The sequence below is a fragment of the Caldicellulosiruptor kronotskyensis 2002 genome, from assembly GCF_000166775.1.
Lineage (GTDB): Bacteria > Bacillota > Thermoanaerobacteria > Caldicellulosiruptorales > Caldicellulosiruptoraceae > Caldicellulosiruptor > Caldicellulosiruptor kronotskyensis.
The window spans coordinates 916,543-1,031,885 of record NC_014720.1 but is presented as its reverse complement, the minus strand read 5'-3'; the positions used below and the strand labels follow the sequence as shown (position 1 = coordinate 1,031,885).

79 protein-coding genes, 1 tRNA gene, 9 pseudogenes and 3 riboswitches (1 of these 92 running past the window's edge) are annotated in these 115,343 nt (G+C 37.0%); of the genes and pseudogenes, 19 read left to right on the top strand and 70 right to left on the bottom strand.

Annotation, left to right across the window (positions count from 1 at the left end; all coding sequences use genetic code 11):
• Nucleotides 1–368: 368 nt before the first annotated feature.
• From CALKRO_RS04315 to CALKRO_RS04170, 31 genes and pseudogenes are all read right to left on the bottom strand, one after another.
• On the bottom strand, nt 369–5,879 hold the full coding sequence (locus tag CALKRO_RS04315; protein ID WP_013429878.1) for a glycoside hydrolase family 48 protein: 5,511 nt from the start codon (nt 5,877–5,879) through the stop codon (nt 369–371).
• A 270-nt stretch (nt 5,880–6,149) separates the two neighbouring features.
• Nucleotides 6,150–7,172: a peptidylprolyl isomerase gene (locus CALKRO_RS04310; protein ID WP_013429877.1), complete on the bottom strand. Its 1,023-nt coding sequence runs from the start codon at nt 7,170–7,172 to the stop codon at nt 6,150–6,152.
• Nucleotides 7,173–7,243: 71 nt separating this feature from the next.
• Nucleotides 7,244–8,698, bottom strand: a complete 1,455-nt coding sequence (locus CALKRO_RS04305; RefSeq protein WP_013429876.1) for a WG repeat-containing protein — start codon at nt 8,696–8,698, stop codon at nt 7,244–7,246.
• A gap of 133 nt (nt 8,699–8,831) precedes the next feature.
• Nucleotides 8,832–10,280 (bottom strand): hypothetical protein, encoded by a 1,449-nt coding sequence (locus tag CALKRO_RS04300; protein ID WP_237699131.1) that lies wholly within the window; start codon nt 10,278–10,280, stop codon nt 8,832–8,834.
• Nucleotides 10,281–10,320: 40 nt separating this feature from the next.
• Nucleotides 10,321–12,021, bottom strand: coding sequence for a phospholipid carrier-dependent glycosyltransferase (locus tag CALKRO_RS04295; RefSeq protein ID WP_013429874.1), 1,701 nt, complete (start codon nt 12,019–12,021; stop codon nt 10,321–10,323).
• Between the two features lie 413 nt (nt 12,022–12,434).
• Nucleotides 12,435–16,557: pseudogene (locus CALKRO_RS13285) on the bottom strand (glycoside hydrolase family 9 protein).
• Nucleotides 16,558–16,828: 271 nt separating this feature from the next.
• Nucleotides 16,829–20,494: a cellulase family glycosylhydrolase gene (locus CALKRO_RS04285; RefSeq protein ID WP_013429871.1), complete on the bottom strand. Its 3,666-nt coding sequence runs from the start codon at nt 20,492–20,494 to the stop codon at nt 16,829–16,831.
• A gap of 155 nt (nt 20,495–20,649) precedes the next feature.
• Nucleotides 20,650–25,080: a glycoside hydrolase family 48 protein gene (locus CALKRO_RS04280; RefSeq protein ID WP_013429870.1), complete on the bottom strand. Its 4,431-nt coding sequence runs from the start codon at nt 25,078–25,080 to the stop codon at nt 20,650–20,652.
• Nucleotides 25,081–25,690: 610 nt separating this feature from the next.
• Nucleotides 25,691–29,542: a glycoside hydrolase family 44 protein gene (locus CALKRO_RS04275; protein WP_013429869.1), complete on the bottom strand. Its 3,852-nt coding sequence runs from the start codon at nt 29,540–29,542 to the stop codon at nt 25,691–25,693.
• 155 nt (nt 29,543–29,697) lie between these two features.
• Nucleotides 29,698–34,887, bottom strand: a complete 5,190-nt coding sequence (locus tag CALKRO_RS04270) for a glycoside hydrolase family 48 protein (protein WP_013429868.1) — start codon at nt 34,885–34,887, stop codon at nt 29,698–29,700.
• A gap of 561 nt (nt 34,888–35,448) precedes the next feature.
• Nucleotides 35,449–35,538, bottom strand: a riboswitch (cyclic di-GMP riboswitch).
• A 134-nt stretch (nt 35,539–35,672) separates the two neighbouring features.
• Nucleotides 35,673–36,021 (bottom strand): annotated as a pseudogene (locus tag CALKRO_RS13525) (UPF0236 family transposase-like protein); the annotation flags it as partial.
• Between the two features lie 131 nt (nt 36,022–36,152).
• Nucleotides 36,153–36,450, bottom strand: a pseudogene (locus CALKRO_RS13520) (transposase); the annotation flags it as partial.
• A 123-nt stretch (nt 36,451–36,573) separates the two neighbouring features.
• A pseudogene (locus CALKRO_RS13515) lies at nt 36,574–36,938 on the bottom strand (transposase); the annotation flags it as partial.
• Between the two features lie 874 nt (nt 36,939–37,812).
• Nucleotides 37,813–38,736: an NHL repeat-containing protein gene (locus tag CALKRO_RS04255; RefSeq protein ID WP_013429867.1), complete on the bottom strand. Its 924-nt coding sequence runs from the start codon at nt 38,734–38,736 to the stop codon at nt 37,813–37,815.
• A gap of 1,249 nt (nt 38,737–39,985) precedes the next feature.
• Nucleotides 39,986–41,935, bottom strand: a complete 1,950-nt coding sequence (locus tag CALKRO_RS04250) for a tapirin (RefSeq protein ID WP_013429866.1) — start codon at nt 41,933–41,935, stop codon at nt 39,986–39,988.
• 149 nt (nt 41,936–42,084) lie between these two features.
• Nucleotides 42,085–42,174: riboswitch (cyclic di-GMP riboswitch) on the bottom strand.
• Between the two features lie 190 nt (nt 42,175–42,364).
• Nucleotides 42,365–44,293 (bottom strand): tapirin, encoded by a 1,929-nt coding sequence (locus tag CALKRO_RS04245; protein ID WP_013429865.1) that lies wholly within the window; start codon nt 44,291–44,293, stop codon nt 42,365–42,367.
• A gap of 6 nt (nt 44,294–44,299) precedes the next feature.
• Entirely contained in the window at nt 44,300–45,148 is an 849-nt protein-coding gene (locus tag CALKRO_RS04240) for a type II secretion system protein (protein WP_013429864.1), read from the bottom strand.
• Between the two features lie 11 nt (nt 45,149–45,159).
• On the bottom strand, nt 45,160–45,804 hold the full coding sequence (locus tag CALKRO_RS04235; RefSeq protein WP_013429863.1) for a hypothetical protein: 645 nt from the start codon (nt 45,802–45,804) through the stop codon (nt 45,160–45,162).
• Between the two features lie 51 nt (nt 45,805–45,855).
• Nucleotides 45,856–46,389: a PilN domain-containing protein gene (locus CALKRO_RS04230; protein WP_013429862.1), complete on the bottom strand. Its 534-nt coding sequence runs from the start codon at nt 46,387–46,389 to the stop codon at nt 45,856–45,858.
• Nucleotides 46,390–46,434: 45 nt separating this feature from the next.
• Nucleotides 46,435–47,397, bottom strand: coding sequence for a type IV pilus biogenesis protein PilM (gene pilM, locus CALKRO_RS04225; RefSeq protein WP_013429861.1), 963 nt, complete (start codon nt 47,395–47,397; stop codon nt 46,435–46,437).
• A gap of 50 nt (nt 47,398–47,447) precedes the next feature.
• Complete coding sequence (locus tag CALKRO_RS04220) at nt 47,448–48,020, bottom strand: prepilin-type N-terminal cleavage/methylation domain-containing protein (RefSeq protein ID WP_013429860.1); 573 nt, start codon at nt 48,018–48,020, stop codon at nt 47,448–47,450.
• Nucleotides 48,017–48,571 (bottom strand): prepilin-type N-terminal cleavage/methylation domain-containing protein, encoded by a 555-nt coding sequence (locus CALKRO_RS04215; protein WP_013429859.1) that lies wholly within the window; start codon nt 48,569–48,571, stop codon nt 48,017–48,019. Before CALKRO_RS04215 ends, CALKRO_RS04220 begins: the two co-directional genes overlap by 4 nt.
• Nucleotides 48,561–48,851, bottom strand: a complete 291-nt coding sequence (locus CALKRO_RS04210) for a late competence development ComFB family protein (RefSeq protein WP_013429858.1) — start codon at nt 48,849–48,851, stop codon at nt 48,561–48,563. Before CALKRO_RS04210 ends, CALKRO_RS04215 begins: the two co-directional genes overlap by 11 nt.
• Nucleotides 48,852–48,858: 7 nt before the next feature.
• Nucleotides 48,859–49,635, bottom strand: coding sequence for a prepilin peptidase (locus tag CALKRO_RS04205; protein WP_013429857.1), 777 nt, complete (start codon nt 49,633–49,635; stop codon nt 48,859–48,861).
• Nucleotides 49,636–49,681: 46 nt separating this feature from the next.
• Nucleotides 49,682–50,119 (bottom strand): prepilin-type N-terminal cleavage/methylation domain-containing protein, encoded by a 438-nt coding sequence (locus CALKRO_RS04200; protein WP_013429856.1) that lies wholly within the window; start codon nt 50,117–50,119, stop codon nt 49,682–49,684.
• A gap of 35 nt (nt 50,120–50,154) precedes the next feature.
• Entirely contained in the window at nt 50,155–50,571 is a 417-nt protein-coding gene (locus tag CALKRO_RS04195; protein WP_041741565.1) for a type II secretion system protein, read from the bottom strand.
• A gap of 38 nt (nt 50,572–50,609) precedes the next feature.
• Entirely contained in the window at nt 50,610–51,821 is a 1,212-nt protein-coding gene (locus tag CALKRO_RS04190; RefSeq protein ID WP_013429854.1) for a type II secretion system F family protein, read from the bottom strand.
• 70 nt (nt 51,822–51,891) lie between these two features.
• Nucleotides 51,892–52,947 (bottom strand): type IV pilus twitching motility protein PilT, encoded by a 1,056-nt coding sequence (locus CALKRO_RS04185; RefSeq protein ID WP_013429853.1) that lies wholly within the window; start codon nt 52,945–52,947, stop codon nt 51,892–51,894.
• 53 nt (nt 52,948–53,000) lie between these two features.
• On the bottom strand, nt 53,001–54,713 hold the full coding sequence (locus CALKRO_RS04180; protein WP_013429852.1) for a GspE/PulE family protein: 1,713 nt from the start codon (nt 54,711–54,713) through the stop codon (nt 53,001–53,003).
• Between the two features lie 20 nt (nt 54,714–54,733).
• Nucleotides 54,734–57,934 (bottom strand): response regulator, encoded by a 3,201-nt coding sequence (locus CALKRO_RS04175; protein ID WP_013429851.1) that lies wholly within the window; start codon nt 57,932–57,934, stop codon nt 54,734–54,736.
• 39 nt (nt 57,935–57,973) lie between these two features.
• Complete coding sequence (locus CALKRO_RS04170) at nt 57,974–58,177, bottom strand: DUF2273 domain-containing protein (protein ID WP_013429850.1); 204 nt, start codon at nt 58,175–58,177, stop codon at nt 57,974–57,976.
• Nucleotides 58,178–58,492: 315 nt separating this feature from the next.
• Here CALKRO_RS04170 and CALKRO_RS04165 point away from each other — a divergent pair.
• A pseudogene (locus tag CALKRO_RS04165) lies at nt 58,493–59,393 on the top strand (helix-turn-helix domain-containing protein).
• Between the two features lie 542 nt (nt 59,394–59,935).
• Here the strand turns inward: CALKRO_RS04165 and aroE are convergent.
• On the bottom strand, nt 59,936–60,802 hold the full coding sequence (gene aroE / locus CALKRO_RS04160; RefSeq protein WP_013429849.1) for a shikimate dehydrogenase: 867 nt from the start codon (nt 60,800–60,802) through the stop codon (nt 59,936–59,938).
• Nucleotides 60,799–61,308: a YqeG family HAD IIIA-type phosphatase gene (locus CALKRO_RS04155; protein ID WP_013429848.1), complete on the bottom strand. Its 510-nt coding sequence runs from the start codon at nt 61,306–61,308 to the stop codon at nt 60,799–60,801. Before CALKRO_RS04155 ends, aroE begins: the two co-directional genes overlap by 4 nt.
• Nucleotides 61,309–61,482: 174 nt before the next feature.
• On the opposite strand from CALKRO_RS04155, the gene CALKRO_RS04150 reads away from it, so the two are divergent.
• Nucleotides 61,483–62,382, top strand: a complete 900-nt coding sequence (locus CALKRO_RS04150; protein ID WP_013429847.1) for a hypothetical protein — start codon at nt 61,483–61,485, stop codon at nt 62,380–62,382.
• 67 nt (nt 62,383–62,449) lie between these two features.
• Here CALKRO_RS04150 and CALKRO_RS04145 read toward each other — a convergent pair whose 3' ends face one another.
• The 15 genes from CALKRO_RS04145 to acpS form a co-directional block, all read right to left on the bottom strand.
• Nucleotides 62,450–63,409: a C40 family peptidase gene (locus CALKRO_RS04145; RefSeq protein ID WP_013429846.1), complete on the bottom strand. Its 960-nt coding sequence runs from the start codon at nt 63,407–63,409 to the stop codon at nt 62,450–62,452.
• 4 nt (nt 63,410–63,413) lie between these two features.
• Nucleotides 63,414–63,575: riboswitch (cyclic di-AMP (ydaO/yuaA leader) on the bottom strand.
• Between the two features lie 101 nt (nt 63,576–63,676).
• On the bottom strand, nt 63,677–64,318 hold the full coding sequence (locus CALKRO_RS04140) for a lactate utilization protein (RefSeq protein ID WP_013429845.1): 642 nt from the start codon (nt 64,316–64,318) through the stop codon (nt 63,677–63,679).
• The gene (locus tag CALKRO_RS04135; RefSeq protein ID WP_013429844.1) at nt 64,315–65,565 is read right to left on the bottom strand and encodes an ABC transporter ATP-binding protein; all 1,251 of its coding nucleotides are present in this window, start codon (nt 65,563–65,565) and stop codon (nt 64,315–64,317) included. Before CALKRO_RS04135 ends, CALKRO_RS04140 begins: the two co-directional genes overlap by 4 nt.
• Before the next feature lie 4 nt (nt 65,566–65,569).
• Entirely contained in the window at nt 65,570–66,589 is a 1,020-nt protein-coding gene (locus CALKRO_RS04130; RefSeq protein WP_237699144.1) for a FecCD family ABC transporter permease, read from the bottom strand.
• Nucleotides 66,590–66,603: 14 nt separating this feature from the next.
• Nucleotides 66,604–67,554, bottom strand: coding sequence for an ABC transporter substrate-binding protein (locus CALKRO_RS04125; protein WP_013429842.1), 951 nt, complete (start codon nt 67,552–67,554; stop codon nt 66,604–66,606).
• Nucleotides 67,555–67,596: 42 nt separating this feature from the next.
• Nucleotides 67,597–67,917: a glycine cleavage system protein H gene (locus CALKRO_RS04120; RefSeq protein ID WP_013402811.1), complete on the bottom strand. Its 321-nt coding sequence runs from the start codon at nt 67,915–67,917 to the stop codon at nt 67,597–67,599.
• Nucleotides 67,918–67,947: 30 nt separating this feature from the next.
• Nucleotides 67,948–68,448, bottom strand: coding sequence for a TlpA family protein disulfide reductase (locus CALKRO_RS04115; RefSeq protein WP_013429841.1), 501 nt, complete (start codon nt 68,446–68,448; stop codon nt 67,948–67,950).
• Between the two features lie 34 nt (nt 68,449–68,482).
• Nucleotides 68,483–69,130, bottom strand: a complete 648-nt coding sequence (locus CALKRO_RS04110; RefSeq protein WP_013429840.1) for a cytochrome c biogenesis CcdA family protein — start codon at nt 69,128–69,130, stop codon at nt 68,483–68,485.
• A 17-nt stretch (nt 69,131–69,147) separates the two neighbouring features.
• A complete protein-coding gene (locus CALKRO_RS04105) occupies nt 69,148–69,795 on the bottom strand; it encodes a hypothetical protein (RefSeq protein WP_013429839.1) in 648 nt (215 codons plus the stop codon).
• A complete protein-coding gene (locus CALKRO_RS04100) occupies nt 69,756–70,199 on the bottom strand; it encodes a type II toxin-antitoxin system PemK/MazF family toxin (RefSeq protein ID WP_013290985.1) in 444 nt (147 codons plus the stop codon). The genes CALKRO_RS04105 and CALKRO_RS04100 overlap by 40 nt, the downstream gene beginning before the upstream one ends.
• On the bottom strand, nt 70,156–70,470 hold the full coding sequence (locus CALKRO_RS04095; RefSeq protein WP_013429838.1) for a hypothetical protein: 315 nt from the start codon (nt 70,468–70,470) through the stop codon (nt 70,156–70,158). Before CALKRO_RS04095 ends, CALKRO_RS04100 begins: the two co-directional genes overlap by 44 nt.
• A gap of 105 nt (nt 70,471–70,575) precedes the next feature.
• The gene (gene alr / locus CALKRO_RS04090) at nt 70,576–71,748 is read right to left on the bottom strand and encodes an alanine racemase (RefSeq protein WP_013429837.1); all 1,173 of its coding nucleotides are present in this window, start codon (nt 71,746–71,748) and stop codon (nt 70,576–70,578) included.
• A complete protein-coding gene (locus CALKRO_RS04085; protein ID WP_013429836.1) occupies nt 71,745–72,266 on the bottom strand; it encodes a hypothetical protein in 522 nt (173 codons plus the stop codon). Before CALKRO_RS04085 ends, alr begins: the two co-directional genes overlap by 4 nt.
• Nucleotides 72,267–72,275: 9 nt before the next feature.
• Nucleotides 72,276–73,811 (bottom strand): bifunctional ADP-dependent NAD(P)H-hydrate dehydratase/NAD(P)H-hydrate epimerase, encoded by a 1,536-nt coding sequence (locus CALKRO_RS04080; protein WP_013429835.1) that lies wholly within the window; start codon nt 73,809–73,811, stop codon nt 72,276–72,278.
• Nucleotides 73,812–73,831: 20 nt separating this feature from the next.
• Entirely contained in the window at nt 73,832–74,197 is a 366-nt protein-coding gene (acpS, locus tag CALKRO_RS04075) for a holo-ACP synthase (RefSeq protein WP_013429834.1), read from the bottom strand.
• An 85-nt stretch (nt 74,198–74,282) separates the two neighbouring features.
• On the opposite strand from acpS, the gene CALKRO_RS13665 reads away from it, so the two are divergent.
• Nucleotides 74,283–74,447, top strand: a complete 165-nt coding sequence (locus CALKRO_RS13665) for a hypothetical protein (RefSeq protein WP_013429833.1) — start codon at nt 74,283–74,285, stop codon at nt 74,445–74,447.
• A 3-nt stretch (nt 74,448–74,450) separates the two neighbouring features.
• Here the strand turns inward: CALKRO_RS13665 and pdxT are convergent, their stop codons facing one another.
• Nucleotides 74,451–75,017: a pyridoxal 5'-phosphate synthase glutaminase subunit PdxT gene (gene pdxT, locus CALKRO_RS04070; protein ID WP_013429832.1), complete on the bottom strand. Its 567-nt coding sequence runs from the start codon at nt 75,015–75,017 to the stop codon at nt 74,451–74,453.
• A 3-nt stretch (nt 75,018–75,020) separates the two neighbouring features.
• On the bottom strand, nt 75,021–75,911 hold the full coding sequence (pdxS, locus tag CALKRO_RS04065) for a pyridoxal 5'-phosphate synthase lyase subunit PdxS (protein ID WP_013429831.1): 891 nt from the start codon (nt 75,909–75,911) through the stop codon (nt 75,021–75,023).
• A gap of 92 nt (nt 75,912–76,003) precedes the next feature.
• On the opposite strand from pdxS, the gene CALKRO_RS04060 reads away from it, so the two are divergent.
• Together CALKRO_RS04060 and CALKRO_RS04055 are read left to right on the top strand one after the other, a co-directional pair.
• Nucleotides 76,004–77,392, top strand: a complete 1,389-nt coding sequence (locus tag CALKRO_RS04060; protein ID WP_013429830.1) for an aminotransferase-like domain-containing protein — start codon at nt 76,004–76,006, stop codon at nt 77,390–77,392.
• 3 nt (nt 77,393–77,395) lie between these two features.
• On the top strand, nt 77,396–78,523 hold the full coding sequence (locus CALKRO_RS04055; RefSeq protein ID WP_013429829.1) for a M20 family metallopeptidase: 1,128 nt from the start codon (nt 77,396–77,398) through the stop codon (nt 78,521–78,523).
• Here the strand turns inward: CALKRO_RS04055 and CALKRO_RS04050 are convergent.
• From CALKRO_RS04050 to CALKRO_RS04025, 6 genes are all read right to left on the bottom strand, one after another.
• On the bottom strand, nt 78,509–79,102 hold the full coding sequence (locus CALKRO_RS04050) for a hypothetical protein (RefSeq protein ID WP_013429828.1): 594 nt from the start codon (nt 79,100–79,102) through the stop codon (nt 78,509–78,511). The two genes, CALKRO_RS04055 and CALKRO_RS04050, sit on opposite strands and share 15 nt — an antisense overlap.
• A 103-nt stretch (nt 79,103–79,205) precedes the next feature.
• The gene (locus CALKRO_RS04045) at nt 79,206–80,816 is read right to left on the bottom strand and encodes a peptide ABC transporter substrate-binding protein (protein WP_013429827.1); all 1,611 of its coding nucleotides are present in this window, start codon (nt 80,814–80,816) and stop codon (nt 79,206–79,208) included.
• Nucleotides 80,817–80,868: 52 nt separating this feature from the next.
• A complete protein-coding gene (locus tag CALKRO_RS04040) occupies nt 80,869–81,834 on the bottom strand; it encodes an ABC transporter ATP-binding protein (protein ID WP_013429826.1) in 966 nt (321 codons plus the stop codon).
• A gap of 32 nt (nt 81,835–81,866) precedes the next feature.
• On the bottom strand, nt 81,867–82,883 hold the full coding sequence (locus CALKRO_RS04035) for an ABC transporter ATP-binding protein (protein WP_013429825.1): 1,017 nt from the start codon (nt 82,881–82,883) through the stop codon (nt 81,867–81,869).
• 43 nt (nt 82,884–82,926) lie between these two features.
• Complete coding sequence (locus CALKRO_RS04030) at nt 82,927–83,904, bottom strand: ABC transporter permease (RefSeq protein ID WP_013429824.1); 978 nt, start codon at nt 83,902–83,904, stop codon at nt 82,927–82,929.
• A gap of 22 nt (nt 83,905–83,926) precedes the next feature.
• Nucleotides 83,927–84,847: an ABC transporter permease gene (locus CALKRO_RS04025; protein ID WP_013429823.1), complete on the bottom strand. Its 921-nt coding sequence runs from the start codon at nt 84,845–84,847 to the stop codon at nt 83,927–83,929.
• A 409-nt stretch (nt 84,848–85,256) separates the two neighbouring features.
• On the opposite strand from CALKRO_RS04025, the gene CALKRO_RS04020 reads away from it, so the two are divergent.
• Nucleotides 85,257–86,201, top strand: coding sequence for an L-lactate dehydrogenase (locus tag CALKRO_RS04020; protein WP_013429822.1), 945 nt, complete (start codon nt 85,257–85,259; stop codon nt 86,199–86,201).
• A 122-nt stretch (nt 86,202–86,323) separates the two neighbouring features.
• Nucleotides 86,324–86,623, top strand: a complete 300-nt coding sequence (gene rpsT / locus CALKRO_RS04015) for a 30S ribosomal protein S20 (RefSeq protein ID WP_013291003.1) — start codon at nt 86,324–86,326, stop codon at nt 86,621–86,623.
• A 48-nt stretch (nt 86,624–86,671) separates the two neighbouring features.
• On the opposite strand, the gene holA is transcribed toward rpsT, so the two are convergent.
• From holA to CALKRO_RS03995, 4 genes are all read right to left on the bottom strand, one after another.
• Nucleotides 86,672–87,679 carry a DNA polymerase III subunit delta gene (gene holA / locus CALKRO_RS04010; RefSeq protein ID WP_013429821.1) on the bottom strand — a complete coding sequence of 336 codons (1,008 nt, stop codon included), beginning with the start codon at nt 87,677–87,679 and terminating at the stop codon, nt 86,672–86,674.
• Nucleotides 87,680–87,689: 10 nt separating this feature from the next.
• Nucleotides 87,690–89,948, bottom strand: coding sequence for a DNA internalization-related competence protein ComEC/Rec2 (locus CALKRO_RS04005; RefSeq protein WP_013429820.1), 2,259 nt, complete (start codon nt 89,946–89,948; stop codon nt 87,690–87,692).
• A complete protein-coding gene (locus tag CALKRO_RS04000; protein WP_013429819.1) occupies nt 89,945–90,784 on the bottom strand; it encodes a PHP domain-containing protein in 840 nt (279 codons plus the stop codon). Before CALKRO_RS04000 ends, CALKRO_RS04005 begins: the two co-directional genes overlap by 4 nt.
• Before the next feature lie 107 nt (nt 90,785–90,891).
• The gene (locus tag CALKRO_RS03995; RefSeq protein ID WP_013429818.1) at nt 90,892–92,280 is read right to left on the bottom strand and encodes an NAD(P)/FAD-dependent oxidoreductase; all 1,389 of its coding nucleotides are present in this window, start codon (nt 92,278–92,280) and stop codon (nt 90,892–90,894) included.
• A 177-nt stretch (nt 92,281–92,457) separates the two neighbouring features.
• On the opposite strand from CALKRO_RS03995, the gene CALKRO_RS03990 reads away from it, so the two are divergent.
• Complete coding sequence (locus CALKRO_RS03990) at nt 92,458–93,504, top strand: hypothetical protein (protein ID WP_013429817.1); 1,047 nt, start codon at nt 92,458–92,460, stop codon at nt 93,502–93,504.
• 57 nt (nt 93,505–93,561) lie between these two features.
• Here CALKRO_RS03990 and CALKRO_RS03985 read toward each other — a convergent pair whose 3' ends face one another.
• The 5 genes from CALKRO_RS03985 to CALKRO_RS03965 form a co-directional block, all read right to left on the bottom strand.
• Nucleotides 93,562–94,305 (bottom strand): TIGR03915 family putative DNA repair protein, encoded by a 744-nt coding sequence (locus CALKRO_RS03985; RefSeq protein ID WP_013429816.1) that lies wholly within the window; start codon nt 94,303–94,305, stop codon nt 93,562–93,564.
• Nucleotides 94,306–94,308: 3 nt separating this feature from the next.
• Nucleotides 94,309–95,556, bottom strand: coding sequence for a putative DNA modification/repair radical SAM protein (locus CALKRO_RS03980; RefSeq protein WP_013429815.1), 1,248 nt, complete (start codon nt 95,554–95,556; stop codon nt 94,309–94,311).
• Nucleotides 95,557–95,780: 224 nt separating this feature from the next.
• Nucleotides 95,781–97,820 (bottom strand): beta-galactosidase, encoded by a 2,040-nt coding sequence (locus CALKRO_RS03975; RefSeq protein ID WP_013429814.1) that lies wholly within the window; start codon nt 97,818–97,820, stop codon nt 95,781–95,783.
• A gap of 53 nt (nt 97,821–97,873) precedes the next feature.
• Nucleotides 97,874–98,245, bottom strand: a complete 372-nt coding sequence (locus CALKRO_RS03970) for a sensory rhodopsin transducer (RefSeq protein WP_013429813.1) — start codon at nt 98,243–98,245, stop codon at nt 97,874–97,876.
• Between the two features lie 28 nt (nt 98,246–98,273).
• Nucleotides 98,274–99,398 (bottom strand): alpha/beta hydrolase family protein, encoded by a 1,125-nt coding sequence (locus CALKRO_RS03965; protein ID WP_013429812.1) that lies wholly within the window; start codon nt 99,396–99,398, stop codon nt 98,274–98,276.
• A 201-nt stretch (nt 99,399–99,599) separates the two neighbouring features.
• On the opposite strand from CALKRO_RS03965, the gene CALKRO_RS03960 reads away from it, so the two are divergent.
• Nucleotides 99,600–99,675: transfer RNA gene (locus CALKRO_RS03960), tRNA-Arg, on the top strand.
• A gap of 169 nt (nt 99,676–99,844) precedes the next feature.
• Nucleotides 99,845–100,777: a tyrosine-type recombinase/integrase gene (locus tag CALKRO_RS03955; RefSeq protein ID WP_013429811.1), complete on the top strand. Its 933-nt coding sequence runs from the start codon at nt 99,845–99,847 to the stop codon at nt 100,775–100,777.
• Nucleotides 100,778–100,851: 74 nt separating this feature from the next.
• Here the strand turns inward: CALKRO_RS03955 and CALKRO_RS03950 are convergent, their stop codons facing one another.
• Nucleotides 100,852–101,772, bottom strand: coding sequence for a hypothetical protein (locus CALKRO_RS03950; protein WP_013429810.1), 921 nt, complete (start codon nt 101,770–101,772; stop codon nt 100,852–100,854).
• 102 nt (nt 101,773–101,874) lie between these two features.
• On the opposite strand from CALKRO_RS03950, the gene CALKRO_RS03945 reads away from it, so the two are divergent.
• The 7 genes from CALKRO_RS03945 (at nt 101,875) to CALKRO_RS03915 (ending at nt 108,248) form a co-directional block, all read left to right on the top strand.
• The gene (locus CALKRO_RS03945; protein ID WP_013429809.1) at nt 101,875–102,096 is read left to right on the top strand and encodes a helix-turn-helix domain-containing protein; all 222 of its coding nucleotides are present in this window, start codon (nt 101,875–101,877) and stop codon (nt 102,094–102,096) included.
• 130 nt (nt 102,097–102,226) lie between these two features.
• Complete coding sequence (locus CALKRO_RS03940; RefSeq protein WP_013429808.1) at nt 102,227–102,553, top strand: hypothetical protein; 327 nt, start codon at nt 102,227–102,229, stop codon at nt 102,551–102,553.
• Between the two features lie 88 nt (nt 102,554–102,641).
• A complete protein-coding gene (locus CALKRO_RS03935) occupies nt 102,642–104,459 on the top strand; it encodes a CHC2 zinc finger domain-containing protein (RefSeq protein WP_013429807.1) in 1,818 nt (605 codons plus the stop codon).
• 75 nt (nt 104,460–104,534) lie between these two features.
• Entirely contained in the window at nt 104,535–105,338 is an 804-nt protein-coding gene (locus CALKRO_RS03930; protein ID WP_237699128.1) for a hypothetical protein, read from the top strand.
• 357 nt (nt 105,339–105,695) lie between these two features.
• A complete protein-coding gene (locus tag CALKRO_RS03925) occupies nt 105,696–106,439 on the top strand; it encodes a hypothetical protein (RefSeq protein ID WP_041741928.1) in 744 nt (247 codons plus the stop codon).
• A gap of 375 nt (nt 106,440–106,814) precedes the next feature.
• Nucleotides 106,815–107,288: a hypothetical protein gene (locus tag CALKRO_RS03920; protein WP_237699127.1), complete on the top strand. Its 474-nt coding sequence runs from the start codon at nt 106,815–106,817 to the stop codon at nt 107,286–107,288.
• A gap of 51 nt (nt 107,289–107,339) precedes the next feature.
• Nucleotides 107,340–108,248 carry a sigma-70 family RNA polymerase sigma factor gene (locus CALKRO_RS03915; RefSeq protein WP_013429803.1) on the top strand — a complete coding sequence of 303 codons (909 nt, stop codon included), beginning with the start codon at nt 107,340–107,342 and terminating at the stop codon, nt 108,246–108,248.
• Between the two features lie 1,696 nt (nt 108,249–109,944).
• Here CALKRO_RS03915 and CALKRO_RS03900 read toward each other — a convergent pair.
• The 3 genes and pseudogenes from CALKRO_RS03900 to CALKRO_RS03890 form a co-directional block, all read right to left on the bottom strand.
• Nucleotides 109,945–110,478: a hypothetical protein gene (locus CALKRO_RS03900; protein WP_013429802.1), complete on the bottom strand. Its 534-nt coding sequence runs from the start codon at nt 110,476–110,478 to the stop codon at nt 109,945–109,947.
• The gene (locus tag CALKRO_RS03895) at nt 110,468–111,322 is read right to left on the bottom strand and encodes a DUF4747 family protein (RefSeq protein WP_013429801.1); all 855 of its coding nucleotides are present in this window, start codon (nt 111,320–111,322) and stop codon (nt 110,468–110,470) included. Before CALKRO_RS03895 ends, CALKRO_RS03900 begins: the two co-directional genes overlap by 11 nt.
• Nucleotides 111,323–111,417: 95 nt before the next feature.
• Nucleotides 111,418–111,808, bottom strand: a pseudogene (locus CALKRO_RS03890) (UPF0236 family transposase-like protein); the annotation flags it as partial.
• A gap of 74 nt (nt 111,809–111,882) precedes the next feature.
• Between CALKRO_RS03890 and CALKRO_RS03885 the strand changes: the two are divergent.
• Nucleotides 111,883–113,115, top strand: a pseudogene (locus CALKRO_RS03885) (IS256 family transposase).
• A 248-nt stretch (nt 113,116–113,363) separates the two neighbouring features.
• On the opposite strand, the pseudogene CALKRO_RS03880 reads toward CALKRO_RS03885, so the two are convergent.
• Nucleotides 113,364–114,589, bottom strand: a pseudogene (locus tag CALKRO_RS03880) (IS256 family transposase).
• A gap of 507 nt (nt 114,590–115,096) precedes the next feature.
• On the opposite strand from CALKRO_RS03880, the pseudogene CALKRO_RS03875 reads away from it, so the two are divergent.
• Nucleotides 115,097–115,343 (top strand): annotated as a pseudogene (locus CALKRO_RS03875) (IS110 family RNA-guided transposase) (it continues 999 nt past the right edge of the window).

Below are 115,343 nucleotides of genomic sequence, written 5' to 3'. Positions count from 1 at the left end.
ACCCCCTAACCCCTAATACTAAAAATTGTTGGATTTTATATGAATTTTAATTTTATCTGCTAAAGCTATTTCACAATAAAGTTTATAACACAACTTGTCACAGTTAAAGCAAGAAAATTTTATTTTGGACAGGAAAATTTTAAGCATCTTTAAAAATAGTTTTTACCATATTACAGCAATTTTATATGTTGGTTATTACTTTTTAATATGTATGTTATAGTCAATTCGTAGCTTAAAACATATTTCAAATTATACAACTTTATCTAAGCAATTTTACCATATATTTTTATTTACTAAAATTTATGTATTCAAACAAAAAAGGGTAGCACACCAATCTTATAGTTGTGCTACCCAACCATTTTTACTTACTATTGATTGCCAAACAGTATTTCATATGTTGCATTAGCTATTGCTATGTCGCACTGTGCCCAGAACCTGTGATATCTGAACTCAGGTGCCTGCCCTGACTTGTATGCCGCCTCTAACTTCGGCCAATCAGGATCTTGTTTATACTTGCTCCTTATGTCTATAAACTTAACTCCACTCTTTATTACATCTCCATTCGGCATCTTCCCTGTCCATCCTGCAGGTATATATACCTCTTGCTCAAAGAACCTCTTGTAGTCCGCTCTCTTCTCTGGCGCTGACAATCCCTTCTCATCCCTGTACAACTTCCACATCCTGTCCAGCAATTCCTTCGCTAAATTCTTCGCTCCCTCATCAAATACCCCATACTTCTTCGTCCCTGCACTATAGTACAACAACGCATTCGCCAATGACGCTGTTATTCCTAAGTCAGTACCATAGTCCACTACCTTAACATGTAAGTTGCTATTCCCTGTATACGCCCCGTTCCATGTATCAGGTTGTCCGCTCCAATCAAGCGTCGACGGTATCGCAAACGTACCATCACTATTCAACTTCACTACACTCTTAACCCAGCTTACCCACTTCTCAAGCAGTGCTCCTGCGTCCTTATCTCCTGTCACATAGTAATACTCCGCTACCCTCTGCATAGACCATGCCTGGAATCCAAACCATGTGTTGCTCCCAGGATCATGATATACCGGATTCGGTTCATATGCCATTCCATAAAATGTTGCTGTCCCTGCTGGATACTTCTCATATCTGCCATTCCATGAATTTGTCGCGCCTCCTGCTATCGCTCCCTCCGCTGACTGTAACCACCTGTAAAATTCTATCTGCCTCTTCAAACTCTTTGCCCAATCGCTCGCTCCATTCGGCGACTTCGGCTTCATATCACTATCATTCGCTAATGCCCATGCCGCCATCGGATTCTGATATCCAAAGTGCACATGGCTGCTCCCTATCTTCCATGACCATGCTCCATCCAATGCTCCACCCCATGCATAATACCATGATAGCAGATAATGTGCACTGTCATACCCCGTTCCTCCAGCCGCATTCTTATCCTGACATCCTAATGGCTTGAAATACTTGTCAAACATCGCATACCTTAAATAGTCTCCCATCTTCGCTGCCTTCGCTACATAGCTGCTTATATCATTAAACTTACCTTGCTCCTTCGCCCATACTTTCGCCCAATAAGTAGCCTGAATAGCTCTCGCATCAGCATCTGGTGCATCCGTATATCTCCACTGCTTCGAATAGTTCTGATCCTTAATAAACAAATCTAAAAATCCATTCGGTCCGCCCCACTTGAATTCCTCCCAGCTCGGATGCGGCACCGTCTCCCATACAGACTCCTCAGGCCCTCTCTGGAACGTGTTGATAAATGATGCCCGACTTACTCCGTCCCCTCTCTTGCCATATCCATACCAGTTGTCTACGTCCATCAACCAGTGCATACCATACATTAATGTGCTACCATATGTGCTCACAAGTTCATTATGCAACGAGTCTTTGCCAACAGGTACATTAAACTCCAACGGCGATGGATACTTGTCCGGTGTCTCCCACTCCCCTGCGTATGTCGCTGGCTTGTTAGGATCATATGACCTCATCGGCTGATCTTCCGCTGATGGTATCATATACTTCTCTAATGTGTCCCATGCTGTCTTAAATTTGCTCCAGTCACCTGTTAACTTACCATACACTGCCTCTAACCATACATAGTACGAAAATGCCTCACTCGTGGTCAAATGACCATAATCAGGTGCTTCGCATATCAATGTCTCTACCGAATGATATGGTATCCCATCCTGGTTAAAATACCCGTTCGCAGGATCATGTATCTTGTTCCATAACCACATAAACCTCTGCCCATATTCGCCAAGCACACCCGGTGTGCTGCTTGGCGTCGGTGTTGGTGTTGCTGTTACTGTTGGTGTCGGGGTTGGGGTTGGGGTTGGTGTCACTGTCGGTGTTGGAGTTGGAGTTGGTGATGGTGTAGGTGTAGGTGTCGCTGTCGGGGTCGGTGTCGCTGTCGCTCCACTCGGCTCCTGTCCCCATACCAATACTCCATCTATATACGCAGTTACCTTCGTATTCTCTCCATAATTCGTCATGCTCTGCATCCATGACCAGTCATTCCCCTGATTGTAATTGCTCCAATCACTCTTGTTAAACCTTATCTGTATCTCCCCTGTGTCTTTACCAGCCTGCAACTGCCCAGCTCCACTCTTAAATCCTATCTCTAAATAATAGTCCGCTCCACTTACGCTACTGCTCAGCTTCACAAACTTGAATGTCACATTGCTTGCTCCTATCTGGGCCCAGTCTGATATCGCACTCTGTGCCTTGTCCCCATCTACCGTGTACCAGTACCTTATCGTTACTCTGCTCAAATCTATGCTGCTGCTTCCAGTGTTCACTACCTTCAACCATGGCCTTATCGTATTAGTTGTGCTATTTGTCTCCTTGTTTGCATACAATACCTTTATCTGCCCACCTGCTACAGGTGTGCTGCTCGGCGTCGGTGTTGGTGTTGCTGTTACTGTTGGTGTCGGGGTTGGGGTTGGGGTTGGTGTCACTGTCGGTGTTGGAGTTGGAGTTGGTGATGGTGTAGGTGTAGGTGTCGCTGTCGGGGTCGGTGTCGCTGTCGCTCCACTCGGCTCCTGTCCCCATACCAATACTCCATCTATATACGCAGTTACCTTCGTATTCTCTCCATAATTCGTCATGCTCTGCATCCATGACCAGTCATTCCCCTGATTGTAATTGCTCCAATCACTCTTGTTAAACCTTATCTGTATCTCCCCTGTGTCTTTACCAGCCTGCAACTGCCCAGCTCCACTCTTAAATCCTATCTCTAAATAATAGTCCGCTCCACTTACGCTACTGCTCAGCTTCACAAACTTGAATGTCACATTGCTTGCTCCTATCTGGGCCCAGTCTGATATCGCACTCTGTGCCTTGTCCCCATCTACCGTGTACCAGTACCTTATCGTTACTCTGCTCAAATCTATGCTGCTGCTTCCAGTGTTCACTACCTTCAACCATGGCCTTATCGTATTAGTTGTGCTATTTGTCTCCTTGTTTGCATACAATACCTTTATCTGCCCACCTGCTACAGGTGTGCTGCTCGGCGTCGGTGTTGGTGTTGCTGTTGATGTTGGTGTTGGAGTCAGTGTAGCAGTTACTGTTGGTGCCGGCGTTGATGTTGGAATTGTAGCACTATCAGCAATTTCACCCCACTTTATTCCTAAACCATTAGTAGCAACGAATACTCTTCCATATACTCTTAGGTCTCCAGTAATGTCTGCATTAGCACAACCAAATTGATTATTATCATCATTTATTCTTACCCAACTTGCACCTGCATCATCAGATCTAAATATTCCTCTGATTCCATTTATCTTTGCATAAGTGTAGATTGCCGGATATGTTTTTCCCTCTGCAGGTTTACCAAACCCAATACTTGCTGCTTCTTCTACATTTCCAATTTTTGTAAACGTATAACCACCATCAACCGAATGCCACATTCCATTATTGCCGACTAACCATATATCACCTTCACGACCAGGAACAGCCTTAAAGTTCCCGCTTGTTGGCAAGCCAGAAGCTGGTGATTGAACAAAGGTTTTTCCTTTGTCACTACTAGTGTAGAATTTTCCATCTTTAAAAGCATAAAACTTGTTTGGATTAACTCTATCAGAGTATACAATCGCTCCGGAAGGTACATTGGCACATTGATACCATGTATTACCATTGTCTGTGGAATAGGATACAGGAGCTCCTTTTGGTGCCCACACAACTACACTAGCATCAGCAGCTGCAGCGACTGTCCCACCTTCTGTCATTCCTTGAGGTTCTTGATTACCTTGGAACCATGATTTCCCACCATCATACGAAAAACCAATTCTGTTTGTGTTTGGATTCCATGTTTTGTCAACATTCCCTACACGCACCATAAAGTTTGGATTCAATTCAGCGTAATCTATATCAGTAGTCGAACCCATATTGGGTTGAGTATATGTCCAGTTGGGTGCTTTCTCCAAATCATCATGTCTAAACCCAGCAATATCGTATATTGCACTAAATAAATGTGGTCCGATTGGTGGGCTCACTAATGCTGCAACTGATGTTTCTTCTATTCCAATTCCTTTTACTTTAATTGTTATCTTTTCACCTTTATCCCATTTAGTTAAATCATCACACCCATATAACGTAGCACCTGTCCCATATAACATTCTATCAGAGTTAAATGGATCAATCTCAAGGGTTGCAACCATCCAACCAAGCTTTGGACTTGTCTCAGGAGGAATTGGATTCGTAATACCAAAATTCAACCATGGAGCTGCAGAAATATCCATAGTATAGTGAAGCGTTCTGTTAGGATATCCAGCCCATTCCCATATACACTTCCATGTTTCACCGCCATCTGTACTACGCCAAATATAAGTATCAGGCCACCATGAACTCAAAGCTGCTACCATTACCACCTTTGGATTTTGAGCATCAACAGCTAATCCTCCATATCCAAAATAAGTATCTTTTGCTGGCATTGGACTTATGTTTTTCCATTCGCCAGTTTTAGTATTATATCTCCATACTTCTCCATAGTCACCGTTGTAAGGGCCCTGAGTATTGCTATATGTTATATACAGCATCCCATCTGAGCTTAACTTTGCATGTTGTGGAAGTAAACCTGTAGGTTGTCCTGGTAGTGCCTCCCATGTTTGCCCACCATCTTTTGTATAGTATATGCTTGTATTTTTATCAGCTACCCCTACATAAATCACTTTGCTTCCCTCTCCGGGTTTACCGCTCGTTGGATCAAATACAACCCATACTACACCTGTAATATGATTCAAATAATCATAAGGACAATTCGGGTCTTCAACATATGTTCCTGGGTTCGGGAAGTTCTCTACTTTTTTCCACGTTACACCATAATCTATACTTTTCCATAGTCCATTTCCTTCGCGTGTACCTAAATATAAGATATTATTGTTATTCGGATCAATAGCTAATCTCTCTCCCATATTTCGACCAGGCATATTACCGCCCAATTTGAATGGTAAAGGAGTACGTTCAAATGTATTACCTTTATCTTTTGAACGTAAAAGGACCCCATTCATATTTGTCCAACTATTAGTGTAAGTACCAGCAGCAATGTAGAGTCGATTTGGATCAACAGGATCTGTTGCTATACTTTCTACGCCTAATAAATTCCACTCATCAAAGCTTACCCAGTTCATGAGCTGTGTCCACGTATTGCCACCATCTGTACTTCTGTAAGCACCGCCAATATCTGTTCTTACATAAACTAAGTTTTTTTCTTTAGGATTAAAAACTATTCCCGTAATAAAACCGCCGCCACCTTCAATTTTTACATTTTTCCAAATGTATTTTTGAGTGGTGACAATACTCTCTGCCATTACTAGAAAAGTTAAGCTATACATCACTGTACATAAAAAGATAATTGCAATAAATAACGCTATACCCCTTCGCATCTTAACCCCCTCTTTTCAATTATGGATTTAATAGTCTTAGTTGGGTAATTGAAAATTATACTTTATCTTTAGTTTCTATCACCTCACTCCTGTCTTTCGTATTGTATTAAATTTTATACATGCTCCCTACTATATATCATTTTATATTTTTAAGACAAATTAATTCTATCACTATTTTGCAAATAAATATTATAATATTGCTTTTTTGTATTGACAATTGTTGCAATTTTTCTAAACTTTTATGCAAGTATAACCAATTTAAATTTTTGATTAAAGATCTTTAGTTCTATCCTTATAAACATTGATTTTAGATAATTTTTTTAAATTTTCAATGTATAACCTAAAAGCTTCGTCTTTCTTTTGTTTCATCAACTTTGATTGAATTTCTTCTTTAACTTCATCAAGAGGCATATATTTTTCATCAAGTACTTTTACTATATGATAGCCTTTAACTGTCTTTATTACATTACTGATTTGTCCAACAGCTAATTTAAACACCTCTTCTTCAAAAACACTACCATACTCTGCTTCTTTTTCGCCTTTTCTAAAGTAATCAATTATTCCTTTTGTTGTACTCGCACCATCATCCTCTGAGTACTTTTTGACCAATTTTTCAAAACTCTCTCCTTTTTTTAATTCAGACACTATTTTATTTGCAATTTCTCTTTTTCGAGCATCCTCCTCTTCATTCTCCACCTTTAGAAAAATGTCTATAATTTTTCTCTTTTTAAACTGATTCTTATTGGTATTATAGTAATTAATTATCTCTGAGTCACTAACAGTTGTTTTGCTTGTAATAGAACTATATAACTTATTAATGAGTCTAGTTTTATACAGATCTCTATAAAAATGATTTTCATCAGAATTTATTTTTCGGAGATATTGGTTAAAATAACCTCTCATTTCCTCATTTGTCTTAAGCTCTTGAATATATTTTTTTATTTCTTCTTCTTCTTGCTTTGTGAGATTAATATTTCTTTTCCTAGCTTCTTGTAGGCACAACAATTCTTCTGTTAAAATTGTGAACAACTCATCTTTCAATAACTCTCTATATGTTTTTCCGTTAAACACCTGATCCAAGATGTCTGTACGTGATGAAAATTGAATTGCATTCTCTTTCAGGGCATTAAACCTTATTTTGTACTCTCTTTTGGTAACTTGCTCTCCATTTACCTCTAACACTACCCTATGATCATCAATTATACTCGCTATTTTACCCTTAAAAATAAACAACGACAAGATAATTGAAATAAGCAATATACCTACTACCAAAAATAGATTCTTTTTATTCATAATGAACCTCCTCAATTTAAAAATTTTTCTTACTCATTTTTTGTGGGTTAATCATTATAATTATCTCATAACTATTTTTTTAGAATAATAACTTTCATACCTTTCTCTGTAGTATATACCCAAATATTGTCATTAACTCTTATCACAGAGAACGTTTTGAATCTATAGAAATATTTTTTATTATTCTTAATTACTATGAGAAACCATGTATCATTTTGTCTAGCAAATATATAGTTCCTTGTATGAAGTGTAATTTGATCAAATTTCGGTTTCAGCAGTATCTTGCCTGTCTTTAGCATCACACCCCATTTGCCATTTTTCAGAAATGCTACGTACCCATCTTTTACTTCGCCTATTAAATCATAGTTCAGTGGTGTTAAAATTTCTCCGTTTATTTTCGCTAACCCCCACTTCCCATTGAGATAAACTACAATTATGTCTTTGTCTGCTATCCAGATAGAATCATACTTTGGCTTAATAACAAACTTCCCATTTTCTGCAATCAACCCCCACTTGTCCCTAACCTTGACTGCCGCAAAACCATTGTTAAATACTGTTATATCATGTGCTTTTATATCTACTGTCTTTCGTGAATCAAGATTTACTAAGGTTATGACTCCATTATTTTGATTTATTGAAATCATTTTGTTTGAGGAAACAACTACTGAATCCCTTTTAAAAGTTTTAGCTAATATTTTACCGTCAAAAAACATAATGTACAACTTTTTATCTTTTTTAAGCTCTATCCAGCCTTCATTGTGGACCCATATTTCATCATAAATCAACGGAAAAACTTCTGATAATGTTTCAAGATTTAAAATGCCCCACTTATTGTTTCTCATAACAGGTAACATTTTCCCAATGTTTAATGAAAAGTTGCTATAGTTTTCCTTACTTTCCTTTTTATTTTTGATCGATATTACTTTGTAACTATCTTTTTCTTTAGCAACAATGACTCCCTTGTAATTCAAAATTTGTATTTCTCTGTATTTAAATGGTATAATTTGATTTCCTTTCTCATCAATAATTCCCCATTTATTATACTTTTTAGTTTGAATAATTTTGTTTGGATGTATAATTATGTCTTGATACTGAGGTTTTATAGTATATTTACCTGACTTATCTATAATTCCCCACCTGTTGTTCACACACACAGCTGCAAGCTGGTCTGTGAATGCAGTTACATTGTCAAATTGGGGTTTTATCTTAACTTTTCCATAGATATCAATAAAGCCCCATTTATTTTTAAGCTTAACTGGAATCATTCCTTCACTTTCTAATAGTATCCTTTCATATGTAGGCTTTACTACTATTTTTCCCTGTATATCCATTATCCCCCATTTACTATTCTTTTCAAACATAACCAATTCATTGTTAAGATATGCTACATTTTGATAATTTTCATCTGAGATTGTGAAAAAATGTTTGGCAATATTTTTTCTAATTACAATTGTTGCTGTGCTATATATTGTTGTTATCAATAAGGTCAAAATTAATATGATTATAAAACTTTTTACAATAGGCAACCTCAAAAATTCTTTGAATTGAACTTTCGTTTGCTGTTTTTTTTTGCTTGTTTTTTTCTTTTGTTCTTCTTTTTACTATTCATTTTTGCCACCCTCCTAAAGTATGTTATTTTATTTTCGAATATTCATGCTGTCATACTTTTGCATTATTTTTGTGCTTTAATAGGCTGTTAGTAATAATATAAAGTGATGCAAAAAGAATGACAATATTCGCTATTGCTACTATAAAGTTCGAAAGATCTCGTTGAACAAAATAAATGTTTGAAAGAGATAGATCCAAAACCTTCGATATATTCAGAAAGGTTAGCAAGGAAATAATCATTGATATCCTTAACCATCTTATGTCATTAATCAGTACATATACCATAAGACAAAATAACCATGCAAATATCGAATATCTTTCATGCATACCTGTCATAAGGTTATATGAAAGTAATCCAACTAAAAAACCACCTTGCAGGAGATACCTCACTTGGATTAAATGATCTCTTGGTTTTTCCAACCTAACACCAATCTGCGCCAAAACCAAAATGTAGGCAATTGCTAAAGCAATCATATTTATGTAATCGTACATCCCTCCTGTTTTGACCCAATTTAAGCCTCCAGCATAATAGATATTAAATGCATTTACTGTGTAATAAGGATATTCTCCTGCTATTTTTATAAAGAACTTTGGAAGCCATAAAATTTCCTTATGAGGCGTGAAAAGAAAATACAAAACACCGCTTAAAACGCTAAAAGAAATTATTTGTTTTATTATGTCCACTGTTCTATTTCTAAGCCAAAGATTGTATACCCAGTATAGTGCTATTAGTGGAAAATATAGTATAAATTGAGGTTTTGTGAATAATAAATAGGCTGTTACACATCCAGTTAAAATATAGGTATTGTAAACTAAACTAACAAATAGCATAACCAGCAACATCAATACAAAGCTGTCACTCTGTCCCCACAGTGATGAGAGCAAAATTAGTGCGGGATTAAACAAAATTATTGTACTTTCCTCACGAGTTGGTCGACTTCCACACTTTTGCTTAAGGCCTAACACCATTACTCCAATGGCAATGTCAGCTAAAATGTTTGGTAATTTAATAAGTAGGTCCTCTGAAATTGTGCAGTGGACTCCCGAAGCAATGTATTTAAATAATGCTAAGATGATTAAATATCCTGGCAGGTAGTCAATAAAAATGTTCTTCTCGTAAATGTTGAACATATCAGTTGAAGCAATGTTCATCCATGCCTTGAAACAGTTTACATCTATCGGATGTCCTGATATTGCACCGCCTAAAGCCAATCTTACAAAAAATGCGGTAAATAGCATCCATATGAATTCTGTTCTTGAAATCTGCGATTTGTTGTTGTAAAAGTTTAAATAGTAGCTGTAAAAAATAATTCCACTTATTGTTATAATGCTCACTATTATTCTATTCGGCTGCCTGCTTTTAAACATCACTTCACCGAAATTAGCCATCCACCAGCCTAACGGCAATATTGTAATTAGTATACTGTATATTATTATTGCTACAACTTTTTTATTTGCAGCGTCAAGCTTGTTTACTGCTTCATACTTTCTATTTGACATCTTGTTTTTCATTCTCCCCTTCTCTATTTACACAACTTTGTTAGAATATCCAACTCTTCATTATCTTTAGCATATTAATGTATTTTGCTGACACAGTCAAACCGCTCACAGCAGGATAGTATATGATAAGCATAATCAGAGCTAAACTACTTACTGTCATTGCAACTTTTTCTTTTAATCCCTGCTTTAGTCTTAGATTATCAATTGCCATAGCTATCGCTATGTAAAGCCAAGGTAATGCGAGATAATAATGATATATAAACTTAATTCTACCTATAAACATCCATGGAACAATTGAAGATATATAGCTTGCAATTACTATAAAAGACCTCAAATTGTCTTTTGGATTTTTCAGAGCCACTATCAATAAATATGCCAGTGCTAACAACCCCAGACCCCATATGACTGGATTCCCTAAATATGCAATAGTCGAACGTAAATTACTTGGCAACGAATTGTCATAATAAGCCCATAGTGGTTTCGTTGCCAATAACCATTGATACCACTCAGAAGAAAATGGATGCGTTGCCACTAACGTCGAATGGTATTTCCAAATATGGTTTTGCAACATTATAAAATCACTTATAACTGCCCATGGTAAATTATGATATGGGTATTTTATTGTTATTGGAAGGTATGTAAGATAATAAGGTATTAAAAAAGCTATGATGGATAATAATCCATTTTTGATCACCTTTACAACCCAATTTTTGTCATTACTTTTTATAAGATTATGCACTCTATATGAGAATGAAATTGTTAAAATAGGTATAATTGAATACAAAGCATTCCATTTACAAGCAAATGCTAACCCTCCAGTTGAAAATGTCAAAAAGTACGCTAAATTCGTTTTAGATAATTTTTCTTTCTTTTTTAGTATACTACTAATGTAATACATTCCAAAAATTGAACATAAAAGAATAAAAAACAAACTGAATGTATCAAGGTTTGCTGTTCTCGACAAGCTATTATGCAAAAAGTCACTTGCCATCAATATTATAACTGCTATTCCGCACCAAAATGAGGGTTTGTGTAGCTTAGTAAATAAAATTAGTATAAGAACCAATGCAATTGAACCAAAAATTAAATTAACAATTCTCCATCCAAATGGGTTCACTCCCCATACTGCCATTCCAACTGATATTAGCCATTTACCTAAGGGTGGATGAACTAAATCATAAGGTGGCAGCCCTTTTAACAGTTCGTAGGCTGTTCTTGCATGATATATCTCATCAAAATATGAACTGTAACGGTAACTTACTATACTTCTCATTTTAGCTTGCTCATCAACTAAATTATAAGGATTTCCTAAATAGTTGAAGCCTTTTAAAATAACAATTTCTGCTTTTGAAAAATCTATAAACTGTTTGTCATCTTTTTTTGCTGCAATTTCTCTAATCTCAAGACCATTTCCATGTGTCACGATAAGCACTTTGTCAACGACGTTATTAACTAATATTACCTTACCTTGAAAAAAGGCTGATTGGACAGATTGTTGGAATATTACCGAGTTATCGTTCAAAAATTGTATATCAACTTTCCCGTCTCCATAACCAAAATAGATAAAGAAGTCTTTTATAAACATCTTAGGTGAAATTCTTACTTCAATTGTACTGCCCTCTTCTTTGGATGCCCAATATGTTGTTGGTATTTCTCTTGAGCCAATGGAAATAACCTGAAGAATAAAGTATCCTGTGGCAATCAGAATTGAGAGTAATAATAATACATTTTTTTCCTTCATTAATTTTTCACTCCTTTACTTTTACTGTATATGTCGACAATCATACCGCTTAAAAATTTTTTTAATTTTTTTATTGTTTTAGCAATTAAAAGAGCATAACATTAGTTGCACAGAGTTCTTATGATGACATTTTAGTAATTGTACACTTAGCACTCTATAATGCAACATTTTTAACAATCGATAATGCATAAAACTTTTATGGGATGGGTAATCTGGATAAATACGAATAAAAAGCATTTTATTCAGTTGTGGTTAAGTTAATGGTTCAATTTTTTGATATTTTTTGCATAATATGTGTTTCGTAAAATCAACAGGGCGGGCGTGTAGAAAACCCACCCTGTCATTTGACTGATAATTCATACATTAGTGCCTATTGAACTATCATACTTTTCAAATAATTTTCGCACCTCCCTTCATTCAGCACCAATCGCATTAGTTTTATACCATTGCCCCCATGGAGTTGGATTATTGGGGTCCCAATTGTTTACCATGTCCAAGTACCCCACATAGCTCGAATTGCCACACCAAGACCAGCTAAAAAGTCCTATCTTGTATTGTTTTGCATACCTGACAATAGTTTCCTCGTCAGGGTCACCATCTGTATGCTGATGCCCAAACTCCCCAATAACTAATGGCAGCCCTTTCTCCACAAATGACTTGATATATTCTTCTACCTTGCTCGCTGTATTGTATACACCGTACATATGAATCGAAAATACCAAATTGCGCAGCGGATCTGCTTCCATTATGCTCTGGGCATTGTCTCTCATAGTATTAGACCAATCCTGCCCCCAGTTCGGTGCATCAACCATTATCGTGTGCTTGAACCCTGCATCCCTTAGCGCTTTTATAGCATTCTTCGTGTCATTAATCCAGTTTTGATAGTTATTGTTCCCATACGGCTCATTACCAATGTTTATTATAACAAAATCCTCATTGCCTTCTAACACACTCTTTATCTCTTTCCAATATTCTACTGCTTGCGCCAATGAACATGCTGCACCGTCCTCACCATATCCTGTCGTGTCGTGAACTTCTAATACAATGGCTCTGAATCCAAGACTTCTTGACAATGATATAATATTTGCTACTTCACTTGCTGGTATCTTCGTCCATCGATAGCCATTACTCAGCACTACCCTCACAGAGTTCATACCCCATGACCTTATCCCTCGCAATGCCGTCTCAAGTTTATCTCTGTACCAGCAATGTGCGTGATTTGTTCCTATTAATGTGCTAGTATCTATCTTCACTATCCCACTGCTCGGCGTTAGAGTTGGTGCTGGTGTAGGTGTCGGTGTCGCTGTCGGGGTCGGTGCTGCTGTCGCTCCACTCGGCTCCTGTCCCCATACCAATACTCCATCTATATACGCAGTTACCTTCGTATTCTCTCCATAATTCGTCATGCTCTGCATCCATGACCAGTCATTCCCCTGATTGTAATTGCTCCAATCACTCTTGTTAAACCTTATCTGTATCTCCCCTGTGTCTTTACCAGCCTGCAACTGCCCAGCTCCACTCTTAAATCCTATCTCTAAATAATAGTCCGCTCCACTTACGCTACTGCTCAGCTTCACAAACTTGAATGTCACATTGCTTGCTCCTATCTGGGCCCAGTCTGATATCGCACTCTGCGCCTTGTCCCCATCTACCGTGTACCAGTACCTTATCGTTACTCTGCTCAAATCTATGCTGCTGCTTCCCAGTGTCACTACCTTCAACCCCATGCCTATCGTATTAGTTGTGCTATTTGTCTCCTTGTTTGCATACAGTACCTTTATCTGCCCGCCTGCTACAGGTGTGCTGCTCGGCGTCGGTGTTGGTGTTGCTGTTACTGTTGGTGTCGGGGTTGGGGTTGGTGTTACTGTCGGTGTTGGCGTCGGTGTAGCAGTTGGTGTCGGTGTTGGTGTTGACGTTGGTGTTGGGGTAGGTGTTACTGTTGGAGTTGGAGTTGGTGATGGTGTAGGTGTCGGTGTCGCTGTCGGGGTCGGTGCTGCTGTCGCTCCACTCGACTCCTGTCCCCATACCAATACTCCATCTATATACGCAGTTACCTTCGTATTCTCTCCATAATTCGTCATGCTCTGCATCCATGACCAGTCATCCCCCTGATTGTAATTGCTCCAATCACTCTTGTTAAACCTTATCTGTATCTCCCCTGTGTCTTTACCAGCCTGCAACTGCCCAGCTCCACTCTTAAATCCTATCTCTAAATAATAGTCCGCTCCACTTTACGCTACTGCTCAGCTTCACAAACTTGAATGTCACATTGCTTGCTCCTATCTGGGCCCAGTCTGATATCGCACTCTGCGCCTTGTCCCCATCTACCGTGTACCAGTACCTTATCGTTACTCTGCTCAAATCTATGCTGCTGCTTCCAGTGTTCACTACCTTCAACCATGGCCTTATCGTATTAGTTGTGCTATTTGTCTCCTTGTTTGCATACAATACCTTTATCTGCCCACCTGCTATAGGTGTGCTGCTTGGCGTCGGTGTTGGTGTTGCTGTTACTGTTGGTGTCGGGGTTGGGGTTGGTATTACTGTCGGTGTTGGCGTCGGTGTAGCAGTTGGTGTCGGTGTTGGTGTAGCAGTTGGTGTTGGGGTTGACGTTGAACTTGACGAACCCTCTGGTTCTTGTCCCCATACCAGCACGTTACCTTCATAAGCTGCTATGAACTTATTTTTACTAAGTTCTTTTGTTAATCCTGCATAAGATGGGTCATTAGTTGGATCCCATGGAACACCTTGTGGTACAGATATCTTAAATTGAGCTTGTTTTTTGTGTTCTACTTCCCCACCTGGATATATTTTTGTTCCTGTAAAATCAACTAATATATAGTAAAGGTTCTTTGATGCATTCCATACGTATGGTCCAGATATTTTTCCACCTTCTGAATAATATGTCTCTACTTTAACAACATCAGGACCATACCCAGCCTTGATTAACTCACTTAGGTCAATAAAATACTTAAAGTTTAGATTATCTGTGACTCGAGGCGGCCATCCCGTTCTGTTATAAATGTATGAAATTATTTCGGTATAGTTTGTACCCTGTGAATTACCAAACTTGGATTCAACAAAAATTTCATCATTAGTTGGCTTTTCGATAGCTTTGAAATTAGGTATTGGGTCTCCTCCATACATAAGGTACATTTTTGCCAGAGCACCTACAATACCAGCATTGTAGTCACAAGCCACCTCGTTTTGAACATAGTCAGTAATATCATCATTGTAACTATCATCAGAGCCTGGTCCGCCTACTAATGCACCATAAAGTATGTGTCGATGATATTCAGGTATTCGCATACTGTTCGCCCATGAACTGTGTGCATTTCTGTGATGTGGATGTTGTGGATAATTTTGCCCAAATCCTACCAAAAAGCTTCTTCCTGTTGAACCTAATGCATAGTTAATCTGACTCTCACCAAATTTTAGATAAGCTGTTCGCTTATTTTCTGGACATCCTGACCAATCTGCATAAACAAACGCTAAGAAAGCTGCAGTTGTGGCATACCTAAGTGAGCCCCACCCTGTTATCCATGCAAGACCTTTAGGTGTATAGGTTATGTTATATGTCCAATGATCAAGATTTCTTTCAACAGCACCTTTATATATGTCTTTATTAGTTATTTTTGCTAAAAGCAATATTGCTCCGTATCTTACATCGTCCCAGCACTGTGTCCATGTATTTGTGCCACCGGCATATTCTGCCATAAGCGCCTCAGCTTTATCTAAATATGATTTGTCATTTGTCGCAAGATATAGCCACACTGCTGCCCAACCAAGATCATCAATAAAACCACCTGATGTGTAAAATCCTGTTGCTGCGGTATACCCTGCATCACTACGAGTTCTATCGGCAAAATCAAAGAGTTCCATCGCATGCTGCAAATATGTGTCTGCCTTTTGACTATTTCTTTCACGTATGACGATTGAAGCTGCAGCTAAGGATGCTGCTGTTTCTGCAACAACCGAACTTGCTGGATTATTTAAATCACACTTGTATGCTGGCCGTTTCATTTGCATAACTTCTGCTGGACCCCAGAAGTTATGATCTTCAATTGGGTCACCAACTTGATAGTAGTATACATACTTTGATGGATGGCATTTTACAAAGTAGTCATTTACCCATTCAATCTGGTTAAGTATATGTTCAAGCTGACCACTTTTCTCAAATGCTGCTTTGTACTCATAAACTGCCCACGAAAGCATTGAAGCACTGTATGACATTGGTAGATTAAACTTTACATGGTCACCAGCATCATGCCAGCCACCAGTAAGATCTAAACCCACATCTTTGCCATCATTTAGACCAGAATTCCCGCGCCAGTTGTTACGGATCCATGATGGTAGTTTACCTGACATCTGGAATTCATAAAACATGATCGCTTTTTGAAGAGCTTCACCATAGTTAAAGGTTGTTGCTGCTTTTACTTCACTGTTATTATATCCTGAAAATAGAAAGAAAATCTGCAATAGAAATACCACAGCAACACAAAATGTAATCATTTTTATTGCTCTTTTTAGTTTAAGCATTTTTAACCCTAACCCCCTTTTTTGATCTGATAGTTAATTTTTAATTAATCGTATTGGATGTTATAATTTCGAAACTCATACTTTGTTCCCACAAATAAATGTTTAATAGTTACTTAATATAATTTTAATATAATTACATATATTTCTATCTGTTTTAGATCACCCCTTCTTTTTTTTTTTAAATTTACTTGTTTATAACTTCAACTATGCAGTCCTTTACTGTCCTCAAATTTTTCTTATATATCTACAAATTCCCATTTACCGTATTTTATCATTTTGCGGCTGGAACTGGCGCTGGTTCATTATTGTTGTAGTAAATTGTAATATTAATGTTTTTCCCATTTGTACCTAAGGATCGCTTGTGATCTAATCCAACAAACCTACCTTGACTGTCTTGCCAAAGAGCCGGCTTTAAAAATGAGTATTTTTTTTCATCCCATGTCGTAAAATCGTATCCAACCAAACCTCCAGTGTCACCTGAGTTAGCATTAAAGCACCAAAATGTGTGATGAATATGATTCTCTATGATGTAATCTCGTAGATATCTCATCCACTTTTCGTTATCAGCTCCATCAAGATAACCACCCCATTCACCTATCAGCAGCGGCGCAATGTTTTCTTCCATGATGTAAGCCCAATTCGGACGCCAACAATCTTGTAGTAAAGACTCTTTTGTGAAGCCTGAATAAAACCACGGCTGCTGGTAAACAGAGGGTCCGTAATCATGAGGTGAATATACTACTTTATTTTGATATTTACCCAGATTAATAGGATACTTTTTAACACCTCGCAAGTTACCGCCCCACCATGTTGAATAGTAATCGCTATAGGATTTTGATGTCCATGTAACGTCATCTTTTGGATATGCTTCAATTCCTTCTATTACAATAAGAAGGTTTGGATTTATATTTAGTATACGTTTCGCACATGTTTCAGCCGCATATTTCCAATTATTAATATCTGTTGAATTATCCCATTTTGCAAATGTTGTGTCTTGCCATGGTTTTCCATGTGGCTCATTTTTTAGGTCAAAAGCTATAATAGTATCATCCTTTTTATATCTATTTGTAATCCACTCACACGCCTTAAAAAAATCCTCTGGAGTAAATTTATCATCATACCATACTGGATAGATATGTCCCATTGCGTCTGTTTTTATGCTATGAATATCCAACATAATTTTCAAACCAACTTCTTTACATGTTTGTACAACTATGTCAAATACTTCTAGACTGTTTTTGCCCTCAAGTTCTGGATTAACGTAGTAGTTTATATTTGGTTTTGGATAAATACCTTGCGACCAGTTCAGTATAATCTCGGCTGATATTGGAATTCTTAGCAAATTAAAGCCTCTATTGGCTATTTCAGCCAAAGTATCTTTTAGATTGCAACTCCATACACCATCAAAAACATTTGTACCTGTATTGTATCCAAACCAGTTAATACCTGTTAACCATACCGGTCTACCATCTTTATCAACTATTTTATTACCACTTACATAAAGCCAATCATCATTTGCATCATCAGGAATACTCGGTGTTGATGTTGGATTTGGAGTTACTGTTGGCGTTGGTGTTACAGTCTGCACCGGTGTTGGTGTCGGCGTCGGGGTAGCTGTCAGAGTCGGTGTCGGAGTCGGCGTTGATGTTGGTGTTGACGTTGATGTTGGTGTTGACGTTGGTGTTGGTGCCGGCGTTGGAGTTGGAGTTGGTGCTGGAGTAGGTGTCGGTGTCGCTGTCGGGGTCGGTGCTGCTGTCGCTCCACTCGGCTCCTGTCCCCATACCAATACTCCATCTATATACGCAGTTACCTTCGTATTCTCTCCATAATTCGTCATGCTCTGCATCCATGACCAGTCATTCCCCTGATTGTAATTGCTCCAATCACTCTTGTTAAACCTTATCTGTATCTCCCCTGTGTCTTTACCAGCCTGCAACTGCCCAGCTCCACTCTTAAATCCTATCTCTAAATAATAGTCCGCTCCACTTACGCTACTGCTCAGCTTCACAAACTTGAATGTCACATTGCTTGCTCCTATCTGGGCCCAGTCTGATATCGCACTCTGTGCCTTGTCCCCATCTACCGTGTACCAGTACCTTATCGTTACTCTGCTCAAATCTATGCTGCTGCTTCCAGTGTTCACTACCTTCAACCATGGCCTTATCGTATTAGTTGTGCTATTTGTCTCCTTGTTTGCATACAATACCTTTATCTGTCCACCTGCTACAGGTGTGCTGCTTGGCGTCGGTGTTGGTGTTGCTGTTACTGTTGGTGTCGGGGTTGGGGTTGGGGTTGGTGTTACTGTCGGTGTTGGCGTCGGTGTAGCAGTTGGTGTTGGTGCCGTCGTTGGGGTCGGAGTTGGTGCTGGAGTAGGTGTCGGTGTCGCTGTCGGGGTCGGTGCTGCTGTCGCTCCACTCGGCTCCTGTCCCCATACCAATACACCATCTATATACGCAGTTACCTTCGTATTCTCTCCATAATTCGTCATGCTCTGCATCCATGACCAGTCATTCCCCTGATTGTAATTGCTCCAATCACTCTTGTTAAACCTTATCTGTATCTCCCCTGTGTCTTTACCAGCCTGCAACTGCCCAGCTCCACTCTTAAATCCTATCTCTAAATAATAGTCCGCTCCACTTACGCTACTGCTCAGCTTCACAAACTTGAATGTCACATTGCTTGCTCCTATCTGGGCCCAGTCTGATATCGCACTCTGCGCCTTGTCCCCATCTACCGTGTACCAGTACCTTATCGTTACTCTGCTCAAATCTATGCTGCTGCTTCCAGTGTTCACTACCTTCAACCATGGCCTTATCGTATTAGTTGTGCTATTTGTCTCCTTGTTTGCATACAGTACCTTTATCTGCCCGCCTGCTACAGGTGTGCTGCTCGGCGTCGGTGTTGGGGTAGCAGTTGGTGTTACTGTTGGTGTTGGTGTCGGTGTTGGTGTTGAAGTAGGTACTGAAGAGGCACCAATCGCATTAGTTTTATACCATTGCCCCCATGGAGTTGGATTATTGGGGTCCCAATTGTTTACCATGTCCAAGTACCCTACATAGCTCGAATTGCCACACCAAGACCAGCTAAAAAGTCCTATCTTGTATTGTTTTGCATACCTGACAATAGCTTCCTCGTCAGGGTCACCATCTGTATGCTGATGCCCAAACTCCCCAATAACTAATGGCAGCCCTTTCTCCACAAATGACTTGATATATTCTTCTACCTTGCTCGCTGTATTGTATACACCGTACATATGAATCGAAAATACCAAATTGCGCAGCGGATCTGCTTCCATTATGCTCTGGGCATTGTCTCTCATAGTATTAGACCAATCCTGCCCCCAGTTCGGTGCATCAACCATTATCGTGTGCTTGAACCCTGCATCCCTTAGCGCTTTTATAGCATTCTTCGTGTCATTAATCCAGTTTTGATAGTTATTGTTCCCATACGGCTCATTACCAATGTTTATTATAACAAAATCCTCATTGCCTTCTAACACACTCTTTATCTCTTTCCAATATTCTACTGCTTGCGCCAATGAACATGCTGCACCGTCCTCACCATATCCTGTCGTGTCGTGAACTTCTAATACAATGGCTCTGAATCCAAGACTTCTTGACAATGATATAATATTTGCTACTTCACTTGCTGGTATCTTCGTCCATCGATAGCCATTACTCAGCACTACCCTCACAGAGTTCATACCCCATGACCTTATCCCTCGCAATGCCGTCTCAAGTTTATCTCTGTACCAGCAATGTGCGTGATTTGTTCCTATTAATGTGCTAGTATCTATCTTCACTACTCCATCATTAGATGTAGCCGCACCAACTTTGGGTAAATTCGTTACATTTGCTATAAACAAAATGTTCAATAAAAAAACAACTGTACATAGTATACTCAACCATTTCTTTCCCATTTTTGTTTTTACTCTCATCTTAAAACCTAACCCCCTCTTTTTTATGCATTTTTGCCATTATACCTCTTTATTTTTTGTACTATTTTTTAAACACCTCCATACAGGATTTTAGCGAGGCAGCACATCATACCTATAGTTGTGCTACCCCGCTAAATTTTCATTTACCTACTTAATTATTGATTGCCAAACAGTATTTCATATGTTGCATTAGCTATTGCTATGTCGCACTGTGCCCAGAACCTGTGATATCTGAACTCAGGTGCCTGCCCTGACTTGTATGCCGCCTCTAACTTCGGCCAATCAGGATCTTGTTTATACTTGCTCCTTATGTCTATAAACTTAACTCCACTCTTTATTACATCTCCATTCGGCATCTTCCCTGTCCATCCTGCAGGTATATATACCTCTTGCTCAAAGAACCTCTTGTAGTCCGCTCTCTTCTCTGGCGCTGACAATCCCTTCTCATCCCTGTACAACTTCCACATCCTGTCCAGCAATTCCTTCGCTAAATTCTTCGCTCCCTCATCAAATACCCCATACTTCTTCGTCCCTGCACTATAGTACAACAACGCATTCGCCAATGACGCTGTTATTCCTAAGTCAGTACCATAGTCCACTACCTTAACATGTAAGTTGCTATTCCCTGTATACGCCCCGTTCCATGTATCAGGTTGTCCGCTCCAATCAAGCGTCGACGGTATCGCAAACGTACCATCACTATTCAACTTCACTACACTCTTAACCCAGCTTACCCACTTCTCAAGCAGTGCTCCTGCGTCCTTATCTCCTGTCACATAGTAATACTCCGCTACCCTCTGCATAGACCATGCCTGGAATCCAAACCATGTGTTGCTCCCAGGATCATGATATACCGGATTCGGTTCATATGCCATTCCATAAAATGTTGCTGTCCCTGCTGGATACTTCTCATATCTGCCATTCCATGAATTTGTCGCGCCTCCTGCTATCGCTCCCTCCGCTGACTGTAACCACCTGTAAAATTCTATCTGCCTCTTCAAACTCTTTGCCCAATCGCTCGCTCCATTCGGCGACTTCGGCTTCATATCACTATCATTCGCTAATGCCCATGCCGCCATCGGATTCTGATATCCAAAGTGCACATGGCTGCTCCCTATTTTCCATGACCATGCTCCATCCAATGCTCCACCCCATGCATAATACCATGATAGCAGATAATGTGCACTGTCATACCCCGTTCCTCCAGCCGCATTCTTATCCTGACATCCTAATGGCTTGAAATACTTGTCAAACATCGCATACCTTAAATAGTCTCCCATCTTCGCTGCCTTCGCTACATAGCTGCTTATATCATTAAACTTACCTTGCTCCTTCGCCCATACTTTCGCCCAATAAGTAGCCTGAATAGCTCTCGCATCAGCATCTGGTGCATCCGTATATCTCCATTGCTTCGAATAGTTCTGATCCTTAATAAACAAATCTAAAAATCCATTCGGTCCGCCCCACTTGAATTCCTCCCAGCTCGGATGTGGCACCGTCTCCCATACAGACTCCTCAGGCCCTCTCTGGAACGTGTTGATAAATGATGCCCGACTTACTCCGTCCCCTCTCTTGCCATATCCATACCAGTTGTCTACGTCCATCAACCAGTGCATACCATACATTAATGTGCTACCATATGTGCTCACAAGTTCATTATGCAACGGGTCTTTGCCAACAGGTACATTAAACTCCAACGGCGATGGATACTTGTCCGGTGTCTCCCACTCCCCTGCGTATGTCGCTGGCTTGTTAGGATCATATGACCTCATCGGCTGATCTTCCGCTGATGGTATCATATACTTCTCTAATGTGTCCCATGCTGTCTTAAATTTGCTCCAGTCACCTGTTAACTTACCATACACTGCCTCTAACCATACATAGTACGAAAATGCCTCACTCGTGGTCAAATGACCATAATCAGGTGCTTCGCATATCAATGTCTCTACCGAATGATATGGTATCCCATCCTGGTTAAAATACCCGTTCGCAGGATCATGTATCTTGTTCCATAACCACATAAACCTCTGCCCATATTCGCCAAGCACACCCGGTGTGCTGCTTGGCGTCGGTGTTGGTGTTGCTGTTACTGTTGGTGTCGGGGTTGGGGTTGGGGTTGGTGTTACTGTCGGTGTTGGCGTCGGTGTAGCAGTTGGTGTCGGTGTTGGTGTTGACGTTGGTGTTGGGGTAGGTGTTACTGTTGGAGTTGGAGTTGGAGTTGGTGCTGGTGTAGGTGTCGGTGTCGCTGTCGCTCCACTCGGCTCCTGTCCCCATACCAATACTCCATCTATATACGCAGTTACCTTCGTATTCTCTCCATAATTCGTCATGCTCTGCATCCATGACCAGTCATTCCCCTGATTGTAATTGCTCCAGTCACTCTTGTTAAACCTTATCTGTATCTCCCCTGTGTCTTTACCAGCCTGCAACTTCCCAGCTCCACTCTTAAATCCTATCTCTAAATAATAGTCCGCTCCACTTACACTACTGCTCAGCTTCACAAACTTGAATGTCACATTGCTTGCTCCTATCTGGGCCCAGTCTGATATCGCACTCTGTGCCTTGTCCCCATCTACCGTGTACCAGTACCTTATCGTTACTCTGCTCAAATCTATGCTGCTGCTTCCAGTGTTCACTACCTTCAACCATGGCCTTATCGTGTTTGTTGTGCTATTTGTCTCCTTGTTTGCATACAATACCTTTATCTGTCTACCTGCTAAAGGTGTGCTGCTCGGCGTCGGTGTTGGTGTTGACGTTGGTGTTGGGGTAGGTGTTACTGTTGGAGTTGGAGTTGGAGTTGGTGCTGGTGTAGGTGTCGGTGTCGCTGTCGCTCCACTCGGCTCCTGTCCCCATACCAATACTCCATCTATATACGCAGTTACCTTCGTATTCTCTCCATAATTCGTCATGCTCTGCATCCATGACCAGTCATTCCCCTGATTGTAATTGCTCCAGTCACTCTTGTTAAACCTTATCTGTATCTCCCCTGTGTCTTTACCAGCCTGCAACTTCCCAGCTCCACTCTTAAATCCTATCTCTAAATAATAGTCCGCTCCACTTACACTACTGCTCAGCTTCACAAACTTGAATGTCACATTGCTTGCTCCTATCTGGGCCCAGTCTGATATCGCACTCTGTGCCTTGTCCCCATCTACCGTGTACCAGTACCTTATCGTTACTCTGCTCAAATCTATGCTGCTGCTTCCAGTGTTCACTACCTTCAACCATGGCCTTATCGTATTAGTTGTGCTATTTGTCTCCTTGTTTGCATACAATACCTTTATCTGCCCACCTGCTAAAGGTGTGCTGCTCGGCGTCGGTGTTGGTGTTGACGTTGGTGTCGGTGTCACTGTTGGGGTTGGAGTTGCTGTTGGTGCTGGTGTGGGTGTCGGTGTTGGTGTTGCTGTTGATGTTGGTGTTGGAGTCGGTGTAATAGTTGTAGTTGGAGCTGGTGTTGTTGATGTCCCTGATGCTTCTATTACTGCCCAATAAGCTGGTTTTGCACTGTAATCCTCAAAAAACAATAATGGCCAATCATTTTTGCCGTTAAAAGATCTTAACCATGAATAATCATCTTTTAATCCCCAAAATGTTACACATTTTACAACATTCGTATACTTCTTTAACATTGTAAATAATTCTTTGTACTTCTGAGCTTGCTTCTGAAGTAAGTCCTGTGGGGGTGTCGAATAGTTTTCGCTTGATCCGTAATTGTATAAACTCATATCAAGCTCTGTTATATGAATTTCTATGCCCGGTATTGAACTGAATAACTTTATGCTGTTCTCTATTTCGCTAACTGAAGGCCAGTTAACATTTATATGGCATTGCATTCCAATACCATGTATTGGTATTCCTTTTGATTTTAAATTCTTAACCATGTTGTATATAAAATCTCTTTTCTTGGAAATCTCAGTATTATAGTCATTATAAAATAGCTTTGCGTTGGGATCTGCTTCATGTGCCCATATAAATGCTTTCTCAATGTATTCTGGTCCACAAATCTCATACCATGTCGACCGCCTATAACCATCAGACTGATTCTCATCAATGGCTTCATTTACAACGTCCCATGCGTATACTTTTCCCTTATACCTTCCTACAACATCATATATATATTGCTTCAATCTTGCTAACAATGCATCCTTGGTTAACCTTTGTCCACTGCTGTCTTTAAAAAACCAATCAGGCGTCTGGCTGTGCCATACTAAAGTATGTCCTCTAATTCCTATATTGTTCGTATTCGCAAAGTTTACAAAGGCATCAGCAGTGCTAAATCTGTAATTTAGACCTGTACTTGTTTGCCCAGCTAATAAACTTTCTGGCTTCATTTCATTCTCTGCTGTTATACTGTTAAAATGTTTTAATACCATCCTCCTGTCTGTATCGTTGCTCAAACATTTTGCAGGTATTGCTACACCTATCCTAAAATCATTCTTATAACTCTCATACAAACTTGGAATGCTCCAGTCAGGTGCTGCTTTGGTTTCAATTGGATAATAACTCATCGCACCAAACAAACAAACACCTGCTACAAATGTAATCAATACCACGTGAGCTATAATTTTAACTAATTTCTTCATCATATTATCTACTAACCTCCTCTTTCTATTTTATTTTTTATTTTACATTAAGATATAATCATTATAAATAATATTTTTTAAGTTCCAATAATAGCTACAATTCCGCGCTATAAACTAAAGCCTGTAAAACCTAAGCTCTGGTGCCTGCCAAGATTCACATGTCAACTCTAACTGCTGCAAACTTAGATCCTGTTTTACTTTCCCCTTAATCTCTTTAAAATCCCAATTCGTCTCTTTATTACCTTTTCACTTGGTAGTTCTCCTTTAAATCCTATCCGGTATAATTATCTCATGCTCAAAGAAACTTTTAAAGTCTACTCGATTCTCAAGCTGCAACAGTATCAACTATCAAACAACTCCATTAAACTCTTATTCCAGATTTCCTCTTCCCAAGCTACACGCCTGTCTCTTCATTATTTGCTGGATATAAACACTGTCCTGCACTTTGTAACGCCTATGGATAAATACATACCATATATTGTTATTGAAATCATGACAGCAATACCACACATTCTGCAAATAATATAGCAATGGCACCATAGCCAACATAAACATCTATCCTTATGAAATTGTCTAAATTACTTTAAATGATTTATTTAGTTTGTATAGATGTTTAATACAAAACAATATGATAAACTGTTAAATTAGGTACCTCAATAGTTAAAACATTGTTTTTTATATTATCCATACTTCCCATTTTTCTGACAATAGGACTATTACTGTCAAAACCATAAATTTCTGCTTTTGTATAGTTTTTTGAGCTTGTAATGCTGATCTTCGCAGGCAATTTTTTGTCATAGTTTCTGTTTATTAGAATAATATGAAGTTCAGATTCATCCTGCCCATTTATTGAGGCATAAACTGGCATATTTTCAACATCACTTGTATTAGCACTTACATTTGTATTGCCATATTTTGAGCCTTTTCCATCATAATTAAGATAAATGTTATATGCAGCCGCTGCATAACTACCAGAATCGCCCCATCTTGCTGCAAAGTACACTCCATATTTACCAAATATACCAAGAACATCAGCTAAAGCAATTCCCCCTGAAATATGATTTCGACCGCCATAATCGAATTCGCTAATAGCAAGTTTTGTACCAGGATAATATTTCTCTATGTCCGCATTTATGGTTGGAATTATAGGCAAATAATCTGAAAACCACTGGTTTATCCAGCTGTTCTCACCAGCTGTAATTTGCCCTTTCACTGATGTTTTATAGGTCGGGTCCCATAGTGTTCTTGGAGCTTGCATCCTAGCTATAGCAACTTCTTTTGATGTGTCATTTTCGCCATCAAAGCACACGCGAATATTTCCACCTCGTGCCTCTGGATACCAGTGTAAATCAAGCACATCTAATAATCTTTTTCCATAACTGTCTGATGCTTTTTTCATCTGTTCCAGATACCAGCTTATAAACCATCTATGATCTCCTTTAACTTGATTCCAATCAGGCGCATCTTGGAGACTATAATAACCCATAAACCCATATGATGCATATCCAAAAACTTCAGCTGATGGATCAAGGGTTTTTATAACTTTTGCCAGTTCAACAGATTTATCAATCAACTCTTTGCATGTGACCTTATTAGGATGTATACGTGGATGTGTTGATGCCCACAAATCAGGCTCATTATCAAGTATATACCCTTTTATCCCGGTAGGTGAAGAAGCCATTCCGTATTTGTTTATCAAATAATTTATGAATTCATCCATATAAACAAAGTTATCATTCAAGTCTGGATTCAAAGATAAAGGAGCATCCTTCTTAAATTTTACCTCTGCCCACCTGTTAGATGGAGCTGTTTCATTTTCACTAACAGTACCATAATTATCTTTTGACACATATCCTGCCATTTGCAAAGTTACAGCAGAATAAGCATTATTTTTAAGGGAATACTCATGAAATTTAGATACCACTGCTGCTGGAACCTTCGCATCTTCACCAGAAATTCCCATGCTCCAGCACAAATAATCGTCACTTGAATGATACCAATCGTTCCCCGCATTTGAAAAGTTGTTTTCCCAATTGTATCCTGTTAGTCTGTTTCCACCTAACCTTCTTGCAGGATGAACTACACCTTCAATATCCTGGTTTGCACCATAAATGTACGGGCTAATTGGTGACCTATCTTTATTTGTATTTATTGCTATTTCAATAACAGCCGACGATGGTGATACTGTTGGTAATGGAATTGACGTTGCCGTTGATGTTGGTGTTGATGTTGGTGTCGGGGTTGGGGTTGGGGTAGGTGTTACTGTTGGAGTTGGAGTTGGTGCTGGTGTAGGTGTCGGTGTCGCTGTCGGGGTCGGTGCTGCTGTCGCTCCACTCGGCTCCTGTCCCCATACCAATACTCCATCTATATACGCAGTTACCTTCGTATTCTCTCCATAATTCGTCATGCTCTGCATCCATGACCAGTCATTCCCCTGATTGTAATTGCTCCAATCACTCTTGTTAAACCTTATCTGTATCTCCCCTGTGTCTTTACCAGCCTGCAACTGCCCAGCTCCACTCTTAAATCCTATCTCTAAATAATAGTCCGCTCCACTTACACTACTGCTCAGCTTCACAAACTTGAATGTCACATTGCTTGCTCCTATCTGGGCCCAGTCTGATATCGCACTCTGCGCCTTGTCCCCATCTACCGTGTACCAGTACCTTATCGTTACTCTGCTCAAATCTATGCTGCTGCTTCCAGTGTTCACTACCTTCAACCATGGCCTTATCGTATTAGTTGTGCTATTTGTCTCCTTGTTTGCATACAATACCTTTATCTGCCCACCTGCTACAGGTGTGCTGCTCGGCGTCGGTGTTGGTGTTGCTGTTACTGTTGGTGTCGGGGTTGGAGTTGGGGTTGGTGTTACTGTTGGAGTTGCTGTTGGTGCTGGAGTAGGTGTCGGTGTCGCTGTCGGGGTCGGTGCTGCTGTCGCTCCACTCGGCTCCTGTCCCCATACCAATACTCCATCTATATACGCAGTTACCTTCGTATTCTCTCCATAATTCGTCATGCTCTGCATCCATGACCAGTCATTCCCCTGATTGTAATTGCTCCAATCACTCTTGTTAAACCTTATCTGTATCTCCCCTGTGTCTTTACCAGCCTGCAACTGCCCAGCTCCACTCTTAAATCCTATCTCTAAATAATAGTCCGCTCCACTTACGCTACTGCTCAGCTTCACAAACTTGAATGTCACATTGCTTGCTCCTATCTGGGCCCAGTCTGATATCGCACTCTGCGCCTTGTCCCCATCTACCGTGTACCAGTACCTTATCGTTACTCTGCTCAAATCTATGCTGCTGCTTCCAGTGTTCACTACCTTCAACCATGGCCTTATCGTATTAGTTGTGCTATTTGTCTCCTTGTTTGCATACAGTACCTTTATCTGCCCGCCTGCTACAGGTGTGCTGCTCGGCGTCGGTGTTGGGGTAGCAGTTGGTGTTACTGTTGGTGTTGGTGTCGGTGTTGGTGTTGAAGTAGGTACTGAAGAGGCACCAATCGCATTAGTTTTATACCATTGCCCCCATGGAGTTGGATTATTGGGGTCCCAATTGTTTACCATGTCCAAGTACCCCACATAGCTCGAATTGCCACACCAAGACCAGCTAAAAAGTCCTATCTTGTATTGTTTTGCATACCTGACAATAGTTTCCTCGTCAGGGTCACCATCTGTATGCTGATGCCCAAACTCCCCAATAACTAATGGCAGCCCTTTCTCCACAAATGACTTGATATATTCTTCTACCTTGCTCGCTGTATTGTATACACCGTACATATGAATCGAAAATACCAAATTGCGCAGCGGATCTGCTTCCATTATGCTCTGGGCATTGTCTCTCATAGTATTAGACCAATCCTGCCCCCAGTTCGGTGCATCAACCATTATCGTGTGCTTGAACCCTGCATCCCTTAGCGCTTTTATAGCATTCTTCGTGTCATTAATCCAGTTTTGATAGTTATTGTTCCCATACGGCTCATTACCAATGTTTATTATAACAAAATCCTCATTGCCTTCTAACACACTCTTTATCTCTTTCCAATATTCTACTGCTTGCGCCAATGAACATGCTGCACCGTCCTCACCATATCCTGTCGTGTCGTGAACTTCTAATACAATGGCTCTGAATCCAAGACTTCTTGACAATGATATAATATTTGCTACTTCACTTGCTGGTATCTTCGTCCATCGATAGCCATTACTCAGCACTACCCTCACAGAGTTCATACCCCATGACCTTATCCCTCGCAATGCCGTCTCAAGTTTATCTCTGTACCAGCAATGTGCGTGATTTGTTCCTATTAATGTGCTAGTATCTATCTTCACTACTCCATCATTAGATGTAGCCGCACCAACTTTGGGTAAATTCGTTACATTTGCTATAAACAAAATGTTCAATAAAAAAACAACTGTACATAGTATACTCAACCATTTCTTTCCCATTTTTGTTTTTACTCTCATCTTAAAACCTAACCCCCTCTTTTTTATGCATTTTTGCCATTATACCTCTTTATTTTTTGTACTATTTTTTAAACACCTCCATACAGGATTTTAGCGAGGCAGCACATCATACCTATAGTTGTGCTACCCCGCTAAATTTTCATTTACCTACTTAATTATTGATTGCCAAACAGTATTTCATATGTTGCATTAGCTATTGCTATGTCGCACTGTGCCCAGAACCTGTGATATCTGAACTCAGGTGCCTGCCCTGACTTGTATGCCGCCTCTAACTTCGGCCAATCAGGATCTTGTTTATACTTGCTCCTTATGTCTATAAACTTAACTCCACTCTTTATTACATCTCCATTCGGCATCCTCCCTGTCCATCCTGCAGGTATATATACCTCTTGCTCAAAGAACCTCTTGTAGTCCGCTCTCTTCTCTGGCGCTGACAATCCCTTCTCATCCCTGTACAACTTCCACATCCTGTCCAGCAATTCCTTCGCTAAATTCTTCGCTCCCTCATCAAATACCCCATACTTCTTCGTCCCTGCACTATAGTACAACAACGCATTCGCCAATGACGCTGTTATTCCTAAGTCAGTACCATAGTCCACTACCTTAACATGTAAGTTGCTATTCCCTGCATACGCCCCGTTCCATGTATCAGGTTGTCCGCTCCAATCAAGCGTCGACGGTATCGCAAACGTACCATCACTATTCAACTTCACTACACTCTTAACCCAGCTTACCCACTTCTCAAGCAGTGCTCCTGCGTCCTTATCTCCTGTCACATAGTAATACTCCGCTACCCTCTGCATAGACCATGCCTGGAATCCAAACCATGTGTTGCTCCCAGGATCATGATATACCGGATTCGGTTCATATGCCATTCCATAAAATGTTGCTGTCCCTGCTGGATACTTCTCATATCTGCCATTCCATGAATTTGTCGCGCCTCCTGCTATCGCTCCCTCCGCTGACTGTAACCACCTGTAAAATTCTATCTGCCTCTTCAAACTCTTTGCCCAATCGCTCGCTCCATTCGGCGACTTCGGCTTCATATCACTATCATTCGCTAATGCCCATGCCGCCATCGGATTCTGATATCCAAAGTGCACATGGCTGCTCCCTATTTTCCATGACCATGCTCCATCCAATGCTCCACCCCATGCATAATACCATGATAGCAGATAATGTGCACTGTCATACCCCGTTCCTCCAGCCGCATTCTTATCCTGACATCCTAATGGCTTGAAATACTTGTCAAACATCGCATACCTTAAATAGTCTCCCATCTTCGCTGCCTTCGCTACATAGCTGCTTATATCATTAAACTTACCTTGCTCCTTCGCCCATACTTTCGCCCAATAAGTAGCCTGAATAGCTCTCGCATCAGCATCTGGTGCATCCGTATATCTCCATTGCTTCGAATAGTTCTGATCCTTAATAAACAAATCTAAAAATCCATTCGGTCCGCCCCACTTGAATTCCTCCCAGCTCGGATGTGGCACCGTCTCCCATACAGACTCCTCAGGCCCTCTCTGGAACGTGTTGATAAATGATGCCCGACTTACTCCGTCCCCTCTCTTGCCATATCCATACCAGTTGTCTACGTCCATCAACCAGTGCATACCATACATTAATGTGCTACCATATGTGCTCACAAGTTCATTATGCAACGGGTCTTTGCCAACAGGTACATTAAACTCCAACGGCGATGGATACTTGTCCGGTGTCTCCCACTCCCCTGCGTATGTCGCTGGCTTGTTAGGATCATATGACCTCATCGGCTGATCTTCCGCTGATGGTATCATATACTTCTCTAATGTGTCCCATGCTGTCTTAAATTTGCTCCAGTCACCTGTTAACTTACCATACACTGCCTCTAACCATACATAGTACGAAAATGCCTCACTCGTGGTCAAATGATCATAATCAGGTGCTTCGCATATCAATGTCTCTACCGAATGATATGGTATCCCATCCTGGTTAAAATACCCGTTCGCAGGATCATGTATCTTGTTCCATAACCACATAAACCTCTGCCCATATTCGCCAAGCACACCCGGTGTGCTGCTTGGCGTCGGTGTTGGTGTTGCTGTTACTGTTGGTGTCGGGGTTGGTGTTGACGTTGGTGTTGGGGTAGGTGTTACTGTTGGAGTTGGAGTTGGAGTTGGTGCTGGTGTAGGTGTCGGTGTCGCTGTCGCTCCACTCGGCTCCTGTCCCCATACCAATACTCCATCTATATACGCAGTTACCTTCGTATTCTCTCCATAATTCGTCATGCTCTGCATCCATGACCAGTCATTCCCCTGATTGTAATTGCTCCAGTCACTCTTGTTAAACCTTATCTGTATCTCCCCTGTGTCTTTACCAGCCTGCAACTTCCCAGCTCCACTCTTAAATCCTATCTCTAAATAATAGTCCGCTCCACTTACACTACTGCTCAGCTTCACAAACTTGAATGTCACATTGCTTGCTCCTATCTGGGCCCAGTCTGATATCGCACTCTGTGCCTTGTCCCCATCTACCGTGTACCAGTACCTTATCGTTACTCTGCTCAAATCTATGCTGCTGCTTCCAGTGTTCACTACCTTCAACCATGGCCTTATCGTGTTTGTTGTGCTATTTGTCTCCTTGTTTGCATACAATACCTTTATCTGCCCACCTGCTACAGGTGTGCTGCTCGGCGTCGGTGTTGGTGTTGATGTTGGTGTCGGTGTCACTGTCGGTGCTGGTGCCGCTGTCGCTCCACTCGGCTCCTGTCCCCATACCAATACTCCATCTATATACGCAGTTACCTTCGTATTCTCTCCATAATTCGTCATGCTCTGCATCCATGACCAGTCATTCCCCTGATTGTAATTGCTCCAATCACTCTTGTTAAACCTTATCTGTATCTCCCCTGTGTCTTTACCAGCCTGCAACTGCCCAGCTCCACTCTTAAATCCTATCTCTAAATAATAGTCCGCTCCACTTACGCTACTGCTCAGCTTCACAAACTTGAATGTCACATTGCTTGCTCCTATCTGGGCCCAGTCTGATATCGCACTCTGTGCCTTGTCCCCATCTACCGTGTACCAGTACCTTATCGTTACTCTGCTCAAATCTATGCTGCTGCTTCCAGTGTTCACTACCTTCAACCATGGCCTTATCGTATTAGTTGTGCTATTTGTCTCCTTGTTTGCATACAATACCTTTATCTGCCCACCTGCTACAGGTGTGCTGCTCGGCGTCGGTGTTGGTGTTGCTGTTACTGTTGGTGTCGGGGTTGGGGTTGGGGTTGGTGTCACTGTCGGTGTTGGAGTTGGAGTTGGTGATGGTGTAGGTGTAGGTGTTGGTGTTGGCGTCGGTGTCGATGTTGGCGTTGGTGTTGGTGTAGCAGTTGGTGTTGGTGTTGGAGTCGTTGTTGCTCCAGAAGTTCCTGGTTCCACACCCCATACTTTCACATCTCCATCATAAAGTGGAATATATTTAGTTTTAACAACTGAACCACTAGAAACTCCCTTTATATCCTGGAAAGAATAGTCGTTAGAATTATCCCACTGTACATTCTGTGGTGCTGCAATTCTGAATTGAACTTCTTTCTTATATTTGTCTTGACCACCTGGATAAATCAATGTGCCAGTAAAGTCTACTAAAATGTAGTATATATTTTTGCTTGCATCCCATACATAAGGTCCACTTACTTTTGCACCTTGATTATAATTAGTGCTCAAGGTTAATTGATCTGGTGAATATCCTGCTTTAATTAATTCACTCAGGTCAACAAAATATCTAAATTTAAGCTTATCTGTTGCTCTAGCAGGCCAACCACTTTGGTTATTAACTATCGCTTTAATTTCAATAAAGTTAGTTCCGGATGCATTTATACCAGCTTCAACAAAGAATTCGTCGTTTGTTGGAGTTTCAATAGCTTTGAAATCTGGTATTGGATTCCCACCGTACAATTGATACATCTTTGCTAATGCACCCACAAACCCTGCATTATAATCACATGCAACCTCATTGTTCACATAGTTACTTATATCATCTGTGTAGCTATCATCAGAGCCTGGACCACCAACAAGCGCTCCATATAATGTATGTCTGTGATATGAAGGTATACTCTGACTGTCTGCCCATGAGCTATGAGCAGTTCTGTGATGCGGTCTCTTTGGTGGATTTGTACCAAATCCAACAACAAAGCTTCTTCCAGCTGAGCCTAACGCATAATCAATCTGGCTTTCTCCAAATTTTCTATATATTTCTTTTTTTGTACTTGGACAGCCAACCCAATCGCTATAAACGAATGCCAAAAATGCTGTAGTTGTTGCATATCTCAACGAACCCCATTGATCAAGCCATGCTAATCCTTTTGGTGTATACTTAATCCTTTCACCATTGTATCCTGTAGTCCAGTAATCTAAGTGACTTTCAATAATTTGTTTATAAATATCCTTGCCGGTAATTTTTGCTAACAATAATGCCGCTCCATTGTGAACATCATCCCAGCAATGAGCCCACTTGTAGTCAATTGTGTTACTGCCAGAAATTTTGGGCCAATTTTGGACATATGACTCAGCTTTTGTGAGATATGTTGAATCATTTGTTGCCAAATACAACCAAACTGCTGCCCAAGAAAGCTCATCATAGAAACCGCTCCATGAATTGTAATATCCATTTGCAGCAGTGTAACCTGCATCGCTTTTTGTAATTTCTGCAAACTCATATAAATCTTTTGCATGTTGCAAATATGTTGCTGCTTTAGTGGGATTTCTGTCTTTCAAAACAATTGAAGCTGCTGCTAAGGAAGCTGCTGTCTCTGCTACTACTGTAGATCCAGGACTGCTCTGGGTGACCTTAAATGAAGGTCTCTCCATTTGCATAACCTCAGCAGGCCCCCACCATGCATGATCCTTACTTCCATCCCCAACCTGGTAATAGTATACATATTTGCTTGGATGACATTTTACAAAATAGTCATTAACCCATTCGATTTGATTTAAGATATGTTCCAATTGACCACTCTTAACAAAAGCATCTTTGTACTCATACACAGCCCATGACAACATTGTACCAGTGTATGACATTGGAAGGTTAAACTTGACATGATCACCTGCATCAAACCAACCACCTGTCAAATCAAGTCCATTGTCTTGACCATCCTTCAATGCTGAATCGCCACGCCAGTTGTTGCGTACCCAACTCGGAAGTTTACCAGACATTTGAAATTCGTAAAACATAATAGCTTTTTGTAAAGCTTCCCCATAGTTAAATGAACCAGCTTTAACCTCCTGCCATGGTTTAACCCCATATATCACTCCTAAAATAAATATGAAGGTTACAACCATGGCAATAATTCTTCTGTAACGCTTCATTAATCTCTAACCTCCTCATTCAATTTATTTCGATTTTAATTGTATAACTAAAATGGATAGATGACAATTGATTTTTTTTGTCTAATTTGTTTGTTTAATTGTCTAAAATGCAGTACAGCTTAAATATTTTTGATTACTTAGATATACTCATATTTCTGATATTTTTTTTATTGCAAAATTATAGTATAAATGTTTCTAATAATTTGTATTATTTTGCTCTATCGTGAGTCAAAAAAATACAACATGATATTAAGTTGTTAAGTGGAAACCAAATAAATTTATTCGACGTGAAAATAATTGTTATATTTTATTGATTAAATTAGGAAGTGATAATAAATTTTTTGTTGTTCATACAAGGTTAAATATTGGCTGCCAATCAATGGCAGCCAATGCCTAGTGTAATGTATGTTAAAAGAGGGGGTTAGGGGATAGCTTTTTCAGTGTTACAGAAGAATATACATAGTTATTTCTTTTTTTTAATTTTTTACATGTACTAAAAAAACGGCGCCTTGCCAGACGCCGTTTTAAACCACTCATCAAATATTTCACACCTCGAGTAGTTTCGGCAGCCTGGCAACCATAGGAAGTTTTTCTTCCGACAGGCCCATGGCTTTGCGCCCCTGCCTTTCGACAGGTTTGCCCTTTCGACTACCCACTTCATATTCAATTTTTTTTATGTTTTATCATACTTTCTTTTAATATGAATTATATCATTAACTCAGTAATTTGTCAACTAATCTTTTTCAACGGGATAGTGTCAAGAGTTTGTAGGAAAAAATTTTTTATTAGAACATACCTGCATTATAGAAGCTACAACTAATCAAAGACTTTAATGCTCTTCGTAACTGGTTAACTTTACCATTTGCTATAACTGGTATATTATTCCACTTTTCCGTACCTTTTCGTACTCTTTTCCCGTTCTTTATAATTCCTTTTGCTATTTCTTTTAACTTCTTGCCTTTCTGCTTTCTTGGCTTTTATCTTCTCTAAATATACATTCATAAGTTCAAAACCATTGTATTTTAAACTCAATAACTTTACCATGGTCTCTGCTATATCTTCACTCCATCCTCTTGGTCTTGAACTCATCCTCTCTGCTAATACATGACTTACATGCCCTTCTGCACTACATCCTGCTTATGTCACAAGTATGTCAGCGGCAAGTGGAAAAATGGAGTACCTATTCTTAAAAAATGTTGTTACAATATATTACATCTCTACAATATTCGCTATTGAGACGGAAACACGAAATTCTCGACAAGGTTTCCATTTACAACTATAGATATAAGCAGGTCAGTGTAGAAGCTATCCACTCTTTTGTAGCTGAAAGAAAAGAATAGAAGGCCGAAAGTTACCGGAATGTGTACGAGGAACAGAAATTTCAAGCTGCATAGCAGGTGCTACAAGTTTTACTTCAATAAAAAGCATTGCCTTTGTCATTTTCGTTTTTAGCAAGGTAAACAGTTCTTTCTGATAACAAAAAGCAATCAAGCAAATTTTACTTTTAGCTGTTTTAGAGCTGGGCAGATAAAACTATCATAAGAATCAATACATATTTAGCATTTGTTCGATAACAATATATTTAAAAGTCTCAAAAATTTCATTTTTTCCATAATCGTGAACCCCCTTTGGTGATTATATTATTGTAATAATAATTATGCAATGGACACAATTTTTATAACTCCCGATTTCACTGTTAAATAGTTTTCTGAAGCGAGAGAAAGTAGAAATAGAGGGGACATTGCCATTTAAGTTACAAAATAAACGGAGTTCATAAGAGTTAAGAAGAACAGCGCGAAGCTGTGTAAGGGTATTTAGTTTGAGTAATTTTTGGACAAGGAAGCACAGAAGCATAGATTCTAAGGAGAAGTATCTATGCTTGCCAAAGTGTTTATAGTAAGCATTATAGAAAGAAGAAGGTATGTAGTTTGACAAGTCGATGAATTTATTGAACAAGCCCAAGAGGGTATCAAGAGTTGTTAAGAAACCAAAGCCTTTAGGTGGGAGAATAAATCTAAAAATGAAAGTTGTTTAGGTTTGGTGTTGAACATTTTGGAACTCTCCTCATAATAGAAGATTTGTTTTATATAATCATATTTTACTATAATTATGAGGAGTGTGATCAAACTTTTTTGAATTTTTATAAAGCTTGATAACGCTCATCTTGAGCGTTTCTGCAAAATATTAAAAAACTATAAGGATTGAAAAATAGTTTGCTTTGTTATGTTTAAACCAAACCCACAAACTCAAAAATCTTTTATAAAAAACATGCGAATTATTTTGAAAAGTGACAGATAGCAAATAACAAAACATATCTAAAACTTCCAATGAATAGTGCATTTTAATAAATTCTGTTATATTAAATATACATGGTTATTTTGAGGATACGACCAGTAAACTTACTTCTACCCTTGAAAATCTCACCATTAAAAAAACTAGTAGAACTTTCATGAGACTATAAACGTTTATCATTCTATCTTTATTTAAATAAATAGTATTAAAATCACCATAAATAGTATAAAATCTATTCTCAAACAAAATGCTGTTTACTGAAAAACAAGAATGTGTAAAACTAAGTTAAATTTTAGCGCATAATAATTTTTAAACAATTAAAAAAGTAATTTAAGCTTACAAAGAAAAAGCAAGAAAAATATAGTAACAATCGCAAATATTTGATGTTAACCTTCTGAATACCACTAACTGCTTCTATTTATGCTTACATTTTCAGGTTTTTTAAGTATTGTCACCGCAATTCTCGCAAATGTAAAAAATAAGTGGAAGGAGACCATATGCAAAGTTTTTTAATTAAAAACTCTGGTCTCCTTCCTTTAATTCTATTTCCTATTTCAGTTTTCATAGTAAACAAGTCTTCAGAATATAATTATCTTAATCATTCTTTGAGAGAAATCTATTACTTGAACTTCGTTATTTTTTAATTACAATTTTCAATATTCTGCTATTATACGTATCTGCAAAGATAATATTTCCTTTTAAGTCAAAACACACACCAGTCGGATAATTCAAAATAAATTTGTTTTTCTCATTTTTTCCCCAGGTATAAGCTTTTTTCATCTTTAAAGAATATAAAATAACTCGATGGTAATCAGTATCCGTGATAGCAATATTCTCGCCACTTTGATCAATTGCAATACCTAATGGGTGATGAAGTTTGAAATAATTATTGATTTTGTTATATATAGAAACAACATTGCCTTTTTGGTTTATAACAACAATCCTATTGTTTCCACTATCAGCTACATATAGATTTCCAGCTGAATCAACAGCGATACCGCGAGGAAAATTTAATTTATCTCCATTTGTATTTAACTTTGTTATTTCAGACACAAATTCTCCCTTACTGTTATATTTAACAATTTTACTTAGTGAATAATCACTAACGTATATATAACCTTTAAGATCTACAGCAATTCCCATAGGTGCCTGTAATTTACCTTGCTTTGCTTTAACCTTTTCCCATGAAGCAATCCACTTTCCATCTGAGGATAACTTAACTAATCTTGAATTTCCTGTATCCGCTACGTATATATTGCCATTCTTGTCGCATGTAACTGCTGCAGGGTATGAAAACTGATTCTTTTGATTACCCTTCATACCAATTGAAAAAACTTTCTTACCAGTAGGATCAAATTTAACTATCCTACAATTGTCTGTATCAGCTACAATTATAAACCCTTTTGAATCAACTGCCACGCTATTTGGCAAACGCAAATTTTCACTTTTGTCCTTGGTTGGTATAATTTGGAGTACACTTGCAAACACAACAACTGACATTAGCAAAACAGATACGCATACAAATAAAGTCAGAAAAGTAATAATAAGTTTTTTCATGTTATATATACCTCCTCCCTCACATATAATATAATTTAGCCAGTTGCAAAAACACTCAAAATGAGCGTTTTCACACTCTTTTAAGATTTTTTAAAAAAATTCCCCTTCTCCTTATAGGCAGTTAAAATGTAAACTCTTCACAAGAATGTTTATAATTAAACAAAAAACAAACCAAAAAGCTCTCTTACAAAAAACTTTGCAAGGTCTTTAAAAATATTAATTTAGCAGTTCTTCTTCCTTAATTGGTTACATAAGTAATTTTCTAGCATTCTTTGCCTAATTCTATAATCTTTTTCGAAACTTTCTACACATGCTCTGCTCATCGTTAAGAATTCTCATAAGAACCTATCCTTTGCATTTCCTTTGCATAATAAGTACTATACTTAGTTTATTTTAGCCATATTTTGTAATTTTCGCATGATGTATTTTAATAACAGTTATTCACATATTATGAATGACCTAATCTCGAACAGCTGTATAAGCAAAGCTTATAAGTCAAAATATTATTTACTTTCGCAGTTATCAAATAAGAGAAATAGGTGAACTTTAATGTTTCAAAAATAAAGTTTTTATGGCATAATTCGGGAACAGTTTGAATTCAGTACCAATTAAAGTTTTTCAATTCACTGAAACTTCAATGAGTAAAGATAATAATCAACTTTCTTGTATTACTATCTTCTTATCAAGCAAACTATAGAATCAATAATTATACCAAAAAAATTTCCCACTAACAACCCAATAGTCAAATCCTTGTCTGAATAGCTCAATATTTCATTACTTTCTAGTTTAGATTATTTAAACAAAATTTTCAAAACTTTTTTCACATTGTGTTATATGACTAACTATATGTACTCTACTAAATTCTATTAAAATTTTGCTACAGTATCATGAGACTCAAGATAAAGGACATACTTAGTTGTTACAAACAAAATTAAGTATGCAAAAAATACTGTGTTCATAACTTATAATAATTATACCACAAAGATATAAAATTTAAACACTAAAATGAAATAAAAAGTGGTATTATAAAAAGTTGTATTAATCAGGTAGGGGGCAAGTGTAATTTTATATGAATTAATACAAGTGGTAAATCCTTAGTTAATAACTAATTAAATACACTCGAAATGTATCTTAACAAAGATGGGATTATCATGTAAATAAACTAAAACAACCTGTATTGGATACAGTAAATTTTTGATTTTAGATAATCCTAAAAAATAATGATATATTTTTTATTAATTTTTTTATATTATTTAACAACAATACTTCTTCTTACTACCCTATACAGAGTACCGCTTTGAATTGTATCTCTTCGACTGGACATCGTTACAGGTGGAACATATCCAGTACTATTTGTTATCTGATTCTGAATGAGTGAACTCGGTGAGCCATATATTAATATAACACCATCAAATGGACTCCCGCCCGAACTATTTATATTAAGAGTATTACCTAACGCAATCAATTGACCATTTAATATTCTCGTTCCCACTGAAATAGTAATGTTGTTTCTTGCAAAAACATGCAATTGTAGTGGACTTGGAACTGGTGAAACGCCAATGCTTGCTAACCTGTTTTTAATCTCAACTTCAATTTCACCAGCATCACAATTTTCTCCAATAACTACAACCTGCGGAGGTGACTTTGAAATATCTGCAGCACTGTCAATTGATGCTGGTGGAACTGAGTCATGGGGTGTTATCGATGGTATACTTGTACTATTAGGAAAATTAAAATTTCTTATATCACTTATTATTTGAGGTAAAGGTGGATATGGAATAAAAGGTGCTACATTTATAATTCCACCTGAATTAACAATCCGACTGTAGTCAGGCGGCATCCTCGTCACAACGGTTGCGCCATTTTCTATTACTAACGTAGTTGGATTGTTCAAAAACTGAATCGAATCGCAATATACTACCGCACCAGATTTTATTGTAACTGTCCCCTGATCCTGTATTCTTAGCACACCTCTGATTACTCCTATTTTCTTTATTACAACATCTACCGCATTTGCTATACTACCTTTAACTATGACATCCCCATCGCAGTATAACTCATCGAACTCATATCTACCTCTACCATATAATTCCGCATTTCCCCCCACGTACGTTTTACCCATCTGCAAGCTAATATTTCTATCTCCAACACCTGTTCTTCTCAAATTTGACCTAATATAAGTTACATTGTTCACTTTTACATTGTCTTCGCGAACTTGTGGATTACCGTTCACACCCAGTGATAACTCACCCATTACCACTAAATTATTAATGTCAGTTTGCAGACCACCATGTGATTGTAAATCACCACCTGTATGCACATTCCCACCTATTATGGTAAAGTTGACATTTGCCACAAAGTTCCCATTAGTATATAGTGCATAGTCGAATAAGTTAAATATTGAAGACGCAAGAGTTATAGTCCCGATCGATATAACACTTTCCAGACTATTAGGGCTACTTGAAAGTATTTTAAAGTCTAATCGCAATGTTCTTTTTACTTCTTTATCTGACGAAGTTACAGCTCTTGTTTTAGAAACATCAATGTAAATGGTATAACCGTCAGGTAGAGAACTTCTTGTCACACCTGACCATGCATTAACTGTAATACCATCAAATTTATATCCAGTCAAACCCTCATAATGGGGTTTTATCCATAATTGTACCAAGTCAGATAACTTCTTAAACTCCTTCAACGGTAAAGATTCTACCTTTACAGAAGCATCACTGCCCACATCATTCATAAACCGACTTACCTCATCCTTTATTATCGCTTCCATACCTTTATACACCTTGTCCTTTGCTACATCTTGAGTTATCCTCCCGTGTCGCAAATCATCTAATATCTTCCCCGGTTCGTAACTCTCGTCCCCCAATAACAATCTTACTCTACCAGGACTTGTATTTTCCAGTGTCCCATCCGCTTTGTAATAATAATCATATGCTATATCCTTTGCAGCCTCCAATAATTGATTAAAATAATATAAAAACTCCTCTGCCGCACTTTCAGCTCCATAACCTGTTGCAGATTTCTGATATATAGATGTGCTCTGGTTCAGCGATGCTAACACAGCCGACATCGTCCCCAGTAATACCGTGCTCAAAATAGCAATCACTATTATTACAACAATTAAGGTGCTTCCTCTTATATTAGTTTTTAGTATTTTTGGATTAAAAGTAATTCTATTTATTATAATCATACTATTCACTCCCTTTGTGCTTTTATTTTTCATTAATAACTCATTAACCCTTTAAAACTCCAAATAACAATGGATATAAAAAAGGCATCTGACGGTTGCCAGATGCCATTAGCCAAGGATTATATTCACAAATAATCACTCGGCATATCTTCGGCAGCCTGGCAACCATAGGAAGATTTTCTTCCGACAGGCCCATGGCTTTGCGCCCCTGCCTTTCGACAGGTTTGCCCTTTCGATATATGCCACAGCTTTTTTATTAATTTCACTTTCTTAGACTTTATTAACTTACAAAACTTGATGTTTTTCAGACATATTATTAAACTTTCGTATTATGGTGATAACTAATTTATATTAAAACTGATAATTGCTTCCACATCCATCTTTTTAAGTATTTTTATTGATATAATCAAATTTATTATTTTCTACATACTACCTTGTAACCATGTTTCGTCTTAAAATGTCATATAAAGTTTTTCTTTCGATAGCATCATTTTGTGTGAATATTGCTTGAGATGGTTGAATACCTGTATTACTCTCAATGTCTTGCTGAATGGGTGGACTTGGCATTTGATACTTCAACGTTAGTCCTGCATATGGATTTCCCGTAGCGTTAATGTTAAAAGTACTACCAAGAGAGATAATTGAACCATTCATAATGGTTAAGCCACCACCCACAAATGTAATGTTTCCTCTTGAAATTAAATGCAACTGGAGTGTTGAGAAATCAACAATTGGTGATCCCAATCTGGCTGATATCTCTATTCTTGCTTCATTATCATTAATATAGGACTCACCATATATTACTATCTGCGGAGGCGTCTGAGATGTATCTGCAGTACTGCCAAGTTGGTTACTACCTACACTATCAGCTGGCAATGGTGTTGTTAGCAATCCACTGGTATAATCCCGATTTCTTATCTCGTCAATTTCAGCTGGTGGAGAGGGATATGAAAAAGAAGAAGAATACGAAATTGTCCCACCATTATTTTGTATGGATATTATCGTGGATGCATCGGGAGTTGTTGCTAAATATAATTTTGCTCCATTTTCAAGAATCAAACGAGAACCATTGCGTACTACCAATGAATTGCAGTAAACCGCACTGTTGCTTTTCAACGTTACTGTTGCTCCATCAATAACCTCAAGTGTCCCTCTTATACTTGCTAAAGTTGAAACTTCCATGTTCACACCCGGTCCAGCTAGCTTTACATTGCTATCGGAAAACAATTGTACAAACTTATAGCTACCGGCCCCATATAATTGCATTTCCTGACCAACATAAATTGTTTTTGCATCAATATTAGTTGAGCGTGGGGATATCCTATTTGCTTTCAAACTTTTTTCTACATAAATTATGTTTCTTACAACTATATTGTTGTCACGACATCGCGAGTCACTATCTTGATTTATCACCATCTCACCTTTTGATATCAAATTGTCAATATTAAACACCGCACCACCGTCAATCGTTAGGTCACCACCTGAATACACACTTCCATTTTCGACAGTAAGGTTTTTGTTAGTATTAAGAGCACCCTTTGAAAATATTGCATAATCAAGCGGTGATGAAGGAACAGACGTTGGTGATGGATTCAAAATTAAGTTCACTGAACCTCCACTGTTACCAGCTATTCCAACATCTAATCGTAATGTTCTCTTTATCTCTTTATCTGACGAAGTTCCTGCTCTCTTTTTAGATACATCAATGTAAATTGTATATCCATCAGGAAGAGACCCACTTGTCGTACCTGACCATGCATTAACTGTAATATCATCAAGTTCATACCCAGTCAGGCTCTCATAATGTGGCTTTATATACAACTCTACTAAGTCAGATAACTTCTTAAACTCCGGCAGCGACAGAAATTCAACCTTTATGGAAGCATCACTACCCACGTCATTCATAAACCGACTTACCTCATCCTTTATTATCGCTTCCATACCTTTATACACCTTGTCCTTTGCTACATCTTGAGTTATCCTCCCGTGTCGCAAATCATCTAATATCTTCCCCGGTTCGTAACTCTCGTCCCCCAATAACAATCTTACTCTACCAGGACTTGTATTTTCCAGTGTCCCATCCGCTTTGTAATAATAATCATATGCTATATCCTTTGCAGCCTCCAATAATTGATTAAAATAATATAAAAACTCCTCTGCCGCACTTTCAGCTCCATAACCTGTTGCAGATTTCTGATATATAGATGTGCTCTGGTTCAGCGATGCTAACACAGCCGACATCGTCCCCAGTAATACCGTGCTCAAAATAGCAATCACTATTATTACAACAATCAAAACAGACCCGTTAACCTTTTTAACAAATAATCTTTCTTTTAACCCGATAAATTTTTGTGGCATCTCCTTTTACCCCCTCACCATAAATTTATAATCTCTCACTTTTCTATTCCTTTTTTCGTCCCAAATCTCCATTGTTACTTCAAAAAGCTGATGATAAAACTTTGAATCATTGTACGAAATAAATCTTACAGTGGTCCTCTGCGTTGTAAAATTAATAGCAGAACTTGCTGTCGGACTTGGTAGAGGAGATGCCGCAGAACTTACTGAAAAGCTCTTAGACCATACTTCTAAACTTTGAGTGGTATAATTTGATGTAAGAACACCTCCACTCATCTCAAATACGCCATTAATATTACAATTAACCGCAGATGAGTTGTCAATAAAATATATCTTAAATTTGGGTCTTTCAATTATTAATGGTATATTATTGAATTTGTACTCTGCCCGGTTCGCTCCGCTTATTTCTTTATAAACTTCAATATTCACTATTCCGTTTAAACTTGATGGAATAGAAAACCTATGGTCATATCTAACACCACCATATGTTGCATCATAAACTTTTTGATATACTGATACTGTATTTGAAGAGTCAGCTGTCAGAATTAAGTCGAAATCACTTTCTATCCTTTTAACTGTATACTTTACTCTATATCTATCATTGCCATATTGCAGTTCATTGCCACTATAATCTGGCAAAAAATATACTGTATCTGTAAAATGACTAACATCATTTGCCATTTCAGCATACATTTTTTCCATTGCTTTGTTCAAAACCTGAGCAATATCCATGTTCTCTTTTGACTTTGAGGTTACCCTTATCGACTGGTTAAATGCAATTCCAATTGGAACCAATATTATAGCAAATATAGCAACAGCAACTATAGCCTCTATTAACGAAAAACCCTTTAGCTTCATGTTAACTCACCTTATTTAAATAAATTATTTTTTCCACTTGGACTTTTCTTAATTGTCTTATTCAAAACAAACTCACGCGCTGGACTTTGCGGGTCGTTAAATCCATAAAATTTTATCACTGCATTTACCATTAACTTGTTTTCTGCCTTTGTCATGTTCAGAGAATCAATGGTAAATAAAGGCGCAAAATTCGGTTGTTTATCAAGAATTGAGTGTATATTTTCATATTCACAATTCCATGTTTGCCGTGATGACAAATAATATGGATAAAACTGGTCACCCATATTTTTTGTATTTCCAAGCTCAATTTTCTGTGAAGGCTCAAACATATATGAAGAAGTACTAATCTTCACTGTTTCTAATAGTCTTTTTAAATCTACAACACAAAACAAAGCATTCTGATTTGGCGGAATAATATCTTTTAATTTAGCATACTCCTTTTTTGCATTTTCTATTTCTCCCTTGTGTGCGTTATAATTGTTTATTATCATATTCAACCTTGAAAGCTCTGCAGTAAGGGTTTCATACTGTGTTTTTAAATTCTCTAATCTTTGAGACAAGTTACTATATACAAATGAATAAAAAACAAATCCAATTATCACTATTAACCCAATAATCAGTAAATTTTTTTCTCTACTGCTCAATTTATAACTCATTGCTACCTTTCACCACCTTCATTAAATTGATCTTAAAATTCTTAAAACTTCTTATCTTATATCAGCACTCACATCAGCTTTTTTGATACCTTCTACATCATTTGCACCATTAAATACTACATTTGCAAAGTGTGGATCATTAGATAGGCTGTAAACAAACTGAACCACACTCTCAACATTCTTGCTTGCTACTCTGCAATTAAGTTTGTTATTTTCTATCTGCAGCATCTCAAATGTCAGATCTATTGGGGTTAACTTTTCAAGAGTTGTAAGTAATTCCTTTAATTTAAGGTTTTCATTCTTCTTTTGATTAATAAACCCAATTTTCATATCATATGCCTCTTTTATCCTTAAATCTTTTTGTATCTTGTTTACAATTATTTTTTTAGAGTTAATCTCGGTTATAGTGCTGCTGATCTTCATAGAATACGAAATTATCTGAATAAAGATAAATACTGATATTAAAACACATACCCCAATTACCGATAATAAAGTAATTACCAATCCACCGCTTACTTTTTCTTTGTCTACTTTATATTGCTTACTATATGCCTCTAATAAATTTATATCTTTTAAAACTGGCACTACTTCTTGCCTCCTTTACCATATAATGTACATACCTTATATCTTTTAGATTAACCCGCTGAAAACTGTTACATAACTAAACATTACACTTTTTTCTTGTGTTCCAATTTTCTTGATAGACTTAAACCCACTTACAAGTTCTACATCCATATTAATTCTCTTTTTTAAAATATCACTGATATCAATATGTTGACATACCTCTCCTGTTAGATATACTTTTTTAATATTCGTTATCGGTTCTTCTCTCGTTCGTACAAAGTCATAAAACTTGATTATACTTTCAGAAATAAGATCCTCAATATAGCTAAATTCATAATCATAAGATTGATCTGAATTTTCCTTAAACATCTCTTCGAGCTGAACAAGCGGAAAAAGTTTTGTGGCACAGAGCTCGTTATTTGCAACAACTGATGTAGAAACCCCATTTCGGGTGATATTTGCTATTAAATATGAATTATCATCTGTTTGTTTATTCAACTTTCTTTCAATTTTGAATAATTTGACAATAGAATTTGGTTCAATATCAATCTTAGATATTTTTATTCCTGAATTTCTAAAAGCATTTATTACTCCTTCGATTAAGAATCTATGTACACCAACAATTAGTACCTTTTGCTTTTTAATTTTTCCTTCATCAAATATTCTTAATTGCTTATAATCAAGTACATAATTATCTATGTTAATTGGGAAATATTGTCTTGCCTCATGGCGTATCATATTGTAGACTTTGTCATCGGTAACATAAGGCATCTCCAGTTCTCTTATCAAAATGTTAGAAATCCCTGAAAATATTATATTCACATTTTTCTTACCAACCTTATTTTGATTAAAAAAGCTTCTTAACTCTATCTGCAAAAGTACATCATCAACTTTAATATCTTCTCTAATTATATTATCGTCAAGATTTTTTTCAAAAAATCTATCAATTTCAATTGTCTCATTGTGATATTTCCCCTCAACCACTCTAATGTAGTTTTTTCCAATCTCAACAACAACTTTTTCGCTCACTATAAATCACCTCTACGATTCATATAAAATACATTATAAGCATTTTTTGACTAAAAATTCCTAAAAACATGTTCAACTTTGTACACTCTGGTTATTCGGTTAGCTCCACGTTTATTTATTACAACCTCATATTCTATTACTATCTTCAAATCTGAAATATAGACACAATCAAATCTTTCTACAAGACCATTTAAGAAGATGAACGCTGCAGGTGACGGAACCGAAGAACCACTTGAGGATGTCAAATAAATCTTTTCAATGCTAATGCTCCTTGAATTTGAATCATATATAAGCTTAATTCTAAAATCAGGTCGTGCAGTTAGTGCTGGCAAATCATTTTGATACACATCCATTATTACTTGTTTAGTTGTACCAACAACCATATTCTTAATAGTAGACTGGTCAGACATTGACAGCCATTGTTTTACCTGATCATTCAATCTTTTCGCTTCACCTTCAATCCTTGCTATATTAATGTTCTCCTGTGCAACTTTAAAGTTCTGAATAAAAAAGGAATAAATTGCACCAAGTATGATTGCTGCAATTACAACAGCTATTATTAACTCAACTAGGGTTAAACCCTTTAATTTTGTAATGCTTTTTATTTCTAAATTAAATCTCATTTAACTTCAACACTCCCCGGAGGCAACGCTTTAATAATAACTCTTTTCTGATAACCACTTGTTGCCCCTCTTATTTGTACCACTAATTCTTTATTTACATTTTGATAATGACTTTCGTTTGCTCGTAAACCTGGTGAACCTGAGAATCGCCATAATGTTCCATTTTTGTCATAATACAAATATGTAGCAACTGCTCCTGCGCCTGTAACAATTATATCAGAATTTAACTCAACAGCTTTGCTTTTTAATTCCTTCAAAACTGTTTCTGTTCCCCCCACATATTTTATCAGTTGAATCTGTAAACACCTTTCACCTGTTGTTGGATCTGGTATAACATAATTATTAATTTTAACAAAATATTTGTAATAAACTGCTTCTTTATCTTCGTACTCATACAGCATAGAAATCATATCTGACAACCCATTTGCAATATTTCGAACTTCTGCACGACGAACAGATGATAGATATGCAGGTATTCCAATAGCTAATAATATAGCAATTATAACTATTACAATTATCATTTCACTAAGAGAAAATCCCCTACATTTCATCACTACAATCCCTTTCTTCATGTCTCACATTATTTTTTACAACATAAGCCGCTGCTGCCAGCGCAGCAATTATATCTACTTCAAATTGAATTTCTAATTCTTTTAATTTCACAAACATCTTACCATCTTCAGTCACACAATACCGAGGTGGAAGCCTATTCAAAGCCAATGCCATTACATCGGCTTTGCATTTTTCGCATTTGCAAACACCCAATTCATCATTTATCTTCTCGTAGTATTTTTGAACAAGTTCCTCCATCAGATTTTTTATAACATACATCATAACTCTACCTCACTATTATTAGCTGATAGTAAAGATCAGCAATCCTTTCACCTGCCACTGTTGACACAAATATGCCAATTGATATGAACGGACCAAACGGAATCTCCCTCTTTTTCTCGTTTCCCTTTAAAATGCTTTGAACAAGCTTCAAGCCTAAAACATATAAAAACGCTACAAAAAATGCTATGAAATTGCACACAATTGCCTGTCTTATTGTAAATCCTACACCTCCTGCCATCAAAAGCAAAACATCCCCTAACCCCATTGCATAACCCCGGGTAATTAAGTATATAAGCCCTACCAGAAGAGCATTTAAAATTGGTCCAAGCACCATAAATGTCATTGAGGTTTTTGAAACCCCTTTTAAACTCACCTCAAACCCAAACTTTAAAATGGCAAGCAAAAGAATACTTGTTACGCTCATCTCGTAAGTTTTGAAATCTACAACTGAAATGTATATCAGGATACAGCCTATCAAAAATAATAAAAAAGCTGATACACTCAAACCATACACTCTTGCGCTTGCTATTGCAAGCAAACAACACACAGTTTCAACAGCCGGGTATAAAGGTGAAATTGGACTTTTGCAATACCTGCACTTCCCTTTCAGGATAATAAAGCTTAAGACAGGGATTAAATCAAACCATCTTATCCTTTTTCCACAATTTGGACAATGACTCGAGGGGAATATAATTGATTCCCCTCGAGGTATTCTGTATATACATACATTCAGGAAGCTGCCAATCACCAATCCCAACGTTCCCACTATTGCCTCTAACATCTTTGGTATACTCCTTCAAAATGAAATAAAGAGTACCAAACATACATTACTTGTAGTTTGGATCTGGAGACGGATAGAGCTCCACAACAGTACCAGAAGAATTTTGAGCACCTATTCTCAATACTTGATTAGTCGCATCATATTTATAATAAAAATCTCCATTTTTTAACTTTGTCTTTGGAAGTCCACTGCCCAAGTAATCTACAATACCGTTACCAGTGTTAACAGGGTCGTTATTTTGTATTACTTTCCAGTCAGCTTGATCGTTCAACACATTTCCTTCTGAAACCCATTGCTGAATAGCTGTTGCAATATTCTTTGCATTTGCCTTATCAGCCTCAATTTTTGACTTGTTTATCTGTTTTAATACTTGAGGTACCGCAATTGCAATCAAGATTGCAATTATTGCAACAACTATAACCATCTCAATTAATGTAAAACCTTTGTGCTTGCTGTTAACCTGTTTTACAAGCCAAGCCATCATCTTTCAAATCGCCCCCTCTTAGTTTTCTAAAATTTTTAGTAACCTGGATCTACACTTGGAAAAAGTTCGTAAAAGTTAGTTCCATCTCCACTATAAACCTTCAAAACACTATCAAGTTTATAGTAGAAGTAGTAGGAACGCCGGTAAACTGGTTTTGGCAAGCCTCCTGAAATATAATCGCTAAGCTTTAAACTATATGGAGGACTTAAACTTACAACATCTGAGTCAATTTTGTGAAAATTGTTATCAGGTATCAGCACATTTAAACTTAATCCTGTTTCTTCTTCAAAAAGATAGAAGGCATATGCAATATGTCTTGCATTTTGTATATCAGCTGACTTTCTTGCCTTATTTATATTCTTTAAAACCTGGGGGACGGCTATAGCAATAATCACACCCAGGATAGCAACCACTACCACCAGCTCAATTAAGGTAAATCCTTTTCTTTTCAATTTAATTTTCCCCGCCTTTTTATACATCTTTGAGTTTTTTACGCACCAACGCTTCCATACAATTTGAATATCGGCAAGATTATTGACGCCAGCAAGAAACCAACCATGATAGCAAGCAACACAATCATTATTGGCTCAAATATTGATGTTAGCCTTGTTACCTGATTTTCAACTTCATTCTCATAGTAATCTGCTGCTTTGTTAAGCATGTATTCCAAATTACCACTTTCTTCACCGGTTCTTATCATAATTTCAACAAGCCTTGGGAAAATCCCCACCTCAGCAATCGGATAACTCAAACCCTCTCCCCTCTGTACCCTTTCGATAACTTCTTCAAACTTCTTCTCAACAAATACATTTGTCATGACATTTTTTGTTGTCTCAAGAGCTATCACTATACTAACACCAGCTGCTGTCATCGTGCCAAGCGTTCTTGTAAACCTTGTTACAATTTGCCCAAGGATAATCTTACCTATGACTGGAATTTGAAGTTTGAACTTATCAATATAAAATCCACCTTTGTCGGTTTTTCTAATTACATTGTAAGCTACCACTAATAAAATGCATACTATTATTATTAAAATAAAATTGTTTCTCATAAAATTGGAGCTGGAGATTATGAACCTTGTGGTTGCAGGCAGTTCAACATTAAGTTCGCTAAAAATCCCTACAAAAGTAGGTACAACAAATGTAAGCATTATTATCAATACACCTATTGCTACAAGAATAACAATTGCCGGGTATATCAAGGCATTTATAATTTTCTGACGTAATTTTAACTCTTTTTCAAAGTGGGTAGCCATCCTGTCAAGTGCCTGATCAACAGAACCTGACATCTCACCAGCTTCAATCATGTTTATCAAAATTGATGGAAAACATTCAGCTTTTTCTGTCAACGCTCTCGACAACATTGACCCACTTTGCACTTTCTTATGTATATCCTCTAATACCTTTCCGAAATATCTGCCTTTGAACTGCTCAGCAATGACATCTAACGCACTTACCATTGGTATACCCGCCATAAGCATTGTTGCAAACTGGCGACAAAACACTGCTAAGTCTTTTATAGGTATCTTTTTTCGCAACTGAACTGAAATATCTTTTTGCCATACTCCTTTTTCTCGCAAGTCTATTATATATAGCTGACGTCTCTTAAGACTTTCTGCTGCAAGCTCAATTGTATCTGCCAATATTGTCCCCTCAACATTTTTCCCACTGCTATCTACCGCTTTGTAAACAAACTCCGGCATACCCCACTACTCTCCTTAACATCCCAAATTTATTCGTCACACCACCAAACCTAAAAAGCATTTGAAAAGCTTATGCACTGAGCAGTCTTTGCATAAAATCAAAGTCAGTAGCATAGTTGAACGCATCTTCACGAGTAATAAACCCTCGTTTGTACAAGTCTATGAGTGACTGCTCCATTGTTATCATGCCCTGTCGCTGATGCGTTTGAATAATTGATTGAATCTGATACGTTTTAGCCTCCCTAATGAGGTTTCTTATGGCCGGATTTACTATCATTACCTCTGTTGCAACAACCCTGCCTTTACCATCACGACGGGTCAAAAGCTGCTGAGACACAACTCCCTGCAAAACAGTTGATAGCTGAATTCTTATCTGCTGCTGTTGATGCGGTGGAAAAACGTCAATGATACGGTCTATTGTCTTTGCCGCTCCAATTGTGTGAAGTGTGGAAAACACCAGGTGTCCTGTTTCAGCAGCTGTTAAAGCTATCGCAATTGTCTCCAAATCCCTCATCTCACCAACCAGGATTACGTCAGGATCTTCTCTCAAAGCCGCCCTCAGCGCGTCTGCAAAGCTGAGTGTGTCACTACCTATCTCTCTTTGATTGATAATACTCTTGTTGTGTCTATGCAAATACTCTATTGGGTCCTCTAATGTGATTATATGTACATCTCTTTCTTTGTTGATTATGTCAATCAGCGATGCCAGTGTTGTTGACTTACCCGAACCAGTTGGACCTGTAACTAAAACAAGCCCTTTATTCAATTTTGTAAATTCTTTCAAAACTGGTGGAAGGCCAAGTGTCTCAAATGGTGGTATATTTACTGGAATTATTCTAAAAGCTATAGAATATGAACCTCTTTGTTTATAAACATTTACTCTGAATCTGCTTACGCCTTTTATGCCGTAAGAAAAGTCTATCTCACCTTTCTGCTCAAGAATTTTAAACTGGTTTTCGTTGGTGATCTGTCGCACAAACTCCTCCACCATCTCAGGGGTCAGAATTGAGTCATCTGTCCGTACTAATCTGCCGTGTATTCGATAAATTGGAGGAACACCTGGTGTAATATGTATATCTGAAGCCTCCTTGAGAAATGCTTCTTTGAGAATTGAATTAATATCCATGAGTATTTGCTTCCTCCTTCCCCTAATCTCCCCTCTTGTACTTACTCATAATACTATTCAAGTGCATAAGTAATCTTAAGATATTCTTCAACTGATGTAATTCCATTCAAAACTCTCTCTTTGCAAGCTTGTCGCAGTGTCTTCATCCCCTGTTTGACAGCAAGTTCCTTTATCTCCTCACTGCTGACATCTTTTTTGTTTATAAGTTTTCTCAACTCTTTTGTCACAATCAGAATTTCATATACACCTGTTCTACCATAGTAACCTTTTTTATCACATATATGACATCCTCTCTTTCTGTATAATTTTACATTCTCATCTTGCTTTATGTCAAGAAGAATTTTTTCTTCCTCTGATGGCTCATAAGGCTCTTTACAGTATGGACATAGTTTTCTTATCAATCTCTGTGATATTACTCCTACCAACGACGAGCTTATCAAAAAGTTTTCTATCCCCATGTCAACCAACCTTGTAATTGCACTTGCTGCATCATTTGTATGAATGGTTGACAACACTAAATGTCCTGTAATAGCAGCCCTGATTGCCATGTCAGCTGTCTCTCTGTCTCGGATCTCACCAATCATAATTATATCTGGGTCCTGTCGCAAGATTGATCTCAGCGCCGCTGCAAATGTTAGCCCTGCTTTGGTATTGACCTCTACTTGATTAATACCTTCTATGGTACTTTCGACAGGATCCTCAACAGTTATTATGTTGCGTGTTCCTGTATTAAGTTCGTTTAAAATAGTATAAAGCGTAGTAGATTTACCACTACCGGTAGGACCACATACCAAGATTATTCCATGTGGCGCAGCAATCAGCTTGTTAAATTTCTCTTCGTCCTCTTCAGTCAAGCCAAGCTCAGCTTTAGAACGCACAAATGCACTTTTGTCTATCACACGCACAACAATCTTTTCGCCATACACACAGGGCAAAGATGAGATTCTCATGTCATAAATCTTATCCGAAAAAATGTAAGTTGTTCGTCCATCCTGTGGTATCCTCTTTTCTGCAATGTCCATATTACCTACAATCTTAATTCTTGCCACCAGTGATGGCAATATCCCAATATCTAACTTCAAGACATCATACAATACACCATCTATTCTGTATCTGACTTTTATCTCGTTCTCAAACGGTTCAATGTGAATGTCGCTTGCACGCGATGTAATAGCTTGTTCAAAAATCGAATTGACAAGTCTTACAATAGGTCCTTCTGTTCCGTCTTCCAAACCAAGCTGGAATCGAGGCGTAACAGTAGCTCTTTTGGCTTGGCTGTCCTTTTCGCTACTTTCTTTTTGCAACTCTTCAGCTGCTTTTAAAGCTTCTTGCTTACCATAGAACCTTTCAATTGCACGTTTAATATCGGATGCCTTGGCGATTCGTGGTCGTACTCTTTTGCCTGAATAAATCTCAATATCCTCCATAGCAAATATGTTGAGCGGGTCGGCCATTGCCACAATCAGGCTTCCATCTTCAGCAAAACTTACCGGCAAAACGGTATGCCTTCGTGCAATCGACTCAGAAATCGTTTCAACTGCCTTAGGATCAATCGGATATACATCTAATTTTATGTGCGGTATCCCTAACTGAAACTCTAAAATCTCTATTAACTCATCTTCTGTTATATAACCTTTCTCAACCAGTATCTCTCCCAATTTTTTATTGGTCTGCTTTTGAATTTTAAGTGCTTCTTCCAGTTGCTGAGGTGTAATTATCTTTGCCTCTACTAAAACATCTCCAATTCTCTTTCTTTCTCTTGGCAAAATAATCTCCCCTCTTTTTCTTAATTTCTTTCTGCTTCTAACTCTCTCCCCACAAAATCGTTTCTCTTTGTATTCACTTTTATTATTACGTCATTATTGCTGATTTCTGACTCAAATGTCATGTTCAATTTGTATAAAACGTAAATTTTCCAAACTGTTTGATTTATGTCTTGCTCAACTGCAGTATATAAAACATTTTCTGAGTTAAATTTGATGGAATTAGAAGTTAGAAAAGCTGCATTCTGTGGTACTATTACAATCAGTAAACCATTGTCTTCAAATTTCAAGACTTGCACTTTATCACTTTCAACATTTTGTATTTTAATATATTCATCTTCTATTAAAATTTCACAGTGTTTCACCTCAAAAGTAAGTTTTATAACATTGTTTTCTGCGATTATTTGCCACAATGCATAAGCATGTTCTATGGATAAGACAAGCACTTTTTCGTTAATTATATAGTCGATATTTCTAACAATTCTCCTTGATTCGGTATTCCAAACAATATTTTTATCCTTAGTTAATACTTCTCCTAACAAGATTTCAAGTCTACCGTCAATTTTTTCAATCTTCTGAGGTTTAATTCCTCCTCTGTTAAAATACAAACTAACATGTACCAGTTCATCACTTTGTTCATTAACTTCAACCTTTTCAAGAACAGGGCATTTTTCTATTACAAATAATACGTTATTCTCTTTCCTTTCTAAAGAGTATCTAATCTCGTCAGTAGTATCAATTAATAGTTTATAACCATTTTCCTGAACTACTTGATACCTTTTGACAATCCCGGTTTGTAAATACTTGATCCCTTTTTCTATATATATATCTCTCCTATTCACTTTAACAACCAACATGTTATTTTCTTCATTTTTTTCAATATCTATATCATCATAATTTATCAAAGGCAATTCAAATACAACCATATAATCTTCAATAACTGGAGTAAATGTTACAACTTGTGCTTCAAACTCAACAATTATATCTGAATTTTCCAACCTTACATCAAAATCCTCTGCTTTACTATAAACATTTATTACAACATCTTCCTCCTGCTCATAAAACTCTATACGTTCAATACAGCCCTCTCTGAACTCAACTATTGGCTGTTCAATGTTGCACAATGAAGCAGTTAAAACTCTTATTGTAACAGCACCTTTTTCTTTGTCCCTTTCTGCAATATATTTTATTTCTCCTTCACCCTTGAGAGTTAAAAATGTCTTAGGACCACTTCCTTCATATTCAAATGCTTTGATTTTATTCAACTTTTTATATGGAATAACAAATAGATTTGTCGAATTTTTATCATTCGACAACGCAACTTCAATTTTGCTCTTGCTTTTAAGAACAATTGTTCCTATATATTTCATCCCTGTTTTCTCTACTTTTATGGAACTAAATGTATTATATTCTTCTTTGTCTAAAATAGGGTCTTTCAATAAAATCACATATTTGTTATTAACTTGAAACTCGATTGTGTTTTGAATCTGGTTATGGTTAATTTCAATTTCTTCAGGAAGTATGTTTTGAAATACAATGCATTCCTGAAACACATTATAGAGTATAAAAGCTTTTTTAGGCTTTATCGAAATAAATGTCTTGCCTTTTTCTTTTACTACTGAAATTCTTTTTACTGGTGAATAAATAACAAGATACGACTGTCCCTTCTCCCTTTCTTCAACTATTTTAAGGCTTTCAAGATACTCCTCTTCAAATTCAAAGTTTTTCTCAAGTAACGACTTTGATACATTATAACCTTGCAAATATACATAAGCAACACCATTCTCTGCATCATGTTCTAACACTACAGGTACATTATTTGAGTTTGTCACAAGTTCTATTAATGTTTCCTGTTCAGAATGATGTACTACCACATCTTTCAAAATATTTACTTCCACAAATTTTATTCCAACCGATGTTCTTCCTTCAATAATTTCATATCTTGCTTCCTTATATAAAACAATTTTCACATCATATCCGTTTGCACTCTTCTCTACTGTATATCTGTCTACTATTAAATCCTCTACTTTAGTTTCTCCCTCGTTATATACAACATCCTTAGTGGATATTCTAATGATGTATTCTTTCTCGGAAACAGTATCTACTTGAATATTAGAAGGTAGCACATTATCTATCATTATGAATTTGTTATTTTTATTGTAAGAAATAACTCCTTTGCTCTTTTTGAAAACTATCGATATCTTTCCTTCCCTTTCACGTATATCAAATTTTTTAGCTTTAGTAAAAATCATAACGTATGCATTCTCATTTATTTCCTTTACTTCAACTTTCTCGATAAGACTATTCTCAAATATATATTCATGTTTGACACTCGACAATACAAAACATTCTTCGAGAGTAACTATTATTCCATTCCCTAATTTCATTCTCCCTACATTGTAAGCTAATTCTTTATTTATACAAATTGAAAGAATATCTTCTCCACCCTTCTGCTCAAATTCTATATTAGTTACAACACCAACTTCTAACTCCTCACCTTTGTCTTCGTCGTAAAAAACAGCTGTAGTACTTCCTTCTTTTTCATCCTCAAGAAACTCATCTGACACACCTACCTCTGTCTCTATTAAATCTGAAACTTTTTCGCTGATTTCTTGCTGATTATTTGTTTCATTTCTTTTTTCTGAGAGATCTTGGGTCAATTCTGAAATATTTAAAATTTCAGTTGTATCAATTTTACTTTTACTTTCTTCGCTTTCAACTTTTACCAATTTATCTATTTTAGCAACTTCCTCATTTTTGCTTTCATTCTCTACACCAAGTGTTTCAACTCTTGCTTGACTTAATTCATTCTGACTTATACTTTTCTCGTCAGTCATATTTTTTTCAATTTGAGACAACGCTTGAATATTTTTTTCTACTTTCTTCAGAACCTCTTCAACTTTTTCACGGGAAAATGGTTTTGTGATATAATTTGTTGCTCCAACTTTCATCGCCTCTTTTACAACCTCATGATTACTAATTGCTGTAATCATTACAACCTGCGTAGAGGATGAAATTTCTTTTATCTTTTTTAAGAGTTCTAATCCACTCATATCCGGCAAAGTAATATCTAAAGTCACTACATCAGGTCTGTATTCTTTAACCATTCTTAAAGCTTCATTTCCACTTGAAGCTTCTCCCACTACTTCTTCTCCTAATTCTTGCAATATTCCCCTTAAAACCTTTCGTATAAAAACAGCATCATCCACAATTAAGATTTTCACTCTGATACACCTACCCCTCTATTTAAACTTTCGGTTATTTTAATTCTTATCTTTCAGAAGATCTCTTATTTTATCATACGTTATAAACTTTTTACCTAATATTATTCCAACAATGACAACTACTGTTATCAGTATAGCTTTGACAATTCCAACTTCTAAAATAAACAGAATCAAAATAAGAGCTAAAGCTCCGCCTACCAACATTCCCACATTTTCTTTTATGAATTTTTCTAATTTATTCAATCACCTGTACCCCCTCGAATATTTTTCATATATTTTTGTGAACCTTTTGCAAATAAATTTACACATTTTCTTACTTTTTATTATACTATGGTTAAATTAATTGTGCAATTAAAAAAATTTGTGATAAACTCGAATACTCACTCGAATAGGTGTAAAGATATTTACCACAGCGAAAGAATGTGCGAAAATAGTAAGGAGAAACTCATAAAAAGAATTGAGGCTGCCTCCATCCTGACATGAATATTAATTAAAAAGTGTAATCTCCCATCCAAAAGAAAAATCAAAAAACTAACCAGGATAGGAGGACAGCCTACTATAAATATTATATCATATCATGAAATGAGAAAAATATCTTCCGAAAAAGCAAGGGAATTAATCCGAAAAGTGTTTGAAAATAATAACAAAAACGTATCAAGAACTGCTAAAATATTAGGTATATCAAGGCATACTGTCAGAAGAGCAATATATGGTCCCCTTGAGGATAAATCAAGAAAACCTAAAACTTGCCCCAGAAAACTTTCTACTGAACTTGAAAATCTCATTATCGAGGAATCTAAAAGAACTATCTTCTGATACAGATGTTTGTCTCTTTACCTGCTCAGAAAATATGGTATTAAAATAAGCGAAAATACAATAAAGTCTATTCTCAAAAGAAATACTATACCAAGAAAATCAAGAAAGACAAAAAGGGTGAAAGAAGTTTGTACGATTATGAAACACTCATTCCATTTTCTGAATTTCAACTTGATACAAAACATCTTTTAGATAAAGACAATCTTCCTGAAGAGGTATATTAATGTATGAAAAAACACAATTTACCTTGCTATGAGCGGAACATGATAGACATTGCAACAAGAGTAAAACATCTTATGGGATTAATTGAAATTTCACATGGAGCAGATGACAAATATTTTTTAATGATTCATGCCGAAAGATGTAAAAACAAAATGACTTTATTCAACGAGCTCAAAAGTGGCAGAATACGTGGAACTTTTTTAGACCTCATAATGGTAAAGGTATGAATGGGAGGACACCATTTGAAAAATTCATAGATTCTAAAACTCTTGTCCCCTCCCATGTATTTCAGTTCCCTACTTTACTTCTTGAAGACTTATTAAAGAAAGTAGGAACTTTTTATTTTCTATTCTGTAATAAATTAGGTGGTAAATATGTCTTCACCAAATGCCTTTTTGATGAACAAAAAGTGGACATTTGAAAATAGAACAAAATGACGTATAATAATACTAAAAGTAGCAAAGTCCACCATTACAAATATTATCTCATTGCTACTCTCAATTGTAATTATAAAACTTTCAAGGCTATATCTGTAAAATTCAATTATAATTACAAAAATATTTGCAACTTTATGTGCTCAAGTAGTAAACTATATTTTATATAAATTCTGGGTGATTACTAAAATGGAGACAAATAATGAAAGTATTCATAAAAACATGTAAAAATATTTTTGAGTACATTGTTGCTTTATTATTGGTATTTCTCTTTTTGTTATTTTATTACTATAGATTTTTGCTCTAACAAGAAAAAGTTTTAGGATATAGTTCCCGAAAGTGTTAATATTCTGTGTTTTCAGGGAATGTAATAGCTTGTTGAAAAAATGATTTTCCAATAATATAAAGGTTATTGCAAATTATATTAACATATATGGGAGAAATATGCTACTTATCGTTTTTTGTTACATACCTCTCTTAATTGAGCAACCCACTTCCAACTTACATGCCTCTTATATGTCTTAATACCCTACCCTATAACCTTATATATTCCCAAGCCAAAATTTTTCTCTGTATCATTTAGGATTTCAAGTAAAAAATTTGGAGAAAGATTTACAATATCAAACCAAATCTTTTCAGCTTCAATTGCTTGGTATACAAGCATCTTAAGTCCATTTTCAATCTTTATCCCTTTTTTTTCAGCTTCCTTTAAAAAAGCAGTTTTAAGAGGATTGTATATCATATCATATACAAAAACTGGTATGCCAGCCACATAGTTTTCAAAGTCAAAAGGACTGCTTTCAATATTCGGAAACATTCCCACAGATGTTGTGTTAATAATTATATCGTATTTAAATTCATATCTTCTTATCCACTCAACTGGAACAATTTTTAAAATGTTTTGAAAAGTCTCTTTTAAACTTTCTGCCTTTTCATATGTTCTGTTTGCAACAAAAACCTCTTCTGCCCCCATCCTGTATAGTCCATAGATGCAAGCTTTTGCCGCACCACCGCTACCAAGTACCAATATCTTCTTGTCTTTCACATCAACTTCCATATCCTCCAAGCTTCTTTTAAAACCTATCCAGTCTGTATTGTAAGCCAAAAGCTTCTCATTTTCTTTTTTCACTGTATTTGCCGCTTTTATTATTCTGACATCTTCTGAGACTTCATCACAAAACTTTAAAATATCTTCCTTGTATGGGATTGTTATGTTAAATCCAACAACATCCTCATCTTTTCTCACCATCTCAACAAATTCTTTTAGCTTTTCAGTGTCAAGAAGTTCTAAATTTGAATAAATCGCATCAATATCAAACTCAGAAAGAATCCTGTTATGAATAAAAGGTGAAATTGAGTGTTTTAAGCTCTTGCCAATCAAAAAAAGCTTTTTCATTCCCTCTCATCCTTTTCGTAGTACTTTAATATTTTCTTTTCAAAAATCCTGTTTATCCTTGTTACAAAAAACTCCTTTTCTTTCATTGGCCTTACCAAAATCACAAAGAGTTTTAACCTTTTTGCACCTATGACATCTGTAAAAAACTGGTCACCTATCACAGCTGTTTGATTATTTTTCTTGCCCTGATGAAGCAACTGCGATGCTTTTAAAAATCCAGATTTCAAAGGCTTTTTAGCATTATAGATGGCAGGAATGCCAAGCATACTTTCTATTTTTTTGACTCTATCCTTCTGGTTGTTCGAAACAAGGCAAATTTTAAATCCCATCTTTTGAGCCTTTTCAAGCCACTCAATAATCTCGTCTCTTACCTCAAATTCACCCCACGCAACTATGGTGTTGTCTATGTCGATAATGAGATAGTTTATTCCTCTTTTTAGAAGAGTTTCAAGGTCAATATCCAATATACTTTTGCATATCATATCAGGCTTGAATTTTTTTAGCATCTTCTCTGCCCTTTCTCTCCCTTTTACCATCTAAAAATTGTCAAAGAAAAAATGAATCTACACAACTTTTTTGTTTTTTGATTTGTGAAAATACAACCTGATAAGGTATAATTTAATTATATTCTAACCCTGTATATTTTTCAAAATAAATTGAGAAGGGGGAAAAGGTTAAAAATGGTTGAGGTAAAAAAAGTCGAATATATGGGCTGGGAAAACTGTTATAAAATCTCTAACGGAAAAATTGAAGCGATTGTCACAACAGATGTGGGTCCAAGAATAATTCATTTTGGATTTGAAGGTGACAAAAATGTCTTTTGCGTGGTAGAAGAACAGGCAGGAAAAGTTGGGGGTGATGAGTGGAGAATATACGGCGGAACAAGACTGTGGCACAGTCCGGAAGCTATTGAGCGCACATATTTCCCTGATAACCAAAAAATTGATTTTGAAATTGTTGAAAACGGTATAATTCTAAAACAGCCCACAGAAACCACTACATTTTTGCAAAAAACTATTGAACTTAAGTTTCACCCAACCGAACCAGAAGCTTATGTTACGTATAAAATCAAGAACAATGGTCTTTTTGAAGTTAAGTTCGCAATTTGGGCGCTTTCTGTAATGGCACCTGGTGGAGTTGAGGTCATGCCAATTCCAAAGATTGATACAGGACTTTTACCAAGCTATCCTTTGGTCATGTGGCCATATACAAAACTTAACGACCACAGAGTCTTGTGGGGAGAGGATTTTATTATTCTAAAACAGGATAAAAACTGCAAGCCACCGTTTAAGATTGGATATCCAAATTTGGATGGATGGGCTTGTTATTTAAATGATGGTAATCTGTTTATAAAACAATACAAACATGTAGACGGTGCAGAGTACCCTGACTTTGGATGTTCTTACGAAACATATACAACCGATTTCATGCTTGAGATGGAAACTCTAAGTCCACTTTACCTTGTTGCACCGGGCGAAGAAATTTCTCATAATGAGGTTTGGCAGCTCAAGAAAGTTGACGTTACCATTGAAAACGAGGAAGATGTCAAAAACCTGATTTTGCCTTTGATAAAAAAGTAAAAAGCACTTTTAAACTTGAAAGGGGCTTCTTCCTTTCTGATTTTCAGGAAAAAGCCCCTTTTTACTTTCATCTTATGACTCTTTTTGCCATCATAAAAAATCTTCCATAATATGAATTTAGGTCAGTTTCTGTTACACGTCCCCTTGCACTTGATGCATGAATGAACTTGCCACCACCTAAATATATGCCAACATGATTTATATAATTTTTCCCGCCATCTGTGTCAAAGAAAAGCAAATCTCCCGGTTTAATTTCACTATATGAAACTCTCACACCATTTGTTTTTGCCATGTCAGCTGCTGTTCTTTCTAAATTTATTCCAAAGTTTTTGAACACAAACTGAACAAATCCTGAACAGTCAAAACCAGTTGATGGCGATGTTCCACCGTATGAGTATCTTATACCACGAAATCTTTGAGCAAATTCCAAAATTCTCTGTGCCAAGCTAAGATTTGTAAAAGTTTCTACTTGACTTCTTTCAAACCCACCACGTGACACTGTTTTTGATACAAGCTGCGATGGCATCTTCAAAAGGTAATAAGCCATATATCCTACTGTGCCATCAAGCGTCTTTACCTTCACCCAGCCATTTTGTTCTCTTGACAGGACATACACCTTGCTACCATTTTTTAATGTCTTTAGCACCTTTGATGTGGTTGACATATCAGTTCTCAGTCGCGCATTGTCTTTTAAAACTGTAGCTTGCGCAGCTTTAGCAGGCGTTTTTGCAACACTTGCCCTTGAAGTATTTGAAACTGCGCTCCTTTTTCCATTTGTAATAGTTATGTAATCAGACTTTACATACCCAACAATTCCATCATACGAAATCTTTACCCATCCACCTGCATTTGACAAAACCTGGGCTTTAAACCCTTTGGGAAAAACACCTAAAACCTTACTACTTGTTGAAGGTGCACTTCTTATATTTATTGTAGATTTTGCCTGGGCTGACTGGGCAAAGGCCTTTGCAGAAAAAAACATCAAAAAAATTCCAAGAATTATAGCTATTAAACTTTTTAGATTCATACAAAAACTCCCTTCTTGAGGCTTACGGGATTAGCTGACGGGTTCGGGACAAGAAGGCTATCCCTACGGCAAATTCTTTCTTGCCGATTCACCCCTGACTTACTTTGGGTCTCCCGCTGTCTGAGCAATTTTTACAATTTGCTCAGACATTCAGCCTATGAAGTTTATTATTTTGATGATATTATTTTATTACAAGTCACTTTATTCTGTCAACCCTTTTTTACAGAATTGTTACGCGAATATTTCTAAAATATTACAACGATATTTTTAAAAACCTAAGTCTTCTTTGACAAGCACAACCTTGATTCTTCCCTTTGCAGGAGACCTTCTTGTTACAACAATATGGCTGCAGATGCACTCAAAACTTAAACAATCATGGCATTTTCCATCCTGAGTACATGGTGTGTTTCGAGAAAGTCTTTTTGAGTTCATAGGAGATGCTATGTTCCTTACCCTCAGCAAACCTTGCTCTTCGTTTAAAACAAGCTTGTTCTTACCGGCAATCACTATTACATTTTTAGGACCAAAAAGAAGCGCTGCAAGTCTGTTGCCATTTCCATCTATGTTTATGAGTTTTCCGTCAAGTGTTATTGCGTTTGTTGACATAAGATAGTAGTCAGCCCAGAAAGATTTTCTGTAAATCTCACCAAGCTCCTCAGGTGTTATACCTTCTTTGTATCTGTCCAAAAAGTTGTAATTGCCATTTCTCAGAAAATCTATCACACCACACTCAAAAAGTGTCATTGACCCACCGCACGATACCACACTGCCTTTTGAAATGAGCTTTTCTAAAAGAGGCACAACATCTTCTTTTTTCTCGACAATAAAACATTCAAAGTTTCTTACTTCCAAGTTTTTCTTTACAGTTTCAAAGTTTGTATCTATCCACCATGCCTTGTGTGGATTCATTTTAAATCACCCCTTGACATTTTATCGTTTGTCTCTTTTAAGATATAATCTTTCAAGCTCTCAATGCTTGAAAAAACTAACGCTTTTTCCCTCAAGCAATTGTAAAGTTTAGTTGCCAAACCACCTGTGAAATCACGTTTTGAAATATCCTCTTCTTCAATTATACAAAGATGATTAGCAAATTTAAGTGCCTCTAAGTTTTTTAAGTTTTGAACACCAAATGGAATGTTGCACAGCACACACAGGTCTGCTTTCTTGATAAGCTGAATGTTTTCGATGTACTCTTTTTCTCCAATTGGCATAAAAGGTTTTGTAAAAACTGTATAGATGGAAAAAAGTTGAGCTGTTTCAAAGTCTGTATCGTTTGTGGAAAGAACGCCTGTTGTCACCCTGCATCCCATTTCAATTAGCATTTTATAAAGAAGCTGTGCACTTCCACCTCCTGATACAACATGAACATGAAAAGTTTTTGGAACGTCTGTCTGGATAAGCTCTATGTCAAATATACCGAAAGGATTTTTGTAAACAACTGCATCAACTTCATATACTTTTCTTATATTCTCCTGAGTTAAAACCTCATCAGGTCTTCCAATATCCACAACTCTGCCATCTTTCATCATAATGATGCTGTCACACACTTTTGCTGCAATCTTCAGATTATGAATTGCCATTATGACTATCTTCCCAGAACACGCTTCTTCTCTTACAAGCCTCAGTATCTTTTCCTGATGAGAGATGTCTAAATTTGAGTTCGGCTCGTCCAAAAGTAAAACTTTAGTATCCTGAGCAAGTACACGAGCAAAAGATGTTCTTTGTCTCTCACCACCTGATATCCTTAATATGCTCGAAAATTTTTTACTTGAAAGTTCAACCTGTTTTATTTTCTTCTCTGCAATTGTTCTACTTTCTTTGCTGTTTAAAAATTTACTCTTTTCATAAGGAAATCTTCCCATCATAACAACATCAAGGACTGTAAAAGGAAAGTTTGAAAATACATGTTGTGGCATATACGAGATAAGCTTAGCCCTTTCTATATCAGAAAGTTGGCTAAGTTGCATATTATCAAAATAGATTTTTCCTTCAAAAATTTTGACAAGTCCTGCTAAAGCTTTTATCAGTGTACTTTTACCACTTCCGTTTGGTCCAACAAATCCATAGACTTTTCCTTCTTCGAACTTAAGCCTTCCATCTACCTCAACAATGGGATAAGAGTAGCCGCATTTAAGGTTCTCAACAAAAAGAGGCATTATTCTATACACTCACCTCATTTTCACTCTTTTTCAGAAGGTACAGAAAGTATGGTACCCCTACTAAAGAGGTTATAACCCCAACCTTTACTTCAACTGGTGAAAACAATACTCTTGCAATTGTATCACACACAATCAAAAATATTCCACCACTCAGAACCGAAGCAGGTATCAGCCTTCTATAATCGTTTCCAACAATGAGTCTGAGCATGTGGGGGACAATTAGCCCAACAAAGCTGATTGGTCCTGAGACAGAAACCGCTATCCCCGTTATGAGCGAAACAAGAAAAAGCAAGGTTTTTTTCAGCTTTTCTGGATTTACCCCAATTGTAAAGCTTTCTTCCTCTCCAAGTATCAAAATGTTTATCCTCTTTGCAAATAGCAAAGAGCACAGTATCAAAATACAAAGAGGAACAAAGCTAATCTTCACATGCACCCAGCTTCGACCGTCTAAACTACCGAGCATCCAAAATATATATTCGCTTACCTGATACTGATTTATGTTTGAAAGAATCAAAGAGTTTATGGAAGACACAAAGGTTGAAACTGCAATACCAATTAAAATGAGGCTTGTAATGGGCGTTTTGTTGTTCTTGGTTGAAAGCCTGTACACTAAAAACGAAATCAAAAACGCACCTGCAAAAGCAAACAATGGTAAATAAAATATGTTTATGGTGTTAAGCGAAAAGGCTATGCAAACAATAGCACCAAAACTTGCACCGCTTGACGTTCCGATAATTCCTGGGTCTGCCATGGGATTTCTGTAAAGTCCTTGAACAAGCGCACCTGCTATGCTCAAGCTCATCCCAACAATCATGGCAATTATTATTCTTGGAAGTCTTATTTGCCCGACAATTGTCAAATCCATATCATTCGCAGGACCAAAACTTATACCTATGAGCGATAAAAGTGCCTTTAAAACACGAAGGGGAGGGATAAAAACACTTCCCACCCCTATGGATATTATAAATACTGTCAAAAGCAGAAGAGCTAAAATAATCAAAACCTTTTTCAACTGTACCACCACTTATAAAAGCCTTATTTGAAAAGATACGGATATGCAGCTTTTGCCAAGTCATAAATACCTTCAACAATATAGTGCGAAACTGTTTGAACGTGCCTATCATCAAGAATAATTACGCTGTTGTTCTTCACAGCTTTCAGGTTTTTGAAAGCAGGGTCTTTTTTGAACTCCTCTACGTACTGCTGAGAAGTCTTTTTTGGATTGTACGACGCAGATGGAATAACAATGATGTCCGGGTCCCACTCCAAAATCTGTTCTTTTGAGATAGTTGGCCAGCCTTTCAATCCAGCAACAGCTGCTATATTTATAACCCCTGCATACTTTGCTATCTCATGCTGGGTTGTATTTTTGCCATATGTTGAGTTGAAATAGTATGTGTAAAAGAGCACATACTTCTTTTTTCTCAAGTATTTTACCTTTTTTTGCACAAAATTAATTTTATCGTCCATGTACTTTATAAGAGCCTGACCTTTCTGGATTTCACCAGTTAGCTTTGAAAGATTTATAATCTCTTGTTTGATATTTACAATCGAATTTGGATTTAAGCTGACATATATAGGACACTTAAGACCTTTCTTCAAAAGGTCGTACTTTGACTTGTCAATGTAATAAGGTACTATCACAAGGTCAGGTTTTGCCGCAATTATCTTTTCAATGTCGTTGCTCGAATATCTGCCTTTTACATTCTTAGCAAGATTTACGACATTCGAATTGTTCTTGTCATCAGCAAATATAGAAAGCCCAACAATTCTGTTAGCAGACACCATATTGAGCAAAATCTCATCTGTCTGAAGCGCAAGCGACAAAATCCTTTGAGGTTTCTGTTTTACAGTTATGCTATATCCTTTTCCATCCTTGACTGTGACAGGAAAGTCGGCAGCATGAGAATAAAATGGAATTAAAGCTACCGCAAATGCAATTAAAACAACTATTGCAACTAACTTTTTAGAAAACTTCATCAGCATATTCAACCCCTTTGTATGTAATAATTTGCTTGCATTATTATATCACACAAGTTGCTGGATGTCTATACTAATTATTTCTGTTTCTTCTGGTAATAAATTTAATAAAGTAGGATCAAAAGGAAGCTCACGGTTTACCCACCTTATATAACCACTCACTGGGGATTTCAAAGTGTACGTCTTGTAGATTGACTCAATTCTTGCAAACTCCTCTCCTTCTTGAATATACCCTGACGTCTTGAAAAACTCAAACATCACAATGTCACCAAGCTCCATCTCCAAATTTTTAGTTATACCTACCGAAGCAATCGAACCATTAACTTCAACCCACATATCCCCAAAAAGAAGCCTCTCACCATACAGCATCCTTTTTCATTCCCTTTTTTCGAAGTATTTTTACTTTCCAGCAAATTTTTTAAGCTGCTCATAAGTCATCATACCAACGTTTTTCGCTATTATCCTTCCATTTTCGTCAATCAAAAATGTTGTGGGTATTCCTTCAATCCCAAATTGTGCAGAAACCTTCCCATCCCTGTCAAGAAGTACTGGGTACGTAATTCCCATTGAACTTAAGAATTCCTCAACTGTTGCTTTATCTTCTTGAATATTAATGCCAATCAAAACAACATCTTTGTTTTCGCGATGGAATCTTTCAAAATCGGGTATCTCAGCCCTGCAGGGTGGACACCATGTTGCAAAAAAGTTGAGCACAACCTTTTTGCCCCTAAAATCTGATAATGAATACTCTTTGCCATCCACTGATACAAGCTTGAAATTAACTATACCTTCGGCAGCTGCATTCTCTTTTGAGCGCGACATAATCTGGTATACTAAAAGCCCAATCAAAATGGCGCTTATCAATATAAAGATAACACTTTTGATTCTATTATTCAACATAAAATATTCACCTCTTTTTGAATTTTTCTATTTTCTACCTGAAGAAATTTATCTTATCAAAAAACGCAAGCATGCCAAATGCAATCAAAAGCGCACCTGTAAAATACTCTATTGCCCTGCTGTACCTATTCAACATGCCAAAAAAAGCTTTTAGCCTGTCTATTAAAAAGCTTGAGATCAAAAACGGCACGGCAAAACCTATCGAATAGATAAAAAGCAGCATCGCTCCTTTTAAAAGAGTCTTTGAAATAGCCGCCATGCTCAAAATAGACGTCAAAACTGGTCCTACACAGGGTGTCCAGCTTATGCTCAAAACCATTCCTAAAATCAACGGTGAAGCATTAATATCCAAATTACCTTTACCCTGTATAGGTATAAAAATCCTTTTTAAAAAATCTGGTGACAAGTCAAGCATCACCAGACCCATCAAAACAATAACTATTGCTGCTATCTTTTTTAGCAGAAAACTGTACCCAGAAAAAACACTGCCTACCGCTGCAGCAAGCACTCCAAGTACAACAAAGACAATTGAAAATCCCAGAACAAACAAAAGGCTATTTTTTAACCTGCTACCCTTTTGAGAAAAAAGATATAGAACATACACAGGTATAAGCGGCAAAATACAGGGTGAGAAAAAAGACAAAAAACCGGCTGTCGCCGCCGCTAAAATATCTATTTTCATAATATTCTTCCCCTTTGTTATTTGATTTTGTACCCACCATTTACAATTACCCACACATCATCAAGTGCTTTGAATCCTCTACCATCGCTTCTTGCCACTAAATAAAAATGGTTAAATAAAAGTTGCTGGTTTGCTCCCACATCTTTTGCGCTTGTCAAATCAATAATTGTTGCCCCTTTGGGCACAACAGAAATAGCTTTTCCAACCCGCACCACAAACTCTGTTGATGCATCAAACAAGATGGTCTTGCTTTTTGGTACCTTAATAACCTCGTAACCTTTGGTGTATACAAAATCGCTCTTTTTTACTACTGAAGAACCTGAGACGTTTTTAAGCTTGGTATCAAGCTGCGTAGTTTGCTTCTTTAGTTTTTCAATCTCGGAAGATAAATTGGCAAGCTGGCTTTGCAACTTTGAAATATCTTGTGCTTGCCCTGAAGAAATATTTGTATCCTTTATTTTCTTATCTAATTCATTTATTTTATTGTCTATGTACGCCTTTAACTGGTCAACCTGCTTTTTTAAAAAACCGTATGTGACAAGAGCATTGCTGTCAATTGACTGTGTAGATGCAAATATAACCCCCATGCTCAGCACTCCTGCGACCAGAACAAGTATCAAAAAATTTACGCCTTTTTTAAACCTGCGCCTTCTTTCTTTTTCCAATCATATCCCTCCGCTGTCCATTCTATTAGCCCAAGGCTTATCAGAATTGCCTGGTTTACTTTTTCCATGACCTCATCAGAAAGCTTGCCAACCTTATTTTTGAGCCGCACTTTGTCAATTGTTCTGATCTGCTCAAGTAAAATGACAGAGTCACGGCTGAGACCAAACTCACCCGCACGAATCTCAACATGCGTTGGAAATTTAGCTTTGCCAATCTGTGAAGTTATCGCAGCCACAATCACAGTTGGGCTGTATTTGTTCCCTATATCATTTTGAATTACCAGAACTGGTCTTATGCCGCCCTGCTCAGAACCAACATGTGGAGCAAGGTCAGCATAAAATATGTCTCCCCTTTTGATTTCAAGTGGTGGTTGATTTTGATTTTGCTGTATCACTTTCTCCACTCTCCGCTACCCTACTTTCTTCTATTCTATAAAAATCATACCCAAAATCATCGTAAATTATATTCTCATATTTTAAAAGTCCTTCAAAGTCAAGTGCAAGCCATTCGTTTGCAATGTTTCTATTTAGCTCTGCATACTTTTTATAACAACTTTCAAGTTCTCTTTCAATCTTTTTCAGCTTTCTTTTTTCAATAGCTGTCCTCATAAAACTATCATCATAAGAATTACTTTTATACTGCAAAAGGAATTTCACAAATCGTATTTGCGGCATCTCATTTCCCCCTTGCAAAACAAAATATAAAAAACATGTAGGAATAAGCGGATGAGCTTATTATCATTATACGGTTTTTGAAAAGGATAAATCAATGTAAATTTTTCATAAGATATAGTTTAATATTTTGACAACTCGCCCATCCTTTATATAAACCCGTGGAATTCGCTTGCTAAACGAACACACAACCTCATAGTTTATAGTGCCAATCTGCTCAGCCAAATGGTCAGCCAAAATCTCATTTTTTCCTTGTTTTCCTATAATGACAACCTCATCGCCAATCTTCACATCCTCAATATCGGTCACATCTACCATGCACTGGTCCATACATATACTCCCAACAACCTTGGCAAACTCACCTTTTATGAGAACATGTCTTTGACTGCTTCCAACGCGCGTAAAACCATCTGCATAACCGATAGGTATGGTGGCAATTTTGCTTTTGCGTGTAGTTATATACCTTCTGTTGTAGCTTATTGGGAAGCCTTCCGGCACCTCCTTTACATTGATAACTCTTGCCTTGACAGACATCACAGGCTTGATACTTATGTGCTCTTTCAAGCTACTGTTTGGATAAAGCCCGTATAGGATAAGACCAAGCCTTACAACATCAAGTTGATACTGGGGGAAACGGATTGCCGCACTGCTATTTGCAATGTGCTTATATTTAAAGTATACCCCATTTTTATTGAGTTCTTTCACAAAGTTTTCAAATTTCATAAACTGCTCATGCGTAAAATCATCCGAATCTGGATCGTCTGCAGATGAAAAATGAGAGAATATTCCTTCAAGTTCGATGTTCGGCAGCTTAGCAATATTTAATATGGTGTTTACGCTCTGTTCACAGCACAAAAATCCAATTCTTCCCATTCCAGTATCAACTTTGATATGTATCTTGGCTTTTTTTCCTATCTTTTGTGCTGCCTGGCTAAGATAATATGCCTGCTCATACGTGTAAACTGTTTGGCTTATCTCGTTTTCAACAACCTGCTCAGAAAGTTCAAAAGGAGTAAAACCTAAAATTAAAATTGGAACATCAAAATTGAAATGTCTCAACTGCAATGCCTCGTCAATTATTGCCACAGCAAGCATACTAACACCATTTTTTACAAGTACTCTTGAAATTTCAACCGCTCCGTGCCCATATGCATCAGCCTTCACCACTGCCATTATATGAGTTTGGGGTAAAATCTTTTTCTTGATGTTTTCAAGATTGTACACCAAATTGTCAAGATCAATCTCTGCCCAAACTCTGTTGTAGAGCGACAATTTGTTCATCCCTTTCTATACTTTTTATATTCCGTCAAATAAATGGTTTTCATAAACCTTTTATCCTGGTATATTACTCCTATCTTTTCCAGTTCTCCGTTTATAAAGTAGAAGTGAAGGTACCTTATATCACCTTTCAGCTCCAATGTGACAATTGTTTGATTCTGCTGAACTACAATTGAGTACTTTTCGGCATTTATCAGCTTATCTATATAGTAGTCCAAAAATATGTCCTGGGCAATACTTTTTATGTTTTTGCCATCCATCAAAACATTTCCGTCCTCTTTTGTCAATTTTATTTGTCTTGTGCCTTTTACAAACTCCGCCTCAACCCTCCCATCAATTCTCTTTTCTAAAAACGAGTACTTTGAAACACCATCTTTTGAAGAGATTTCCACATAACCTTTTGCAATATAGTCGGGAAAAATTTTTAAAGCAGGACGTTGAACAGTATTTTTGCATCCGGAAAGTTCAAAAAGCAGCATAACTACTATACACAGCCAGAGTTTTTTAGACAAAAACCTCATTTTTTATATTTAACCTTCAATTAGTCTCCTAATAGCACTGTCCAACCCCTCTATAATATCTGAGGGCAAAATTGTCTGCATTGCCTTTTTTTCAAGCAAGATATCTGCCGAAAGAGAATGAAGATATACCGACAGTTTTGCCGCCTCAAAAGCAGAATACCCTTGAGCAATCATAGACAAAATAATACCCGTGAGAACATCTCCGCTTCCGCCTTTTGCCATGCCAGGATTGCCAAGAACATTTATAAAAACCTCATCTCCGTCTGTTATTATTGTTCTTGAACCTTTTAGTACGCATATAGCTCTAAATTCACTTGCAATCTTTGTGGCAGCATCAATTGGACTTTTAGCAACATCTTTTACATCAACGCCAAGAATCCTTGCAGCTTCCATATAATGTGGGGTTAAAACTTTTTGAGATTTATAGTTTGCCAAGAGTTTTTTTGCTTTTTGGCTTGATGACAGAGTATTTAGTCCATCTGCATCTATTACAATAGGTATTTGGAAATTTTCTAAAATATGAATCAATATCTTTTCAACTTCTTCATTCTTCGTAAGCCCACAGCCAAATCCCAAAACATCAAACTTGGCAAGGTATTCGTCAAATTTTACAAAACCATCAAAAGATATAACACCTTCTTTGCCATCAACAGGCAGCACTATTATCTCCGGTTTTCTTAAATTCTGAAAATAAAGCGCTTCTTGGGGTGTTATTAAGTAGCAAAGTCCACAGCCGCTTTGCAGTGCAGCATTGCTACATAAAACCGCCGCACCAGGATAATACTTTGACCCTGCAACTATTCCCACCTTGCCATAATCGCCTTTGTGAGAGTCGGGAAACCTGTAAAATTTGGATATATCTAAATCCTCGGCTGTTAGAATTTTTACCTTGATATCTTTGATAATCTTTTCAGGGATACCTATATCTTTAACAATTACCTTTCCACAATAATAGCTACCTGGGTACAAAATATTCCCTATCTTAGGGTAAACAAACGTTACTGTCTTGTTAGCCTTAACAGCACAGCCTTTAACTTGAGCTGAATCAGAGCAAATTCCACTTGGAATGTCAACCGAATATACACAAGCACTGCTACCATTTATATACTCAATTGCCTTTTTATAAAGCCCATCAATGTCTTTTGAAAGACCTATTCCAAAGATTGCGTCAACTATTATGTCAAATCTCTGGGTTTTGAGAGATAATAATAGTTCTTCTGACAAAATGCTAACATCGACTTCCAGCCTTTTCAATATATCAAGGAAAACTTTGGATGTCAAAGTCACATTCTCATCGAATAAGAATACCTTTACATTTGGACAAACCTGGGCAAGATACCTTGCAACAACAAATCCATCACCGCCATTGTTGCCTTTTCCGCAAAAAACTGCAATGTTTTTGTCATCAAGAGTTTCAAAATCCTTTCTTATCTCTTCAAAAACACAAAAACCAGCATTCTCCATCAACACAACTTCAGGTATCCCTATTTCTTGCGAAGCTTTCCTGTCAATTTCCCTCATCTGGGATGAGGTCAAAACAAACATTTATCATCCCTTCTTTTTTTTTATTTTTCAGCAATGGCAACTGCAACTGCAACCGATTTTTGGTGAGATATACTCACCACAATATTTTTAATTCCAAGATCAAAACAAAGAGCCTCTGCCCTGTTATAAAGCTTCACCATTGGACAACCAGTTTTTCCTTTTTGTATTTCTATGTCTTTAAAGCAAAAAACAACTCCTGTTGAAAGTGCTTTGGCAACTGCTTCTTTTGCAGCAAAATACCCTGCTATTGTCTCAGGATTATATCTTTTCTGTTTTATATATTCAAGCTCACAGGAAGTAAACACCCTTTTTAAAAATTCATCAAATCTCTTCATATCTTTGAATCTGTCCACTTCAACAACATCAATACCAATATTAAATATCATAAACTATTTTCCCCTTCTAAGTTAAATATTGCATAATTTTTGCTTGAAAAACAGCAAAAAATATAAATGAAAGGAGGGACTAAACATGAGTTTTATAAGCTGCTGGTATCCCTGCAAATATCAAAAAGAAGGATACTGCTTAAAAACTCACGTTTGTCCACCATCAAAATACTGTACTGATTTTTGTCTGTTTTTTGAACCAATAGAAAGTGTTAAAAGAAAAAAAGAGAAAGAAAAAGAAAACCTTTAGAAATTATTTTACCACATTCTCCACAAAGAAAGAATGCCAATAATTTTGAGATGTGAGCTCCGGATGAAATGTTGTAGCCAAGATATTTTTTTGCAAAACTGCAATTGGAGTTTCAAGCTCTGCTAAGACCTCAACATCTTTTGATACTTCAACAATCTTGGGAGCTCTTATAAAAACGCACTCTGTAACTATGTTAAACTTTGGCACAAAAACTTCTTTTTTGAAACTATCAAGCTGACTTCCATAGGCATTTCTTTCTATCAATATGTCAAGTGTGGGAAGAACTCCACTTCCTTGATTTTTGATATTTTTAGCAAGCAAAATTGCTCCTGCACATGTTCCCCAAACTGGCATACCTTCATATATTAAGTTTAAAATCTGATCTTTTAAGCCTGTTTCAATCAAAAATTTTCCAATTGTAGTACTTTCTCCTCCAGGCAAAATTAAACCATCAAGGTTTTTTAAGTCCTCTTTTTTCTTGACAAGCTGAGGCTTTGCCCCAAGCTCTTCTATCTTTTTCACATGTTCTATAACTCCGCCTTGAAAAGCTAATACTCCTATTGTCTTCAATTTTTAATTCCCCCTGAGACTCAAAAGTTCATGCTCAGAAAGACTTCTCAAATCTATACCTTCCATCTCTTCGCCAAGGTCGTATGATATTTCTGCCAAGATTTTTGGGTCATTGTAATATGTTGTTGCCATCACAATTGCCCTTGCTCTTTTCTCTGGATTTTTGGACTTGAAAATACCAGAGCCGACAAATACGCCATCTGCACCAAGCTGCATCATCAAAGCTGCATCGGCTGGTGTTGCAATTCCTCCTGCTGCAAAGTTGACAACAGGAAGACGTTTGAGCTCGGCTGTTTTTTTCAAAAGTTCATAGGACACTCCAAGTTCCTTTGCATATGCATAAAGCTCATCTCTATTTAGCGATGCAGCATAGCTAATTTGTTTATTTATTCTGCGAAGGTGTCTTACCGCCTCAACTACATTTCCTGTCCCAGCCTCACCTTTTGTTCTTATCATAGAAGCTCCCTCTTGAATTCTCCTCAGAGCTTCGCCTAAATCCCTTGCACCGCACACGAACGCAGCTTTGAACTTCCACTTGTCAATGTGATGCTCCTCATCAGCAGGAGTTAAAACTTCACTTTCGTCAATATAATCTATACCAAGTGCTTCTAAAATCTGTGCCTCAACAAAGTGTCCAATTCTTACCTTTGCCATAACAGGTATTGAAACAGCACTTTTAATTTCCAATATTATTTTCGGGTCAGCCATTCTTGCTACTTTGCCTTCTTTGCGCAGATCTGCCGGAACTTTTTGAAGAGCCATAACAGCAACAGCACCTGCTTTTTCAGCAATCTCAGCCTCTTTTGGAGATGTCACATCCATGATGACACCGCCTTTTAGCATCTGCGCAAGGTTTTTGTTGAGCTCATATCTCTCATTTACAACCTCGCTCATAATTTAGCACCTCCGTATCGATATAATTTGTTGAAGTCTTTTGTCCACTTTATTATAATTAAAATAAACTGTGTGTAAAGACGGGATGAATGATGAGTGTATCGATACAGATTGACAAGAATTTAAAAAAGCCTCTTTACCTTCAGCTTTATGAAGATATAAAGCAAAAGATTTTGTCAGGTGAGATTAGTTATATGCAGAGGCTTCCGTCTGTGAGAAATCTTTGCAAGATGTTAAATGTGAATCTTTCAACTGTTACAAAGGCGCTGAGCAAGCTTGAAAATGAAGGCTATATCAAAGCAACCCCTGGAAGTGGTTATTACGTTGTATACAGTGAGTATCAAGATAAAATCATTTTTGAGGAAGAAAACCTTGTAGATGCTCAAGGTTATATCAATTTGGCTTCATCAAAGCTTCCATATAACCTATATCCTATCGAATGGTTCAAAGATTCTTTAAACTGCGCAATTGAAGAGTATTCACCGCAGATTTTCGATTATATTGAACATTTTAAAAATCCTCTAAAGGAGTACTTGGTAGAGACATATCTTAAAAAGCTTGGGATTGTTACAAGCCCTCAAGAGCTCACAGTTGTATCAGGTGCTCAGCAGGGAATTGAGATTACAACAAAAAGTTTTTTAAAGCCCGGCGATACAATATTTTTGGAAAACCCATCGTACCTTGGTGCATACCATATATTTAGCAATATGCACCTGAACATCGTTAGTATTGACATTGACCAGATGCTAAATGTAGAAGATTACATTAAAAAGTTTTCACCAAAGGCCATATACATTATTCCTTTTTCGCAAAATCCAACCGGGGTTTCATACAGCAAAGAGTACAAGGAGTATCTGTGTGAGATTTCACAAAAATATGATTTTTATATCATTGAAGATGATTTTTTAAGCGATATAGGGGTGGATGAAGGAATTTTACCAATCAAAGCATATGACAAATACGACAGGGTATTTTACATAAAGAGCTTTTCAACCGTTACAATGCCCGCACTGAGAATTGGATTTGTTGTGGCACCAAGGCATCTTTCCGAAGAGGTTGCATACTACAAGTCAATGGCAGATATCTCAACATCGCTTTTGATACAGGTATCTTTTTATTATTTTTTGAAAAACTTCTTTGACAAGCACATAGAAAACTTGAAAGCATACATAAACCAAAGACAAAAGCTATTTTTAAGATTGGCAAAAGACCTGCAAATAGACGACAGGCTGTTTACTCAAGATGTTCAGGGAATATTTGTTTCTTTCTACCTTCCACCAACGATATCATCTGCTACTATTTATAACAAACTCAAAACACAAAGGGTTTTAGTGCAGCCCCATACATGTTTTTATCACAAACCTGCCTCTACAAACTTTTTCAGAATAAGTTTTTTAGATTGTAAAGAAGATGAGCTTCAAATAGCCATGCAGAAAATTCAAAAGGTTTTGAATTCAGCTTACCAAAAAGAGGAGGTATGAAAAGTGGAGTTTTGTGCTGAAAAACTTAAAGATACTATCAGAAAAAATATGGAGCTTTTCATTAGCATCAGAAGAGATTTAAATAGACTCGCCGAACTTTCGTACGAAGAGTATAAGACACAAAAATATATCACAGAAAGACTTTCAGAGTGGGGCATTGAAAACTTTCCAATAGCAAAAACAGGCGTTATTGGAATTATAAATAGGTCTGAAGAATGTATTGGAATAAGAAGCGACATGGACGCTATTTTGGTGGAAGGTCAACCAAGACACTGCTGTGGTCACGACTTTCATATGGCAGTGGTACTGGGGACAACAAAGGTTCTTGTTGACATGGGCTTTGAAAGATGTGTCAAGTTTATATTTCAGCCTGCTGAGGAAGGTCCAGGAGGTGCAAAAAGAGTAATTGAAGAGGGAGGACTTGAAAATCCGAAAGTCACAAAACTTTTAGGACTTCACGTATGGCCAGGCATTGATGTTGGAACAATTGAGATTTCAAGTGGAGCTATCATGGCAAGCGTGGATGATTTTGAGATTGAGTTTATTGGAAAAGGCGGTCATGCTGCAATGCCAGAAGTAACTAAAAATCCAATTTATCCTGCTGTTGATTTTATTCAAAGCAGCAACAACTTCTTCAGTGCATTTTCTAACAAACTATCTCCTTTTCACATTTCGTTTTCTTCAATAAACAGTGGAGAAACATTTAACGTCATCTCAGAAACATGTAAAATAAAAGGAACTGTAAGAACATTTGATAGCAATATGCAGGATTTTATCTGCAAAAACATAAAAAACCTTGCAAAATCTTCTGCACAAAAATATAATTGTCAGGTAAATATCAATTATCAATTCCAATATCCACCTTTAATAAATAACCAGCAAATTACAGAAGAATTCATTGATGTAGCAAAAAAACTTCTTGGTCCTGAAAATGTAAAAAAAGCAATCCCAAGCTTTACAGCGGAAGACTTTGCATTTTACTGTCAAAAAGTTCCTTCGGTTTATTTCAGGCTCGGTATAAAAGAAAAAAGCAAAGGAGAAAATCCTTTGCACTCACCATACTTTGATGCATCAGAAAACAGTATCTTCTACGGTATATTTCTTTTGGCAGGGTATTTACTTGCTATTTAAAAGAGCTAACATGACTTTTTGTGCACGTGAGAATTTGTTGCTTCTTACATAGACAGCTATATATTTATTCTCTGTCTCAAAACCATATTTTTTGAGCAATAAAACTTGGTCTGCTTTGATACCATACAAATCTTTTGTTGATCTATCCTTCTCTTTAACATAGCATGTATCATCCACAAATTTATCCAGTTTATTTTTGCTCACAAAAGACTTTAAGGAGTAAAACGCTCCATTTTGGGCATAGTTTGTAAATAGTTTTTTGTCAAGAATATAAATATCACCCTCACCTGCAGCAAGCATAACCATAAGTTTTTGCATAAACGCAAACTCCTGCTCGGATTTAGGAGTGTTTCCTGTGTAAAGTATCTGATCAATGTAAACTTGATCACCAGATTTTTTCTCAAGCTCTGAAATCAGCTTTTGAGCGTTTTCATCACCAATGAAATTTCCAACAAGTACAATTCTAACTTTTTTATTTATGTCATCTTGACTGCTTGAACACCCTGTCACAATAAGCATCAAAAAACTTGCAAGAGTAAGTATCAGTAAAGCTTTTTTGAGTTCTAAAGCAGTTCTCATTGCTCATCTCACCTGCCCAAAAAAGTGTATTTTTTCAAAACAAAAAGGGAAGAGCAAAAAATTCTTCATTTGCCCTTCCCTTATTATTTTACTTCGCTTTAGTTTACTTTTCAATCTTAGCATACATGAAGTAGTTAAATCCAAGCGGAGAAATGTAATAGTTCTTTACATAGTCTCTGAGTACATGACCTTTTACATAGAAGTAAATTGGAATAATTGCATAGTCTTGCATCAAAATCTTCTCTGCCTGCATCATATACTGCATTCTCTGCTTTCTATCTGAGGTCTTCTTTGCTTTTATTACAAGCTCATCATATTTTGGATTGCTCCAGTTAGTGTTGTTGTTATCGCTGTATGATGTGAACAAGTCCAAGAATGTCATTGGATCAACATAGTCGCCAAGCCAGCCGTCTCTTGCAACCATGTAGTCTTTCTTGTGTCTTCTTTCTAACAGAACTTTCCAGTCCATGTTAGAAAGTTTTACCTTTATCCCAAGTTGCTGCCACATATTTTGAATAGCTTCAGCGATCTTCTTATGTCCTTCGCTTGTATTATAGATAATCTCTATTTCTGGGAAGCCTTTTCCGTTTGGATATCCAGCTTCTGCTAAAAGTTTCTTTGCTTTTGCTAAATCAGCTTTTACTGGTAAAAAGTGTCCTGATTCGTCTCTAAAACCTTTAGAAATACCTTTTATACCATATGGCACAAAGCCTGTGGCTGGCTTTTGTCCAAGCTTACCAATATTTTCTACGATGTATGTTCTGTCAATTGCAAGCGAAAGAGCTTGTCTTACTCTCTTGTCATTAAATGGTTTTACCTTACAGTTTACATCATAGTAATATGTGCCAAGGAGTGGCCATATCTTCATTTTCTTTTCTCTAATTAATCTTGGAATCTCGTCAGTTGGCACAGACTCTGCACCGTCAACCTGACCAGCTTCATATGCCATAAGGTTTGCTTTATCGTCCTCCGAAAGCTTGTATACAATCTTTTCAAGTGTTATAGATTTTGCATCCCAGTAATTTGGATTCTTCTTAAACTCAATATATGATTTGTGTACCCATTTTGTCATAATAAATGGACCATTACCAATATACGTCTTTGGATCTGTTGCCCATTTGTCACCATACTTTTCAACTATATCTTTTCTTACTGGGAAGTATGTTGGAAAGTTTGTTAGATCTAAGAAGTATGGCGTAGGTGCTTCCAAAGTAACCTGTAAAGTTGTAGCATTCAAAGCTTTTACCCCAACATCAGACGCTTTTGCTTTACCTTCATTAAATTTCTGACCATTTTTGATATAGAAAAGCTGGTATGCATATTCAGATGCTGTTTTTGGGTCCAAAGCTCTTTTCCATGCATACTCAAAATCGTATGCTGTAACAGGTTTTCCATCTGACCACTTTGCATTCTTTCTTATATAAAATGTATAAGTAAGTCCGTCCTTTGAAACTGTCCATTTTTCAGCCATGCCAGGAACAGTTTCGCCCTTTACATTTACTCTTGTCAAACCTTCAAAAACGTTGATTATAATATTTGCAGCATCAGCGGCAGTATTGAGTGCTGGGTCAAGGTATCTTGGTTCAGCACCATTGATGTAAGTGAAAACCTGTTTTGATGAAGCAGCTTCTGCACCTCTGTAATTTGAGCTCAGAAATAACCCTGTCACAAGGAACACAACCAAAATAAAGGCAGCAATAATACGTTTCTTCATACACACTCTCCTCCTCAAATAAAATTTTTTATATATCTTTACGCAGCCTGCCTTATTTTCTGTCCATCAAATGGCAGGCTACGTAATGACCAGAACCTACATCCTTAAGTACTGGTTCTTCCTCTTTGCACCTGTCAAACGCATACCTGCATCTTGTTCTAAACCTGCAACCACTTGGAGGATTTAGAGGGCTTGGAACATCACCCTCCAATATAATCCTTGTTCTTTCCCTTGAAATTTTCGGGTCAGGTATTGGTATTGCAGAAAGCAGTGCTTGTGTATACGGATGCAAAGGATTACTGTATAGTTCATTACTTTCTGCAAGTTCTACAAGTTTTCCTAAATACATTACTCCTACTCTGCTGCTTATATGTTTTACCATCGACAAATCATGTGCAATAAACAAATATGTCAAACCAAGTTGCTGTTGTAAATCCTCTAACATGTTTACAATCTGTGCTTGAATAGACACGTCAAGTGCCGAAATAGGCTCATCGCATATAATAAATTCAGGTTCAACAGCTAAAGCCCTTGCAATTCCAATTCGCTGTCTCTGTCCTCCAGAAAACTCGTGCGGATATCTGCTTGCGTGTTCACTACTGAGTCCTACAAGTCTTAAGAGTTCTTGAACCCTTTCCTTTTTTTCATTCCCCTTAGCAATATTGTGTATTTCAAGCGGCTCGCCTATAATATCACCAACTGTCATTCTTGGATTTAGTGAGGCATACGGGTCCTGGAAAATCATCTGCATGGATTTTCTATAAGGAAGCATGTCCTTTTTTGTTATATCTTCTCCTTTGAATATAATCTGCCCGCTTGTTGGCTCATAAAGCCTTATGATGGTTCTTCCTGTTGTAGACTTACCGCAGCCGCTTTCACCAACGAGTCCCAGTGTCTCACCCTTTTTTATAAAGAAGCTTACATCATCCACCGCTTTTATATACGCTTTTTTCCCCAATCCCATCTTTACTGGAAAATATTTTTTTAGATTTTTTACTTCAATCAAAACCTCATTCAACTTTTCCACCTACCTCTAAAATTGCAACTTGCTTATTCATTTGCAGCTTTTGCCTTTTCCAGCAAGCTCTGCGGAGCATACTGGTGATTAAGCCAGCACCTTGACATATGGCCATCCTCAACTTCGAAAAGTGGTGGTCTTACTTCCAAACACACTCTCATTGCATATTCACATCTTGGCGCAAACGGACATCCTTTCGGCGGCTTTAATAAATCTGGTGGCTGTCCTTCTATTGGCACAAGCCTTTTTTTAAGCCCTAAATGCATCTTGGGAACAGACCTCAAAAGCCCCCATGTATACGGATGCTTTGGGTTGTAAAATATATCATCAACAGTTCCTTCCTCTACAATAATTCCACCATACATTACAATTACCTTTTGACATATGTCTGCCACAACACCAAGGTCATGAGTAATAAGTATAATTGACATCTTAAGCTGCTGTTGAAGTTTTTTTAAAAGGTCTAATATCTGGGCCTGGATTGTAACGTCAAGCGCAGTTGTTGGCTCATCTGCAATCAAAAGTTTTGGGTTGCACGAAAGAGCCATTGCTATCATAACTCTCTGGCGCATACCACCAGAAAACTCGTGAGGGTACTGCGAAAGTCTTCGCTCAGGACTCGGAATACCAACTAATTTTAACATCTCAACCGCTCTTTTTTTAGCCTGAGCTGTTGAAACTTTGTTGTGTATCTTTATTGCTTCTATTAGCTGATTTCCAATTGTAAAAACAGGATTCAATGAGGTCATCGGGTCCTGAAATATCATACTGATTTTGTTTCCTCTTATGTCCCTCATCTCTTTTTCAGAAAGCTTCAGTATATCCTTACCTTCAAATATAATCTGACCGTCAACTATTTTTCCAGGCGGTGCAATAAGTCTCATGATGGACATTGAGGTAACACTTTTACCGCTTCCAGATTCACCTACAATACCTACAGTCTGCCCCTCATATACATCAAACGAAACATCGTTTACTGCCTTTATTTCTCCAACATGTGTAAAAAATGATGTTTTTAGGTTCTTTACTTCTAACAATTTTTCAGCCAATTCTTTTCACCTCAAATTCTGGAAAATTATGTTTGAAAAAAAGTTACTTTCTCATTCGTGGGTCAAGTGCATCTCTGAGCCCATCCCCAAATAAGTTGAATGCAAGTATAATCAAACACAACAAAAGCGATGGGAAAAATAACCTATATGGATACGATATAAAGCCATTCACACCGTCTGATGCTAAAGAACCAAGCGATGGAACAGGTGCGTCAACACCAAGACCAATAAAGCTCAAGAAAGACTCAGTAAAAATAGCACTTGGAATCTGCAGTGTAGCAGTGACTATAATTGACCCCATGCTGTTTGGAATCAGGTGCCTGAGCAAAATCCTCCAACCACTTGCACCAATTGTCTTTGCGGCTGTAACATACTCTTGCTGTTTTAGGCTGAGTATCTCGCCACGCACAATCCTCGCCATCGAAATCCAGTAAGTAAGTCCCAATGCAATGTATATACAAACAAGTGGTGCACCCACTGTCTGAAGTCCGCTCAAAAATGAATACTTATCAAAAAGATCTTCCAAAGCAGGCTTTAACGATACTGAAAGAAGAATTACGTAAATCATCAAAGGTATACTGTACAGGATATCAACTATTCTCATCATTATGTTGTCCACTTTGCCACCTATATAACCTGAGATTCCTCCATATAAAACACCAATTACAATATTTATAATTGTGGCAACAATCCCTATGGAAAGAGAGATTCTCATACCATACAAGCATCTTACAAACAAATCTCTGCCAAGCTCATCGGTTCCAAATAAATGAGTAAGCGATGGCGGCAAGGCTTCATGCCCTCTAATTTGCTGATCATATCTATATGGCATAACAATCGGACCAATAATAGCAAGCAATACAAAAAATACTATTGCCCACATTGATGCCATTGCTACTTTATTAGCCTTAAGTCTTCTCCATGCATCCTGCCAGTAGCTCATGCTTGGCCTGACAATAGTCTCCTGCTGTCTTTCTTCTTTTGTAACCGGAACAAAAAGCTCTTTTGATATATTCTCCATTATCTTCTTTTCCCCCTTAAAATCAGTCCTCAAGTTTTATACGCGGGTCTATAAATACGTAGATAATGTCAACAATTAGGTTCATAAATATCAAAAATGCTGCATAAAATATTGTGGTTCCCATCACAAGCGAATAGTCCCTGTTAGATATACTATCAACATAGAACCTCCCCATTCCTGGGATTGAGAAAATCTTTTCAACAACAAAACTACCAGTGAGTATTCCTGCAATTAAAGGACCTAAGTATGTTACAACAGGAATCAAAGAGTTTTTCAGAGCATGTTTGTATATGACTATGAAATCTGAAAGTCCTTTCGCTCGTGCAGTCCTTATATAGTCCTGTGATAAACTTTCAAGCATACTGCTTCGAATAAGCCTTGCAATAAAGGATATTGGATATGCTGCCAGAGTCACAACAGGTAGAATATAGCTTCTTGGCTCATCTAACCCCATAATAGGAACAAGCTGAAGCTTTACGCCAAAGATATACATCAAAATCACAGCAAGCACAAATCCAGGTATTGTAATGAAAATTGTAGCTATCACCATCGACAAATTGTCTTGCCACTTTCCTTGATGCACAGCTGACCAAATACCAAGAGGTATCCCTATCAACAGGCTTAAGATTATCGCTAAAATACCTACCTTTGCAGAAACAGGAAATGTCTCTGCGATAATTTCATTGACAGTTCTGCCCTGATTTCTCATTGAGATTCCCAAATCGCCGTGCAAAAGGCTATTTAAATACTTAACATACTGGACTGCAAGTGGTTTGTTGAGTCCATATTTTTCGTTCAGGTTTTGCAAAATCTGCTCAGGCAAAGTCTTTTCACCTGTGAACGGACCACCTGGTATCATTCTCATAAGGAAAAATGTTACTGTAATTATTACGAATAACGATACAATAGACCACAATATCCTTTTGATTATGTATCTTGCCACGTAATATCTCTCCTTTAGTAATTAGTTTATAAAGCATCCTCTGCACATTTATGCAATTGTTTGAATATTTATAAAATTATTTATTTCAAAATTCACGTTGATAATTATAGCACTATATGCTTGTATAATCAATACATTTATGTGCGTTTAATTTTCTGAAAATATCAATTTTTTGTCAATCGTTTGAATTGTATGCATGTATTTGTTTATACTTATTAAAGTTTTTCTTAAATTTCTGGCTGGTGCATTGCTTAAAATGAAGGTTAATATCTTAAAGTCTTCATTTTAGTACATTTGGTTCATTAATATTTATACTCTTAAACGGCATAAAAATTTTTGCTTGTTTTGAACTATCCTTTTGAGGGTAAAATTATGATAGAAAACAAATTGACTTGGGAGGAAAAACTTTATGAGAAAACCGGGTAAAATTGTTATAATTGGAACTGGCTTTGTAGGCGCATCAACTGCTTTTGCTCTTGTAGATGCCGGGCTTGCAACAGAACTTGTTTTAATTGACGTAAACCGTGCAAAAGCCGAAGGTGAAGCAATGGATTTAAATCATGGAATATCATTTGTAAAACCCGTCAAGATATGGGCAGGCGATTATGAGGATTGCAAAGATGCTGATATAATAATAATTACTGCTGGTGCCAACCAAAAGCCTGGTGAAACAAGGCTTGATTTGACTTATAAAAATGCACAAATTACAAAGTCGATAGTTGAAAATATTATCAAATATACGCAGGATGCAATACTTTTAATGGTCACTAACCCTGTTGATGTTCTCACGTATGTAATGTATAAAGTTTCAGGTCTGCCAAAAAATCAAATTATAGGCTCTGGAACAGTCTTAGACTCATCGCGATTCAGATACCTTTTGGCACAGCACTGCCAGGTTGATGTGAGAAATGTTCATGCATATATATTGGGTGAACATGGAGACAGTGAAATTGCTGCCTGGTCTCTTACAAACATAGGCGGCGTGAATTTTATGCAGGAGTGTCTATTGTGCGGGAAAAATTGCTCACCTGAAGTAAAAGAGCAAATATTTAATAAAGTAAAAAACGCTGCATATGAAATAATTGAAAGAAAAGGAGCAACATATTACGCCATTGCATTGGCTGTTAGAAGAATTGTTGAAGCTATAATCAGAGATGAAAATTCTATACTACCTGTATCATCAATAGTTGATGACGTATATGGTGTAAAAGACGTTGCAATTTCCCTTCCTGCAATTGTCAACAAAAGTGGAGTTGTAAAAGTATTTGATATTCCTCTGACAGATGAGGAAAAAGAAAAGCTCAAAAACTCTGCTCAGGTAATAAAAAGTGTGATAGAGTCTTTAAGACTATAATAGGGCAAGGTAAAATCCTTGCCTTTTGCTTTATTTTCTTTGCTACTTTGAGCTGTTGCAATTTTGTTTTTGTCGTGATAAAATAGCAATTAGTCTTAAATTTTGAGTGGAGGTGAAAAGTTTTGGCAAACACAAAGTCTGCTAAAAAGAAGATAAAGGTTATAAGACGTAGAACTATTGAAAATAAGATTCAAAAATTTAAAATGAAAAAGGCTATAAAAGAGGTCAAAAAAGCACTGCTTAGCGGTGACATCGAAAAGGCAAAAGAACTTTACTCAAAAGCTGCAAAGCTCATTGACCAAACAGCTGCAAAAGGCGTAATTCATAAGAACAATGCTTCAAGAAAGAAATCAAGACTTATGAAACTAATCAACAAGTACGCTGCTCTGTCTTCACCACAGCCAGAATCAAAAGCTCAATAATAAAAAAGGGCTGTCCAGTCACTTTCAAATGGATAGCCTTTTTATATTTTATTTTACAATTTGATACAAAAGCATTTCAAGCGCTGTCTCATCATCAATTTGCCCTCTTTTTATCATGTACTCGCATTCTATGGTCTTTTGAATTATAGTTTTTATTTTATCAAGGGTAAAGGTTTCTGCTTGTTTTTTGTACTTGTCAACAAAGAACTCTAGAATGCCAAGCTGCTTTGCAATCTGTTTTTTGTTTGTCTCCTGCATCTCTTTTAACATCCCAAGTATCTTAAAATGTCGCAAAATCAAAGCCAAAATCTTGCTGACACTTGTCCTGAGCTGATACAGCTCTCTTAAATACTTATACCCACTTTCTAAATCTTTTGTCGCAAAAGCATCAAGCATCTGGAATATATGGTCTTGTGGGTTGTCTGTCAAGGTCTTTAATATATCATCATGAGTAACCTTGCTTCTTTTGCCAAGATATGAAATGAGAACTTGTAAATAGTTATAAATAAGCATCATATCTTTGTTGTAATGAAGAATAATCTCCTGGGCCATATTATCTGAGATTGTTTTTCCTTCTTTAGACATTACATTTTGAACCCACTTTACTAAATCTGGCATAGAAGGCTGCACAAACTCCGCAGAAAATGCTATTTGTTTGAGGCCGGAAAATAACTTGTTTTCTTTTGTTTCGTATTCTTTAAAGATTATATAAGTACTGTCACTTTTAAAATTCTTGAGATTATCTATGATAGAAGAAAGATTTAAGCTGGAGTTTGTAGATGCATACTTGAAAAAGTTTTTAAAGATTAGCACTCTTGGCTCTAAATCAAAAGATATTGAAAACATTTCGTTTATTATATCGTTATAATTTGCAGTTTCGCCGTCAAATCTTACTATGTTGTTCAAATTCCCACCAACTATGGCATGGCTAAAACGCTTGGTATATTCATCAATCAAAAATATTTCTTGTCCATAAAAAAGGTAAATCTTCTTAAAATCTTTTTTCAATAGTTGCGAATTTAATTCTTTTATAATCTCTTTTGTTTTCTCAGCCATTTTAAATATTTCACCTCACAATATACGGATTTACCATCATCTTATTTTTGTCAACTATAATGTCTATGGTTCCATTTAAATCTGTTCTATACACCTTAATATTTCTGTCTTTGAGTCTTTGTAAGACCTCATTCGAAGGATGCCCAAAGATGTTGTCTTTCCCTACAGAAATTACTGCAAATGTTGGCTTTACATTTTCCAAAAACTCTTCGGATGTTGCTGTGCTGCTTCCATGGTGTCCCACCTTTAAGACCTTTGTCTGCAAGTTATATTTCTTTACGTATTCCTTTTCAGACTCATATGAGGCATCACCTGTAAATAGCATAGAAAAATTGCCAAGGGTCAGCTTCACAACAACAGAACTATTTTCATCTTCTTCTACCGGTGGGATAAAATAGGCTTTTAAATCCTTGTAGCGATAAACTTTCAAGCTATCTACTAACACAACCTTTTGCCCTTTGAACTTTTGAGCATTTTCAAAATAGACCTCTTTTGATGTTACAATTCTGTCCACTTTCATCTCATCAAGCAGATACTCAAAGTCTCCAATATGGTCACTGTGCTTGTGTGTCAAGACTAAAACATCAAGTTTTGCTACTCCTCTTTTGAGTATATACGGAAGAACAATTCTTTTCAAGCTGCTGAAATCTTCATATTCAGGCCCTGTGTCAATCAGCATTGAAAATTCCTTGTATGTAATAAGGCTACTGTCCCCCTGCCCCACGTCTATCACGTTTATAGTAAGTCTGTTGTAATTTATAAGTGTCTGTAAGATAAATGCTACAAGCAGTCCACAAATACTTAAATAAATTACATATTTTAGTTGCCTGTTTATAAATTTTCTAAAAATTAATGATGCCACAACAAGATAGTAACAAAATATTAGCTTCTCATCCCATAAAATGACCTTTACATGCGAAAATCCAACATGAGACAGCTTTGAAAGGTACATTAGCGCCTTTACAGAGACTTCTAACAGGACTTTAAGCAGTAGTATATTCGCATTGAAAACCAAAAATAGACAATACAGTAGTCCAGCCGGCACAACAGCACCTGCAACTGGTACAGCAACTATGTTTGTCAAAAATGAAATAACTGAAATCTCAGAAAAATAATAAGCCATCAATGGCAATATTAAAATCTGAGCAGAAATTGAAACTGCAATAAGTGAAGATATACCTCTTGGTATCTTTAACTTTGCAAAATATTCATATATCCCTTTATAAAACAGAATTATTGAAAGAACACTCAAAAAAGACAGCTGGAACCCAATGTCAAAAAGAAAAAGCGGATTTACAAGCAGCATCAAAACGCTTGATACTGCCAAGCTGTTGAGCGTATCAGGATTTCTGTAAATAATCCTTCCAGCATAGAAGATTATCGCCATAATCGAAGCCCTAACAACCGATGCCGACATCCCTGTGACAATAGCAAAAATAACTATGACACCTATTATTAAAAAGTTTACTCCTTTACCATATATCTTTAATATTCTTCTGAACAAAATCTCAACAAAAGCGCAAAGCACCCCTACATTTCCACCAGAGACTGCAAGAAGGTGAGCAAGTCCGCTTCGCTGAAAGTCTTTGTACACATCATCTGGAATTGTGGATTTGTTGCCAAGAATCAAACCTTTTAAAAGCGAAGATATATCATTTTCAAAAGAGCTATCTATGAGGTTATTTAACTGTGTAGAAAATCTATTGAGAAGACTGAGAACATTTTTGCCTTGATAGATAACCTCTATGTCTTTTGAGTAAAGTGTATAAATAGCACCTTTGCCTTTCAAATATTCTCTGTAATCAAAACCGAATTTACTTGTCTTTCCCTTTGGAATTTTAAGTTTTCCAGAAACTTTTACAGTATCTCCATAAAAAATACTTTTTTTAGACTCTGTTGTGACTCTAATAGCAACAGCCTTTGAATTTAGCTTTGTTTTAAGGTAAAAGGAAGTCTTTTTTTCACTCGTCTCGGGAAATGAGCATACACTACCAACAATAGAAACATATTTCCCATCCAGATTTTTTTGTGGTTCGTGGATATAGAAAATGTAGTGTGTCCTGAAAAGCTGAATCGTAAGAAAAAGAAAACATAAAATAAACATAAACTTTTCCTTTTTAAAGTACTGAGGAAGAAAATAGTAGGTAGCACACAACGCTCCTAAAATTAGCAAAAAGCAAAATACAAGTACCTCAATTTCTTTTATATTCCTGCCAAGAACAATCCCTATAATCATAAAACTGGCAACAAATAACGCCTTTCTTGTCATTGTTTTTGTACCCTGCTTTCTAACATGTAGAAAATTTCGTCATCTATCTTTAAATTTCCTTTCCCAACCCCTAAACAAATCTCTGGTTTGTTTTCTCCGTGAAAGTCACTACCGCCACTTATAGCAAGCTCAAGTTTTTTAGCAATCTCCAAAAGCACTTCTGTCTCTTTTTGGCTGTGATCTGAGTGGAAAACCTCAAGCCCGTCAAGCCCATATTCTTTTAGCTCCAAAAATACATTTTCACTTCCCTCATCCAGATATAAATACTTATGAGGATGTGCCAGTATAGCAAGTCCGCCTGCTTTTTTTATTGCCTCAATTGCCTCTTGAGGTTTTAACTTATCCTTTTTCACATAAGCAGGTTTCCCAAAACCCAAAAGTTTTTCAAAAACCTCTTTTGTGCTTGAAAAATATCCTTTTTTGACAAGCACCTTGGCAATATGAGGTCTTCCTATCATCTCTCCCGAAGATAACTTTTCTACTTCATCAATCGAAATTTCATATCCCATTTTCCTCAGTTTTTCAATTATCTTAGGGTTTCTTTCTTTTCTGAACTTTTCAAGCATCCTTAGCTTTTGCTGCAAGAATTCATTGTTAATATCTATAAAAAGCCCTAAAATATGCATTTCTATCTCAAAATCAGCGCTTATCTCAACACCGCTGACCACTTTAATCCCAAGCCTGTTTCCCTCATCGATGGCATGTATTACACCATCTGTTGTATCATGGTCAGTTATGGCAATTGCAAAAAGCCTTTTTTCTTTAGCAAGCTTTACAACCTCTTGAGGAGTAAGTGTCCCATCTGAAAATGTTGTGTGAACATGAAGATCAATCATTTTGAGCAGCACTTCCTTTCATTGTTTATTATATCTTAAGTATAACAAAACAAAAAGGTGGTCTTTTTGTTCTTTTAAGACCACCTCAAAAACTTAAACAAATGAACTTATAATTTACTTGCAATCTCGCGGGCAATCAAAACTCCATTTACACTCGCCTGCATAAGTCCTCTTGTAATTCCTGCTCCATCGCCACCAAAATAAAGGTTTTGAATTGTCAAACACTCAAAATTGTTCTTGACTTTTACCTCGTTTGAATAAAACTTAACCTCAACACCGTAAAGCAGCGTATCAAACGATGCAACTCCCTGCACTACATAGTCCAAAGCTTCAATCATCTCTTTTATGTCAAGCATTATTCGGTATGGCAAAACTAAGCTCAAATCACCGGCAACAGCATCTGTAAGCGTTGGTACAACAGAGTTTCTTTTTATCCTCTCCTCGTTTGACCTTCTACCTCTTATAAAATCACCATACCTTTGAACAAGTACTTTGCCTCCTGAGAGCATGTTTGCAAGTTCTGCAATGTATTTGCCATATTTTATACTATCTTTGAATGGGTCTGTAAAATGTTTTGATACAAGCAGTGCAAAGTTTGTGTTGTTGCTCTTTATATTCTTGTAGCTGTGACCGTTAACTACTGCCAAGTTGTCATAGTGCTCAACGGCAACATACCCGCCCGGGTTCATGCAAAATGTTCTTACCTTGTCATCAAATGTTTTTGTATAGTATATGAACTTGCTCTCATACAGATGCTCAGTTATACCCTTCCATATATGATTTGGTGTCTCTACTCTCACACCTATGTCAACCCTGTTATTCTCACACGGGATATTGTACTTTTCTATTATCTTCGAAAGCCAGCTTGCGCCTTCACGTCCAACACATATCACAACATTTTTTGCATAGTATATACTGCCATCCTCAGCAACAACTCCTGCCACTTTTCCGTCTTCTACAATCAAGTCTTTTACAGGTGTTCTGAATTTTATCTCAATGTTATTGCTGAGGAGAAAATCCTGGAGTCTTTTGTATATCTTTTTTGCCTCTTCGGTACCAAGATGTCTTATTGGACTTTCAACAAGCATGAGATTTGCAACAGTTGCCTTCCTTTTTATTTCCTCAATCACCTGACTATTTGTACCATATACCTTAGTGTCTGCCCCATTTTCAAGGTATATGCTATCTACGTACTTTATGAGCTCTATTGTCCTGTTTTGCCCAATAAATTCTTGAATTCTGCCGCCAACATTTGGTGACAGCGACAGCTTCCCATCAGAAAATGCACCTGCACCCGAAAATCCAGTTGTTATATTGCAGGGTTTGCAGCCACTACAAACATTTGTAACTCTCTTTGGACACTCTCTTGACTCGATGTCCCTTCCTTTCTCAAATATTACAACCTTTGCCATATAAGAAGTTTTTACAAGTTCATACGCCGTAAATATCCCACATGGTCCTGCCCCTACAATAATAACATCATACTTTGTGTTCATATTCCTCACCCTTTTGGCCTTTGCAAAATTAAATTTCCCTTTGAAATGTTACACCAAATTATAAAATTTGTCTATTAAAAAATTTACACACTTTTTTAATAATTGAGAAACGAAAAATCTAAATAAATGAGGTAATATAAAAATAGAAGAAAAAATTTACAAGGAGGCAATAAAAAAATGAAAAGAAAACTGATAAGCTTAATTTTAGTATTCATCTTTACTTTTCTCTTATTAGTTCCGGTATATGCTGACCAAGATACATCAGCTACTTCATCTTCTCAGACTGTGACAAGCTCAGCCTATAGCACAACTCAAGTACAAACTTATCAAACTACTGAAAACACTACTTACTCTCAGACTTACAATACTCAAAATTCGACAACCACAACCACAACATATTCTTCAACTTACAGTACAAATTCAACTACTGAAGTAATTCCACCTATTTTAAATGACAATGTAAATATCCAAGAACCACAGAAACTTACAAAAAATCAGAAAAAGGCTATTAATAATCTCATTTTGCAAATAAATCAACTAAGAACAAAGTTTAACAAAATTAATGCTGAGGTAAATCATCTTAGGGCAAAGATAAATGCTTACATTCAAGCTGCTAAAAGATATGATAAGAATTTCTTTACTCAGGAAATGAACAAGATAATTAATGAGGTAAACAAGGCAATATCACAACTTCAAAAGGAACTCAAAAAGAAGAATTTCTCGTCATCCAAAGTAGCAGATCTTAACAATCAACTAACTCAAAAACTCAATGAACTAAAAGTATATGAAGAAGTCTATAAAAACCAGCAGCAACAGGCAGTTGACCAGGCTGTATATCAAATAAAACAACTTGTCGACCAGATTCAACCAACAGTAAGCCAAAAGGTGTACCAGATAAATACCATCGATAAGCAGATAAAAGTCAAACTCTACGAATATCATCAGATAGCTAAGAGCAGTGATTACAATAAAATAGTCAGCTTATTGAATGAAGTTGTAGGCTTGTATCAGGCAAAAGTTAATACTATCTCCGAAATAAAAAGTCTTTACACAGATGTTCTTTCAAAAATTGAAAACATTATTAAAAACTCTCTCAATATGCCCAAAAAGTATGTTCAGCCAATGCAAGAAAAGAAAATCACAATTCCCGGCAAAGGTAACTCTAAAATAGAAATAGAGATAAAAAAGATTCCTCAGCAGCCTCACAAAGGAAAGAAGAAATAAAATTTTAAGCTTATGTTCAAAACAAAAAGGTGTACATCCGAAAAGAAGGATGTACACCTAATTTTTTTCTACAAGATACTTCCAATATCTTTTGGGCATGTTCTGCTGCTGAAGTTTTAGATTTTTTCGCTCTTCGATTACCATAGATTTGAAATACTTCTTCCACAGCATCTGAAACATCTCTTCTTGATGAGTTACTTTTAATTTTAAGGTATTGCAAATTAAAAACTGGACTTTTTTTCTATCGTAAATAGCAACTTTGTTTCGCTTCACATCATGGATAGCCCAGCAAAATTCATTCAGCCTATTTTTAAAAAAATATGCAATTGGTTTTATGATGTCGTTTTTGGGTTCAAACTTGGCATAAAGAAATCCTTCATTTGTCTCACAAAACCTAATAAGCCCCATATACTTTCCTATTTCCCTGCTAACGTTTTTTGCCATCTTTTCAACTGCATTTACTATATCATCACTGTAAAGATACTTTATCTTTTTGCCATGGGTAAATAACAAAAATAGATATCTCAAAATATAACTCTCTTTGTCTTCAGTATCTGACAAAAATGCATAGTAAATCTTTTTGAAAACACTGCAATCAGTTTTTTCAATTATGCCTTTCCTCATTTCTAAAAACGCTTTTAAATCACTTTGAACCTCTCTTACACTGTCTATGAACATCGGTTGGTACTCATTTTTTGAAACAATTATAGCCCTATCTTTATCTATACCTTCAGAAATTATATGAAATGCCGCACACATAAAACCTTCGAATGTTCCGTCATACAAAAATATTTTATACACCTTTTAAATCTCCCCTGTTATCACAGATGTAAATACTTCCCTATCAAAAAACGAAAGCTGCTGAGGTTTTTGTAAAGAATTTTTATCTGTAAGTTTTTGCTTTATTTTCTCAGGTGGCAAATCAATCAAAAACCTTTCAAATGTCTTGCCGTTGCAAGTTATAAAATATTTTGCTCTTTTTAGAACAACACCCATCTTTTTTAAATCCTCAAAATCCAGAGAATGAAATACCCTGTTTTTTATTATCCTCCTTGCACTTTTTATTCCAATGCCAGGCACTCTTATCAGCTGTTCATAACTTGCTTTACTTATCTCAATTGGGAATTTATCAAGGTTTCTCAGCGCCCACATCACTTTTGGATCAACCTCAAGGTCAAGGTTCTCATCCTTGCTTTTAAAAAGCTCATCAGCAGAAAAGTTGTAAACTCTAATCAGCCAGTCTGCCTGATAGAGTCTGTGTTCACGCAAAAGCGGTGGACTGTCCACTTTCAATATTCTTGGGTCGTGATTTACAGGCGTGTATGCAGAATAGTATACCCTTTTGAGCTTAAACTTTTTGTAAAGGTGCTGGCTTAAGTTGATTATTTTATAATCACTGTCATCTGTTGCACCAATTATCATCTGAGTGCTCTGGCCAGCTGATACAAAATTTTTCTCTTCTTCAGCTACTTTTGTTATAAACTCCATAGGCTTTAATATACTCTCTTTTGTTTTATTGGGACACAAAAGCCTTAAGCTCTTTTCAGATGGAAGTTCAATATTGACACTCATTCTGTCAACCAAAAATCCAGTTTTTCTTATTAAATCAAGTGATGCATAGGGAATAGCTTTAACGTGTATATATCCATTGAACTGATATTTATATCTCAAAAGCCAAACTGTTCGAAAAAGCATCTCCATTGTCCAGTCAGGAGAATTTTTGATGGCAGAGCTCAGAAAAAGACCCTCTATATAGTTTCTCTTATAAAAGTTTATGGTCAGCTCAGCTATCTCTTGAGGCGTAAATGTGGCCCGTTTTATATCATTGCTCTTTCTATTTATACAATAGGCACAGTCAAAGATACACTCATTGGTAAAAAGAATCTTCAAAAGAGAAATACAACGCCCATCATCTGTCCAGCTGTGGCAAATACCTGCAGAAAACGTTGAGCCAATTCCAAAATGTTTTTCCCTTTTGCTTCCGCTTGACGCGCACGAAACATCATACTTTGCAGCAGCACCAAGAACCTCAAGTTTTTCAAGTATATCCATATAAATCACTTCTTTTTTTAAAAACTATGTGTAGTTGATTTATACCTATATAATAACCGAATATATATTCTATTTCAAGAAAAAATTAAGAGACCCCCCTCCCTCAGCTATAAAGAGAAAAGGGCCTCTTACTATTCTTTGTGACTTCAATATTGGAATACTTTGGCAACATCCATACACCTGACATCTCTACTGTAAGTTATCAAGAGAGACATCTGCAGTTTTTAATCTTTTAATCTTCTCAGTATCATAACCTCCTTCGGTGCAAGAGTAGCTTTTCCGCCCAAAACCTTCTGTGTTATAAGCTCATAATACTCATCTTTAAGCTCAATATTTACATCATAACCATTGAAATTCAAAAGAAACACATATTCATTCCCATTCTTTTCTCTTTTTGTTACTTCAACACCTTCCGGCACAGGTAATATTGGTTGTATACCAGCCTTTTCAGCGTAGAACTTAACAAGACCTTCTATAAACCTTTTTTCTGGTCTTGTTCCAATATAAATCGCCTTTCCATTTCCATAATTATTTTCAACAACAGCTGGCATTCCGCAGTAATAATCCTGCTCATAGTATGCAAGCGCCCTTGCACCCTCAAGGTGAATAATATCGCATATAAAATCACATTCGTATTTTCCATCAAGGATGCCAATAGGTTTTGCAAGTATAATTGCATTTTTCATATCAGGGAAAAGCGCATCAATCTCCTCAACCCATATACCACAAAGCTTCCTGAACCAACCCGGATAGCCACCAAGAATTACTCTGTCGTTTTCATCAACAAGTCCTGATAGATATGTTGTAATAAATATTCCACCGTTTTTTACATAATTTTCTATGTTCTTTGCACTTTCTTGGTCGAGAAGATACAAAAGTGGTGCAACAACAAGCTTGTACCTTGTTAACTCTTCTTTCGGGTCAACAACATCCACATTTGTTTTCAACTTATATAGAGCTCTGTAGTACGCATCTACATGTTCAAGGTAAGATATATCATTTCTAAATCCCATACTCTCTTCAAGCGCCCACCAGTTTTCCCAGTCAAATAAAAGTGCAACCTCGCTCTTAGTTGTTGACTCCAAAATCTCATCCAAGCGTAAAATTTCGTCGCCAATCTTTTTAAGCTCTTTGCTCACTCTCGTCTCAAGGTGCCCAACATGCGGAACCATTGCAGAGTGAAACTTTTCGCATGAAGCAACTGACTGTCTCCACTGGAAATAAAGCACAGAGTCAGCTCCATGTGCAATCGCATGATAGCTCAAAAGCCGTATCATACCAGGTCTTTTTGCAGAGTTGTACCACTGCCAATTTGTCTGGCTCGGCGTTTGTTCCATCAAAATCCACGATTGGTCTCTTTTGAGCCCTCTCATGAGGTCATGCTTGAAAGCAATAGAACTTGGAGAATCTTTTATCGATGGGTAATTGTCCCATGATACAATATCCATATGTTTTGCCCATTTGTGATAGTCAAGAGGCTTAAATGGGCCCATCAGGTTTGTTGTAACAGGGATATCTGGCATGTATTTTTTGATAATCTCAACTTCCATTTTATAAAGATTCAGAAGGCTGTCTGACATAAACCTCTTGTAATCAAGCGAAAGTCCCTGGAATGAGCTTTTCTGCCTTCCAGGCATATATTCAAACTCTTCGTTCAGATATGATGGAACTTCTATCTCATCCCAATCATAAAATGTATGTCCCCAGAAAGCTGTGTTCCATCTTTTGTTGAGCTCATCTAATGTTTTATATCTTTCTTTTAACCACTCTCTAAAGGCTTTAGCACAGTTTTCACAGTAGCAGTAAGGCCCATACTCGTTACTGATATGCCACATTATAACTGCAGGATGGTCTTTATACCTTTTTACCATCTCTTCAACAATTCTTCTTGCTGCATTTTTGAAGTTTGGACTGTTTGGGCAGTAATTCTGCCTTGCTCCGTGCTTTCTCTTTCTCCCGTGAATATCAACAGGCAGCACGTCAGGATACTTTTTTGAAAGCCATGCTGGCTGAGAAGCCGTAGGTGTTGCCAAGATGACATGAATACCATTTGAATAGAGCTTATCAATTATTTTGTCAAGCCATTCAAATGTAAATTCATCTTCATTTGGCTGAAGCTGTGCCCACGAAAATATTGGCATAGAAACTGCATTTACATTATAGTATTTCATATATTCAATGTCCTTTTCCCACACATCCTCTGTCCACTGGTCTGGATTGTAGTCTCCACCATGCAAAAATTTTTTCAGCTTTATTTTGCCCATTATAAAAGCCTCCTTTTTGAAATCCAAAATTTACAGATTGGTTATTTTAGGATTTATTCAACCGGAAATCCAATAACGCTCAAAAGCGCCATATTGCCAAGTCTTGTGTCAAGCCGTGACATTTGAACAACAATCTCTTTGTCACTTTCAACAACAATAGAATATGGAACTTCTTTTGGTATAATTAGACCTCCTATCAGTTCTGGCTTATTTAACCATGCATGAATTGTTCTTCGGGCTTTCACAACAAAATAGTCACTTTCAATTGGCTCTCTGTCTTCAAAAAACACAGTAATCTTTACTTTTGCGTCACTATCCCCTGTGTTTACAATGCACAAACATTCGTGGCCAGGAATTGACATTGAACCTTCTGATGGAATGTAACCATCCGGTATCACCCAAACCTTTTTGCCAAGGTGTTTCATATTAATTACCTCCTCTCATTTGAAGATTTTATAAATTCCTTGACATAAACTCCAAAGCATCTTTTTGCATATTTAAATTAAATTCATGCCCATTTGGATAAAATTTGTATTCAAATTGGTTACCACAATCAAAATTCATAAAGTAACTTTTTATTCTTTCTACAGAAGACTGCATTGCATCTTTTGGAAAGAGACTATCATACTCACACTGCATAATAAAGAGTTTTCTTGGAGCAATCAAAGCTGCAACATCAGGCAGGTCAAGAACCCTTGTAAAACTAGGAATATGAACCATAAAAGTATGTCTCCCAGTTTTGCCAAGCATTCTTCTAAACTCTGACATGAATGCAATGATGATGCTACATTTTATTTCATTTCTGAGGCTACTTAAAAAAAGTGTCCTAAAACCCCCTAAGGAAAATCCCATGCAAGCAATTCTGTTTTTGTCTACATCCTCTCTTTGCAAGAGATAGTTAAACCATGCCAAGTCTTCGTTTAACAAAATACTTGGCCAGTTTGTACCATATAGATTGATATTCTTAAACATCATAGGTTCAAGCTGTGAGGATATTTTATTGAAAATCCGGATGTACTCATAAGAACCTTTTTCATAATTCAAAAGATCATCTATTGAGTTGTCATCTGTTAAAAGACTAATTAACTCAGCAGGAAGCCTTCTTTTTCCAAAATAAAATGCATCGGGAGAAAATACAGCAAATCCGTTTTTTACAAACTCTAACGCCCACGGCAATGATGAATAAAATTTTTTCTGGTATTCATTGACAAAAGTCTTGGTATTGTCTTGCCTGTATATTCTTTCTTTACCATAATAATAAAATCCACCATGGTCATGCAAAATAACCACCACAGGATAAGGTGGATTCAAATTCCTTGGTTTTAAAAACACAGCTTCTGAGTGAATACCATTTAAATTTCCAGCTATAATCTCTTCTTTAAATTCACCATGGTCACTCTCAAATTTTTTATCTTCCCTGAATATTAGGCTTAAATTCAGGTAAAGAAGCGACACCAATTTATCTACAATTTCTCTTTGCTCATCAAAAGTTTTCTGATTTGAAACTTCTTCTCCCCACTTGGTGTTTTCAGACAAGCTGTTATGCTTTCCAAAGTATTTCTCAAAAATTTCTAACATCCATTATCCCCTCAAGAATATCATTTTTTTATGCCTTGTTAATTAACGTTGAACTTGTTCTTATTATACTACAACTTTTCTTTGGATTGAATGATTTTGGTGTTTTGCAAATTAAGATTAATATCAATATTTTAAGATATTTAAAAAGGTTGCAAATTCATTGATTTGATTTTATAATTTAAATTGTGTTATAAAACACATGCGCCCGTAGCTCAGAGGATAGAGCGTAGGACTTCGAATCCTGTGGTCGGGGGTTCGACTCCCCCCGGGCGTGCCAAGTGGGATGTATCAAGGATTGAAGGTGGTAGTAAAAGTTGGAAATTGGGATTAAAAAGCACCAAGTCCTTTGGTGAATGTATACCACAGGATTTGCACATTGCCACAGGACTACCAAACGGCAAGTCATGACCACCAATCGCAATAAAAATGCGAGAGGTGGTTTTATTATGCCCAAAAGAAGCGTTATTAAAATGGATTGGCGGGAAGCCTTACAGCAATTCCTGTTTTACAAGCGTGCTGAAGGGAGAAGTGAATTAACGCTTAGAGATTATGAATACCATGTAACACACTTTTTTGACCTTTACCCTAACTGTTTTCATGACGAACAACAACTTAAAAAGTGTTTGTATGAGTATCTTTCCCAGCCTATCAAACCAGCAACATACAATTTGAGATTGACTTACCTTAAAGCCTTTTTTAAATGGTGTGTTGAGGAGAACATACTTAAATCCAATCCTTTGGAAGGGCTTCCTAAGAAGAAAGCTGAGGGGCGAATTGTCAACATTGATACAGAAATTTTAGAGAAGCTTTTGAAGTTGCCAGATAAGAATACATTTTGCGGTTTGCGTGATTATGCTTTGATTTTGTTAACGTTAGACACAGGGATAAGACCAAAGGAAGCCTTCTCTCTCTTAATTGAACATTTTGACTTTAAGACGTTACAAGTTTTTATTCCCAGCGACGCAGCAAAAACAAGAGTGTCAAGGGTGTTGCCTATCCTACCAGTTACCGCAAACGCAGTAAAGAAACTGATAGCAGTAAGACATCCTGAATGGGATGAGAAAGTACCTGTTTTTTGTACAGTAACAGGCAGACCACTCACACGTGACATCTGGAATGACAGAATGGAAATGTACAGCAAAAAGTTGGGAGTCAAAATAAGACCTTATGATTTGCGACATACTTTCGCATTGTTGTATCTCAAAAACGGCGGTTATGAGTTAAGCTTGCAAAAGACGTTAGGACACACCACTTTGGAGATGACCAAGCGGTATGTCCACTTCACACAAAACGACCTGCGAGAGATAAACAACACAGCTTCCCCATTGAACATGTTATTGCAGCAAACAAAGAGAGTCAAGAACAAGTTGACAAGATAAGCCTTGTCCTAACAGTTATGGCAAGGCTTTTGTTTTGTGGGAATTGAATTTAGGTCATGTGATGGGGTTAACATTTATTTTACCGAACGTTTTTGGGCATAAACCCTTTGTTTTGCGTTTTTACTTCTACACGTCGGACAATAATTTTTCCTTCCTTTCTGCGGTTTTCGGTCTTTACGTATATATGGCTGATGGCATAAATCACAAACACATAGCTGTTTAGCACTGCTTAAGCATTGGGCAAGTTCAACCCAAACCCTTGAAAAACATCCCCAGCCAGTATCAATATGGAGAGTAGGATAGTTTTCATTTCCCCATTCTAACCACAGAGTTGTACCTGTCGCTTCTAACCAGCCATTAACTGTGGAGATTAAAAAGAAACGCTGTATTGAGATATCCCATTCACTTTCATTTTCACACCAACCTATAGCTTTCCAAAGAGATGGAGGGACAGGCTTCCCTTCAACAAGCAAAGCGGCAGCGTCTAATATAGCTTTCACTTTCTTTGCATAGAAACGATAAAACGAAAGCGGTTCAGCAGGGAACCATAAGCAATAGTCTATATGTCCATCGTATCCAACTTTTATTGACGATGGCAAAGGTGCCCAAATGCATTCTCTATGCTTAACACATAGCCACAATGGTCCCCATTTGGAGGTAAATTCTAATATTTCATCGTCGTTTGAATCTGCTAACTTTACAAAATCATCTAACACACCTTCAACATCCTTTTTTGCTTGCCAACCTATGTCAGCTAATAAATTTTCCCCATTTTCGGAAGCCAGAATAAAAGGGTCATTTTTAACAGGCAATGATTTTTGCCATTCTTCTGGTATAGGGAAAAGAACACAATCTAAAAGCTTATTTTCGATATTTGGCCATTTCCCCAACCTTACAATAGGGGGTACCCAAATACCTGAGGTCTTTTGTATGTAGGCTTTTAGATGAGAATTTTCATCCGTGAAATTTGCCAAGTCCCATTTATCCCATCCCATTTTTCTATCCCCCTTTACCTGAAATTTTACCTGAAGCAATTCTTTTTAGCAAGTACTTTTAGTAACATTAAAGGCAGAAAACAAAAAAGGAGGGGGAGTAAGATGACAAAACTTGAATTTTTAAGACGTCAAAGAGGGCTTACACAAACCAAATTAGGGTTTGCGATTGGAGTTAATCCTAACCTACTTAGTCAGATTGAAAGGGGCTGGAGGAAGCCATATCCGAAATTGTTGCAGGCTTTAGCGACATATTTCGGTGTGCCTATAGAGGAAATCGCAAACCCAGACGGTAGCTTAAAAGAGGTGGATAGCAAAACCGCATAAAAAAAAGTGGCTTGAAGCCACCTAAATGAACAAGTAATTAATCCCCTTTTGATTTTGATTGTAACACAACCAAATGTCAAATGCTTTCTGAAACTGCAATAAGTTTTCAAACATGAAAGGAGGCGTCCTTATGGTCTTCAAGGTTTACAACAAATGTTTAGGACGTGAAGTTACTGCAGGACACTTCAATTCAAAAACAAAAATCTTTTACAAAGCGGTCTCTACTCACAGCAAGTTACTTGTCCTAAATGCGTATGGAATCGAAAAGTGCGTTGTTGAAGAACTCAAGGAAAGAGGTTGCAAGCTGATACAGATTGAAGAAATTAACACGGGTAACATGTATGAAATTGACTTTGACAAGTTTATCGAAAAAGCTATCTTGCGAACATTTGGCAATTCCACCGAACAGTATTATTTGCCGCTGAAATACTTTACAAAGGTTGAAAAGGCTTCTTAAAATCCTTCGCTGCCCTATTCGGTCATCGGTAGGGCGGCTTTATGGATTAGAAAGACATCGAACAAAACCAATTAGGAGGTGTTTTGGAATGCAAATGCAAGAGATTGTCAAAGAAATTAAAAGCAAAATCGACATTATTGATTACATTGGCAGATATTTGCAGTTAGAGAAAGAAGGTAGCAGCTACAAAGCTTTGTGTCCTTTCCATCCTGATAAAAACCCATCGTTTTATATCAAGCCCAGCGAACAGTTTTTTCATTGCTTTGGCTGTGGTGTAGGCGGGGATGTCATCACATTTGCAATGAAATATTACAACGTTGACTTTAAGGAGGCAGTCAAGATGTTGGCTGAGGAAATAGGCTTGTCTACTGGCAGCAAGCAAACAGAAGAAAACACGCAAGAAGAAAAGCTTTCTATTGACCAGATTATAGCATATGTCGAGACATGCCATCAATACGCAAGTTTGACAAGTTACTTTGCTGATAGGGGGATTCCCACTTCTCTAATTGACAAATACAAGATGGGCTTTGATGTGGAAAACAATGCAATTGTCTTACCCATCTTTCAAGACGGGCAGATAATAAGCTATGTGCGTCGCAACCTTGATGATAACAAGCCACGCTATGAATTTCCTAAAGGCAGCAATGCAATACCATTCAATGTTGACTTGCTGAAAGATGACCAGCAAAGGAACGTCTTCATTGCTGAAGGTATATTTGACGCATTGACCATTGAGGCAGCAATTGGGCAACCAGCAATAGCTTTGAATGGTTGTGAAAATCAAAAAGAGTTTTTGCAAGTGCTTAACCTAATCAAACCCAAAAGCAAGAAATTTTACATCCTGTTTGACAACGACGAGGCAGGCAGCAAAGCAGCAAAACAACTTTTTGATAAGATGAAAAACCAGTATGAAGTGGCTATTTGCAGATGGGAAGGTGCACCTTACAAAGACATCAACGAGTTTTTGCAAAACTCTCAAGACGAGTGTATAAAGTTTTTAAAATGGCAGCTTAAAGCGGCTTTTTATCCCTATGCACTCATTAATTTTGCTGCCCAGTATGTTGATTTTCTCAAGTCTGATAAATTCAAAGCTATTTCCACAGGATTTAAGCAATTAGACGATGTGTTAAATGGTGGTTTTGTAGCAGGAAACCTGTATGTCTTTGGTGCAAAGCCCAGCGTCGGTAAAACAACATTCTTGTTGCAGCTTATAGACAACTTCTTACAACAAGGTTATGAATGCGTCTTCCTATCGGCTGAAATGCCCAAAGAAGAGATTTTGACAAGGATTTTCTGTCGTGAATATGGACTCAAAAAAGTTAATGTTAAAGTAGCTGGATTTGATTTTTATCGAAAACTTAGAACAAGGACAGCAACTCAAGAGGAAATGCAAGAGTTCATGTCTGTTATGCAAGACTACATCATGCGTTATGCTTTCAAGCTTCACATTTTAGAAGGACAAAGACTTGATGAGGTCTATTATGTCCTTGACCGCTTGCAAAAGCCTATCCTGTTTGTTGATTACTTACAGCTTTTGCAACCAGCAAAACCATATCAAAGCGATAAGCAAAGAGTTGACCTGATAATGCAAGAGTTGTTTGAGATTAAAAACAAGTTTTTAATCCCAGTTGTCGCTATCAGCAGCTTGAATAGGGAAAGCTATGACGACGATGATATAAAAGCTTTCAAAGAATCTGGGTCAATTGAATATGGAACAGCAGCCGCTTTCCTAATGAAAAGAGATGACGACAAACCTATTCACGATGACTACAAAGGCAATGGTTATACAATCAAATTCAATTGTGTCAAAAACAGATATGGCAGCATAGGAGAAAACATCACAATGAGATTTTGGGGCGGGATTTACTTGTTTGAAGAAATAGACAACAATGATAACAGCTTGTAATCCCCACACGCTGCCTTGTACGGGAATCGGCAAGGCGGCATGGTGAAACAAAAACCACAGATAGGAGGGTTTACAATGATGAACAACCAAAACAATGTGAACTTTTACATCACAGACGCAAACTTGCCTATCAACATCTTTTCCCTACTGGAAGATAGCATACAACCACGGCAAGGGCGAGAATGTAAGCTTGTTTATGAGTATGAAACAAATGACGGCGGCAAAGTACAAATCGGTACAAACTACTACATGCTAACACCAGCCGACATAAACACATTATACATCTTGACCACCTATAGGCAGGAAACGGGACAAAAAGGCGATACTTTTGAAATACCGCTAAAGTACATCATGGAAAAGCGAGGATTGGATGTTACATCATCAGAAAACGTTAAGTTAGTCTTGCAATCACTTGACCGTTTAATGATGACCAAGATTGTTGTCGAAAGATACGGTTTTATCAACGAAAAGACATTTAGGCGAGATATAGCTAAATTCACACTCTTGCCTTCCTACAGGATATCGCAGAAAGGCAGCAAAGGGCGTGGATATAAAACAAAGTTAACTGTCACGCTTGCCAAAGAAATTTGCTACAACCTTGACAACGGCTATGTCGCACGTGGTAATTTGGACATCGCTAAACAGCTTGTTAAACACAAGATAGCACATAGACTTTATCACTTCCTAATGGGCAAATGCACACGCAACAAAACTTATAAACGCAATTTTGCACAGTTTGTGCAACAAGATATTTGCCCAGAACTACCATTAGAGGAAAGTAAAGAGAAGGTGATATCAGCACTCATCAAGCTGGAAAGTATGGGCTTGATAACCTACAAAATCGACAAAGATGTTGTTTGTATAAATATTCGAAAATAAACGCATAAATATACAGACAAAACATACTGGTATCAGCTGGGAAAATCGCAGTATATACCTACAGAAAATCGCAGTATGTACCTATAAAAAATCGCAGTATATACCTACAAAAAATCGCAGGGAAGAAAATGGTAAATGCAGTTGGGACAAGGGTTTGCGGGCACAAAAACGGGTAAAATTAAAATTAAAATTAAAAGGGTGGGTTTAACAACCCACCCTATTAGGAAAAAGTTGGATTTTGAATTTATGCAAATTCCGCTGCTGCATAAACTTGAATCCAGTTTTTGCCTTGCTGGTGGCGACCAACCGCTTGTATGTGGCTTGTCGACCTGTCTAAATGTGGGGGAGGTGTACTTCATGCGACCATGGGATTGGCTTTCCCTAATTGAAGAGTCCAAGAATGTTGCAAACAATGTAGGTAATGCTGCTGATTGGCAGGCTGCTGGTTGTCCATCGGTTACTACTGCTATAATGGACAAGGCAGCTACAACGCTGGTTAACCAAGTTAACCCAGTAAAAGCAGCAAATAAGCAAGTTAACCGCATAATAAGACTCATGACCGACCTTGAGATAAGGGAACTTGCGGCAAAGCAAAAGCCTTCCTACTTTGCAAAGCTGAAAAAGAAAGCTTATGACAAGCAACTTTGCAGTAAGGAAGGGCATTTCTGGGCTATGCTGGAGAGACTATCACAGGAATTTGGAAAGAAGAATCCAAATGAACTTGACCTGCAGCTTTACACAAAGTTTACAAAGTGTGCACAGCGTGAATGGGAGATTGAGAAGCTACACGCTGTCCTAAATGTAAAGTGTCCTGTATGTGGCAGCAGAGATTTTGAGTTTGCCGAGAAAGGACAGGAAAAAGGCTTTGTGTGTTTGTCGTGTTTAAAAGCAACGGGCAGGATTGAATTTGTAGCTTGTGTGTCAATCGAAAATGATGTGCCAGAGTGGAAAAAACGTATAACGTTAGGGACAGGGAGACTTATTCCTAACAGCTTGTGTACACGTTGCGGTGAACCCTTCAAATGGTTTAGCAACGATGAATGGGAAGGTTGGCTATGTAGTGGCTGCGGTGAAGAAGCTTTGCCAGTAGAAAGCCAGTAGAGAAATTTCACAGAAGGCTTTTAAAACGCACAGGAAAGGTCGGGGCATATAAAATATGTCCCTTTCATTTTGCGTTCAAAAGAAATCGGTTTCAAATATGGTATGTGGGTATACCGTGCTATTGCGGACTTTGTGAGGACAAAGACGATTCATCCCCAGCCATTGCAAGGTATTCCCAATATCATGGTCTTCATTGCAAGTTTTGGACGGTATGCTTTATCCTATCCTAATTGCTTTTTGCCTATGACACTTTGTTATTGCACAGTTATAACAACGATATGACAAAATTCGACATGCGGACTTCCCACGTGGTATAATCAAATCAAGAACACAAGTTTGGGAGTGGTTTGAATACGTTGCTATGACTGGGATGAGTTGAAACGTGAATTCATGATAGGCAATTACAAGACGCTAAAGGAGTTTGCACAGGAAAAAGGCGTTAACTATGGAGTGTTGAGAAACAAGGCAAGGGATTGGTTGAAAGAAAAGCAACAAGTTAACAAAGAAAAGAACCAGCTTATTTTTGAGAAGACTCTCCAACGACAAATAGAAAAGGCTACCGATTACAACACATGGCACGTTGAGATTTGGGACGAGTTTTTACGTCTTGTTTGGGCTGCTTTGCATGATGAGAAGACAATAAAGACCAAGGACGGTAAGTATAACGTTTATGTGTTGGAAAGATTAGCTAATGTGATGGAAAAAGTACAGAAGGGACAGCGTTTAGCGTTGGGATTGGATGAGAACAAGGAAGACCACAGCGAACAACTACTCAACAGGATTAGGGAGATTGTCTGTGCCCTATGGGATGACGACCAAGACGACGCTATGAACGTGGAATGCTGTTAAGTGGCAAGCAACTTTTTGCCAAGAGGGTAGCATTTTGCGAGGTGCTTTGTGATGGTTGAGTCTCTAACCAGCGTTCAAAGGCAAATGTTAATTGCCGACAACATTAAGCTTGTCTACCATGTGGCAAACAAATTTATGCCTTGTCCCAAGGGCTATTGCTATGAGGTGGACGACTTGATTAGCGAGGGCTACATTGGTCTTGTTGTGGCGGCAAAGAACTATGACCCTGCCAAAGGCAGCTTCTCTTCCTATGCGTGCAAAGTGATTGAAAGCAGGATAAAAAGAAGCTTGCCAAAGTACAGGCTTACTTTGGTCTCACTGGATAGTCCACTAACCAAGGATGAGGAAGAGGAAACAACAGTTGGCGATGTAATTGATAGTGGCTTTTCTGTTGAAAACGAGGTAATAAGGCGTGATATTGTAACGAGGTTGCAAAAGTACTTGGCAGAGTTAACCGACGATGAGAGAGAACAAGTTTTAAGGTACATCCACACAGGCAAAGTAGAAGATGACAAGCTGTTTAAATCAGCAAGAAAGAAGCTATTGCGGGCGATGAAACAAGACCAATTCGAGGCAGACCTTGACGACTTGACAGTTTTCATATCCTGCCCTGCGGTGCATGTGGTAGCAGGCAATGGCTACTTCTCATCCCCAGTAGAAACCACAGTGTTGACGAGAGAGGAGAAGAGAAAACAGCTTGAAGTTTTGTCTTCAATACCCCAATTGGACAAGCTGAGGGTTTTAAAGCAACAAGGCGAACAGGACAGAATGAAGCTTCTTGCTGCCAAATGGGAAGTTGAAGAGTTTATTGAAAGGCACATCGACAAGCTGTCAATCAACCACATCAAACTTCTTCAGGACTACTTTGTTTGGTGCTATTCACATTTGGCGATGGTTCAGAAGTATGGTAGCGGCTACAAAGTACAAATCAAGCGTGCGGTCAAAAAGTTGATGGGATGAAAGGGCATTCCAACATCGAACACCCACAAAGCATGGGCTTGGGATTTGACATTTTTTGACGATTTGAACCACATCTAAAAGCTTCTCATCTATTGAGAAGCCTAAAGTTGCGGGCTTTGAACACCTGCAGAATGTAAAATGCGGGCAATTGAAGGGGGTCGACAACTTATCGAGTCCTAAAAGCTACATGGTGGAGTTTTGAAATGCGACATTTTGCAACGTTTAAGAAACCTTTTAACATACAACCAGCACTTGTGGTTACTGATTTGGCAGGCTTTTGTGCGTTAAAAAATGTTAACATTTTTGTCCTCTCTTAGCTTGTCAGTCCTTGCAAGTCGTGATGTTGCAGGCTTGGGATTTTAACAGGGTGTAAAATGCATGCAAATTAAAGGGGTCGACAACTTACCGAGACCTAAAAGCTACAAAGTGGAGTTTTGAAATGACACATTTTTGCACATTTTAGCGACCCTTTAAAAGCCAGCAAAGCGTTAAAAATTCTAACGTGGAAGGCATTCAGGGGTTGTGAGAATGTGACATTGGGCGAGGTGTCCCCTATTTTGTGGGTGTCTTGCAAGGGTGCGGTAAGTTACCGCATCACAAACATTGACAGCATTCCCATTGTTTTCACTTCTAAAAGTTCATTTTGAACTTTTGAAAACAAAGCAATGGAAATTTGTATGTTTGAATATGCTAAGAAATGCTAAAGATTAAATATTTAAAGCATCAAAGAGAACATGCTAACAAATGCTAACATCTCATGGTGTCGGACTTCACGACATCCCTATAAAAGCTTTCCTCAAATTGGGGAAGCCTATTTTCGGACACCTTTCATTTCGGGAAATTCTTTTTTAAGGGTATTCCAACTTAGAATATCCCAACAATTTTCAAAAGGGATTGCAAAAGTACAACTCCTTGCAGCCAGCAATAAAGAAAAAGAGAGTGTTGCAATCTCACAGCTTAGTAAAACTTAGTATCCAAACCTCAAGAAAACTCAAGTTTTTACATCCCAGAAGCTTGTAATCATTCTATCAGCCAAATACAAACATATTTCCCATTTTTACCGTCGCTTATAAGCCACATCTGAGTGGTGGGGTGGTATCTTTATATTCCCCACGTCGTTTTTGCACGTTGTAGGGGGCTTTTAGAGGGCTTTGAGACAAGGCAAAAGGTACAAAAGCAGAAAATACACGACTTTGACCGCAGCGGTCAAAGTTTGAAAGCACATATCTTTTAAGCTTTCCCTAATTGTATGTGGCAACTATTTAGGAGAAGCAAAAATTTGGCAGGGACATAGAGAACACATTATTGGTATTGACTAATTACTTGTTGGGGATTATGATAATTGACAAGTTTGTACCAAAGGATTGAGATGTCTTAAGTACAAAGTCCTTTGGTCAATTTTAATGTCGAATTGGTGGACATGGCTTGCCTAAAAGCATTTGTTGGAATGTTTGACATTCTTTGGACTTCGAATCCTGTGGTCGGGGGTTCGACTCCCCCCGGGCGTGCCAGATAAAATCTAGGGTTAAATAGCACAAAGGATTTTGAATACTGTGATTTTGCAAACATTTTGCTAACATACAATATGATATAGAGCTATAAGCAATTCTATAAAACAAATCAGGCTGAGCGGTGGCTCAGCCTTTTTATATAGGCAGTCAAAAACAATTTTTCGTTTTTATCCATCAAATGTGAGCTAATGTATCTTAAATTTTTTTAACGGTCTTAATTTTATTTTTAATTTTTTTCTAAACTTTATTCTAATAAAACGGGTTCTCATTTTAAAATAGGTTACAGAGTCTAAAGCTGATACAAATACAGATAACAAGGAATAGAAAAAGAAGAAAATAAATATAATCAATACTAACTTGTTTATATAATAACCTGAAGAAGATTGAATAGAAAAGTATGCTGTTATTCCATATAATATTGATGTCAAAACCAGTGAGAAAAAAGTCACAACTAAAGTAACTTTAAACGTATCAATAATACTCGAATACATTTTTTCTTTTTCTAAAAATTCTATAAATTCATTATCACTGGAACTAATAATTATCGCCAATGCTGCCAAATATATTGAGAACACAACTGATAAAACAGTTAATGCACCTGCAAAGATATCTTTTGCAAATAGACCGTTTATTCGCCAAGGAAATATGAAAAACATAATAATTGCAACTAAAACAGATATAATAAAATCCCATGAAATAAATATGTTTTTAATCTTCATTTCTCTTAAACCTACCTTTGATTTGGTCAAATGTCGACTTCAAACTTTTAATAATTTCTATCTTGTCCTCTTTAGGAGCTAAACTTTTTATGGGATTTTCTTTTGTACTTGCTGTTTTTTCTTCATTCTTAATGGTCCCCTTAATTTTCGCCTCACCATAACCATCTATTGCCATAACAATTCCACTAAACACTTCATCATTTTCTTTTATTTTTATTCCTTTTTTACTTTTGTATATTCCAACATAGGATTCTACTTCCATTTCACGAAGTTTTTCATCCAATCTTTTCCATATATGTCTATTACTTGGATTTGATGGGTGTAATTTTATTTCTATAAATTCTATTTTTTCGAAGTTTTTTATCGCAGTAAATATTTCTACTTCGTCACTGATCGATTGTAAATCAATATCAACAAATATATTATCATTTGCTTCTTTTATAAGTTTACAAAAAAATCGACTAAAAGCACTTGGAGTTATATCTTTTCCAACAGGATGATAAGCAATTATTTTACTATCTAAATCTAATATAAAATTGCTTTTCGCTACTGCTTTATCAGTTATTAGTGTATTCAATAAAACGTTGTTTTCTTCATCTACTATTTCTTCTTCATATGTACTTCTATATTTTACTAACAAGCCATATATGTAATCAGTTTCCTCATACCGGAATTTTTCTACATTAAAAAAACCCCATTTATAATCACGAAAACTAATTTTTACATTGCTTTTTAAACTATTTAGCAAAAATTCATTCTTTTTTTCTCCCTGATACCAGCAAATAATATTTAATCTCCCAAAATAATAATATACTTCGTTTTTATTTATCTTCAAATTTTCCATAAGAAAATTTCACCTTCTAAGAAAACATTATTTTGTATTATATTTTACATCATATCGAACCAACATCGCAAGTATGTATAAAGGCCGGGATAGTGTCAAGAGTTTGTAAGTAAATTTTTTTTAAATACGAGTGCATTTAAGAAATCTCCAGTACTTAGGCCTTTCAATACTCTAAACAACAAACCAACTTTTCCTCTTTCCAGAATTGGTATATTATTCTTTGTCTTCTCAACCTGTTTCTTTACCCTCTTAATACTTTTTCTCATAATCTCTTTTACCGCTTTTTCACTTTCGTTTCTCTTTTCTGCTTTCCGACAAATCTCATTTAAATATGCCTCTCCTAAGTTTACACCATTATACTTCAAACTCAATAACTTTATTCATTACCTCTACTCCTTCTTTGCTCCATCCTCTTGGTCTTGAACTCATCCTATCATCTAATACATGGCTTACATACCCTTCTGTACTACATCCTTGAAACATCCTTGTCGGGACTTAAAATAAAATTGTGTCCACTGTATAATTGGTATTGAAATAACCACCAAAGGGGGTTTACGATTATGGGGAAAAATGAAATTTTTGAAACCGCTAAAAATATGGCTATCGAACAAGTGCTGAATATGTATTGTTCCAAGAACGACCCTACTCGCCCAGCTCTAAAACAGCTAAAAGTAAAACTTGCTCGATTGCTTTATGTTATCAGAAAGAACTGTTTACCTTGCTAAACGAAAACGACAAAGGCAATGGCTTCTATGAGAGAAAACTTGCAATACCTGTTGGAAGTCTTGAAATTTCTGTTCCTCGTACACACACTTAGAACCTTTCGACCTTCTATCCTCCCTGACCGCTATAAAAGAGTTGATAGTTTACCTACTTACCTGCTCATGTCTTTAGTCGCCAATGGTTACTCTTGAGCGTTCTCTTGTCCAAACTCTTAAAAGCATAAATCTGCCTTATCCTGAAGACGAAATCGAAAAAATCAAAAGCGAACTTAAAAACGAGTTTCAACTTTTCAAACAAAGAGAACTTCGATGGTTGTGCTTTTGCTCTTATCATTGACGGTTATTCAAAAGCGAAATTAAAGATAACTCAAAAGTTAAACAAGCTACTTGCAATGTCGTGCTGGCATCGATTTGGAAGGTAAAAAAAAGACATCTTTGGAGTTTATACCTTTTTCGGCAAAGAAAACAAAGCCGATTGGATGAGAGTCTTTGACGACTTAATTACAAGAGGTCTTAAAAAAGTCTTAATAGTCGTAAGCGATGATTTCCCAGGCATAATCGATGCTGTTAGACTCGCTTATCCCCTTGCCGACCATCAACTATGTTTTGTTCACCTTCAACGCAACGTTAGAAAACAATAAACTTGAGATGATGCTTCTGTTTTCAAAAAAGAACTTGATAAATTAAGAACTTCCTCTTCTGATTTCGATGAAGCAGTTTTAAAGTTTAAAGATCTTTGTAATCAATATTCCTCAAAATACCCCAGATTCATAAAGGCTATTTGCGAAAAAGCCGAATTTTATCTTGCACATATGAAGTATCCTGAAGATTTAAGAAAGCATATCTATACTACCAATGCAGTAGAAAGTGTTAACAGTATAATTGAAAAAATAAAAATAACTTAGGGGCTTATTTTCAGACTGTAGAAGTTTTAGAAACAAACATCTATTCACAAAAAGAAAACTTACATCGGGTCAAGGGGAAAATGGAGTACCTACTCTTAAAAAATGTAGTTACAATATATTGCAGCTCTACTATATGCGTTATGAAATGGAAACACAATATTCTTGACAAGCTCTTCGGGTCTGTAAATAATTTTGTGTATTTAAATTGAACCATCCCTCTTGGTAAGAAATCATTCAGGATAATCTTGTCTACCTTCTATTTTTTAGTATTACCATTTTAAAAATTTTTATGCATAAATTTTTTAAAAGCTGGACAAAATTTAATACTGGGATATATTGCTCTGATTTTTCTGGTTCTAATTTGTTTTAGATTGCTTCCATGGAAGAAATCTAAAAGCGAACTGAGGTTTGTTATTAATTTATATATCCACTTAAACGTTCTGGATACATTATCAAAAGCTGATTTAATATTATATCCCAATTTCTGTACCTCTGTGTCCACTTTCTTACAACATTTTTTGTTGCAAGATAAAGCATTTTCTCTAACGCTGTATCGTTTGGAAATACTGATTTTGTCTTTGTCACTTTTCTAAATTGTCTATGAACTCCTTCTATAATGTTTGTTGTATAAATTATCTTCCTTATTCTGCCGGGGGAAACTTAAAAACGATGTTAGTAGCTTCCAGTTGTTTTCCCAGCTCCTAAACGCATAAGGATACTGTTTCCCCCATTTCTCTTTTACCTGACAAAAATTGTCCAACGCTTCTTCTTCATTAGTTGCCTGATACACTTTTTTAAAATCCTTTGAAAATTCTTTTATATGCTTGTATGAAAGATACTTGAACGAATTGACTTGGCTGATGAATAATACACCTTTGAATATCGCTTTTTGGGAACACTGCTTCTATTGCTTCCTTTAAACCTGTCAACCCATCAACACAAAATAGTAATACCTCTTCCACTGGTCTTGTTTTCAAGTCATTTAAAACACCCAACCAGAATTTAGAGCTTTCACTTTCTCCAATCCATATTCCTAAAACATCCTTATATCCTTCAATGTTAATACCTAAAACAACATAGGCAGCTTTATTCACAATTTTACCCTCATCTTTTATCTTGTAATGGATCGCGTCCATGAAAATAAACGGATACATCTTTTCCAATGGTCTATTTTGCCATTCTCTTATCTCAGGGATAATTTTCTCTGTAATTTTGCTAACCATTTCGCTAGATACTTCAATACCATAAATATCTTTAATTTGCTCATGAATGTCTCGTGTTGTCATTCCTCTTGAATACAGGGCTATGATTTTGTCTTCAATCTCTGAAATATCTCTTTTGTACTTAGGAATTTTCTTGGGTTCAAATTCATCTTCTATATCTCTTGGAATATCAAGCTCCATTTCACCAAACTTGGTTTTGACAGTTTTTTGACTATAACCATTTCGGGAATTTGTTGTCTGCTTGTTTTTGATATCATATTTTTCGTACCCTAAACTTTCCTCAATTTCTGCTTCTAAAAAACTTTGGAGTAAGTCTTTGAATAGATCCTTCAAGCTTTCATAAATGTCACTTACACTCTGGATGTTATTTTTCCTTATGAACTCAAGCAATTGTTCTTTTGTTAAAACATTTTCCATAACAAAAACCTCCCCGTATAATATGATTATCAAATCACTTAAAACTTCATATCTCAATTGGTACATTAAATTATCAGTACCAATTAATTACTGGAAACTCACCTTGATAGCAAACTTTTCTTAAAACACTCACTTCTCAAAAATTGAATATTAAAATTGACTGCTACAGTTTAAATTTGCCCTTTATTTTTGGTAAACTAAAATCAGAAAAAGTTTAAGCCTGATTTAGTTTATTTGGATATTTTTGATCACCTCCTGCTGGACGTGCTTTGATATCTGCACTTCACAGCTTGAGAAAGACTGAACCCCAAAGGATTACATGAGTAATGTTTACTCGTTTGCTGTGCACTGGCAGTTTACCACATCTGATTTGAGCATGTCAGATGTGTGCACCCTGTAAACTGCTCCGTAGCTCTAATATCGGCGAGGCTGCATTACGTGTAATCCCCAGGGATAAAGGGCTTAACACTTTTTCTTACCACTATTTGCAAAAAGGAGGTCTTCAAATTGCCAAATACTTTAATCGTGGGCATTGATATCAGTAGTCAGTCAAATTCTATCTTCTTCATCGATGATGCCGGAAATCACTTGATTAAAAAACCTTTTTCCTTGCCTAACGATCAAGAAGGCGCTAACGAATTAATCAAAAGAGTTATTGATTGCCTCAGCCAGTATAATCTATCCTGTATTAAGTTTGGCATGGAAGCAACTTCACATTACGCTTGGCATCTGCACTTGTATCTTGCTTCTTCAT

Bases quoted from the DNA above. Each gene is read 5' to 3' on its own strand.
- CALKRO_RS03940 (WP_013429808.1), top strand. From the start codon at position 102,227: ATGGTCTTCAAGGTTTACAACAAATGTTTAGGACGTGAAGTTACTGCA.
- CALKRO_RS13665 (WP_013429833.1), top strand. From the start codon at position 74,283: ATGAGTTTTATAAGCTGCTGGTATCCCTGCAAATATCAAAAAGAAGGA.
- CALKRO_RS04080 (WP_013429835.1), bottom strand. From the start codon at position 73,811: ATGTTTGTTTTGACCTCATCCCAGATGAGGGAAATTGACAGGAAAGCT.
- CALKRO_RS04155 (WP_013429848.1), bottom strand. From the start codon at position 61,308: ATGCTAAAAAAATTCAAGCCTGATATGATATGCAAAAGTATATTGGAT.
- alr (WP_013429837.1), bottom strand. From the start codon at position 71,748: ATGAACAAATTGTCGCTCTACAACAGAGTTTGGGCAGAGATTGATCTT.
- CALKRO_RS04275 (WP_013429869.1), bottom strand. From the start codon at position 29,542: ATGAGAGTAAAAACAAAAATGGGAAAGAAATGGTTGAGTATACTATGT.
- CALKRO_RS04285 (WP_013429871.1), bottom strand. From the start codon at position 20,494: ATGAGAGTAAAAACAAAAATGGGAAAGAAATGGTTGAGTATACTATGT.
- CALKRO_RS03955 (WP_013429811.1), top strand. From the start codon at position 99,845: ATGCCCAAAAGAAGCGTTATTAAAATGGATTGGCGGGAAGCCTTACAG.
- CALKRO_RS03915 (WP_013429803.1), top strand. From the start codon at position 107,340: ATGGTTGAGTCTCTAACCAGCGTTCAAAGGCAAATGTTAATTGCCGAC.
- aroE (WP_013429849.1), bottom strand. From the start codon at position 60,802: ATGAAAAAGCTTTTTTTGATTGGCAAGAGCTTAAAACACTCAATTTCA.
- CALKRO_RS04240 (WP_013429864.1), bottom strand. From the start codon at position 45,148: ATGAAGCTAAAGGGTTTTTCGTTAATAGAGGCTATAGTTGCTGTTGCT.
- pdxS (WP_013429831.1), bottom strand. From the start codon at position 75,911: ATGAGCGAGGTTGTAAATGAGAGATATGAGCTCAACAAAAACCTTGCG.
- CALKRO_RS04280 (WP_013429870.1), bottom strand. From the start codon at position 25,080: ATGATGAAGAAATTAGTTAAAATTATAGCTCACGTGGTATTGATTACA.
- CALKRO_RS04185 (WP_013429853.1), bottom strand. From the start codon at position 52,947: ATGGATATTAATTCAATTCTCAAAGAAGCATTTCTCAAGGAGGCTTCA.
- CALKRO_RS04215 (WP_013429859.1), bottom strand. From the start codon at position 48,571: ATGAAATGTAGGGGATTTTCTCTTAGTGAAATGATAATTGTAATAGTT.
- CALKRO_RS04205 (WP_013429857.1), bottom strand. From the start codon at position 49,635: ATGTTAGAGGCAATAGTGGGAACGTTGGGATTGGTGATTGGCAGCTTC.
- CALKRO_RS04190 (WP_013429854.1), bottom strand. From the start codon at position 51,821: ATGCCGGAGTTTGTTTACAAAGCGGTAGATAGCAGTGGGAAAAATGTT.
- CALKRO_RS04140 (WP_013429845.1), bottom strand. From the start codon at position 64,318: ATGAATCCACACAAGGCATGGTGGATAGATACAAACTTTGAAACTGTA.
- CALKRO_RS04235 (WP_013429863.1), bottom strand. From the start codon at position 45,804: ATGAGTTATAAATTGAGCAGTAGAGAAAAAAATTTACTGATTATTGGG.
- CALKRO_RS04120 (WP_013402811.1), bottom strand. From the start codon at position 67,917: ATGCTGTATGGTGAGAGGCTTCTTTTTGGGGATATGTGGGTTGAAGTT.
- CALKRO_RS03975 (WP_013429814.1), bottom strand. From the start codon at position 97,820: ATGGGCAAAATAAAGCTGAAAAAATTTTTGCATGGTGGAGACTACAAT.
- CALKRO_RS03980 (WP_013429815.1), bottom strand. From the start codon at position 95,556: ATGGATATACTTGAAAAACTTGAGGTTCTTGGTGCTGCTGCAAAGTAT.
- CALKRO_RS04050 (WP_013429828.1), bottom strand. From the start codon at position 79,102: ATGAGAACTGCTTTAGAACTCAAAAAAGCTTTACTGATACTTACTCTT.
- CALKRO_RS03945 (WP_013429809.1), top strand. From the start codon at position 101,875: ATGACAAAACTTGAATTTTTAAGACGTCAAAGAGGGCTTACACAAACC.
- CALKRO_RS03895 (WP_013429801.1), bottom strand. From the start codon at position 111,322: ATGGAAAATTTGAAGATAAATAAAAACGAAGTATATTATTATTTTGGG.
- CALKRO_RS04095 (WP_013429838.1), bottom strand. From the start codon at position 70,470: ATGCCGCAAATACGATTTGTGAAATTCCTTTTGCAGTATAAAAGTAAT.
- CALKRO_RS03935 (WP_013429807.1), top strand. From the start codon at position 102,642: ATGCAAATGCAAGAGATTGTCAAAGAAATTAAAAGCAAAATCGACATT.
- CALKRO_RS03990 (WP_013429817.1), top strand. From the start codon at position 92,458: ATGAAAAGAAAACTGATAAGCTTAATTTTAGTATTCATCTTTACTTTT.
- CALKRO_RS04200 (WP_013429856.1), bottom strand. From the start codon at position 50,119: ATGATGGCTTGGCTTGTAAAACAGGTTAACAGCAAGCACAAAGGTTTT.
- CALKRO_RS04245 (WP_013429865.1), bottom strand. From the start codon at position 44,293: ATGCCACAAAAATTTATCGGGTTAAAAGAAAGATTATTTGTTAAAAAG.
- CALKRO_RS04145 (WP_013429846.1), bottom strand. From the start codon at position 63,409: ATGAATCTAAAAAGTTTAATAGCTATAATTCTTGGAATTTTTTTGATG.
- CALKRO_RS04295 (WP_013429874.1), bottom strand. From the start codon at position 12,021: ATGAAGGAAAAAAATGTATTATTATTACTCTCAATTCTGATTGCCACA.
- CALKRO_RS04020 (WP_013429822.1), top strand. From the start codon at position 85,257: ATGAGAAAACCGGGTAAAATTGTTATAATTGGAACTGGCTTTGTAGGC.
- CALKRO_RS04125 (WP_013429842.1), bottom strand. From the start codon at position 67,554: ATGCTGATGAAGTTTTCTAAAAAGTTAGTTGCAATAGTTGTTTTAATT.
- CALKRO_RS04110 (WP_013429840.1), bottom strand. From the start codon at position 69,130: ATGAAAATAGATATTTTAGCGGCGGCGACAGCCGGTTTTTTGTCTTTT.
- holA (WP_013429821.1), bottom strand. From the start codon at position 87,679: ATGGCTGAGAAAACAAAAGAGATTATAAAAGAATTAAATTCGCAACTA.
- CALKRO_RS04115 (WP_013429841.1), bottom strand. From the start codon at position 68,448: ATGTTGAATAATAGAATCAAAAGTGTTATCTTTATATTGATAAGCGCC.
- CALKRO_RS04300 (WP_237699131.1), bottom strand. From the start codon at position 10,280: ATGTCAAATAGAAAGTATGAAGCAGTAAACAAGCTTGACGCTGCAAAT.
- acpS (WP_013429834.1), bottom strand. From the start codon at position 74,197: ATGATATTTAATATTGGTATTGATGTTGTTGAAGTGGACAGATTCAAA.
- CALKRO_RS03995 (WP_013429818.1), bottom strand. From the start codon at position 92,280: ATGAACACAAAGTATGATGTTATTATTGTAGGGGCAGGACCATGTGGG.
- CALKRO_RS04310 (WP_013429877.1), bottom strand. From the start codon at position 7,172: ATGAATAAAAAGAATCTATTTTTGGTAGTAGGTATATTGCTTATTTCA.
- CALKRO_RS04150 (WP_013429847.1), top strand. From the start codon at position 61,483: ATGGTTGAGGTAAAAAAAGTCGAATATATGGGCTGGGAAAACTGTTAT.
- CALKRO_RS04220 (WP_013429860.1), bottom strand. From the start codon at position 48,020: ATGAGATTTAATTTAGAAATAAAAAGCATTACAAAATTAAAGGGTTTA.
- CALKRO_RS04315 (WP_013429878.1), bottom strand. From the start codon at position 5,879: ATGCGAAGGGGTATAGCGTTATTTATTGCAATTATCTTTTTATGTACA.
- CALKRO_RS03930 (WP_237699128.1), top strand. From the start codon at position 104,535: ATGATGAACAACCAAAACAATGTGAACTTTTACATCACAGACGCAAAC.
- CALKRO_RS03925 (WP_041741928.1), top strand. From the start codon at position 105,696: ATGCGACCATGGGATTGGCTTTCCCTAATTGAAGAGTCCAAGAATGTT.
- CALKRO_RS04210 (WP_013429858.1), bottom strand. From the start codon at position 48,851: ATGTATGTTATAAAAAATCTGATGGAGGAACTTGTTCAAAAATACTAC.
- CALKRO_RS04045 (WP_013429827.1), bottom strand. From the start codon at position 80,816: ATGAAGAAACGTATTATTGCTGCCTTTATTTTGGTTGTGTTCCTTGTG.
- CALKRO_RS04060 (WP_013429830.1), top strand. From the start codon at position 76,004: ATGAGTGTATCGATACAGATTGACAAGAATTTAAAAAAGCCTCTTTAC.
- CALKRO_RS04030 (WP_013429824.1), bottom strand. From the start codon at position 83,904: ATGGAGAATATATCAAAAGAGCTTTTTGTTCCGGTTACAAAAGAAGAA.
- CALKRO_RS04000 (WP_013429819.1), bottom strand. From the start codon at position 90,784: ATGATTGATCTTCATGTTCACACAACATTTTCAGATGGGACACTTACT.
- CALKRO_RS04085 (WP_013429836.1), bottom strand. From the start codon at position 72,266: ATGAGGTTTTTGTCTAAAAAACTCTGGCTGTGTATAGTAGTTATGCTG.
- CALKRO_RS04135 (WP_013429844.1), bottom strand. From the start codon at position 65,565: ATGCCTCTTTTTGTTGAGAACCTTAAATGCGGCTACTCTTATCCCATT.
- CALKRO_RS04250 (WP_013429866.1), bottom strand. From the start codon at position 41,935: ATGATTATAATAAATAGAATTACTTTTAATCCAAAAATACTAAAAACT.
- CALKRO_RS04255 (WP_013429867.1), bottom strand. From the start codon at position 38,736: ATGAAAAAACTTATTATTACTTTTCTGACTTTATTTGTATGCGTATCT.
- CALKRO_RS03900 (WP_013429802.1), bottom strand. From the start codon at position 110,478: ATGAAGATTAAAAACATATTTATTTCATGGGATTTTATTATATCTGTT.
- CALKRO_RS04005 (WP_013429820.1), bottom strand. From the start codon at position 89,948: ATGACAAGAAAGGCGTTATTTGTTGCCAGTTTTATGATTATAGGGATT.
- CALKRO_RS03965 (WP_013429812.1), bottom strand. From the start codon at position 99,398: ATGTTAGAAATTTTTGAGAAATACTTTGGAAAGCATAACAGCTTGTCT.
- CALKRO_RS03970 (WP_013429813.1), bottom strand. From the start codon at position 98,245: ATGAAACACCTTGGCAAAAAGGTTTGGGTGATACCGGATGGTTACATT.
- CALKRO_RS04270 (WP_013429868.1), bottom strand. From the start codon at position 34,887: ATGAAGCGTTACAGAAGAATTATTGCCATGGTTGTAACCTTCATATTT.
- CALKRO_RS03950 (WP_013429810.1), bottom strand. From the start codon at position 101,772: ATGGGATGGGATAAATGGGACTTGGCAAATTTCACGGATGAAAATTCT.